We start from the raw sequence: 113,160 nt of genomic DNA on the forward strand, positions 1-113,160 counted from the left end.
GCTACGACAAGCTCGCCGGCCGCTACCTCGCGGGCGTCACCATCGCTTCCCTGCTGCTCTGGCTCCGCCACGCCGAATTATCAGACACGCCTTAGGCCGTCCGGCTCCAGACGGCGGCGTGCGGGGTGAGGCGGTCGAGCTGTTCCAGGAAGTACTCGGCCGTCGTGGCGGCCATGGCGCGCAGGGCCGGGATGCGGGCCTTGATCCGCTCGGTGTGCGCGGGCCGCTCGTCCCACACCCGGTCGACCTCTGCCAGCAGCGGGCCGGCGGCCTCCCTGACCACGCCCCGCAGGGCCGGCGCGCCGATCCGCTGGGCGAAGTCGAAGACCTTCCCCGCGTACGGCAGTGGCAGCAGCGGGACGCCGCGCATCGCGGCGAAGATCAGGAAGTGCAGCCGCATGCCGACGGCGAGGTCCAGGTGCCGGGTCAGGCCGAGGATCTGCCGGGGTCGGTAGTCGCCGTGCAGCACCCGGCAGCGGCCGGCGGCGTTCATGTGGGACACCACGGCGTGGGAGTGCCGGATGTCGTCGCGTTCCATCGGCACGAAGACGACGTCGGCGTCGAGCCGGTTGACCAGGAAGTCCCCGAGGTGCGCGAGCAGTTCGTGGTATCCCTGCACGTCGAGGTGCTCGGCGGCGCAGCCGGGTTCGCGCACGTTCATGCCGACGAGCCGCGTGCCCTCCCTGATGCCCTCGGAGCGCAGCATGTCCCGGCCGAACGGCTCGGGTTCGAGCAGCAGGGCGGGGTCGGCGGTGACGATGATCGGGGACATCACACCGGCCTCCTCCAGTGCCAGCCGGGACTCCTCGTCGCGGACGGTGACGGCGACGGCGGAGGTCAGGGTCTCCCGCGTCATCGTGCAGTCGGTGCGGGTGGTGAGCGGTCCGGCTCCCAGGGCGTAGGTGAAGACGGGGACGTCCCGTTCCAGGGCTAGCTGGGCCACCCGCAGGTAGCGGCGGGCCTCGGTGTCGTAGAGGATGCCGCCGCCGCCGAGGACCAGCATGTCCAGGCGGGCGATGACCTGGGAGACGGGTTCGCGGCTCATCCCCTCCCATCCGGTCACCTCGACGCCGGGGTAGTGGGCGTGCGTGTAGCCGGGGCAGCGGGAGAAGACCAGGGGGGTCACGTCGGGACGTTCCCGGCGGATGCCGTCGAGGATGCTGGTCAGGATGGCCTCGTCCCCGAGGTTGCGGCCGCCGTACGAGCCGAGGATGCCCACGGTCGGCCCCCGAGCATCGTTCATATTTATCCCTTCTTTCATCATTTAGGGATTTATGTCCTTTTTCAACGTGAGTACCCCGTGCGGAGGACCGTTACGCCCTGCCGGGGGAGACTCCGTACGGCCCGGCGAGGGGACGAACAGTAGTAATTTCATCCCATGCGACTGGGCGTTCTCGACATCGGTTCCAACACGGTGCACCTGCTGGTGATGGACGCCCATCGGGGCGCCAGGCCGCTGCCCGCCTACTCCCACAAGGAGGAGCTGCGGCTCGCCGAGCACATGGAGGACGGCGAGCGGCTGTCGGAGGCCGGGGCCGAGCGGCTGCTCAAGTGCGTCGAGCACGCCGTGCGGATCGCCGAGGACAAGGGCGTCGAGGACCTCATGGCCTTCGCGACCTCCGCCGTCCGGGAGGCCGCCAACGGCGAGGAGGTCCTCGGGCGGGTCAGGGCCGCCACCGGGGTGGGTCTCGAGGTGCTGTCCGGCCAGGACGAGGCGAGGCTGACGTTCCTCGCGGTGCGGCGCTGGTTCGGCTGGTCCTCCGGCCGGCTGCTGGTGCTGGACATCGGCGGCGGGTCGCTGGAGATCGCCTCGGGGATCGACGAGCAGCCGGACGTCGCGGTCTCGCTGCCGCTGGGCGCCGGGCGGCTCACCCGCGGCCGGTTCACCGCCGACCCGCCCCCGCCCGCCGAGGCGCGGGAGCTGCGCCGGCACGTGCGGGCGGAGATCGCCCGGGTCGTGGCCGCTGCCACCCGGTACGGCCGGCCCGACCACGCGGTGGCCACCTCCAAGACCTTCCGCCAGCTCGCGAGGATCGCCGGGGCCGCGCCCTCCACCGAGGGGCTCGGCGTCCGCCGGGTGCTCAGGCACGCCGACCTGGTGGAATGGGTGGGACGGCTGGTCGCGATGAGCGCGCGCGAGCGGGCGGCGCTGCCCGGGGTGTCCGAGGGGCGGGCGCCCCAGCTCCCGGCCGGGGCGATCGTCGCCGACGCGGCGATGGACCTCCTGGGCGTCGGCGAACTTGAGGTATGCCCGTGGGCGCTGCGCGAGGGCGTCATCCTCCGGCGGCTGGACGCGATGCCGGAAAGCTGAGGGTGGAGTTTACTCTCCCTTTGACCGGTAAGAGCGAATGAGTATGAACAGCGCTCAGGCAGAGGTGGAAGGCGCCGCGCACAGGGCGGCGAACAGTCGGACGTTGGAGAGGCTGACCCGGCTCGGACTGGCCTGTCGTGGCGTCCTCTACGGACTGATCGGTTTCCTGGCCCTGCAGATCGCCTTCGAGGGCGGCAGCGGGGGCAAGGAGGCCGACAAGACCGGCGCGATCGAGACGGTGGCCGAGCAGCCCTTCGGCACGGTGCTGCTCTGGCTGATGGTCGCCGGCTTCGTCGCGCTGACCCTCTGGCAGCTGTCGGAGGCCGTCATCGGCCGCGGCGAGACCAAGGACCGCGTCGAGTCGGTCGCGCGCACGGTGGTCTACGGGCTCATCGTGGCGGCACTGGTCAGCACGCTGCTGAAGGGAGACCCGGGAAGCTCGACCGACAAGAGCTCCCACGACCTGACCGCCAAGGCGATGGACCTGCCCGGCGGGCAGTTCCTGGTCGGCCTGGCGGGGCTCGGGCTGATCGCCCTCGGCGCGTACTGGGCGTACCGGGGATGGAAGAAGAAGTTCCTCAAGAACATGCGCACCGGTGAGATGCCGCCGAAGGTGCGGAACCTGGCCGAGAAGCTCGGCATGGCCGGCTACATCGCCCGGGGTGTGATCGCCGCGGTCGCCGGCGTCTTCGTCATCCAGGCCGCGGTCACCTACGACCCGGACAAGGCCAAGGGGATGGACTCGACGCTGCGCGCCCTGGCCGACGCCCCCGCGGGCCCGTGGCTGCTCGCCCTCATCGCGATCGGCCTGCTCCTCTTCGCGGTCTACTGCTTCTTCGAGGCGCGCTGGCACCGGGTGTAGCGCGGCGGACGCCGGGCGGGGAGCGCGCCACCGGCGTTTTCCCCGGAAGGCCGCATCCGTCTGGGACGGATGCGGCCTTCTGGTGTCCGGGAGGCGGCCATGCAGGCGGCGGCCCTCCTGGCAAGCCCGACCTGACTGTCCGGTGGGCCATCGGATTCCTACTTTTGTGAGACATCTCCCTCTTGGAGCGTCGCGTCCTCTCAGTGCGCGGACCACCTCGGAGGGGGCCAGATGGACGTCTCATCGGAGTACGACGGCGGCGAATGGGTTCTCCGCCTGGCGGGTTCTCCCGACCAGGTGGTGCGGGCACGCCGCCTGGTGTCGGTCACGCTCGGGCGCGACCACCCGCTCCACGACGACTGCGTGCTGCTGACCAGCGAGCTCGCCACCAACGCGATCGTCCACTCCCGGTCGGGGAGCGGCGGGGCGTTCACCGTCACCGTCGTCTGCTCCGCCTCGGGAGTGCGGGTCTGCGTCCAGGACGAGGGGTCGGCGGCGGCGCCGTGCGTGTGCCGCGCCCCGGCCGACGCCACCGGCGGCCGCGGCCTGCCGCTGGTGGAGGCGCTGGCGCACCGCTGGGGCCTGGTCAGGGAGGCCGGGTCCAACCGGGTCTGGTTCGAGCTCGTGCTGGAGCCGGCCGCGGTGCCCGAGCCCCGGCTGGCCGGCGTCCGCTGACCTCGACGGCCGCCCGGCGAAGGCGCGGCCGGCGGCCCGGATCTCACACGGGCGCCCCGCCCCCGGCCCTCACGCGGACGGCCGTTCCGCACCCCGCGCGGCCACCCCGGCCGTCACACGGACAGCCGGCACAGCCCCTCGGCCAGGGCCCTGGTGGTCAGCCGGGTCCGGCTCTCGCAGCCCAGCTTGGCGAAGATGTGCTCCAGGTGGGTGGTGACGGTGCGGACGCTCAGCACCAGCGCCGCCGCGATCTGCGGGTTGGAGTCGCCGAGGGCGACCCGGGTGATCACCTCGACCTCCCGCGCGGTCAGCTCGTATGGCGGCGCGCACGGCCGCTCGGCGATCACCGCCCCCTGGAGGGCGCCGTGCGGCCCGACCCCGGCGCGCATCAGCCGTACCTCGTGCCAGCATCCGGTGGCGTCGAGCCAGAGGCCCCGCCGGTTGAGCTCACGCGAGTCGATGAACTCCCGGGCGAGCCCGGCCATGGCGGGCTCGGCGGCGACGGCCGCCGAGTGCGGGGCGCCGGCGACGTCCCGGCGGTCGCCGTTGCGGTCGAACGCCGCCGCGCGGAAGCCCGGCGGCACGCCGACCGGGTTGACCACGCAGCGGCTCAGGTCGGTGACGTGGGCCAGGACGGGGGAGACGGCGCCGATCAGCGTGCCGGTCCCGGAGGGGAAGGCGGCGGGGTCGCGGGCGTTCAGGTGGAGCAGGCCGGTGTACCGGCCGTCTCCGCCGCCCTCCGCCAGGAACAGGGGCGCGGTCAGCCCGGAGCGCCAGCCGTACGGTTCCAGGTGGCGGCGGAAGTAGCGCTCGGTGCCGGGGGCGCCCATCGGCAGCGGCGTCCGCAGGTCCATGGCCCGGCGGTAGGGGGCGAGACGGGCGTACTCCTCCGCGGCGTCGTCGTCCGTCCGGGGGTGGCCGCCTGCGACCAGGCTGCGGTGCCGGCCGGTCACGGGGTCGTAGGCGACGAACTCGTAGGCGTCCAGGGGGACGACCTCGCGCAGGGCGCGCATCGCGCCGGCCGCGCCACCGCGCCCGGCGATCTGGAAGCCCACTTCGGTGAACGCGTGGAGGTGGCGCGGGCTCAGGGTGATCTGATCCATGTCTCCTCCACGCACAGACTGCCGCAAACCAACCTAAATAGGAAGTACGTAAGTTATCTGATGCGTCTTCTGCGCCCTTCTGAGCTGTTCCGGCCGCGCACCGGGCCCCGGAGGCGCTCCCGGTGCGCGGCCGGACGGTCAGGCGGCCAGCAGGCGGTCCAGGACGCGGACGCCGAACTCCAGGCCCTCGACGGGGACGCGCTCGTCCACGCCGTGGAACATGCCGTAGTAGTCGAGGTCGGGGGAGAGCATCAGGGGCGCGAAGCCGTACCCCCTGATGCCGATGTCGGCGAAGGACTTGGCGTCCGTGCCGCCCGACATCACGTACGGCACCGGCCGCGCCGCCGGGTCCTCGGCGACGAGCGCCTCGCAGAGCCGGTCGAAGAACGGCGAGTCCACCGGCGCGGAGGGGGCGTCCTCGAAGCTGACGAACTCGCGGGTGACCTTCGGGCCGAGCAGCCGGTCGATCGTCTCCAGGAACTCCTCCCGGTATCCGGGCAGGAAGCGGCCGTCCACGTGCGCGCTCGCGGTGCCGGGGATCACGTTGACCTTGTAACCGGCCTCCAGCATGGTCGGGTTCGCCGAGTTGCGGATCTGCGCCGCGAACAGCGCGCCGACCGAGCCCAGCCGGTCGGCCTCCTCCTCCAGCCGGTCGAGGTCGATCGGCTCGCCCAGGATGTCGCCCAGCTCGGTGAGCAGCGCCGCCACCCCCGGGGTGAGCCGCACCGGCCAGCGGTGGGCGGCGATCCTGGACAGCGCGTGGCACAACTCGGCCACGGCGTTGTCCTTGGGCGGCTTGGAACCGTGGCCGGCGACGCCGGTCGCGGTGAGCCTCATCCACGCGGTGCCGCGCTCGCCCACCGCGACCGGGTAGATCCGCGCCCCGGAGGGGGCCTGGACGCTGTAGCCGCCGGACTCGCTGATCGCCTCGGTGCAGCCCTCGAACAGCTCCCGGTGCCGGGTGGCCGCGTAGCGCGCGCCGTACTCGCCGGTGGCCTCCTCGTCGGCCAGGAAGGCGAGCACGAGGTCCCGCTTCGGCCGCACGCCGCGCCGGGCCCAGTCGCGGACCAGGGCGAGCGTCATGGAGACCGTGCCCTTCATGTCCACCGCGCCCCGCCCCCAGACGCAGCCGTCGGCGACCTCTCCGGAGAAGGGGTGGACCCGCCAGTCGGCCGGTTCGGCCGGGACCACGTCCAGGTGGCCGTGGATCAGCAGGGCCTCGGGCGAGTCGCCCGGGATGCGGGCGACCACGCTGGTACGGCGCTCGGCCGACTCGAACACCACCGGCTCGACGCCGGCGTCGGTCAGCAGCTCGGCGACGTGCTCGGCCGCCGGGCGCTCGCCCGAGCCGGGGTTGGTGGTGTCGAACCTGATCAGGTCCGAGCAGATCTGGGCGACCTCGTTCATCGAAAAAACTCCCCCGAAAGTGGATTATTGGTGCATACCCTTAAGTGCCAGGGGCGGCACCTCGGGTGTCGGGAAGCCGAAGATCAGGCCGTAGAAGGCCAGCTCCGCCTCCAGGGCGGCGACGATCGTCTCCTCGCGGCGCCAGCCGTGCTGCTCGCCGGGGAAGGTGATGTACGCCCACGGCGTGCCCGCGCGGTCCAGCGCCGCGACGAACCGCTCGGCCTGGACCGGGTCGACGATCGCGTCCTCCAGGCCGTGCATGAGCAGCGCCGGGCCGGAGGCGCGGTCCGCGTGCAGCGTGGGGGAGCGGTCCAGGTAGCGCTGCCGGGTCTCGGGCAGCGGGCCGATCAGCCCGTCCAGGTAGCGCGACTCGAAGTCGTGGGTCTCGGCCGCCCAGCCCTCCGGGTCGGTGATCGCGTAGTGGGCCACCGCGCCCCGGAACACCGTGCTGTGCACCAGCGCGGCCGTCGACGTCCAGCCGCCCGCGCTGCCGCCCCGGATCGCGACCCTGTCCGGGTCGGCCTTCCCCGCGGCGACCAGGCCGCGCGCCACGGTCTCGCAGTCGCGCACGTCCACCACGCCCCACCCGCCGCGCAGCCGCTCGCGGTAGGCGCGGCCGTACCCGGTGGAGCCGCCGTAGTTCACGTCGGCCACGCCGATGCCCCGGCTGGTGAAGTAGGCGATCTCCAGGTCCAGGACCATGGTGCTCGCGCTGGTCGGGCCGCCGTGCACGAAGACCACGTAGGGGGCGGGCCCGGTGACGCCGCGCGGCGGGTACACGTGCGCGTGCACGCCGTCGAACGTCACCGCCTCCGGCTCCGGCAGCACCTCGCGCGGCGGCAGCTCCTTGCGCGCCGACAGCACCTCGTGCCCGCCGGTCCGCAGGTCCACCCGGAAGATCTCGAACGGCGTGTACGGCGAGGCCGCCACGCCCGCCACCACGTCGCCCGAGGCCGAGACGGTGGGGTTCCAGTAGGTCGGCGGCGCCTCGACGTCCTCGATCCGCCCCGTCTCCGGGTCCAGCACGCCGAGGCGGCGGCGGGCCGGGGTGCCGTGCAGCAGGACGATCCGGTCGCCCGCGAGCGCGAAGCAGGTGTTGCCCAGCCGCCACGGCGCGTCGCCGCACTCCTCTTCGAGCGGGGCGAGGTTGCGCGGCTCTCTGCCGTCCAGCGGCACCAGGTGCAGGTTCCACCAGCCGTCGCGGTCGGTCAGCGCGTACAGGGCGCCGTCGTCGCGCCACTCGGCCTGGACCACCGACTCCTCGGGCCCGCCCGTCACGACCCGGTACGGCCCGGCCGTACCGGCGGCGCCCAGCGGGGCCACGCACAGCTCGGTGCCGTCCCACGGCATGTTCGGGTGGTCCCAGCCGATCCAGGCGACGTGCGTGCCGCCGGGGGACAGGCGCGGGTTCGCCAGGAAGTGCTGGGCGGAGGCGATCACCCGCACCGGGTCGCCGTCCAGCGGGACCGCCACCAGGTCGCGGCGGGGCCCGGCCGCGGCCCCCTCCGCGGGACCGGGCACGGGGTCCGCACCGGAATCGGTGCCGGTGCCGGTGCCGGTGCCGGTGCTCGTGCCTTTGTCGGTCCCGGGTCCGGCGGACGGCCCGGCGGGGTGCGTCTCGCGCACGGCCCACACCTCGGCGCGCCCCGGCGGCAGGTACAGGTCGCCGTAGCGGGCGCCGTCGCCGGGGGTCAGCGGCACCGGGGCGGCGGCGTCCGGCGCGGTTCGCCCGCCGTACCGGTAGATCCGCTGGTCGGACCAATCGGTGAACACCACGCCGCCGTCCGGCAGCGGCCGCCAGGAGCGCCCGCCGTACTCGATGAGACGGTTGCGGGAGTTCCAGCCCTGGGGGATCGCGTCGCGCGGCACGCCGTCCGGGCCGCGCCGGACCACGCACCTGCGCCCGCCCTCGTGCGGACGCGGCTCGTCCCACCACACCTCCTCCCCGGAGATCTCGACCCAGAGGGGACGGTCGTCCACCCGGGCCACGTCGACGGGGCGGATGGGAGAGTCGTTCAGCATGATCACCAATTGCCGTCGGAAGGGGGCAGGGAGAAGCCGGGCGGGTGGATCACGTGCGCGATCCCCCCGCTGCCGGACGAGCGGAGCCAGACGTCGCCGAACGCGGCCCGCGGGTAGACCCGGCGCACCTCGTGGTCGCCGGGGGCGGCGGGGTCGTTGACGATCACGTCGCCGTCCGCGGTGAATCCGGCGACGACCATGATGTGGCCGCCGGTGGAGTAGCCGGAGCCGGGCAGCTCGTGCTCCCGGAACGACTGCGAGGTGATGACCGGGATCCCCGCGCGGACCAGGCGTTCCAGCTCGGCGAGTGAGCGCAGCCGGGTGACGAACCCGGTGAGGCCGTAGCGGCCGGCGTAGGCGACGCCGAACGGCCAGTTGCCGGTGCCCTGGTAGCCGTGGTCGTACATGCCGCGGGCGGCGTGGTCCACGGCCGGGCACGGGTCGTCCGGCGGGACCCAGTCCAGATCGGCGGCGGCGGGCCCGCGGCCCCAGTAGGCGAGCACCATGCTCGTCGAGGCGGGGGCGCACCAGTTGGCCCCGCCGCCGTCCCACTGCGGGAAGTGCCCGGCGTGGACCTTCTGCGACCGGCACGGCACGTCCAGCTCGACGTGCCCGGCCGGCACGGTCCCGGCGTCCGCGGTCCGGGCGTCCGCGGTCCGGGCGTCCGCGGCTCCGGCCGCGGTGGGGGCCCGATGACCGGCGCCGGCGCGGGGGGCCGCGTGGACGGCACCCAAGGGAGCGGCGTGGACGGCGTCCGAGGAGTCAGTGTGGACGGCGTCCGGAGGAGCGGCGTCCGCCGGGGCCGAGGCCATCACCGCGGTCCCGTGGACCCGCGCGCCCGAGCCGTACAGGGTGAACCTGAGCCTGTAGGCCGTCACCGGGCGGGCCGCCACGTAGGTGTCCACGGCGACGTCGCCGTGCTCGTCGCCCTGTCCGGGCAGGGAGGTGCGGTGGATGTCGCCGTCCTCCTCGGCCCAGCGGCCCATCACGTACCAGCGGGTCAGGTCGCCCGACGCGGTGCGGGCCCGCAGCTCGACCTGGATCCACGACCCCGGCGGGGCGCTCGCCGTCCACGACGGCACCAGCTCGGCGGCGGGGAAGCCGATCGGCGTCTCCTCGCCGGTCCAGCGGGCGTACTTCCAGGTCGTGACGGCGTCGCCGAACGGGTCGCGGTGGTCGGCCAGGCCGATCTCCTGGGGCTCCACGTCCGCCCGCCGGTGCAGGGCGACGCGGCGCGCGCCGGCGGAGGAGGACATGGTCACGCCGCCCAGTGTTGCCGCTGGGGCGGGTGCGGCGCATCGGATGGTTTACGTATCGCGGGCGCGCTTCCGGTCCGCGCGTCACGGAGCCGTGTGACGCGGGCGCGCTCCCGATCCGCACGCCGGCGGCACGTCCCCCGGGTTCATGTGCCGCCGGCGTTCCCCCGTCCGGCGGGTGCGCTCCGGGTCCGCACGTCGCGGATCCGGGCTTGGGCCCGTCACCGGATCCCTCCTCACCGCTTTACAAGCTCTCCTGTGCTGTGTATTAAATACTATTTAATGTTCGCCACCCGCCGAGGACGGGTGGACATCGGTGGAAGGAACCGCGCCCCATGACCCATGTGCGGATGCGCCTGATCGGCATCACCTTCGGTCTCCTGGCCCTCGCCGCGGGCACCGTCTCCTGCTCCTCCGGGCAGGAGACGGCCTCCGGCGAGACCACGGTCAAGAAGGACGGGACCGTGAAGATCGCCTATATCCAGAAGCAGGGAGACCAGCAGTACTTCGTCGACCAGGCGAACGGCGCCAAGGAGGCCGCCAAGGGGCTCGGCGCCCAGGTCACCGTGTTCGACGTCGGCGAGGACGCCGACAAGGCGATCAGCGCGATCGACACCGCGATCGCCCAGAAGTTCGACGCCATCGCCGTCGTCGTCCCCGACCAGCAGATCGGCCCCCAGGTCATCGACCGGGCCCGCGCCGCCGGGATCCCGCTGCTGGCCTCCGACGACGTCATCAAGGACGGCTCCGGCAAGGAGGCCCCGTTCGTCGGATTCGACGGCACGATGATGGGCGAGCAGGTCGGCAAGAAGGCCGCCGAGCTGTTCAAGGAGTCCGGCTGGAAGCCGGAGGAGACCGCGGTGCTCAGCGTCACCAAGCTGGACCTGTCGGTCTGCCAGGACCGGGTCGGCGGCGCCTGGGACGCCTTCCAGAAGGAGGGCGTCACCGGCGTGAAGAAGATCGACCTCGGCGCCGACAACACCGTGACCGGGGCCCAGGACAAGGCCGCGGCCACCGTCACCGCCAACGCCTCCGTCAAGCACTGGGTGGTCTGGGGCTGCAACGACGAGAGCGAGACCGGAGCGGTGACCGCGCTGGCCAACGCCGGGTTCGGCGCGAAGGACGTCATCGGCGTCGGCCTGGGCGCCTATCTGACCTGCAAGGACTGGAAGGCCGGCAAGGAGAGCGGCAACCGCGCGGCGCTGTTCATCAGCGGCACCGAGGTCGGCAGGTCCGCCGCCGGGGCGCTGGTGAAGAAGGTCCGCGGCGAGGCCGAGCTTCCCCCCAGGACCATCGCCAAGACGGAGATGGTCGACGCGGGCACCTGGCAGCAGGCCGGCGTGGTCTGCACCTGACCGGCACGACGCGGTACGACGTGGGAAGACGGCCATGACATCGACCATGAAACCGGCCACGGGCGGCCCGGCCCTCCGCGTGGAGGGCCTGGGCAAGCGGTTCGGCGCCGTGCGGGCGCTGGAGGACGTGACGCTCGACGTCCGGCCCGGCGAGGTGCTCGCCCTGATGGGCGAGAACGGCGCGGGCAAGTCGACGCTACTGAAGATCATCACCGGTGACCACCGGCCGGACGACGGCCGGCTGCTCCTCGGCGGGAAGGAGGTCTCCTTCGGCTCCCCGGCCGACGCGCGCCGCGCCGGGGTGCGGGTCATCGCCCAGGAACCCGAGATCATCCCGCACGTCTCGGTCGCCGAGAACGTCCACGTCGGCGCCCTGACGGCCAAGGGCCGCCTGTTCAGCCACCGGGCGCTGGCCGAGCGGACCCGTGCCGACCTGGAGCGGCTCGGCTTCGCCGGGGCGATCGACCCCGGCTGCCCGGGGGAGCGGCTGTCGCCGGCCCAGCGTCAGCTCGTGGAGATCCTGCGCGCCCTCACCGGCGAGGTGCGGGTCCTGGCCTTCGACGAGCCGACCTCCTCGCTCTCCGACCACGAGGTGTCGGCGCTGTTCGCGCTGATCCGCAGGCTGCGGGACCAGGGCGTCGCGATCGTCTACGTCTCGCACCGCATGCAGGAGATCCTCAGGCTGGCCGACCGCGTCGCCGTGCTGCGGGACGGCCGCCTGGCCGGCGTGCGCCCCGCGGCGGAGACCGGCGAGGACGAGCTCGTCCGGATGATGGTCGGCCGCGATCTGTCCGCCATGTTCCAGCGGGAGCGCAACCGGCCCGGCGAGCCCGTGCTCACCCTGAACGGCGTCACGACCGACGACGTCACCGACGTCTCCTTCGAGGTGCGCGCCGGGGAGGTCGTCGGGCTCGCCGGCCTGGTCGGCGCCGGGCGCAGCGAGCTGGCCCGCGCCGTCGTCGGCGACCTGCCGATCCGCTCCGGCGAGGTGCTGCTGGAGGGCCGCCGGCTGCGGCCGCGCTCCCCGTCCGACACGGTGCGCGCCGGGATCGGGCTGGCCCCCGAGGAACGCAAGGCCCAGGCGCTGCTGCTGCACCGCTCCGTCCGCGACAACGTCTCACTGGCCGTGCTGGACCGGCTGAGCCGGTTCCGCCTGGTACGGCGGGCCGCCGAGCGGGCGTTGGTGCGCGAGTACGCCGACCGGCTGCGCGTCAAGGCGCCGTCCGTGGAGACGGAGGTGCGCCGCCTGTCCGGCGGCAACCAGCAGAAGGTCGTCCTGGCGCGCTGGCTGGCGAGGAGGCCCAAGGTGCTCATCCTCGACGAGCCGACCCGCGGCGTCGACGTCGGCGCCAAGGCGGAGATCTACTCCATCATCGACCGGCTGGCGGCGGACGGCGTCGCCGTGCTCGTCATCAGTTCGGAACTACCCGAGGTGCTCGGCCTGGCCGACCGGATCGTCGTCATGCAGAACGGCCGCGTCACCGGAGAGCTGGACCGGCGCCAGGCCGGCGAGGAGCAGGTGCTCGCCCTCGCCATGGCCGACCAGATCACCAGTGAGGGAGCGGGGCAGTGAGTCAGACCCGGGTGGAGGCGCCCATCGCGGCGCCGGAACGGCGTTCGGCGGTGCGCCGGGTGCTCGACGGCGCGGGCGTGCAGAACATCAGCCTTCTCATCGCGCTCGTGCTGCTCGTCGCGCTGATCGGCGCCCGCGAGCCGGTGTTCTTCGGCACCGCCAACCTCAAGACGATCGGCACCGCCGTGGCGATCTCCGGTCTGCTGGCCATCGGCCAGACCATGGTGATCATCCTCGGCGCCCTGGACATCTCCGTCGGTTCCGTCGCGGGCCTGGCGTCCGTCGCCTCAGCGATGATCTTCACAGCGACCACCGGGAGCGCCCCGCTCGGCATCCTGGGCGCCCTCGTGATCGGCGCGCTGTGCGGGCTGGTCAACGGGTGCGTCATCGTCTACGGCCGGGTCAACCCGGTGATCGCCACGCTGGCCACCCTGGCCGCGTTCAAGGGCGTGGCGCAGCTCGTCTCCAACGGCCGCGCGCAGGGCTACACCGGGAGCGACCCGGTCTTCGTCTTCCTCGCCCGGGGAGCCGTCGCCGGGATCCCGACGCTCATCTGGGTGCTGATCATCGTGGCGCTGGCCGTACACGTGCTGCTGAAGTACACCGACATCGGCCGCAACATCTACGCGATCGGCGGCAACGACATCGCGGCCCGGCTGGCCGGGATCAACATCAACCGCTACATCCTGGGCGTCTACCTGGCGACCGGCGTCATCGCCGCCCTGGGCGGCGTGCTGATCACCGCCAGGACCGGCTCGGGCCAGCCGATCTCCGGCTCCGAGGGACTGGAGCTGGAGGCGATCACCGCCGCGGCGCTCGGCGGCTGCGCCATGCGCGGCGGCAAGGGCGCGGTCAGCGGCACCCTGCTGGCCGTGGTGCTGCTCGGCGTGCTCACCAACGGCATGACGCTGCTGGGCATCAACCCCTTCTGGCAGAACGTCGCCAAGGGCCTCCTGCTGGTCGTGGCCGTGGTCATCCAGCAGGTCCGCAGCGGCGAGCGCCGCGTGGGACTCCCGGCGTGAGCGGCCCGGCCCCCGGGGCGGGCGGCCCGGTCCCCGGGACGAACGGCCCGGCCTCCGGCGTGGACGGTCCTGCCTCCGGGACGGACGGGACCTCCGGCGCGGGCGGGCGTTTCGAGGGCAAGGCCGCCGTCGTCACCGGCGGCGCCCGCGGCATCGGCGCCGCCGTCGTGCGGCGCCTGGCCGCCGAGGGCGCCTCGGTGGTCGTCGCCGACGTCGACGACGAGGCCGGCGGGCGGCTCGCCGCCGCGACGCCGCGGACCCGCCACGCCCGCTGCGACGTCTCCTCACCCGAGGACTGGCGGGCGCTGCGCGAACTGGTCCTGGACCTCCACGGCCGCCTGGACGTGCTGGTCGGCAACGCCTACACGCTGCGCGCGGGAGCCGCCCACGAGGTGGGCCTGGCGGACTGGAACGCCCAGCTCGCCGTCAACCTCACCGGCCTCTACCTCGGCGTCGCCGCCTTCGCCGGGGAGCTGCGCCGCTCGCGCGGCGCGGTCGTCGCCGTCTCCAGCGTGCACGCCAACTTCGGCCTGCCCGGCCGTCCCGCCTACGCCGCCTCCAAGGGCGGCCTGCTGTCCCTGTCCCGCCAGCTCGCGGTGGAGTACGGGCCCGAGGTCCGGGTCAACGCCGTACTGCCGGGCCCCGTCCTCACCGCCGCCTGGGACGGCGTCGACGAGGCCGGCCGGGAGCGCAGCGCCCGCGCCACGGCCGCCGGACGGCTCGGCGCGCCCGAGGAGGTGGCGGCCGCGGTGGCGTTCCTCGCCAGTGACGAGGCCTCCTACGTCACCGGCGCCTCGCTGACCGTCGACGGCGGCTGGAGCGTCGTCAAGGACTCGGACTGATCGAAGGACCCATGCGCATCACCTCACTCAAGACCTACCCGGTCGCCCCCCGCTGGCTGTTCCTGCGGATCGACACCGACGAGGGGATCACCGGCTGGGGGGAGCCGGTGGTCGAGGGCCGGGCCGCCACGGTGGCGGCGGCCGTGGAGGAGCTGTCCGACTACCTCGTGGGCGCCGACCCGCTGCGCATCGAGGACCACTGGCAGGTCCTGACCAGGGGCGGCTTCTACCGGGGCGGCCCGGTGCTGTCCAGCGCCGTCGCCGGGATCGACCAGGCACTGTGGGACATCGCGGGCAAGGCGTACGGGGTCCCGGTGCACCGCCTGCTGGGCGGCCCGGTCCGTGACCGGATCCGCGTCTACAGCTGGATCGGCGGCGACACCCCCTCCGACGTCGCCGAGGCGGCGCTCGCCCAGGTCGAGGCGGGCTTCACCGCGGTCAAGATGAACGCCTCCGGGGCGCTGCGGCTCCTGGACACGCCCGCCGAGACCAAGGAGATCGCCGCCCGGCTCGCCGCGGTGCGCGAGGCGGTGGGCGACGGGGTCGACGTCGCGCTCGACTTCCACGGCCGCATGACGCTGCCCATGGCGCGCCGGGTCCTGCCGCTGCTGGAGCCGTACCTGCCCTTCTTCGTCGAGGAGCCGGTGGTGCCCGAGCTGACCCGCGAGCTGGCGGCGGTGACCGCCTCGACGAGCATCCCCATCGCCACCGGAGAGCGGCTGTACTCCCGCTGGGACTTCCGCCCCGCCCTGGAGGCGGGCATCGCGGTGGCGCAGCCCGACATCTCCCACGCCGGGGGGATCTCCGAGACCCGGCGGATCGCCGCGCTGGCCGAGGTGCACGACGTGTCCCTCGCGCCGCACTGCCCGCTCGGGCCGATCGCCCTGGCGGCCAGCCTCCAGGTCGGCTTCGCCACCCCCAACCTGCTCATCCAGGAACAGAGCCTCGGCATCCACTACAACGAGCACGCCGACCTGCTGGACTACCTGGTGGACCCCACCGTCTTCGCCTACGCCGACGGCCACGTGCCGCTGATGGACGCCCCCGGGCTCGGCATCGAGGTGGACGCCGCCGAGGTGGAGCGCGCGGCGGCCCGCGGCCACCGCTGGCGCTCACCCGTCTGGCGGCGCGACGACGGGAGCCTGACCGAATGGTGAGCGTGCTCGGGGACCCCGGCGGGTTCCGCGTCGCGGTCGACGTCCGGCGCGGCGGCCGGTGGGACTCGCTCACCGGCCCCGGCGGGTGCGAGTGGCTGTGGTCCCGGCCCGACCCGCGGCGCGCCGGGGTGACGCCCGGTGCGGCCTTCGTCGACGTGGGCGGGGTCGAGGAGTGCTTCCCCACCGTCGTCGGCGAGCCCGACCACGGCGAGGTCTGGGCGCTGCCGTGGATCGGCGACGCCGCCGAGGCCGCCGTGGAGACCGGCGACTACCGCCTCTCGCGCCGGATCACCGCCGGGGAGCGGATCACGGTGGACTACGAGCTGCGCGCGGAGCCGGGATACCCGTTCGTCTGGGCCTTCCACGCGCTGCTGGTCCCCGAGCCGGGCCTCCGGGTCGAGGTCCCGCACGGTCACCCCGCCCGGGTGTGGCCGTACGGCGGGCCCGGCCCCCTGACCGGGCACTGGCCGCGCCCCGCCGGGACCGGCCGGTTCGACGTGCTCGGCCCCGACGACGGCGGCGCGGCGTTCTGCCTGCTGCCGGGGCTGGCGTCGCTGCGCGTCACCACGGGGGAGGCGGCGCTGCGGTTCGGCCTGGAGAGCGAGCACGGCCCCGTGGGGTTCGGCGTCTGGCGGAACCTCGGCGGATACGCCTGGGACGGCGGCCCGCCCTACCGCAGCTTCGGGGTGGAGCCTATGCTCGGCGCCGTGCATGATCGCTCACAGGCGGCGGACGGCGAGACGGCGGCCGTGCCCGCCTCCGGGAGGACGACCTGGCGGGTGGTCGTCGAACATGGCTGATCACCACCTGCGGACGACAGGAGAGCGGGAGGCATGAGGAGATATCCGGACCGGGGGATGCACGGCCGGGTCGTGGACGGCGTCGGGCTGCGCGTCGTCAGGGGCGAGCTCGTCCCCGGGGACACCCTCGACATGGACGCCCTCGCCGTCGAGTTCGACGTCAGCAGGACCGCGATCCGCGAGGCGCTCAAGGTGCTGGCGGGCAAGGGGCTGATCGACGCCCGGCCCAAGCGGGGAACGTTCGTGCGCGAGCGGCGGGCCTGGAACCTCATCGACCCGGACGTGCTCCGCTGGCAGTTCGAGGCGTTCACCGACCCGTCGATGCTGGAGAAGCTCGCCGAGATCAGGGCCATGGTCGAGCCGTCGGCGGCGGCCCTCGCCGCCCGCCGCCGCACCAGGGAGGATCTGGCGGAGATGGAGGCGGCGCTGGCCGACATGGAACGGGCCGACCCCGCCGACGAGTCCATCGTCGACGCCGACCTGCGGTTCCACCGGGCGCTCATCGCCGCGACCCACAACGAGCTGGTGGAGCAGCTCGCCGTGGTCATCGAGATCGGCCTGCAGGCCCGCGACCGCTACGTCCACGGCCACCGCGTGTCGATCAAGCGCGGCTACGAGTGGCACCGCGACGTCGCCGAGGCCGTACGCGACCAGGACGCCGAGGGCGCGCGGAACCGCATGCTGGCGCTGCTCGACGAGGCCACCCGCGACGTCCGGCGGCTGGGCGGCGGGCGGGCCGCCGCGGAGGCCGCCGAAGCCTCCGGCGGAGAGGCCGCCGACGTCTCCGCCGGGGGACCGGCCACGGGAAGCGCCGCCGGGGGAAGCGCCGCCGCGGGAGGCGTGAGATGACGGCCGAGCGGGTCGGCGCGGATCTGGCCTGGCCGGAGGGTCCGTCGGTACTGGACGGCGGCGCGGTCGCGTTCGTCGAGACCTACCGGGGCCTGGTCAGCCTGTACACGCCGGGCGAGGGCGTGCGGCCGTACGCCCGCGTCGGCGGCGGCCCCAACGCGACCGCGCGCGGCGCCGGCGGCAGGCTGTTCGTCACCCAGAACGGCGGCGTCGTCGGGCCGTGGCGATCCGAGGACCCCCGCGTCCCCGGCGTCCAGGTCGTCGACGCCGCGGGCCGCGTCGAGATGTTCGCCGCCGAGGCCGGCGGCCGGCCCATGCGCGCTCCCAACGACCTGGCCTTCGCCGCCGACGGCCTCCTCTACGTCACCGACCCCGGCCGCTTCGACCCGGTGGAGCGCCCCGACCCCGGATACGTGTACGCCGTCTCCGCCGGCGGCACGGCCGAGGTGGTCGCCGACCTCGGGCCGGTGTACCCCAACGGGATCATCGCCCACCCCGGCGGCGACGGGGTGATCTGGACCGAGTCGTACACCCGCCGGGTGGTCCACCGTACGGCCGGCGGCGCGATCCGGGTCCTGCACGTCTTCGACGACGAACGCGCGCTCGTGGACGGCCTGTGCGCCGCGGCGGACGGGCGGCTGTTCGTCACCGGGGTCGGCTCCGGGGCGGTGCACGTCCTCGACGCCGGAGGGCGCGAGGCGGCCCGGCTGACCGGTCCCGCGACGCCCACCAACTGCGCCTTCGACGGCGACGCGCTCTACGTGACCGACGGGGGCCGGCTCGGCGACAGCGTCACCGCGCACTCCGGCGGGGCGCTGTGGCGGCTGCGCGTCCCCGGGGCCGAGGGCGCCCCGCTGGAACACGGTTTCCGATGAAGGACGCCGCCGTACGGCCATCGTGGGTCTCCGGTGCGGGAGGAGCCGGGACGGCGGCGATCATCACGGCAACAGTGGTCGATTAAATAATATTTAATGAGGTGGGATTGTGGCCGAGGTCGTGACATACGGGGAGTGCATGCTCCTGATGGTGGCCGAGCCCGGAGTGCCGCTGGCCCGCGCCCGCAGCTTCCGCCGCTCGGTGGCCGGAGCCGAGGGCAACGTGGCGATCGGACTGGCACGGCTCGGCCACGCCGTACGGTGGCTGGGCCGGGTCGGCGCGGACCCGGCGGGCGAGGCGGTCCTCGCCGACCTGCGCGCTGAGGGCGTCGACCTGTCGCACGCGCAGACCGACGAGCGGCACCCGACCGGGGTGCTCATCCGCGACAGCCACCCCGCCCGGGCGATCGACGTGCAGTACCACCGGGCCGGATCGGCGGCCTGCCACGCCTCCGGCGACTGGCCCGGCCCCGCGGCGCTGGACGGCGCCCGGCTGCTCCACCTGACCGGCATCACGCCGATGCTGTCGGAGGAAACCCGCCGGGCGACCGGACGGCTGCTGGAGCTGGCCCGTGAGCGGGACGTCCCGGTGTCCTTCGACCCCAACGTCCGCCGCAAGCTCGGCGACGCCGGGCGGTGGCGGGAGGTCGTGGAGCCGCTGCTGTCCCGCGCGGACATCCTGCTGGCCGGCGCGGAAGAGCTGGAGCTCCTGACCGGCCGGCGCGCCGCCGACGCCGTCGCCCGACTCCGGGCGGACGGCGTCGGCACCGTGGTGGTCAAGAACCCCGACCGGTCGGCGACGGCCGTGACCGCCGAGGGCTCCTGGAACCGGCCCGCCTTCGAGGTGCCCGTGGTGGACCCGGTGGGGGCGGGGGACGCGTTCGCGGCCGGGTTCCTGTCCGCCACGCTGCGCGGGCTCGGCCCGGAGCGGGCGCTGGCGGAGGGCGCCACGGTCGCCGCCCTGACGATCCAGTCGGTCACCGACGTCGAGGGCCTGCCGTCGGCGTCCCAGCGCGACCGCGCGCTGGCCGCGTTCGTCGACGGCGGCGAGACCGTGCACCGCTGAACGGCCGGAACGGAACGAGACGAGGAGAAGACAAAGATGTACCGCTGGGAGATCACCCGCCGGGCCGTCGCGCAACGGGTGTTCGGCATCGTCAGGTCCGCGGGCGCGGCCGAGGCGACCGACGTGGCGCGCGGCATGCTGGACGCCGGCCTGCGCACCCTGGAGGTGGCGCTGACCACGCCGGACGCGCTGCGCGCGATCCGCGAGACGGTCGCGCAGGCCCCGCCGGACGCGCTGGTCGGCGCCGGCACGGTCCTCGACGAGGCCGCCGCGCGCGCCGCCGTCGAGGCCGGGGCCCGCTTCCTGGTCTCGCCGAGCCTGCACCCCGAGGTGATCCGCACCGGCCACCGGTACGGCGTGCCCGTCATCCCGGGCGCGGCGTCCCCGACCGAGATCGTCCGGGCCCTGGAGCTGGGCGCCGACGCGGTCAAGCTCTTCCCCGCCTCCGCGTTCGGACCGGGCTGGCTGCGCGACGTGCGGGCGGCCCTGCCCCAGGCGCCGCTGGTGCCCACCGGCGGCGTCACCGCGGACACCGCGCCGGAGTGGATCGCCGCCGGGGCCGTCGCCTGCGGGATGGGGTCCGCGCTGACCGCCGGCGGGCCCGGCGAGACCCGCGAGCGGGTACGGAACCTGCTCGCCGCGCTCCGTGAGGCCGCCGGCCCCGCCGCGGGGTGACGGCCGGACGCCGGAACCCGCCGGGCGGGTACGGCGAACCGGCCGCGTGGACCCGGCCGGTCGCGTGCATCCGGCGGGCGGGCCCGCCTGAGCCGCCACCCGGGTGGGACGGCCGGCGGCGGGCGGCCCACCGGCGACGGGACCGTCAGACGGGTGCGGCGGCCGAGAGCCGCCGCTCGGCCAGCCCGGCGTAGACCGCGGCCCCGTCCGCCAGCACGCCGTCGTCGTAGAACGCCTCGGGCGAGTGGTTGTAGGGCATCCCGCCCGGATCGGCGTCCCTGGGGCAGGCACCCAGGAAGACGAACGCCGACGGCACCCGCTGCCCGACGAAGGAGAAGTCCTCCGACCCGGTCAGCGGCCGCGGCATGGGACGGTGGCGGTGCTCGCCGAGGAGCTCACGGACCGTCTCCTCCACGTGCCGGGCCTCGGCCGGGTCGTTCACGGTGACCGGGTAGTTCACCACGTACTCGATGTCCGCCTCCAGGCCGTGGGCCGCCGCGATGCCGCGCACCAGCGCCGGCACCGCCTCCCGCACCCGCGCGTGCGCCTCGGCCGAGAACGACCGCAGTGTCACCTCGAACCGGGCCTCGTCGGGGATGACGTTGTCGACGGTGCCCGCGTGGAAGCTGCCCACCGTGACCACCACCGGGTCGAAGACGTCGAAGCCCCGCGTCACCATCGTCTGCAGCGCGGTCACCATCTCGCACGCCGCCGGGATCGGGTCCTTGGCCCGGTGCGGCGCCGAGCTGTGCCCGCCCCGGCCGCGCACCGTGACCCCCAGCTTGTCCGCCGCCGCCATGGCCGTCCCGGCCCTGGAGACGAACAGCCCGTGCGGGATCTCCGCACTGATCACGTGCATGCCGTACGCGGCGACGGGCGGCTCGCCCGTCAGCCCGAGCACCCCCTCGTCGAGCATGATCCTCGCCCCGCCGTGCCCCTCCTCGCCCGGCTGGAACATGAACACCACCGATCCGGCCAGCCGGTCCCGGCGCGCCGACAGCAGGTGCGCCGCCCCGGCCAGCATCGCGGTGTGCAGGTCGTGCCCGCAGGCGTGCATCGCCCCCTCGACGGCCGAGCCGTACGGCAGGCCGGTGCGCTCGGTCACCGGCAGGCCGTCCATGTCGCCCCGCAGCAGCACCGTCGGCCCCGGCAGCGCTCCGCGCAGCACGGCGGTCACCGAGCTCAGCGCCCGGCCCGTGCCGACCTCCAGCGGCAGTCCGTCGAGGAAGCGCAGCACCTTCTCCTGGGTACGCGGCAGGTCGAGGCCGATCTCCGGCTCGCGGTGCAGGTCATGACGGAGCCGTACGAGCTCCTCGTGCAGGTCGTGCAGGTCGGCGCGCTGGGACACGGGCGTTCTCCTTCGAATGGCCGGTCTGGGGCCGTCACGGGGCGGGATCTCGATGATGCACCGCCCACCGCCCCGTTCCAAGAGCGGTCCCCACGGCCCGCCGCGGTCGCCGGCACCTGGCTGTACAGGCTGAGGCGAACTTACCGGGCGCACTCGGCATCCGGAGCGCCGTCGGCTCCGCGGGTCAGCCGGCTCGCCACAGCCGTGCCGTACGGTCGCCGCCGCCGGAGGCCAGCAGCCGGCCGTCCGGGGCGAACGCCACCGCGTAGACGGCCTCGGTGTGACCGGTGAGGACGGCCCCTGCCTTCCGGCCGGCCACATCCCACAACCGCACCGTACGGTCGCCGCCGCCGGAGGCCAGCAGCCGGCCGTCCGGGCTGAACACCACCCGGGACACGTAGTTGCGGTGGCCGGTGAGCACGGCGACGGCCTTCCGGCTCGCCACGTCCCACAACCGCACCGTCTCGTCGTCGCCGCCTCCGGCCAGGAGGCTCCCGTCCGGGCCGAACGCCAGGGTGGAGACGCCCCGGGTGCGTTCGGCCAGGCCCGTGGCGGTCTTCCGGCTCTTCACATCCCACAGCCGGACCGTCTCCTCGCCGCCGATGGCGGCCAGGAGCCTCCCGTCGGGACTGAACGCCACCGCGCTCACGAAGTCGGCGTGCGGCAGCGTGGCGATGATCCGGCGGGTGGTCACGTCCCACAGCTGCACGGCACGGTCACCGCCTCCGGCCAGGATCCTCCCGCCGGGGGCGAACGCGAGCGCCGCGCCGGGGCCCATACCGCCGAGGGAGGCGACGGGCGCGCGGCTCTTCGCGTCCCAGAGCCGTACCGGCACGTCGTCGCCGCCCGCGGCCAGCAGCCTGCCGTCGGGACTGAACGCCACCGCGGAGACGGGGCCGACATGGGTGAGCGCCGACGTGCTCCTGAGACCCGCCACGTCCCACAGCCGTACCGTGCCGTCGCCGCCGCCGGTGGCCAGCGTCCGCCCGTCTGGGCTGAAGGCCACGGCGTAGACGTGGTCGGCGTGACCGGTCAGCACGGCGGCCGGGCGCCACGCCCCGGACCCCGGCGGGGCGGTGCCGCCGGGGTCCGGGGTGACCGCCGGGGTCGCGGCCGGGCCCGGGGTCCCGGAGCCGGACGGGCCGGGGGAGCTGCCGGTGCGGCCCGCCGGATCCGGGGTTCCGGCGCCGGACCGGTCCGCGGCGGCTCCGGTTCCGGGGGAGGCTCCGGTCTCCGGAACGGCTCCGGTCTCCGGGCCGAGGAGGAGCACCGCGCCCGGGACGGCGGCGGTCAGGACGCCGAGCCCGCCCAGCAGCAGGATCCGGCGCCGGGACGGGGAGGCCCCGGACGTCCGCGCCGGGTCCGGGGTCGTGGTCGTCTTCGGCCGCACCGGATCCGGCGTGGCGGCTCCCGCGTGGGTTTTCGCCCTGGCCGCCGCCTTCTCCAACGGCGCCGGAACCGGAGCCTCCTCCAATCGTGCGGGAGCCGCCGGCGGAGCCGTGTCCGCCGGAGCCGGAGCCGGAGCCGGAGTCGAGGCCGGGGTCGGGGCCGGAGGCGGTGTCGCGGCGACGGACGCGGCGTCCATGATCGAGGCCAGCGCCCGCGCCGCCTGCCGGGCGTCCGGGCGCCGCGCGGGGTCCCGGCACAGCAGACTCGTCAGGACCGGAGCCAGCAGCGGCCCGGCGTGCTCGGGTGGGGCGGGCTCGGCGGTGATCAGGGCCGCCAGCACCGCCAGCACGGTCGCCCCGGTGTACGGCGGGCGGCCCTCGGACGCGGCGTACAGCGTCGCCCCCAGCGACCACAGATCGGCCGCCGCGGTGACCGGCAGGTCACCGGCCTGCTCGGGGGCCATGAACGCCGGAGTGCCCAGCACCGCGCCGGAGGTGGTCAGGGCGGTCTCTTCGGCCAGGTGCGCGATGCCGAAGTCGGTGATCACCACCCGGTCCCCGGCGAGCAGCACGTTGGCGGGTTTCAGGTCGCGGTGCACGATCCCGGCCGCGTGAGCCTCCGCCAGCGCCTCGGCCATCGCCAGGCCGATCCGCGCCGTCCGGACGGGGTCCAGCCGGCCCAGCCGCCTGATCTCCGCCGACAGCGAGGGGCCGTCGAGGAACTCCATCACGATCATCGGGCCACCGTCGCCGGTGACGACGTCGTGCACGGTGACGATCCCGGGATGACTCAGCCGGGCCGCCGCCCGCGCCTCGCGCAGCGCCCGCCGTTCCAGCGTCCGCCGCCGGGCCGCGTCCTCGTGCGGCGGGAGGATCAGCTCCTTGACCGCGACCTCACGGTCCAGCAGCTCGTCGTGGCCCCGCCACACCCGGCCCATGCCCCCGGCGCCGACCGCCTCGACCAGCCGGTAACGCCCCCCGATCATCCGCCCGCCCGCCTCGGTCATGATCCAGCACGCTAGTCCGCCCGGCCCGCGAACGACACCCCCGATCCGGGCGCGGACGGAGCGGGACTCAGGTCACGCCCGGGGGCCATGCCGTATGCGGTGTCCGGTGGTCAGGCTTCGTCCGGTGGTCAGGCCGGGGAGGCGTCCCGCGTCCGGGGGCGGCGCGCGTCTACCTCGATCTCGATCCTCATCCGGGGATCGGCCAGGCCGCACACGAGCATCGTCGCGGCCGGGCGGACCTCACCGAAGTGACGCCGCAGCGTCGGCCAGCAGGGCTCGAAGTCCTCGCGGTCAGGCAGCAGGTACCGCACCCGCACGACGTCGGCGAACGAGCAGCCCGCCTCGGCCAGAGCCGCGCCGATGTTGCGCAGGCACTGCTCGGCCTGCTCGACCACGTCGTCGGAGATCGTCATGGTCGCGTAGTCGAACCCGGTGGTGCCCGACACGTGGACCAGATCCCCGTCCACCACCGCCCGGGCGTAACCGATCTCCTCCTCGAAGGTGGAGCCGCTGAGAATCGCACGTCGTTCCGTCACGGGGAGACCGTACCGCCCGGATCCGGGGCCGGAGGCACGCGGAGACCCCGTCTCACGAGGGGGCGCGTTCCGTGGCGAAGGCGGCGATGTCGGGCAGGGGCGGGTCGTAGTCGCCGGTGGTGTCCACGGTCAACGTCGGCAGCTCCATGCTGATCCAGCCGAAGGCGGCCAGGTCGTGCTCACCCGCCGCGATCGCCTTCAGCAGGTCGTGGTCGGCATGGGCGGCCCGGTGGGCGTCGTGGGCGGCGCGCCGGGCGATGCGCTCGCCCGCGAGCGCGGCGTCGACGACGCAGCGGATGACGCGGATCCGCGCGAGACCGGTGAGCGGCTGAAGGTTCGGCCGCCACACCCGGTCCTGGAACGCGGCCTCGGCGACCACGCTGACCCCGGCCCGTGTGAGCAGGCCGAGGACGTCGAAGAACACCCTCAGGACCGGCAGGTTGAGCGCCGCGCTCGCCCCGGGGTCGCGGCCGCCGGCGGCGTCGGTCATGCCCTGCTTGATCTCGTCACGGATGATCGCCGGATGGCCGAGCTCCCGGGCGAGCCGGTGGGCCAGGGTCGTCTTGCCTGAGCCCGGAGGCCCGCTCACCACGGTCAGCGTCGGCAGCGTCATGGTGCATTCTGGCACGCCGTACTGTTTTCCCGGCCGAGCGCGGAAACACCGCCGGTACGGTGACCGTACCGGCGGCGCGCGACGGCTCAGCCCATGAGCTTCCCGGCATCTCCGCCGGAGAGGAGTTCCGATGCCACCGGAGCCGGAGCCGGAGCCGGAGCCGCAGCCGGCGCGCCGGCCGATGGAAGCCGGCCCCTACTCGCGGGCGGGTTTTCGTCAGTGGTTCTCTTCGCTCGTCTCGTGGAACAGGTCGTGGGTGGTCCGGGCGGTCGCCGCGCGGGTCGCCCAGATCTCCAGGAGGTCGAGGTCGGTGCAGGAGGCGATCCGGGTGCGGACGTCGTCGGGGACGTCGAGGCCGCGGGCGTTCAGCACCAGCAGGACCAGCCTGGCGGCCTCCTCGGCCTTGCCTTCTGTTCTGCCTTCCGCTTTGCCTTTCGCTTCGCCGTCCGCCATGCCGCGGCCGTAGTGCTCGCGGGCGAAGGGGCTGTAGACGGGCCAGGTGGCAGACTTCATGATCTCCTCCAGGAGGCGCCGCACCTCGGGCGCGGACATGTCGTAAGCGTATTCATAGTAATCCGGAGCGTGTTCGGCGGGCAGCTCGGTGAGCGCCGTGGCGAAGGCCTCGACGACTTTGCGGTCGCGGCCGTGGGCCATGATCGAAAGGGCCGCCAGTTCCGGGTGGGCGGCGGCCTGCTGGGGGTCGGTGATGGCCGGGATGGTGCCGGGCCCGAGCACCCGGGGGTGCGGGCGGTAGCCGGTCAGTCCGGAGTCGATGGGCCGGGAGTAGTGGGCGGCGGTGCGGGTGTCGGGGCAGACGACCAGGACGGTGGCGTCGCATTTGAGCATCAGCCAGGCGTGGGCGGCGTAGCGGGCCAGCTGGCGGGGGTCTTTGGAGGTGTCCTTCTGGATCTCGACGATGATGACGTGCGCGGGGCTGGGCGGTGGTCCCAGGACGACGACGAGGTCGGGTTCGATGTCGTCGGAGGGGCGGGTGTTGAAGGTGAAGTTCTCCGTGCGGGTCAGCGGTGTGTCGGGCAGGTCCTGGCCGAGGAGGTCGCGCAGGACCTCCACGGCCAGTCGGGGGTGGTCACGGAAGAGCTCGATGAGAGCGTCGTGAGCAGGAGACGGCATGTCGCTTACCGTAACGTGAACACCACTTTACGTGACGGGTTTTCGCCGAACATCGCGGCGGATACGGCCCGCCGATTCCGGCCGTCGCATGGCCGGGTGGTCTCCCCGGGGACGTCGCGGCTTCACGTCCTCGGAGAGGAGGGGATGCCGGATTCTCGCGTCCCTGGGACGTCCCGGGCCGTACGGTGGCCGAGGCGTGGGCCGTCCTGGACGAGCGGAAGATCACCGGAGTCGAGTACCGCTACGAGTCCAACGGGTCCGACCGGCCGTACCCCGACGGTCTCCGCCGTGACCAGGTGAGGCCGGAGTGGTACGTCCACGACGCGGTGGCCGGATCGGACGGACAGGTCATCCTGTTCGTCGGACCGGAGAAGGAGTAAGCGCGTCAGGGTGAGCGCGGAGGCCGTCGGCGACGATGGCGAGGGTGCGGCGGCGCAGCCCGGGGTCCCATCCGGCGTGCATCGCGCCCTGGCACAGGCCGGTGATCAGGGCGATCACCTCGTCGGCGCACGCGTCCTCGCGTACGGTGCCGGCCCGCTGGGCCCGGGTGAGGAGCGCTTCGATGCCCTCTCGCAGGGGCAGCAGGGCATCGGAGACCTGGATCCCGGCGCCCGCCTCGGCCAGCAGGCCGGCGACGGTCCGCTTGTGCGCGGCCTGTTCCACCGTGCGCTCCATGAAGGCGAACAGCGCCGCGGCGGGGTCGTCGCGGGCCGCGAGGTCCGCGACGTCCCGCGTCAGTTCGGCGAGCAGGTCCTTCATGATGGCCCGCAGCAGGTCCCGCTTGGCGGGGAAGTGCTTGAAGACCGTGCCGACCGCGACCCCGGCCCTGGCCGCGACCTCCTCGGTCGAGGCGGCGGGGCCCTTCTCGGCGAAGACCTCCCCGGCGGCGGCGAGGATGCGGGCCCGGTTGCGGCGGGCGTCGGCGCGCATCTCCCGGCCGCCCGCCGGGTCCGCGGGCTCTCCCGTGGGCTTTCCCGCGGCGGTGCCGGGCTCGGCGGGATCTGTCGGCCGTGATGTCGGCGGGGCCATCGGAACCGTCCTCCTTCCGGGCGTTGACAAAGTGAGTCTCCGCTCACGATTATCAAAGTGAGTCAAAACTCATCTTATCCGTCCGCCAGGGAGGGGATCCATCATGCCCGAGAACGTGCTGGGAACGGCCGGTGCGCCCGGTCCCGTCGAGGTCTTCGAGGCCGCGCGGAAGCGGTGGCTGGAGGGCGGTGCCGGCTTCGGCGACCTGCTCGCCGAGGACGCCGTCGTCGAGACCCCGTTCGCCCCGCCCGGCCGTCCGCGCCGCATCGAGGGACGCCGGGAGTTCACCGCCTTCGCCGAGCGGGGCCGGGCCGCGCTGCCCGTGCGGTTCGAGGAGGTCCGCGACGTCGTGGTCCACCGTACGGACGACCCGGGGACCATCGTCGTGGAGTACGAGCTGGCCGGGACGGTGACCACCACCGGCCTCCGCGCCGCCGCGGGCTTCGTCGGGGTGCTCACCGTGTACGGCGGGAAGGTCGTGCGATGGCGCGAGTACCAGGACACCGCCGCCATCGCCGCGGCCACCGGAACGCTCCCCGCGCTCCTGGCCGCCTACGGCGACGCCCCGGCGGGCTGACGCGGGAGGCCGCCCGGCGGGAGGTCAGCCTCCGTGCCCGCCGGGATCGTCGAGCAGGCGGTCCTCCAGGTGGGCGCCGTAGAACTCGACCTGGCGGGCCATGATGCCGCGCATCGACGAGCCGCGCGGCACGCCGTAGACGGTGCCGGGGAAGTCGAGCTCGCGCTGGACCTCCCACAGCTCCTCGTGCCGGTCGGGGGAGAACAGCCGGGCCGGGTCGCCGGCCGCGATCCAGCCGATCGGCACGACGGTCTCGGGGGCCAGCCGGGAGTTCACGTGCAGCACGCTGTTGATCCGCAGCTCCGACCGGGTGCCCGCCACCGCCCCGGGGAACAGCGAGGCGCCGGTGGCGACGAACACCTCGTCCTCGACGACCGCCCCGTTGACGTGCGCGTGCGGACCGATCAGCACGGCGTCGCCCAGGACCGCCGGGTGCCCGGCCCGGCCGCGGACCAGGGCGTTCTCCATCACCACCACGTCCGCTCCGACGCGCACCTCGCCGCTCTCGGCGGTGAGCACGGCGCCGTGCAGGACGCGGGCCCGCTCGCCGAGGACGACCGCACCGCAGAGCACGGCGGAGGGGGCGACGTACGCGGACTCCGGAACCACCGGCCGCGCACCGCGATGCTCCAGCAACATCCCGCCAGCGTAACCGATCATGCTTCACGGCCCCCGGGGGCGCGGCCGGAGAGGGGGACGGGGTCAGAGGCGTGCGCCCGGGGCCGCCGGGGTCAGAGGCGTGCGCCCGGGGCCGCCGGGGTGAGGTCGATGCGCCCGTCGCCGCAGACCCGCGCGGTGAAGGGGATCGTCAGGTAGGCGGTCTCGTCCGGCGGGATGACCATCAGCCGCGCGGCCGCCGGGCAGGTGGTCTCCCGCCCGCTCGGCACCTCGGTCCAGTGCATCCTGAAGTGGGCGGAGGCGCCGGGCCGCAGGGTCACCCCCTGCGGGCGGACGTTCTCCCGCCGCGGCCTGGTGCGCAACGCGTCGCCGCCGCGGTCGATCATGACCAGGCCCGGGAAGCCGTACACCCGGCAGGACCCGGAGGACCTGTTGGTGAGCACCAGCGGCGCGTACCGCTGACCCGCGCCCGCGTCCACCCGCCCGACCCGGGCCGAGAGCGCGCCGGTCCGGCAGCGTCCGGGCGCCGCCGTGCCCGGGAGGGCGGCGGCGCCCGCCGCCGGGGCGGCGTCCGCGGGCCGCGCTTCCCCCGCCGCGGCCGGCGCGGCGTCCCCGGTCGTCGCCGTCACGGCGCCTCCGGCCGCGATCGGCGCGGTGTCCGCGGGCCGCGCTCCCCCTGCCGTGATCGGCGCGGCGTCCCCGGCTGCGATCGGTGCGGCGTCACCGGCGGTCCCCACGGGGGAGCCGTTCCGCTGGACGGGCGTCGCCGAGCCGCACGCGGCCGAGGCCATCAGCACGCCCGCCACCACCATCGAGAGGGCCGGGAGGCGCCCGGCGCCGTTGGATCGTCTCATGCCTCTCTGAGACGTACGGCGGCCCCGACTTGTTCGCCGGGCTGCGAGGACGGCGGGCGCGCTTCGGACGGGCGCCTCCGCCCGCGCCGCACAGGGAGAAGCAGCCAGAACCCGTCTGACCTGGGCGGCCGGTCATCGCCGGGGCACGGTGCGCGCCCGCCCGGCCTGCCCGGTCCTATCCGGGGAGTCAGGTTCTCCTGGCCTCGGCGACGCCCAGGTCTGTCCCCCGCGCCGTCGTGCGGTCGTGGCCGCCGGGCCGGAACAGGGGTGGCGGCCTCCCCGGGGAGCGGGCGTAGATTGCCAGGCATGCGGACGATCGACTGGGCCGGTGACGCCGTCGAGCTTGTGGACCAGACCCTGCTGCCCGGCGAGTGCGTCGTCGTCCGGGTCACGACGGTGGACGGCCTCATCGACGCCATCCGGCGGCTGGCCGTACGGGGAGCGCCCGCGCTCGGCGTCGCCGGGGCGCTCGGCGTCGCGCTCGCGGCGGCCACCGAACCGGACCCGGCCGCCGCCGCGGCCCGGCTGCGGGCCGCCCGGCCGACCGCGGTCAACCTCGCCTGGGGCGTGGACGAGGCGCTGAAGCACCTCGGCGGGGGGTTCGAGGCGGTGCTCGGCCGCGCGCTGGAGATCCGCGACGCCGACATCGCGGCCTGCCGCGCCATGGGGGAGCGGGGCGCGGACCTGGTGTGCGAGCTGACCGGCCGTGACCGGCCGCGGATCATGACCGTCTGCAACACCGGCGGCCTGGCCGCGGTGGAGCGCGGCACCGCGCTCGGCGTCGCGCAGACCCTGCACGAGCGGGGACGACTGGCCGGGGTGCTGGCCCTGGAGACCCGGCCGCTGCTGCAGGGCGCCCGGCTCACCGCCTGGGAGCTGGGCCGGATGGGAGCTCCGTACCGGCTGGTCGTCGACTCGGCGGGACCGTTCCTGCTGGCCAGGGGAGAGGCCGACGCCGTGCTGATCGGCGCCGACCGGATCGCCGCCAACGGCGACACCGCCAACAAGATCGGCTCCTACGCGCTGGCCCTGGGCGCCCGCCGCGCCGGGGTGCCGTTCGTCGTCGTCGCCCCGGAGTCCACCGTGGACCTCGCGACCCCCTCCGGGGACCACGTCGAGATCGAGGACCGCGACCCGGAGGAGGTGCTCGGCGTGCGAGGGGTACGGCTGGCGCCGGAGGGCGCGGCCGTGCTGAACCCGGCCTTCGACGTGACGCCGCGCGACCTGATCACCGCCATCGTCACCGAACGCCGGGTCATCCGCCCCGACCGGGGCGAGACGCTCTAGCGGGGCGGCCCGTCGAAGCCGGGGAAGAGACACCGCGGCCCGGTCCGTCCGCAGCCGGCCTCGGCGGGGCGTCATGGTCGTCCGCCCGGTTCCGGTGAGGCGACGTGGTCCGGGTCATTCGACGTGTCCCCGGCGGGCCGTCATGGCTCGCGCCCCTCGCTTCCGACCTGCGATCTTCCGCCGCAGGCGGGTCCACGCGGGAACGACCGGGCCCGGCGCCGCGGGACGCCGGTGGTTTCGACCTCTCCGGAGGTGGAAGTGATACGTCCATGTTCGGGGTGTAACCGTCATTGGCCCCGCATGTGACGAAGATGCGACTGGTGGTATTTGCGAAACCCGCCCCGCTTCGCGGGACGCTACGGATAACGTCGGTCGCGCGGTACATCGAGCAGTTCGCGTTCCCCCTGGAGACACCTGTGGCCGACATAGTGACCCGCCGCGCATGGGGCGCCCGCGCCCCCCGCGGCTCGTACTCGCGGATCTCCTCCACCAAGGGCGTGAAGGTCCACTACACCGGCGGGCGCGTCGACCCCGGCATCGTCGACGACCACGCCAAGTGCGTCGCCCTGGTCAGGTCCATCCAGAACCAGCACATGGACGGCAACGGCTGGCTGGACATCGGCTACAGCATGGTGGCGTGCCCGCACCGGAAGGTGTTCGAGGGCAGGGGGCTGCACCACCTGCCCGCGGCCAACGGCCCCGGCCTCAACAGCGGCCACTACGCGGTGCTGGCCCTGGTCGGCTCGACCGGGCTCACCAAGCCCACCGACGGCATCCTGCACGCCGTACTCGACGCGGTCGAGTACCTGCGCGCCGAGGGCGGCGCGGGCCGGGAGATCAAGGGTCACCGCGACGGGTACGCCACCGACTGCCCCGGCGAGCCGCTGTACGCGTGGGTGAAGCGGGGCGCGCCCCGTCCCGGCGGCACCCCCGCCCCGCCGGAGCCGCACCCGGTCTTCCCCGGGCGCGTCCTGAAGTACCCGCCGGTCATGGAGGGCGCGGACGTCCGCACCTGGCAGCGCCAGATGCGCGAGCGCGGCTGGGATCTCGACGCCGACGGCCTGTACGGCGAGGAGTCCCAGCGGGTCTGCCGCAAGTTCCAGGAGGAGAAGGGCCTGCCCGCCACCGGCGCCGTCGACCGCGCCACCTGGAACGCCGCCTGGGAGGAGCCCGTCACCTGACAGGCCCGGACCCCGGGCGGGACACACCCGGGCGGGGACCCCGGGACGCCGTCACCGGGCCGCGGGGCTTACGATCCCAGGCATGACGGTGCCGCCTGAGGAACTTCGATGGACCGCCGGCTTCCCTCCGGCCACGCGGGAGCGGTGGCGGGAACTGGCGCTCGGGGTCCTGCGCAGGTCGGGCGTGGAGGCGGCCTCGCCCGAGGAGGCGCTGGCCGTGACGACCCACGACGGTGTGACCATCGCCCCGCTCTACGACGCCTCCGACCTGCCCGGCGATCCCGGTCTGCCGGGAGCCGCCCCCTACGTCCGCGGCTCCCGGCCCGGGGGCGGCGGCTGGGAGACGCGGCAGCGGCACGAGACGGCCGACGCCGAGGCGGTGCTCGCCGACCTGGAGAACGGCGTCACCTCGCTGTGGCTCGCCGTCGGCCCCGAGGACCTGCCGCGCGTCCTGGAACGGGTCCACCTGGAGCTGATCTCGGTCGCGCTGGACGCCGGGGAGCGCACCCGCGAGGCGGCCGAGACCCTGTTCACACTGGCGGCCGGGCAGGCCGCCCGTGAGCGCCCCGCCGGGAGCGGCCCCGGCGGGCCCGCGGCCGGCGGCGGCGACGGCGGGTCCGTGGCGGGGTTCCTGACCGGCACCCTGGGCGCGGACCCGCTGCGCGACCCGGAGACCGCCGCGTACCTGGCCCGGCGCTGCGCCGCGGAGTTCCCCGGGCTGCGCGCGGCCGTCGTGGACGCCACGCCGTACCACGACGCCGGCGGCGGCGACGCCGACGAGCTGGGCTGCTCCCTCGCCGCGGGCGTCGCGGCGCTGCGGGTGCTGACCGGCGCCGGGCTGGGCGAGGAGGAGGCGTTCGGGCAGCTGGAGTTCCGCTACGCCGCCACCGCCGACCAGTTCCTCACCATCGCCAAGCTCCGCGCCGCGCGCCTGCTGTGGGCCCGGGTCGCCGAGGTGTGCGGGGTGACGCGGAACGCCGGGCAGCGCCAGCACGCGGTGACCTCCTCGGCCATGATGACCGCCCGCGACCCGTGGGTGAACATGCTGCGCACCACGCTCGCCTGCTTCGCGGCCGGCACCGGCGGGGCCGACGCGGTGACCGTGCAGCCGTTCGACGCCCGGCTGGGCCTGCCGGACGCCTTCGCCCGCCGCATCGCGCGCAACACCCACTCGCTGCTGCTGGAGGAGGCCCACGTGGCCCGGGTGGCCGACCCGGCCGGCGGCTCCTACTACGTCGAGCGCCTCACCCGCGACCTGGCCGAGCGGGCCTGGGGGTGGTTCCGGGAGATCGAGCGCGCCGGCGGCGCGGGGTCGGAGGGCGGGGACGACCTCGTCGCCCAGCGGCTGGCCGCCACCCGGGAGCGGCGTGCCGAGGCCGTCGCGCACCGCCGTGACCCGATCACCGGGGTGAGCGAGTTCCCCGACCCGGCCGAGCGCCCGCTGCGGCGCCCGCCGCACCCGCGTCCCGCCTCCGGCGTCCACTACGCCGGGGAGTTCGAGCGATTGCGCGACCTGGCCGACGCCCAGCCGGTCCGCCCCCGGGTGTTCCTGGCGACCATCGGGCCGGTGGCCGCGCACAACGCCAGGGCGTCGTTCGCCGCCAACCTGTTCCAGGCCGGCGGGATCGCCACCGTGCCGGGCGGCCCGCTGACCGACCCGGAGGAGATCGCCGCCGCGTTCACCGCCTCCGGCGCGCGGGTCGCCTGCCTGTGCTCCGGCGACCGCCTGTACGGCGAGCACGCCGCCCCGGTGGCCGCCGCGCTGCGCGCGGCCGGGGCCAGGAGGATCTGGCTGGCCGGGCGGGGGGAGTACCCGGGTGTGGACGACCACCTGTACGCCGGGTGCGACGCGCTCGGCGTGCTCCGCACGACCTTCGACGACCTGGGGGTGACCCGATGATTCCCGACTTCTCCTCGGTCCCGCTGGACGGCGGTGAGAGCGCCTCCTCGGTTCCACCGGACGGCGGTGGGAGCGCCGCCGGGCCGGCCGTACGGCGTGCCTCCGGAAACGGCCGGGGCGGGCCGGTGTGGGAGACCCCCGAGGGGATCGGGGTGAAGCCCCTCTACACCGCCGCCGACCTCGACGGGCTGGACTTCCCGGCGACCTACCCGGGCGTGGCGCCGTACCTGCGCGGGCCGTACCCGACGATGTACGCCACCCAGCCGTGGACGATCCGGCAGTACGCCGGCTTCTCCACCGCCGAGGAGTCCAACGCCTTCTACCGGCGCAACCTCGCCGCCGGGCAGAAGGGCCTGTCGGTCGCCTTCGACCTGGCGACCCATCGGGGCTACGACTCCGACCACCCCCGGGTGGCCGGCGACGTCGGCATGGCCGGGGTGGCGATCGACTCGATCTACGACATGCGGCAGCTCTTCGACGGCATCCCGCTGGACAGGATGAGCGTGTCGATGACCATGAACGGCGCGGTGCTGCCGGTGCTGGCGCTGTACATCGTGGCCGCCGAGGAGCAGGGGGTGGCGCCGGAGCAGCTCGCCGGCACCATCCAGAACGACATCCTCAAGGAGTTCATGGTCCGCAACACCTACATCTACCCTCCTGGGCCGTCGATGCGGATCATCTCCGACATCTTCGCCTACACCAGCGAGCGGATGCCGAAGTTCAACTCGATCTCGATCTCCGGCTACCACATCCAGGAGGCCGGGGCGACCTGCGACCTGGAGCTGGCCTACACCCTCGCCGACGGCCTGGAGTACCTGCGGGCCGGGGTCGGCGCGGGCCTGGGCGTCGACGCGTTCGCGCCGCGCCTGTCGTTCTTCTGGTGCATCGGCATGAACTTCTTCATGGAGGTCGCCAAGCTGCGGGCCGCCCGGCTGCTGTGGGCGAGGCTGGTGTCGGGGTTCGGGGCGGAGAACCCCAAGTCGCTGTCGCTGCGGACGCACTCGCAGACCTCCGGCTGGTCGCTGACCGCCCAGGACGTCTTCAACAACGTGGTGCGCACCTGCGTGGAGGCGATGGCCGCCACCCAGGGGCACACCCAGTCGCTGCACACCAACGCGCTGGACGAGGCGCTGGCGCTGCCGGGCGACTTCTCGGCGCGGATCGCCCGCAACACCCAGCTGCTGCTGCAGCAGGAGTCGGGCACCTGCCGGGTGATCGACCCGTGGGGCGGCTCCTACTACGTCGAGCGGCTCACCGCCGAGCTGGCGCGCAGGGCGTGGGGGCACATCGAGGAGGTGGAGGCGGCCGGGGGCATGGCCGCCGCGATCGACGCCGGGCTGCCCAAGCTCCGCATCGAGGAGGCCGCCGCCCGCACCCAGGCCCGCATCGACACCGGGGCGCAGCCGGTCATCGGCGTCAACAAGTACCGGCCCGACGCCGACGAGCCCATCGAGGTGCTGAAGGTCGACAACACCGCGGTGCGGGCCCGGCAGCTCGACAAGCTCCGCCGGCTGCGCGCCGAGCGCGACCCGCGCGCGGTGGAGGAGGCGCTGGCGGCGCTGACGAAGGGCGCGGAGGACGGCGCGAACCTGCTCGCGCTTTCGGTGGAGGCGGCCCGCGCCAAGGCCACCGTCGGGGAGATCTCCGAGGCGCTGGAGAAGGTCTTCGGCCGGCACGCCGGCCAGGTCCGCACGATCTCCGGGGTGTACCGGGAGGAGGTGGGTTCCGGCGTGGACGAGGTCCGCGACCTGTGCGCCGGGTTCGAGCGGCTGGAGGGGCGACGCCCCCGGATCCTGGTGGCCAAGATGGGCCAGGACGGCCACGACCGGGGCCAGAAGGTGATCGCCACGGCCTTCGCCGACCTCGGGTTCGACGTGGACGTCGGCCCACTGTTCCAGACGCCCGAGGAGGTCGCCCGCCAGGCGGTCGAGGCCGACGTGCACGTGGTCGGGGTCTCCTCGCTGGCGGCGGGGCACCTGACGCTGGTGCCCGCCCTGCGCGACGCGCTCGCCGCGCTCGGCGCCGGGGACGTCATGATCGTGGTCGGCGGGGTGATCCCGCCGGGCGACTTCGACGCGCTGCGCGCCGCCGGGGCCTCGGCGATCTTCCCGCCCGGCACCGTGATCGCCGACGCCGCCCGCGGGCTGCTCGCCGACCTGCTCACCCGGCTGGACCATGGCGCGGACGCTTGACGACTACGCCGCCGGGGTGAAGGAGGGCTCCCGGGCGTGGATCGCACGGGCGATCACCCTGGTGGAGTCCTCCCGCCCCGACCACCGGGAGCTGGCGCAGCGGCTGCTGGCCGAGCTGACCCCGTCGGCCGGCCGGGCGCGCCGGGTCGGCGTGACCGGCGTGCCGGGGGTGGGCAAGTCGACGTTCATCGACGCCCTCGGCGTGCGGCTGACCGGTCAGGGGCACCGGGTGGCGGTGCTCGCCGTCGATCCGTCGTCCACCAGGACCGGCGGCAGCATCCTCGGCGACAAGACGAGGATGGCGCGCCTGGCCGCCGACCCGGACGCCTTCATCCGGCCCTCGCCGACCTCCGGCACCCTGGGCGGCGTCGCGCGGGCGACGCGGGAGGCGATGGTCGTGGTGGAGGCCGCCGGCTACGACGTCGTGCTGGTGGAGACCGTCGGCGTGGGCCAGTCCGAGACCGCCGTCGCCGACATGGTCGACACCTTCCTGCTGCTGGCCCTGGCGCGGACGGGCGACCAGCTCCAGGGCATCAAGAAGGGCGTGCTGGAGCTCGCCGACGTGATCGCGGTCAACAAGGCCGACGGGCCGGGGGAGGCCGACGCCCGCAAGGCGGCCCGGGAGCTGGCCGGGGCGCTGCGGCTGCTGCGCTCGGAGCGTACGGTGCCGGTGCTGACCTGCAGCGGGATGTCGGGCGCCGGGCTGGACGAGCTGTGGGCGCACGTCGTCGCCCACCAGGACGCGCTGGCCGCCTCGGGTGAGCTGGAGGAGCGCCGCCGGCGCCAGCAGGTCCGCTGGACCTGGTCGCTGGTGACCGACCGGCTGCTGGCGGCGCTGCACGGGCATCCGCGGGTGGCCGGGATCACCGCCGAGATCGAGCGGGACGTGCGGGCCGGGACGCTGACGCCGTCCCTGGCCGCCGACCGGATCCTGGCGGCCTTCCGCGAGTGAGCGGACCCCGCGGACCGGGCCTGTGAGCCGATGGGCCGGGGCCCGGCGGGCTGGGAGCCGGGGGCCGGGGACCCGCCGCGACGGCCGGCCGGTCACGCCCGGCGGCGGCACCGTCCGGGCCGGACCTCAGATGACCACCCGATGTGGTGGAATGTCAAGGCGAAAGTTGACATACAGGGGTTTCCGTCTTGTTAATTCGGGTCCAATGCCCGGAGTTGTCGGTACTGATGCAGTTTATGGTTTTACCACCACTTGATCACAAGTGGTGGATCATGTAATGTTTCGCGCCAAGAGTTGCAAATGTCGTAATAGTGCGCTCAGTGAATACCGCAAGGACGGAAAGCGCATGACGGTGCGCGGGAAGGTCGCGCGAGGGCTGCCCTCCGGCAGGTCCTGACCTGTTCCTTCCGCGCGGGAACCGGCCGTGGCGAGGTGGCCGGACCCCGCTCCCGGATCCCGTACGGCCCGCACCGCCATGGGCGGTCTCGTGCTGCGCGGATTCGGGGCGCCGGTGGGGAGACCTTGGCGATGCCGACAGATGTGGCCGTTTCATCCGCTCGACGGGCGAGGTCCGTTCCGATGCACCGGGCCCTTCCGGCCCTGCTCCGCGACCCCGCGGTCGCCCTGGCGGACCTCGCCCGCCGGTCCGGCGGGGAGGTCGTCCGGCTGGGGCTGGGACCGTTCCGGCCCTACCTGGTCTCCCACCCCGATCACGTCCAGCAGGTGATGCGCCTGGAGTGGACGAACTACCAGCGGGTGGGGATGTTCTGGCGTCCCCTGGACCGGCTCTTCGGGCACAGCATCATGGGTGACGGCGAGCAGTGGCACGTCAGCCGGAAGATCCTGCAGCCGATGTTCACCACCCGGTACATCGCCACGATCACCGAGGAGGTCTCCCGGCGCGTCGCCGGCCGCATCGAGGAGTGGGACGACCTCGCCCGGTCCGGGCAGAGCTTCGACGCCGCCACCGAGATGTCCACCATCCTCACCTACATCGTCAACCGGGTGCTGTTCGGCGACAAGCTGGACCGCAAGGACGGGGAGGACATCATCCCCGCCTTCGACACGGTCGCCAACTCGCTCGTCTACCGGTTCCTCATGCCGTTCATGCCCTACACGATCCGGGTGCCCCGCGACCGGGCCCTGGAGAGGGCCGTCCAGCGAATCGACGACGTCGTGTACCCGATCGTGCGCCGTGCCATGGAGCACCCGGACGACAGCACCGACGTCATCTCGATGCTCTGCCGCGCCACCGACGACAACGGCGACCCGCTCACCGCCAAGCAGATCCGCGACGCCCTGGTCAGCGTCTACGCCGCCTCCTCGGAGACCACCGCGATGGTCATCACCTGGCTGTGGCTGCTGCTGAAGGAGCACCCGGAGGTCGAGGCCCGGCTCCAGGCCGAGATCGACGAGGTGGTCGGCGGCGGCCCGGCCCTGCCCGAGCACCTCCCGCGGCTCACCTACACCCGGATGGCGCTGCTGGAGACCCTGCGCATGTACCCGGCGGGCTGGCTGCTGCCGCGGCAGGTCATGGAGGACGCGGAGATCGGCGGCGTGCGGATCCGGCGCGGCTCGACGGTGTTCATCTCCCCCTACGCCACGCAGCGGCTGGACGCGTTCTGGGAGCGCCCGGACGAGTTCGACCCCGAGCGGTTCGCGCCCGCCGAGGGGGAGCGCAGGCACAGGTACTCCTACTTCCCCTTCGGCGGCGGGCCGCACAAGTGCCTGGGCGAGCACCTGTTCTACGTCGAGGCGCCGCTCGTGGTCGCCTCCATCCTCAGCCGGTACCGCGTGTCGGTGCCCACCCCGGGGCCGTACCCCATGGGCTGGGCGGCCTCGCTGCGCCCGAAGCAGAAGGTCATGCTGAAGGTGTCCTTCACCGGACGCGACCGGGTCGGGGCCGGGCGATGACGGCCGCGCCCGCCCGGGACGCCTGGCCGCCGGCCGCGGAGTGCGGGGCGATCTGCGCCGGGGCCGGCCACGCCCAGCGGGACATGCGCGGGTGGGCGGCGGCCTACCCGGAACTGTTCTCCGCCAAGCCGTTCGACGCCGCCCTGTACAGCACGCTCTCCCTGGCGATGGCCTTCAGCGGGCCGTGGCTCGACGCCGACCGGCTGCGGATGGCCAACAAGGTCACCCTGTGGGCCTTCGGCCTGGACTGGCTCGTCGACTACGTCGCCGACTCCCGGGAGGAGGTCGAGGGCATCGCCCGGCGCTGCGCGGACGTGGCCGCGGGCGCCCCGCCCGTCCCCGGCGACGACCTGACCCGCATGCTGGCGGACATCCGCGACGAGCTGTCCGCCTCGCCCGCGTACGGCGTGCTCGGGCCGGTCTGGCGCGACGAGCTGCGGCGGATGCTGGACGGCATGCTCACCGAGTGGCGCTGGAAGAGCGAGAAGGCCCGGCCCACGCTGGAGGAGTATCTCGCCAACGCCGACAACCTCGGCTTCTCCTTCGTCTTCGCCGCCCACTGGATCCACGTCGCGGACGGCGGGGCGGTGGCGGACGCCGAGCCGCTGCGCGAGGCGAGCCGGGCCGTGCAGCGGGTCATCCGCCTCCTCAACGACCTCGGCACCTACGAGCGGGACGTCGCCTGGGGCGACCTCAACGCGATCCCGCTCGGCGGCGGCCGCGCCGGGATCGAACGGCGGACCGCCGAACTCGCCGCCGACGCCAGGGAGCTCCTGGCCGCGCTGGACGCCCACCCGGAGCTGGCCCGCTACATGGAGCGCCAGATGGACTTCTGCGCTGGGTTCTACCGGGTCGGCGACTACTGGGGGACGCTGTGACCGGCGTCGTGAGCGCTGCGGGCGCCGTGAGCGCTGTGAATGCCGTGAGCGCCGTGAATGCTGTGAGTGTCGTGAGCGCCGCCGGCCGGCCCGCCCCGGAGACGCCCGGCCGGTCTCACGCCCCCGGCGACCTGCCCGCCGCGGCGCGGGAGCTGGTGGCCGGCCTGCTGGCCGAGCCCTGGGGCCAGGTGTCGCCCTCGCCGTACGAGACCGGCCGGGTGGTGAGCCTGGCGCCGTGGCTGTCCGGGCACGCCGGGCGGATCGACTTCCTGATCGCCACCCAGCGGGGGGACGGCGGCTGGGGCCCTCCGGGCCACCACGGCCTCGTCCCCACCCTCAGCGCGGTCGAGGCGCTGCTGGCCGAGCGCCGCCGGGAGTCCTCCGCCGACCGCGACCTGCTGGCCAAGGCCGCCGCCCGGGGCCTCGCGCTGGTGCGGTCCCAGGCGGCCCCGGGCCGGAAGGAACCGCTGCCGGACATGCCGGCGATCGAGCTCATCGTGCCCTGCCTGCTCTCCCTGATCGGCGGTCACCTCGACGCGGAGGACCCGGACACCGCCGGCCGCCTCGGCCCGGCGCCGGGGCCGTTCCCGGGTGCGGACGGCGCCAAGCTGGCCGCGGTCAGGCGGTGGATGGCCTCCGGCGCGGCCGTTCCGCAGAAGCTGGTCCACGCGCTGGAGGCGGCGGGCCCGGAAGGGGCGGCCGCGCAGGGGATCGCCCCGACGCCGATGACCGCGGGGATGGCGGCCGTGGGCGCGTCGCCCGCGGCGAGCGCCGCCTGGCTGGCCGCGGCCCCGCCGGGCGCCGGGCCGGAGGGGGACGCCCCGGCGGGCGGCCCCGGGAACGGCGCGCGCCCGCCCGGCGCGGCGGCCCCGGTGCGGCGGTACCTGGAGGAGGTGGTGTCGGTCTCCGGCGGGCCGGTGCCGTGTGCCCTCCCCATCACCGTGTTCGAGCGCGGCTGGACGCTGAGCTGGCTGCTGCGCGCCGGCCTCCCCGTGGAGGCGCCGCCAGAGCTGGCGGCGAGCCTGCGCGAGAGGCTGGGACCGGACGGGGTCGCCACCGGGCCGGGGCTGCCGGCCGACGCCGACACCACCTCCGTGGCGCTGCACGCGCTGGCGCTGCTCGGCGAGCCGTGCGAGCCCGAGGGGCTGTGGCCGTTCGAGCTGGACACCCACTTCTGCACCTGGCGCGGCGAGGAGGGGATGTCCCCGACGACCAACGCCCACGTGCTCGACGCCTTCGGTGAGTACGTGCGCCGCCGCGGCGGCGAGCCCCGGCACGCGGCCGTCGTCGCCAAGCTCGTCTCCTGGCTGCGCGACCGCCAGGACGGCGAGGGGAGGTGGACGGACCGCTGGCACGTCTCGCCGTACTACGCCACGGCCTGCTGCGCGATCGCCCTGGCCGAGTTCGGCGGCCCGGAGTCGCGGGAGGCGGTCGGCCGGGCCGCGGATTGGGTGCTCGCCACCCAGCGCCCGGACGGCTCCTGGGGCCGCTGGGAGGGCACCGCCGAGGAGACCGCCTACGCACTGCAGACCCTGCTGCTGACCGGCGCCGCCCGCGGGCGGGAGCCGGCCGCGGCACGGCGGGAGCGGGACGCGGTACGGCGCGGCCGCGAGGCGCTGCTGGCCGCCCGGGACCACCGGCCGCCGCCGCTCTGGGTCGACAAGGACCTCTACCTGCCGGTCGCCATCGTGCGGGCGGCCGTCCTGGGGGCGCTCCACCTCTCCGGAGGGGAGACGGGGGCCATGCCGGAGTGAGCACCGGAAAAACCACTGGTGAACCTCTCGAAAAGGACAGACGGGCATTTTTGCTCATGCCTCGCCTTGAGGGTATTTGGGGATATTGCTAGGGTTTGGCGGGTGCATTGGGGATGTACTACTTATCCCTGCAAAGCGGCGACGGCGACGTATATGTGCTGATCGGTCCGCGACGAAACAGCCATTTTTCTGCTTTTTTCCGGGGTTGATGCTATGCGCGTGCGTGATCCACGCCTGCGGACCAAGGTGACGGCGCTGCTGGTATCACTTGTCGCACTCTGGGCGTTCACCGCGTGGGTGACCGTCCGGGACGGCGTCAACATGCTGGGCGTCGCCACGCTCAGCACCGAGGTGGCCGACCCCGGCGAGCAGCTCATCGTCGCCCTCCAGGCCGAGCGCCGCCTCACCGCAGTCACCCTGGGCAGTGCCGTCGGGCCGCGCCAGCGGCAGCAGGCGCTGGCCGCCCAGCGCGGGCGCACCGACGACGCCGCCGCGAACTTCCGCACGCTCACCTCCGGCCGCGCCGTGGAGCTGCTGGGAAGCGACACGCTCGGCAGGCACATCGGCGAGGTCCGCCGGCTGCTCGACGACCTGACCGCCGCGCGCGGGGCGATCGACGGCGGGCAGATGGACCGCGCCCACGCGGTCGCCATGTTCACCGGCGCCGTCGACGCGGTCTTCCGCGTCTACGACTCCATGGCGACGCTGGACGACGAGGAGATCGCCGGAGACACCCGGGCACTGATCAGGATGAACCGGGCCCGCGACCTCCTGGCCCAGGAGGACGCCCTGGTGGCCGGCGCCCTGACGGCGGGCCGGCTCACCGGCGCCGAGCGCGTCCAGCTCACCCAGCTCGTCGGCAACCGGCAGCTTCTGGTGACCCAGTCGATGGACGAGCTGCCCGCCTCCGACCAGGACGCCTACCGGCGGCTGTCCGAAGGGCAGCAGTTCACCCGGCTGCGCTCCCTGGAGACCCTGCTGATCGGCAACGACCAGGCGGTGTCCTCCGGGCTGATCGACGCCCAGCAGTGGAGCGCGGTCGCCCAGCCGGCGCACTCCCGGCTGGCCGAGGTCGTGCTCGCCTCGGGCGCCGGCGTGGTCGAGCGGTCCGGGCCGGTCGCCACCGGCGTCATCGTCCGGCTGGTCCTGGCCGGAGGACTCGGACTGCTCGCCGTCATCGCCTCGATCGTGCTGTCCATCACCACCGCCCGCGCCCTGATCCGGCAGCTGGAGAAGCTGCGCGACGCGGCCCGGGAGCTCGCCGACGAACGGCTTCCCTCGGTCGTCGAGCGGATCGGCCACGGAGAGGAGGTCGACGTCGCGGCCGAGGCCCCCGAGCTGGAGTTCGGCAGCGACCAGATCGGCCAGGTGGGCCAGGCGTTCAACGCCGTGCAGCGCACCGCCATCAAGGTCGCCGCCGAGCAGGCCCAGCTCCGCCGCGACATCGCCGACATCCTGCGCAACCTCGCCCGCCGTACCCAGTCGCTGGTCCACCGCCAGCTCAGCGTGCTGGACGTCATGGAACGCCGGGAGAACGACCCGCAGGAGCTGCGGGACCTGTTCCGGCTCGACCACCTGGCGACCCGTATGCGGCGCTACGCCGAGAACCTCCTGGTGCTGGCGGGCGCCTCACCCGGTCGCGCCTGGCGCGACTCGGTCCCGATGATCGACGTGGTCCGCGGCGCGCTGGCCGAGATCGAGGACTACACCCGGGTGGACGTGCTGCCCCTGGGCGACGCCGAGCTGGAGGGGCGCGCGGTCGGCGACGTCATCCACCTGGTGGCCGAGCTCGTCGAGAACGCCGCGTCCTTCTCCCCGCCCTACACGACCGTGCAGGTCAGCGGGGGCGTCGTGGCCCACGGCTACGCCCTGGAGATCGAGGACCGGGGCCTGGGCATGAGCCCGGAGGACATCGCCGCCGCCAACGAGCGGATCGCCAACCCCCCCGAGCTCAAGCTCGCCGGCAACGCCCGCCTGGGCCTGTACGTGGTCAGCCGGCTGGCCGAGCGGCACGAGATCCGGGTGGCGTTCAAGACCTCGCCGTACGGCGGCACGACGGTCGTCGTCCTGATCCCCCAGGAGCTGGTGAGCGAGGGCGGAGACGGCGGGAACGGCGGGCGGGACAGGCCCGGGGACGCCGGGATCCCCGCCGACGTCACGATGGAGAACGCCGTACGGGTCCCCGAGGCGGTCTTCTCCGCCGCCCCGCGGGCGGGACTCCCCGCCGGGCCGTCCCTGGCGGATCCCTCCTCCGTGCCCGACCCCTCCTCCGCGCCGGGCTCCGCCTTCCGGGAGAGCCCGGCCCGGGAGGCCGTGCGCCGGGCCGTCGGGGCCGTCGGAGCAGCCCCGGCCGCCCCGGCCGCCCCGGCCGGCGTCGAGGATGACATGGACGGCGGAGCCGGCGGATCGGCGGCGCGCCGTACGGCCGCCGCCGCGCCCGCCACGCCTGCGGCGCCGCCGCTCCTGCCGCCGCCCGACACCAGCCACACGCCCGGCGGCCTGCCGCGCCGCGTCCCGCAGACCAACCTCGCGGCCCCCCTCCAGGAGGAGCGCCAGTGGTCCGCCGAGCCCGCGGAGCCGGCCGCGTCCGGCGAGGGCGAGCCCTCGCCGGACGCGATCCGCGCGGCCATGGCCTCCTTCCAGGCCGGCACGCGCCGGGGCCGGTCCGAGGCCGCCCAGCTGCTCTCCGAAGAGGACGATCCGGCCGGCGGCCCGTCGCGGGAACGAGACCGATGACGGTTCCGTGACGACTCCGATCCGCGTCGGCGTCGGGGGCCGCCGCGGCGGGTGATTTACCGCCCTTTCAGCAGAATTAAGCAGAAAGAGGACAACGAGTGGTGCAGGGAACAGGATCTTTCACCGACCTGGCCTGGTTGCTGGACGACCTGGTCGCGAGGGTGGAGGAGGCCGAGCACGGCATCGTCTTCTCCACCGACGGCCTGCTGCTGGCAGCCTCGCGGGGGTTCGACCGGGCCGACGCCGAGCATCTGGCCGCGGTGGGGTCGGCGATCCAGAGCCTGGGCCGGGGGGTCAGCGACCGCGTCGAGGGCGGCGCGGTGCGCCAGACCATCATCGAGATGCGGTCGGCGTACCTGATCGTGACCGCGGCCGGGCAGGGGGCCTGCCTGGCGGTGCTCTGCGCCCACCAGGCCGACGTCGGCCTGGTGGCCTACGAGATGGCCATGCTCGTCACCCGCGTCGGCCAGTACCTCACCTCACCCGCGCGCTCCGACCTCGCCGGGGACGACGGTTCGTGATGCCCGCCTCCGACGAGCATCCCGACACGCAGTGGGTGGGGGATGACGCCGGCGCGATCGTCCGGCCCTACGTCCTCACCCGCGGCAGGACCGAGCCCACCCGTGGCCGGTTCGACCTGATCACCCTGGCGGTGGCCGTGGGCCCCGCCCACGCGGGGGCGGGCGGTCTCGATCCGGAGTGCCAGGCCATCGTGCGCTTCTGCCACCGGCCCCAGTCGGTGGCGGAGATCGCCGCGCACATCAACCTCCCGGCGGGCACGGTCCGCGTCCTGCTCAGCGACCTGCTCGACCAGGGACTCATCGCCACGCAAGAACCTCACTCGGAGACGGACATGCACGACGAGAAGCTCTACAAGGCGGTGCTGGATGGCCTCCGTGCGCTCTGACCGCGAAGCGGGGCGCGTCACGCTGCCCAAGGCGATCAAGATCCTGGTCGCCGGAGGCTTCGGAGCCGGCAAGACGACCCTGGTCGGGTCGGTGTCGGAGATCGAACCGCTGCGTACCGAGGAGACCCTGACCCACCAGGGCATCGGAATCGACGACCTGTCGGGGGTGGAGGGCAAGAAGACGACCACGGTCGCGATGGACTTCGGCCGCATCACCATCGGCGACGACTACCGGCTGTACCTGTTCGGCACGCCCGGCCAGGAGCGCTTCTGGTTCCTGTGGGACGAGCTGGCCCTCGGCGCGCTGGGCGCGGTCGTGCTCGCCGACACCCGCAGGCTGGCCGACTGCTTCCCCTCCCTCGACTACTTCGAGCGGCGCGAGACGCCCTTCATCGTCGCGGTCAACTGCTTCGACGGCGCCCGCCGCTACGACCTCGACGAGGTACGGCTCGGCCTGACCCTCCACGAGGACATCCCCATCGTGATGTGCGACGCCCGCCGCCGGGAGTCCGGCAAGGAGGTCCTGATCACGCTGGTGGAGCACGCAATGCGGATGCGTCTGGGCCCGGCGCCGAGCAGCCGCTGAGCCGGGCTCCCGGCCGCGCGGCCCCCCCGGGACCGCGCGGCGCCGGCCACCCCTGACCGGGGCCGCCGGAACCGGAGGAGGATCGGCAGTTATGGGTTGGCTTCTTTCCCTCTAAGTAGTGATAAATCCTCCCAATGAGTGTGACGGGGCCGTGGCGGTCCGTGTCCGGGTGCCACGATGACGGCGATCGTCAGGCGCCTTCTCACGGGGAGAAACGATGTGTCACGACCCACTCCTGCCGCCCGCCGTCGCCCGGGCCACCGAGGAGTACCGCCGGCTGCTGGCCGAGCACGGCGTCACCTGGGGTGAGAACCCCATCTTCTACGTCAAGTCCATGGCGACCGACGCCTACCTCATGGGCACCGACACCTTCTGGGACGTCTGCCACGCCATGGTCGCCGCCCGCCACCCGGAGCTGTCCCCCCAGGAGCGGCGCACCCGCCTGGTCCGGCTCGACATGGACGAGATCGTGCGCGGCGTCCTGGACGGCCGGGTCCGCGACAACCTCGCCGCGCTCCGCCTCACCCCCGGCGGCCACACCCTGGAGGCGCTCCCGCAGGCCGTTCTGGACGACCGGCCGCTGCGCACGACCCTGCTGCTCGACTCCACCCGCGACGAGAGGACCACCGTCACGGTGGACGGCGAGACCTGCGAGGTCGGCCCGCGCGGGGCCCGGCTGGTCGGGATCACCAGTGCGAGCGAGGTCGTCGCCGACGGCCGCCGCGTGGACCTCTCCGCGCTGACCCGCCCGGCCGCCGCCGCCCGCCTGCGGCTGCGCGCCGGGTTCCCCTGCCGGTGGAGCGTCCACGGCGGGCACGAGCAGGGCTGGTACCCCGAGGGCGCCCCCGCCCGCCGCGACTACCACGTGCTGCCCTACTTCCACGGCGACGACGTCGTGCTGGACGTCCCCGCCGAACCCCTGACCGTGCGGGTGACCCGGGGCATGGAGTACGGCGCCGCCCAGGTGGAGATCACCCCGGCGGCCGGCGAGGAGACCCTGGTCGAGCTGACCCCCGAGCGGCTCTACGACGCCGCCGCGCGCGGCTGGTACGGCGGCGACATGCACGTCCACCTCAACTGGGCCGGGGACACGGTCGGCCTGCCCGAGCACGCCGCCGCCATCCAGCACGGCGAGGACCTGCACGTGCTCAACCTGGTCGCCGGGAACGTCTCCACCCCGCGCGTCTACGACTCCGAGGCGCTGGGGCACTGGGCGGGACAGGACCTGCCGTGGTCGGACGCCACCCACCTGGCCAGGATCGGCGTCGAGTACCGCAACGACCTGCTCGGCCACCTGTACGCCTTCGGCGTCTCGGCCCCGCCGGAACGGTTCCACACCGGATTCGCCGGCGACGCCGACTGGCCGCCCAACGCCGCCGGCTGCGAGGAACTGCGCCGGCTCGGCGCGCTGCTGGGCTACAGCCACCCCTTCCACGCCGCGGTCACCGACGCCGACGGCCCCGAGGCGGGCCTGGCCTCGGGCCGCAACTGCACCGCCCGGGAGATCGTCGCCGACGCCGCCCTCGGCCTGGTCGACAGCCTCGACGTGCTCAGCCAGACCACGATCACCGGACCCGCCGCGATCTACCGGCGGCTGATCGGCGCGGGCAACCGGCTCGCGGTCACCGCGGGCACCGACGCGATGATCTCCTTCACCCGGCGGGGCAACCAGTCCAACCCGCCCGGCTGGGCCCGCGTCTACGCACGGGTGGACGGGCCGCTCACCGCCGCCTCGTTCGCCGAGGCCGTACGGCGGGGCCGCACCTTCGGCACCACCGGCCCCTGGCTGGAGCTGTCGGCCGGCGGCCGGGGACCCGGGGACACCCTGGACCTCTCACCCGGCGACCGGATCCCGATCGTCGTGCGCTCGATCGGCCCCGAGGTGGAGCGGCTGGAGATCCGTACCGCCGACGGCGTCCTGGCCGAGGGACCGCCCGGCGAGCTGACCGCGGAGCTGGTCGCCGGCGACCCCACCTACGTCGTCGCGGTGGCCGTCGGAGGCCCGCACGAGCGCTCGCTGACCGGCGAGGGCGTGTACGCCCACACCAGCCCGGTCTACCTCGACGTGGCCGGCCGCCACGTGGCCAGGCCCGAGGACGTCCGCTGGTGCCTGGACTGGCTGGACGGCCTGGAGGCGATGGTCCGCGACCTCGGGGTCTTCGACCGCCCGGGGCAGCTCGACGACCACCTGGCCCTCTACGAGCGCGCCCGGCGCGTCTACCGCTCCCGCCTCGCCGGCGGCTGACCGCCCGGCCGGCGGCTCCCGGCCCCCGGCTCACCCCCGCCCCGGCTCGCCCTCGCCCCGGTGCTCACCCCCCGCCCCGTCCCGGCTCGCCTCCGTCCTGCCCCGCCCCGGCGCCGTCCGCCGGGGAGGGGACCCCTCCGGACGCCGGGCCGTACGGCGGCGCCCTCCGGGACGACACCCCCGCGGGCTCGCTACGCTGAGCCGGGTGATGTACCGAACGGGGCTGGCCGCCCTGCTGCTGGTGGTGCTGGCCGGGGGCTGCGGCTCCGGAAGCGCCGTCAAGGACGTCGGCACGGTCTTCCACGGGAGCGTCGGCAGGACCGTGGACGTCCGGGTCGCCCCGGGCGCGCGCTTCACGCTGGCGGTGGACGACGACCGGCCCGCCGGCGACGACTGGGAGATGGGCGACCTGCCCGACGTCGCGGTGGCCTCCTTCATCAGCGAGGAGTCCGGCCCCGCCTCCGGCGCCGCGGGTCCGGCCCGCTACTTCGTCTTCAACGCCAAACGGCCGGGCACGACCACCGTCACGATCTCCAACTGCCGCCGCTGCCCGGACGGCCGGACGCCCCCGGACGACGTGAGCAGGCGCGCCTCGGGCGACGCCCTCTTCCGGATCGCCGTCGGCTGACGGCCGGCCGTACGGGAAGCCGGAGGCCGGCCGTACGGGAAACGGTGCGGGAGGACGGTGATACGGCCGGCCAGGTGGGAAGGCGAGAGGCCGCGCGGGAAGGCGAGAGGCCGTACGGGAAGGTGGTGCGCATGCGGGGCATGAGGGTGAGGCCGTGGCTGAGCCGGCTGGACAGGAGGCTCTTCGCCGCGGTGGCGGGGGCGCACCTGCCCGGCCTGGAGCGTTTCGTGCCCGCGCTGTCCCGCGCCGCCGACAACTCGCTGCTGTGGGCCGGGCTCGCCGGGGTGCTGACGGCCACCGGGCGCCGGCCGCTGCGCCGCGCCGCGACGCGCGGCCTGCTCGCGATCAGCCTGGCCAGCCCGCTGGTGAACCTGGTGGGCAAACAGATCTTCGGCCGCACCCGCCCCTCGGCCGAGGGGCTGCCCCTGGAGCGGCTGATCCGCATGCCGGTGTCGACCTCGTTCCCCTCCGGCCACTCCGCCTCCGCCGCCGCGTTCGCCACCGCCGTGGCGCTGGAGGCGCCCGCGGCGGTCGCGGTCCCGATCTGCGCGCTGGCCGCGGGGGTCTGCTTCTCCCGCGTCTACACCGGCGTCCACTACCCGGGCGACGTGCTCGCCGGGGCGGCCACCGGCATGGCGGCGGGGCTGGCCGTCCGGCGGCTGTGGCCGGACGCGGCCGGGGACGCCGCCATTGACGTGCGATGATCTAGCAGGCGATAGTGGGACAGGTGACCACCCCCCGGCTGCTCTCCTGCGTCGTGATCACTGCCCTGGCCCTGTGCGCCTGCACCGCCGGCGAGCGCGAGCCCGCCGCCGGCCCGGCCGCGACCGGCGGGACGGCCTCCTCTCCCGGAACTCCCGGAACGCCGGCCCCCGTCGCGCTGACCGCCGACGCCTACCGGAGCGAACTGGACAAGGCGCGCGGCCCGGTGCGCGAAGCGCTGCGGAAGCTCGCCGCGGCCGACGGGCCGAAGAGCCTCGACGGGCGGCTGGAGCGGGCCTCGACCACGGTGAACGACGCGGTGACCCGGCTGGCGGAGCTGACGCCGCCCGCCGAGGTCAGGGCAGGGCACGACGCCTACCTGACGGCGCTGCGCCGGTTCGCCGCCGCCTTCGACACCGCACGTCAGGAGGCGCAGAACCAGGAGGTCTGCACCGGCCCGGCCGTGCTGACCAGGATGGAGCGCGAGGACGAGCTGCCGGCGGTGCGCGAGGCCGCGCGCTCGCTGAGCGGCTACCCCGCCGACGTCGTGCCGGTCAAGGCGGCCGCGCAGCGCACCCGCCGCCTGCCCAACGGCCGCTACATCCGGTCCGAGAGCCGCACCGGGCGCGGCTACCTGGAGCTGCGCAACGGCAACCGTCAGGACGCCGTCGTCGTCCTGGTGCGGGGGAAGAAGAAGGCCGTCACCGTCTACGTGCGCAAGAAGTCGAAGTTCAAGGTCCGCGGCGTGCGGGACGGCAGCTACAAGGTCTACTACACGCTCGGCGACGACTGGGACTCCCGGGCCCGGACCTTCACCAGGTCGTGCGCCTTCGAGCGGTTCGACAAGGCGCTGCGGTTCCGGACCACCTACAGCGCCACCCAGATCAGCTGGAAGAACTGGACCCTCACCCTGAACCCCGTCGTCGGGGGCAACGCCCGCTCCCGGAAGGTCAAGCCCGGCGAGTTCCCGGCCTGACCGGTCTGACCGGTCTGAGCGCCTCCGGGGCGACGGGGGACGCGCTCGTCCTTCCGGGGCGCGCCCGCCCTGGCCGGATCGGGGAGGGCGGGCGCGGCGGCCGGGGACGAGCGGGCCGGGGCCCGTGACGGGCCCCGGCCCGGTGCAGTCCGCGGCCGGTCAGGTCGAGAAGAGCATGCCCACCCAGCTGCGCTGGCGGTGGTGGCCGTAGTGACCGTGGTGCGGCGCGCCCCAGCCCGGGGCGCCGTGCGGCGGCGGCGGGGGAGGCGGCGGCGCGGAGTGGTGCTGCTGGGACCACTGGCTCTCGATGCGGGTGAGGGTCTCCAGCTCGCCGTAGTCAAGGAAGATCCCTCGACAGCTCTCGCACTGGTCGATGTGGACGCCGTTGCGCTCGTAGGTGCGCATCAGGCCCCGGCACTTCGGGCACTGCATCTGGCTGATCTCCTTGTTGTTCGCGTTTCCTTGGAGTATCCACAACCTACTGCGCGGATGCGCCGTGGCAGGCGTTTCTGGCCCTGGCAATCTTCTCGCACGTGTCGAGGAGGGCGTGCTCGACCTCGTCCAGCGGCCGGCCCGCCCGCTCGGCCTTGTCGACCGCGGCAGCCGCGAGCTGCACGGTCATCGCCTGGGCGGGCAGGTCGAGCCACGGCCACGGGTCGTCGCCCCCGGCTCCGGCGGCGCGTCCCCCGGCCGCCCGGTAGGCGGCCAGGAAGCCGTGCCAGACGGACGGCTCCAGCAGCCCGGCCGCGAACCACGCCGCCGGCCGCGCCAGGTCCCAGGCCGGGTCGCCGGTCCCCATGTCGTCGACGTCGATGAGGATCCACTCGCCTCCGGTGCGGACGAGCTGGCCCATGTGCCAGTCGCCGTGGGCGAGCGAGCCCGTGACACCGGCCGCACCGGCCGCACCGGCCGCACCGGACCGGCCCGGGAGGCCGGCGGCGCGGGGAGTGCCGGGGAGGCCGGGAGCGCCGGCGGAGTCGAGGGGGACGCGGGGGCCGGGCAGCTCCGCGGCGGGAGCGGGGAGGTCTCCGGGGGCGACACGGGGGGAGGCCGGGGAGACGCCGGGAGGGCCGGGCAGGGGCAGGGGCAGGCACGCCAGGGTGCGGCGCACCAGGTCCGCGGCGGGGGAGCGGCCCTCCAGCCGGGCGACCGTCGCCGCGACCCGGGCCGGTCCGCCCGCCGAGGGCAGCGGGGGCAGCGCCCGCGCCGGTACGGCGTGCAGCCGGGCCAGCAGCCGCGCCGCCGCCGTCCACGGGGCCGCGTCCGGGTCGCCCGGATCCACCGGGGTGCCCGCGGGCCACACGGTGACGAGCCTGCCGCGGACGGCGGTGACCTCCTCGGTCACCGGCCCGAGCACGATCCCGCGCAGCGCGGGGTGGGCCGCCGCCCGCACCCGCAGTTCCAGCGGCTCCCGCCGCGCGCCGGGACCGTGCGCCTTGACCACGATGGACCCGGCCCGGACGATCACCACGTCCGGCCGGGTCGGGACGACCTCGGCGGGGCCGTCGCCGTGCCGCTCGGCCAGCCGCCGGAGGTCGTCGATGAGATCGTCGCTGTCGTTCACCCGCCAAGTGAACCACCGGTCTCCGGTCCCGCCGCACCGGAGCCGGAGAGCCCGGTGCGCGGTCCGGACCCCGCCGCGCCGGAGCCGGGAGCGCGCCGTACCGGAGTCCGAGGGCGGGCCGTACCGGAGCCCGAGGCGCGTCGCGCCGGAGCCGGGAGGGCGTCGTGCCGGATGCCGGGCGCGCCGCGCCGGAGCCGCGCCGTGACGTGCCGCGCGGCATACAGTGCGGTGCATGAGGATCGGATTCGCGGTGCCGGTCTCGGGGTCCTGGGCGACGCCGGGCAACATGACGCGGGTCGCCCGCAGGGCCGAGGAGCTCGGCTACCACGAGGTGTGGACCTTCCAGCGGCTGCTGTATCCGCGGGGGCACCCGATGGGCCCGGTGTACCGCAGCGTGCACGACCCGGTGGTCACGCTGGCCTATCTCGCCGGGGTGACCTCCCGGATCCGGCTGGGGGCGGCGGTGCTGAACATGCCGTTCGCCTCGCCCGCGCTGATGGCCAAGCAGCTCGCCACCCTGCAGGCGGTGTCGGGCGGGCGGCTGGACGTGGGGCTCGGGCTGGGATGGCTGCGGGAGGAGTTCGTCGCCTCCGGCGTGCCGTTCGAGCTGCGCGGCCGCCGGGGGGAGGAGTTCCTGTATCTGCTGCGCCGGCTCTGGGCGGAGGACGTCGTCGAGCACCGGGGGGAGTTCTACGAGCTGCCGCCCGTGCACCAGGATCCGAAGCCGCTCACCCCGCCGCCGATCCTGCTGGGCGGGGGCGCGAAGCCGGCGCTGCGCCGCGCGGGGCGGCTGGCGGACGGCTGGATCAGCGCGAGCCGGGAGGACCTCGACGACATCGATCAAAAAATCTACATCGTAAAGGAGGCGGCGCGGGAGAACGGACGCGACCCCGAGGGGCTGCGGTTCGTCACACGATGCGTCACCCGGGTACGACCGTCCGGCGAGGCGGAGAGGGCTCCGATGACCGGCTCGTTCGAGGAGATCCGGCGGGACGTGGCCCGCCTGGAGGCCAAGGGCGTCACCGACGTCTTCCACGACCTCAACTTCGACCCGGAGATCGGCTCGCCGGACGCCGACCCGGTGGAGTCGATGCGCCGCGCAGAGGCGGCACTGGAGGCTCTCGCGCCCTGACCTGCCCGTCTCCCGGTCGCCGGGCCCCGGTCGGTGCCCCGTCCCGCCCGCACCCTGTGTTCCCTGGTTTCCTCGTCACTCCCGGCCCTCGGGACCCGGTCCCGGTGCGCCGGCCGCGTCGCGTCCCGACCTCCCGCGAGCCGCTCGCACCCCTCCTGCCATCCTTGTCCCATTGGACTGTTCGAAGCCCGATGTCATGGAAGATGAGGGAACGGTGGAGATGCGCAAGCCGATCGAGTGCTGGCTGTCGGACATGGACGGGGTGCTCGTCCACGAGGGGCAGCCGGTGCCCGGAGCCGACGAGTTCATCCGGCGCCTGCGCGATTCCGGCAAGCGGTTCATGGTCCTGACCAACAACTCCATCTACACGCAGCGGGACCTGGCCGTACGGCTGCGCGCGGCGGGGCTGGACATCCCGCCGGAGGCGATCTGGACGTCCGCGCTCGCCACGGCCCAGTTCCTCACCCTGCAGCGGCCCGGCGGCTCCGCCTACGTGATAGGGGAGGCGGGGCTGACCACCGCCCTGCACGAGGCGGGGTACGTCCTGACCGACATCAACCCCGACTACGTGGTGCTCGGTGAGACCCGCACCTACAGCTTCACGCAGATCACCCGGGCCATCCGGCTGATCGAGGGCGGCGCCCGGTTCATCGCCACCAACCCCGACCCGGTGGGTCCGTCCACCGAGGGGTCGCTGCCGGCCACCGGCGCGGTCGCCGCGATGATCACGAAGGCGACGGGGGTCTCGCCGTACTTCATCGGCAAGCCCAACCCGATGATGATGCGCAGCGCGCTGCGGGCCATCGACGGGCACAGCGAGAGCACCGCGATGATCGGTGACCGGATGGACACCGACATCGTCTCGGGCATGGAGGCGGGGCTGCACACGATCCTGGTGCTCACCGGCGTCATGGGCGGTGACCAGGTGGACCGCTACCCGTTCCGGCCGTCCCAGGTGGTCAACTCGGTGGCGGACCTGATCGACATGGTCGAGGCGGGGGCCTGACGGGCCGGCCGTACCTGACGGGGGCTGTCATGTTCCGGTGGCACGCTGGGGCGGTATGACGGACGTTTATCTGGAAGCCGGTCCCAAGAAGGTCTTCGCCTGCTCGGTGGAGTGGCCGGGGTGGTGCCGGATCGGCCGGTCGGAGGAGTCGGCGCTGGAGGCGCTGGCGGACTACGCGCCGCGCTACCGGCCGGTCGCCGAGCGCGCCGGGCTGGTGTTCGAGCCGGGCGACCCGGTGGTCGTGGAGCGGGTCCGGGGCACCGACATGACCGACTTCGGGACGATCTGGTTGGTCCCGGAGCTGGACGGCAAGCCGGTGGAGGCGGCGGAGGCGGCACGGGCCGCCGCGCTGGTCCGGGCGGGGTGGGAGCTGTTCGACGAGGCGGCGGCGGCCTCGCCTGAGGAGTTGCGCAAGGGGCCGCGGGGCGGCGGCCGGGACCGCGACAAGATGGTGGCCCACGTGATCGAGGCCGAGCGCTCGTACGCGCGGAAGATCGGGGTGCGGCACCGTCCGTTCCGCGACGCGGAGGGTCTGGCGGCGTTGCGGGCGGACATCTCCGCGGTGCTGGCCGAGCCGTCCGGCGGCGGGCCCGTGGTGCCGGGCGGCTGGCCGGCCCGCTACGCCGCCCGCCGGATCGCCTGGCACGTCCTGGACCATCTGTGGGAGATGGAGGACCGCCGGCCCGCCCTGTGAGCGGGCCGCGCGCCGGTGGCCGGGCGGGACGGACCCCGCCTTCGGGATCAGCCCTTGAGGACGTCGGTGGCGAGGTGGCCCTCGGGCACCCCGTCGATGAGGATGGTGTCGCCGTCGGCGTTGCGGGTGCGCAGCGGCAGGATCTCCCGGTAGGCGGGGGAGTCGTACCAGGCGCGGGCCTCGGCCATGCCGGGGAAGGAGATGGCGATCAGGGCGCCGGGCCAGGTGCCCTCCAGGACCTCGGCGGGCGGGCCGTGGATGACGAAGCGGCCGGAGAAGGGGTCCAGGGTGTCCTGGATCCTCTCGAGGTACTCGGTGATCTCGGGGCCGACCTCGGTCCGGTGCAGGTGGGCGATGGCGTAGGCGGTCATGGGGTCCTCCCTTGGTGGTGACGGCGGCGGGCGCTCGCGCTCCGCCCTCTTCGGTACGGGTCACCACGTTATGAGGGCGGCGGGTGTCCGGAATCTGTCATGCATAGGCAGTTCTCCGGTGCGTCCCGCGCTGGAATCGGTCGCCCTGCCGCGGGGTGCGGCCGCGCCTCGCGCGGGGGGCGGTCTGTCTCCGTCGGGCGACAAATCAGTATTTTTGGAAAATCGTATGCTTTTATCTCTCGTGGAGGGCGGTAAAAGACCTTCCATGTCGAAACAGAGCGAGAATGAGTTTTGACGTCATGCCGGATATCAAGAAGAGGGGCGGGTGAAGGACGATCCCTGCCCGGGTCATTCGGAAAGGGAAGTCATGCTTCATCGGAACATCCGCGATGCCGGGCTGACGCTGTCCGCGGCGGCACTGCTGGCCGGAGCCCTCGCCATTCCGGCGAGGGCCGACGACGCCAGGCGGTCCCCCGCCGGGGAGAGGTTCGCGGGGGCCCTGGATCCCGGCGGCACGACGCCGGGCGACCCGGCGACCGCCCTGAAGGAGTGGGGGGCGTCCCCGGACGGGCCGGTCGAGCCGGGTGGGACGGCCGGGACGGCACCGGGCGGCCCGGAGGCCGCTCTCGGCGACGCCGCCCCGGCCGATCCGGAGTCCGGGCGGAGCGATCCCGCGGCGTCGCCGGACGCCGTGGGAGCGCCCGGCAGGGTGTCGGAGAGCGCCCCGAAATGCGTGCGCTACTCGCATTCCTCGGGAATCATCACACAGACGGTGACAGTCGAGAACCGGTGCCCGTACACCGTTTCCTTCTCGATCAGGAAGGTGGGGCTGGACAGCCCTTGCTACATCGTCCGCCCGGGAAAGGGTAAATGGTTTAAATGGGCTAACGGGGTCGACTTCCAGGGCATCAGATGGGGCTGCGTCTGACCGCTCGTGAAACGGCGGGGACGACTCCCGGCGACCGTCCGCACGGCCGGCTTCGGCCGTGGCGGCGGCCCCATGTTCCCGCCGCGGACCCGTGTCCCGGCCGGAAGCGCGTCCCCGGTGGAGGGGAGCCCGGCTCAGGAGCCGTCGCGGCGCAGGCGCTTGAGCTCCGAGCGCCGCTTCTTGTCGGCGATGCGGCGCTCGACGGCGCCCCGGCTGGGCTTGGTGGGTCGGCGCTTCTTGGCCGGCGGGGCGATCGCCTCGCGCAGGAGCTGGGCCAGGCGCATCCCGGCGGCCTCCCGGTTGCGCAGCTGGGAGCGGAACTCCGAGGCGGTGACGGTGATGACGCCGTTCACCAGGCGGGGGCCCAGGCGGGAGAGGGCGCGGGTCTTGAGGGCCGGGGGGAAGGCGTCGGTGGCGGCGAGGTCGAAGCCGAGCTCGACCCGGCTGTCGGTGGTGTTGACCCCCTGGCCGCCCGGTCCCGAGGAGCGGGAGAAGCGCCAGTGGAGCTCGGCCTCGGGCACGATGACCGAGCCGCTGATCTGAAGCGGACCGGGCATGGCGCTGGCTCCTCATGGCGGGTGCGGGTGGCGGTGGGTTCTCCCCGGGGGAAGGGTTCCAGGATAACCAGCGGCCAAACCCGTCGATCAAGCGATTTATGTCCCATACGGTGTCGACCGGCGGAAGATGCTCTTGTGGCGCGCCGCCGCTTCCGTCACAGTTGCTTGCGGCCCGGTGACCGCCGGTCGCCGGCGGTACGGACTCCCCCGGCGGGACGCGGACGGACTCCGGCGCCGGAGCCCCGGCCGGCCGGGGGCGGACGCGGATCGGTCGAGCGAGGGACGGGGCACGTGGACAAGATCGTCGGTGTGCACGGGATAGGCAAGTACCACTACTACCGCGACGCCGGGAACTCCGTCGCGGGGGCCGCCGCCGCGATGCGCGGCAAGTGGGACCGTTACCTGCACGCCGGGCTGACCGGCGGCCGGCCGTACGGCGGGGAGCGCTACCTCGCCGAGATCGCCTACTACGCCCACCTGCTGGGCGGGCACGGCGACGAGGCGCAGCGGTCCGTGGAGCGCATGGACGCCGGGACGCAGGCCGTCTTCGTCGCCTGGGCCAAGCAGCTCGACGCGGTGGGGGAGGGGCTGACCGGGGCGCTGAACCGGATGACCCGCTGGCTGCTGGGCCGCATGCACTCCGACGCGGCCGGTTTCGCCGGGTTCTTCTGCCCGGACGTCGCCGCCTACCTCGCGGCGGACGGCGGGGTGCGGGCGAAGGTGCGTTCGGCGGTGGCCGAGACGATCAGGCGCAACAGGCCGAAGGCGGTGATCGCGCACTCGCTCGGCAGCGTGGTGGCCTACGAGACGCTGTGGTCCGATCCCGGCCTGGAGGTGGAGCTGCTGATCACCCTCGGCAGCCCGCTCGGCATGCGTGACGTGATCTTCGAGCGGCTGCTGCCCGCGCCGGTCAACGGCTGGGGCGCCCGGCCACCGGGGGTGCGGCGCTGGGTCAACATCGCCGACAAGGACGACATCGCGGCGATCCCCCCGAGCCTGCGCGCCTGCTTCACCGGAGTGGATCAGGAGGCACTGGTGAACCTCGACCGGTTCGACTTCCACACCGTGGAGAAGTACCTGGGGTGCGGCGCGCTCAACGCCCACCTCGCGCCGTACCTCGGCGTCCCGGCGCCCGCCTGAGACCGCGCCCGGCCGTACGGTCTCCTTCGCGGTCCGCGCCCCCCGGCGGCCCCGCCCCGGTCGCCGGGCCGGTGCCGCCCCGCCGTACGGCGGGCACCCGGTTCGCGGCGCGCCTGTGCAGCGGCTGTTCACCCGGCCGTGTCCCGCGGGCCACGGCCGGGAAAGCGCGGCGGGCTGCACTGGCGGTGTGGAGCAGAAGCCGACACGCAGAGCGTTTTTGACCATCGCCGCCGCCGGAGCGGGCGGCCTGACGCTCACCGGGGCCGGCCTGCCGGCCCGGACCCTCGCCCGCGACCCCTTCACCCTGGGCGTCGCCTCCGGCGACCCGTCGCGGGACGGGTTCGTGCTGTGGACCAGGCTGGCCGTCGATCCGCTGGCCCCGGACGGGCGGGGCGGGATGCCCTCCCGGGACGTGGACGTCGAGTGGCAGGTCGCCGTCGACGAGCGGTTCGCCAGGGTGGTCCGCCACGGCACCGCGACCGCCCGGCCGGGCGCGGCGCACAGCGTCCACGTCGAGCCGGAGGGGCTGGAGCCCGGCAGGGAGTACTTCTACCGCTTCCGCGCCGCCGGGCACGTCTCCCCGGCCGGCCGGACCCGCACCGCCCCGGCCGCCCTGTCGCCGCTGACGCTGGCGGTGGCCGCCTGCGCCCACTACGAGCACGGGTACTACACGGCCTACCGGCGGCTGGCCGAGCAGGAGCCGGACCTGGTGGTCCACCTGGGCGACTACATGTACGAGTACGCCCACCGGGGCTACACCGCCCTGGGCGGCGCCGTCAGGCGGCACGCGGGGGACAAGTGCGCCACGCTGGCCGACTACCGGCTGCGGCACGCGCAGTACAAGACCGACCCCGACCTGCGGGCCGCGCACGCCGCCGCGCCCTGGCTGGTGGCCTTCGACGACCACGAGGTGGAGAACAACTGGGCGGCCGGCGTCTCCAGCAACGGCACCCCCCACTTCGCCCGGCGGCGGGCCGACGCCTTCCGGGCCTACTACGAGAACATGCCGCTGCGCCGGGCGAGCGTGCCGCACGGGGCGTCGATGCGCGTGCACCGGCGGGTGGACTGGGGGCCGCTGGCCCGCTTCCACCTGCTCGACACCCGGCAGTTCCGCGACGACCAGGCGTGCGACGACGGCGCCAGGGCGGGCTGCGACGACCGGCTCGCCGCGGGGCGCTCCATGCTGGGGGAGGACCAGCGGCGCTGGCTCCTGGACGGCCTGGCGGCCTCCGGCGCCCGGTGGAACCTCGTGGGCCAGCAGGTCCTGATGGCCCGCAAGGACGCAAGGGTCGGCCCCGGGTCGGAGGTCAACCTGGACTCCTGGGACGGCTACGCCGCCGAGCGGGCCCGGCTGCTGGCCGGGTTCCGCGACTCCGGCGCGGCCAACCCGGTCGTGCTGACCGGGGACGCGCACATGCACCACGCGGCCGACCTGCGGCTCGACTTCGACGACCCCGAATCGCCGAGGGTGGCGGTGGAACTGGTCACCTCCTCGATCTCCAGTGACGGCGACGGCTACCGCGACGAGGGGAAGATCGCCGAGACGGTCGCGGAGAACCCGCACATCTCCTACCTCGACCAGCGGCGCGGCTACATCGTCTGCCGGGTCACCGCCGACGAGCTCAGCGCGGACTTCCGCACGCTCGACCACATCAGCAGGCGGGGCGCCCCGGCGCGGACCGGGGCACGGTTCACCGTCCCGGCGGGGCGGTCCGCCCTGGTCTGAGCGGGCTCCGGCGACGCCCGGCACCGCGCCCACCGGAACCCCGTCCGTCCGCCCGTACGGCGCGTGGCACAGGTCCCGGCCACGCACCGGGCCGCGGCCGCGTCGAATTCGTTCCGGACAACCCGGAGAATCCGGGTGTTTTTGATGGATGATGCGGCGTATGAGCTACCTCTCCACGAGGCTCGCCGCCGCGGCTCTCGCCGCGGCGACGGGCGGCACCCTCCTCATCCCCGCCTCACCGGCCGCCGCGGTGGCGCCCCCCGCGGCCGCAGCCCGGGCCGCCACCGCCGCGGCCGCCCAGGCCGCCGCCGCTCCCCCCAGGAAGTTCCGTTACGACGTGTACTTCCCCAAGTACACCCACCGGGGCGGCTATCTCACCTACACCATCAAGGTCCGCAACAAGAGCGCCAAGGGACAGCACTACATGGCGCTCACCGGCGACTTCTCCCGTGCCTTCCGCAAGGTCAAGGTGATCGCCAAGCCGCGCAGCGTCAAGTGCTCCGCCAAGGGACGCTCCGTACGGTGCCTGGTCACCTCGCTCGACAAGGGGGACTCGACGACCGTCAAGATCCGGGGCTGGGTGGTCCGCCGCCGCGGCACCGCCGTGGCGAAGTTCGGCGCGGCCGTCACCTCCGACCGCCACACCTCGCTCGGCGCGCTCGCCAAGACGATCCGCAGCCACGTCACCGCGAAGTCGAAGGTCCGGTGAGGGCGTAGCCGAAGAGTGCGTCCCCGGCGGCGGCGGCCAGGGTCGCCGCCGCCGGACGCCCGCCCTTCCCGCCGCCGGGGCGGACGCGCACCAGCGCGACCCTGCCCCCGAGCGGGGCCGCGACCGCCAGCCCCCGGCCTGGGAGGACGGCCAGCGCGGAGCCGAAGCCGCCGTCCCGGCCGGTGACCAGGGCGTTGCCGGCGCGGGTCAGGCCGCCCGAGCGGGTACCCGCGAGCACCTGGACGGCGTTCTCGCCCGGCACGCCCACCGCCAGCTCGTCGTCGCCGTCGCCGTCGAGGTCCCCGGCGGCCAGCGCGGCGCCGAACCTGTCGAAGTAGCGGGGCTCGCCCCGCAGCGACCGCTGCGACCACGCCTCGGTCCGCCCGGCCCCCGGCCCGCCCGGCGAGCCGTAGAGCACGTCCACGGTGCCGTCGCCGTAGTCCATCGCCCGCTGGTCCCTGGTCAGCCCCTCGCCCGGGACACCGACCGCCAGGTCGTCGCGGCCGTCGGCGTCGAAGTCGCCGGCGGCCAGGGCCGCGCCGAAGGAGTCCCAGTCCTCGGCCCGGCCGGCGATCCGGGGGCTGTCCTGGGTGAGCAGGCGCGCCGTGCGGCGGCGGACGTCCAGGACGGTCACCGAGCCCTGCCCCCTGGCGCGGACCGAGTCGCCGGGGGTGCCGGCGGCGATCTCGTCACGGCCGTCGCCGTCGAAGTCGCCGGTCGCCAGGGACGCGCCGAACTGGTCGGTCTGCGCCTCCCGCTGCCCGACCCAGCCGGTTCGCTGCGTGACGATCCGGGGGGCGCGCCCGGTGAGGCCGTACACCCCGACGCCTCCCCCGCCCAGACCCGGGATGCCGATCACCAGTTCGTCGTCGCCGTCGCCGTCGAGGTCCCCGGCGGCCAGCGCGGCGCCGAACCGGTCGGCGCCGCGTCTGCCGCCCAGATCGCGGGCGTCGATCACCCGGCCGGGGCGCAGGCCGTCCGGCGAGCCGTGGAACAGCTGCACCACGCCGGAGCCGTCGGCGTCCGGCCGCGAGCGGTCCTCCTCCGAGACGCCCACGGCCAGGTCCGCGCACCGGTCGCCGTCGAAGTCGCCGGCCGCCAGCGCCGACCCGAACGCGTCGCCGGTCTCGGCCTCGCCCGGGACGCCGGGGGAGTCCTGGGTGAGCAGGCTCTTCTCCCCGCGCCCGCCGGGAAGGACGGTGACCGCCCCGGCGCGGGCGCGGCCGCCCACCCGGGTGTACGGCGCGGCGACCGCGAGGTCGGCGCGGCCGTCTCCGTCGAAGTCGGACGGCACCCCGGAGCAGGACCGGGCCGCGGTGCCCGCGGTGCCCGCGGTGCCCGCGGTGCCCGCGGTGCCCGCGGGGTACGCGGGGTACGCGGGGGCGGCGGCCGCGCCGGAGACCACGGGGAGGGCTCCGGAGGCGGCGGGGGAGAGGCCGAGGGAGGCGACGACGGCGGAGGTGAGGAGCGCTGCTCTCATGAGATGAATGCTCCGGGAGGACCCGGACATCCGGCTCACGAGGAGATGAAATCCCCGTGGCGGACGCGGGTACGGGATGCGCTATATCACGACCGCGTAAGGTAAAGACCTGGTCAGGGGTGATCGGCTCAGGTAAAGGGCGTGTCAGGATTGAGGCCATGCACATCGACCTGGCTGATCTCGACTTCTGGCGTCGTCCGCCCAAGGAGCGTCACGAGGCGTTCGCCCGGTTACGCGCGCTGGATCGGCCGGTGTTCTTCGCGGAGAAGCGGGTGCCGCTGCTCCGCTCCGGCAAGGGCTTCTACGCGCTGGTCCGGCACGCCGACGTGGTGGAGGCCAGCCGCAACGCCAGGGTGTTCTCCAGCGAGCCGGGTGTGACCAGCCCCGAACCGCCGGGCTGGGTCAAGCACGTGTTCGGCGAGTCCATGGTCAACATGGACGACCCCCGGCACGCCCGGCTGCGCCGCATCGTCTCGCGCGCGTTCAGCCCCAAGATGCTCGCCGGGCTGCAGGGAGGCATCGAGGCCGCGTGCGCCCGGATCGTCGACGACGTGCTGGCCGAGGGGCCGCGCGACTTCGTCACCCAGGTCGCCGCCCGGCTGCCCATCCACGTCATCTGCGACATGATGGGCATCCCCGACGACGTGCGGGCCGCGGTGCACCGGCAGGTGGACATCTCCACCGCCTACAGCGGGATACGCCCCAGCCTGCCGCACACCGTGCGGATGGCCGCGCAGAACACCGTCGCGCTCCTCGCCCTGCAGCGCCTGGTGATCCGGCTCGGCCGGGAACGTGCCAGGGAGCCGCGCGGCGACCTGATCTCGGCGCTGGTCACCGCCAACGTGGACGGCGAGAGGCTCACCGACCGCGAGCTGGGATCGTTCTTCGCACTGCTGCTCGTCGCGGGCAACGAGACGGCCCGCAACACCATGGCGCACGGCATGAAGCTGCTCACCGACCACCCCGACCAGCGAAGCGCGCTGCTGGAGGACTTCGACGGGCGCGTCGGCGGGGCCGTCGAGGAGATGGTCCGCCACATCTCGCCCATCATGCAGTTCCGCCGCACCGTCACCCGGGACCACGACCTGCGCGGCCTGCGCCTCCGGCGCGGGGACAAGGTCGTGCTCTTCTACGGCTCGGCCAACCGCGACGAGGCGGTCTTCCCGGATCCCGACCGGTTCGACATCACCCGCGACACCAAGCCGCACGTCGGGTTCGGCGGGCCGGGCCCGCACTTCTGCCTGGGGGCCAACCTCGCCCGCCTGGAGATCCGGACGATGTTCCGCGAGCTGTTCACCCGGCTGCCGATGATCCGCACGGTCGGCGAGCCGGAGCTGCTGGTGTCCAACTTCGACAACAGCGTCCGCCGGCAGGCGTTCACCTTCTGACCCGGCGCCCCGGCGGCTCTGCGGGGGCGCGTCGGTGCCGTCGGCCGGTTCTCCCCGGGGGCGGGAGGCCGGACGGAGGGGGAGCGAGGGCCTCACCGCGGACCTGTCCTCCGACGCCGACGGGATCGTCACCGACCATCCCGGTCTGGCCCGGCCGGTGCGCCGCTGAGCGACGCACCGTCCTCTCCGGTCAGGACGTTGCGGCGGACGGTGCAGAAGGCGGTCACCGCGGCGACCGCCATCATCACCGCGGCGACCAGCATCGTCATGCGGAACCCGGCGGTGAAGGCCACGGGGTCCCGCAGGGCGTCGCCGGTCAGGCCCACCAGGGGCGGGACCGCGGCGACCGCCAGCAGCCCGCCGGTCCTGGCCAGGGCGTTGTTGACGCCGCTGGCCACGCCCGCGTAGCGGTCGGCGGCGCTGGCCAGCACGGTGGCGGTGAGCGGCGCCACCGCCGCCGACAGGCCCAGGCCGAACAGCGACACCGGCAGCAGCACGCCCGTGACGTAGGGGGAGCCGGGGCCGATCCACGACATCGGCACCAGGGCCGCGCCGCACAGCAGGATGCCGCCCGTCATGGGGACGCGCGGGCCGATCCGCCTGGCCAGCTCGCCCGCCCTCGACGACAGCAGCAGCATCAGCACGGTGATCGGGATCATCGCCGACCCGGCGGCCACCGGCGAGAAGCCGGCCGAGACCTGGAGCTGGACGACGAGCAGGAAGAACACCACGCCCATCGCGGCGTACATGACCAGCGTGACGGCGTTGACCGCGACGAAGACCGGTGAGGCGAACACCCCGACCGGCACGAGCGCGTCCGGCGAGCGCCTGATCTGCAGCCAGACGAACCCCGCGCCCAGCGCCGCGCCCGCCGCCACCCAGGGCGCCGACAGGCCGATCAGGCCGTAGGTGATCCCGGCCAGCGCCAGCGCGGCCAGTGCCGCGCCGAGCATGTCGAACCGCCCGGTGGCCCCGGCGTCCCGGCTCTCCGGCACGTGCCGTACGGTCACCGCCACCACGAGCGCGGCCAGCGGCAGGTTGATCAGGAACACCCAGCGCCAGCCGGCCGTCTCCACCAGCCAGCCGCCCAGCAGCGGCCCGACGGCCGCCGCGACCCCGCCCAGCCCCGACCAGGCGCCGATCGCGCGGGGCCGGTCCTCGGGCACGAGGGACGACTGGATGATCGCCAGCGCCCCGGGGGTCAGCAGGGCGCCGCCGACGCCCTGCAGGGCCCGGGCCGCGACCAGCGCCTCCACCCCGGGCGCCAGCCCGCACGCGGCCGAGGCGAGCGCGAACCACACCACGCCGACCAGGAACACCCGCCGCCTGCCGTACCGGTCGCCCAGTGAGCCGCCCAGGAGGATCAGGCCGGCCAGGGTGAGGGTGTAGGCGTTGACGGTCCACTGCAGGCCCGCCACGTCGGCGTCCAGAGCGCGGCCGAGCGTGGGGAGCGCCACGTTCACGACCGTGCTGTCCAGCAGCGCCATGCCGGAGCCGAGCACGGTGGCGAGGAGCACCCACCGGCCGGCGGCCGAACGGAGCCTGAGATGACCGTTGTCCATGGTTGTCACAATCACCGGGATCCCGCGGTTGTTCCGGCTCGCCGCCGGCCGTTCGCGGCCCGCGCGGCCGGAAACGGAGACCCGCCGGTCACCCGGCGGCCCCGGAGGGCCACCGTCGATCACCTCATGCCTCCCGGGCTCGCCATCGGTCACCGGATGCTTCCGGGAGGCCCCGCTTCCCCGGTGAGGCGCGACATCGGCGGGAGGCCGCGGTTGCCGGGGTGTCGGTGATCTCTGGTAGGACGTCTCCTGTCGCATACCACCTGACGGGAGCCCCCGAAATGGACCACACCGAGTTCACCGACCGCGTCGACGGTCTCTACGACGGCACCTACGCCGGTCTGCCGATCGCGCTCCCGGACGGCGAAGGCGACCGGACGCCCGCCGCCGACCGGGTGGCGTGGCGGATCGCCGAGGACGTCTACGACTCGGGGGATGGCTTCGAACAGCGGTTCGCGACGTTCCTGGAGAAGACGGACACCACCGCGGTCAGGGCGCTGATCGTCGGCGGCTGGGAGGACGCCTACGAGAAGGACAGCTCGGGGGTCGTCGACCTGCTCGTCAAGAACGCCGGCCGCCTCCCGGCCCTGCGTTCCCTGTTCCTCGGCGCGATGCCGTCGGAGGAGTGTGAGATCTCCTGGATCCAGCAGAGCGACGTCACCCCGCTGCTGGAGGCGTTCCCGCTGCTGGAGCGGCTGGAGGTGCGCGGGGGCACCGAGCTCATGCTGAGCCCGGTCCGTCACGCCAACCTCAGGGTGCTCCGGTTCGAGACGGGCGGTCTGCCCGCCCAGGTCGTTCGCGGCGTCGCGGCGTCCGACCTTCCCGCCCTGGAATACCTGGAGCTGTGGCTGGGCGTCCAGGAGTACGGCGGAGACGCCACCGTGGCGGACCTGGCACCGATCCTGTCCGGCGAGCGACTGCCGGCCCTGCGCCACCTGGGTCTGCAGGACAGTGAGATCCAGGACGAGATCGCCGCGGCGGTGGCGTCGGCGCCGGTGGTCGCACGGCTCACGTCGCTGTCCCTGTCGATGGGCGCACTGACCGACGCCGGGGCCGAGGCGCTGCTGTCCGGCCAGCCGCTGACCCACCTTGAGCGCCTCGACCTGCACCACCACTACCTGAGCGAGGAGATGGTCGAGCGGGTCCGGGCGGCCTTCGCCGGCGTCGAGGTCGACCTGTCGGAGCGGGAGGATCCCGACGACGACTGGCGTTACGTCGCGGTGGCCGAGTGACCCCCTCCGGCCGCCCTCTCCCGGCCTCGACCCGTTTCCGGCCCCGGCCCCGGCCTCGGCCCCGGTTCGATCCCGGCTCCGCCCTTGATCCGGCCCCGGCCCCGACCCGGCCCCGATTCGACCTCGATTCCGTAAGGACCCCAGGTGACCGAGCACGGTGATCACACACCGGTCAGGACGGCCGTCGTCGGGACACCCGGCGACCGCAGGGTGACCCTGTTCGCCGCCGCCTGCGCCCGGTACGGCCTGCCCGCGCCCGCGGTCGTCCCGTGGACCCGCGTGCTGCGGGGCGAGGAGATCCGGCTTGAACCGGGGACGCTCGTGCGGATCGAGTCGCCCGGCCAGGACGCCGAGGCCGACGCGTTGCTGCGCGGCCCCGGACGGCCGACCCGGGCCGGCGGAGGAGCCGCCTGGCACGCGGCCCTGACGGCCGGGCTGGAGCGGATCCGCCGGGCCGTCACCCGCACGCCGGGCGCGGTGCTGCTCGCCGACGTCGACGAGATCGCGGTGATGTTCGACAAACGCCGGTGCCACGCGAGGCTGGCGGCGGCCGGGGTGCCGGTGCCGCCCGCCCTGCCCGGACCGGTCGGCGGCTACGCCGAACTGCGCGAGCGGATGGACCGGGCCGGCTGGCGGAGGGTGTTCGTCAAACCCGCCCACGGCTCGTCGGCCTCCGGGGTCGTCGCCCTGCAGGTCGCCGGGCCCAGGATCAAGGCGGTGACCTCGGCCGAGCTGACCCGGGGCGAACCGGCCGGGGCCGTGCCGTACGGGGACGACCGGGCCGGGGACGACCGGGCCGGGGGCGAGCGGGACGCGGCGGAGCTGCACAACTCGCTCCGGGTGCGTTCCTACACGGCCGAGGCCGAGGTGGCGGCGATCGTCGACCTGCTGGCCGCCGACGGCCTCCACGTGGAGCGGTGGTTCCCCAAGGCGGGCCTCGGCGGCCGGGTGATCGACCTGCGGGTGGTCACCGTCGATGGCACGCCCACCCACGCGGTCGTCCGTGCCGCCCGTACCCCCATGACGAACCTGCACCTCGGCGGCGTGCGCGGCGACCTCGGCGCGGTCCGGGCGCGGCTCGGCCCGCGGGGCTGGGAACGGCTCCTGGACGCCTGCGCGCGGGCCGCGGCGTGCTTTCCCGGCAGCCTGTGCGCCGGGGTGGACGTGATGGTGGGCGCCGACTGGCGCGGCGTCGCCGTGGCGGAGGTCAACGCCTTCGGCGACCTGCTGCCCGGGCTGACGGGCCTGCCGGGAGGCGCGGCCGAGGGGCTCGACACGTACGCGGCCCAGGTCTGGGCGGTCCTCGCCCGCCACGCTCCCGCCCACACGCCCTCCGGCGCGCCCGCGGGCCGTCCGCCTACGGGCCGTCCATCCGTGAGCCATCCGTCCACGGGCCGTCCATCCGAGAGCGGCCCGCCCGAGAGCGGCCCACCCGAGAGCGGCCCACCCGCGGGCCACGCGGCCTTCTCCCACGTGGCGGTGACACGGTGAGCGGCGAGAGGGTGAGCGGCGGGGCGAGGGGCGGCCGGGGCGGCGCGCCGGGTGCGATCCGGGACATGAACGCGATCGTGGGCAGCCACGACCTGCTGCTGGTGACGCTCGACACGCTCCGCTACGACGTGGCCGACGAGCTGATCAGGGCGGGGAGGCTGCCCACCCTGGCCCGGGCGCTGCCCGGCGGGCGGTGGGAACGCCGGCACAGCCCCGGCGGCTTCACCTATGCCGCGCATGCCGCGATCCTGGCCGGTTTCCTGCCCACCCCGGCCGCGCCGGGACCGCATCCCCGGCTGTTCGCGGCGGAGTTCCCCGGCAGCGAGACGACGGCCGAGGGCACCTGGGTGTTCGACGCGGCGGACCTGCCCGGCGGGCTGGCCCGGGCCGGATACCACACGGTCTGCGTGGGAGGGGTGGGCTTCTTCAACAAGCTCACCCCGCTCGGCTCCGCGCTGCCGGGACTGTTCGCCGAGAGTCACTGGGAGCCGGCGTTCGGGGTGACCTCGCCGACCTCGTTCGAGGCGCAGATCGAGTGCGCCGGGCGGGCGGTGCGGGACGCCCGGGGACCGGTGTTCCTGTTCGTCAACGTCTCGGCGCTGCACCAGCCGAACTGGTTCCATCTGCCGGGCGCCACCCGCGAGCACGGGGACGGGCGGGACACTCACGCCGCCGCGCTGGAGTACGTCGACCGGCACATCGGCAGGCTGTTCGCGCTGATGTGCAGCAGGCGTCCGGGCTTCGCGATCGTCTGCTCCGATCATGGCACCGCCTACGGTGAAGACGGATATATCGGTCATCGGATCGGCCACGAGGTGGTCTGGACCGTGCCCTATGGAGAGTTCACGATGGAACAGGGGGAATGGCGATGATCGCCGACGGCTCGGCTGGGGGTGGGCCGTACCAAAGCTATGTCTACGCCTACCCGCACAAAACCGCCTACCGGCCGCTGGACCCGCGCCCACCGCTGCGGCGGGTGTGGGAGGGCGAGCCGATGGACAGCCTCTCCCTCTACCTGCACATCCCGTTCTGCGAGATGCGCTGCGGGTTCTGCAACCTGTTCACCCGGACCGGCGCGCCGGAGGAGCTCGTCGCCGCCTACCTGGACGCCCTGGAACGCCAGGCCGGCGCCGTACGGGAGGCCCTGGACGCGGCCCTGGACGGCGCCCCCGGTGCCTCCGGCGCTCCCGGCGGTGCTTCCGGCGCTCCCGGAGCCCCGGCAGGTCCGGTGTTCGCGGTCGCGGCCGTCGGCGGCGGCACCCCCACCTACCTGAGCGCGGCCGAGCTCACCCGGCTGTTCGACCTGGCCGAGCGGACCATGGGCGTCGACCTGCGGGCCGTGCCGCTGTCGGTGGAGACCTCACCGGCGACCGCGACCGCCGACCGCCTGGCGGTACTGGCCGAGCGGGGCACCACCCGGATCTCGATCGGCGTGCAGAGCTTCGTCGACGCCGAGGCCCGCGCGGCGGTCCGGCCGCAGCGGCGCGAGGAGGTCGAGGCGGCGCTCGGCCGGATCAGGGAGGCCGGCTTCGAGACGCTCAACCTCGACCTCATCTACGGCATCGACGGGCAGGACGCCCGGTCGTGGCGTCACTCGCTGGACGCGGCGCTCGCCTGGAAACCCGAGGAGATCTACCTCTACCCGCTGTACGTCCGGCCGCTCACCGGTCTCGGCCGCCGCGCCCGTGACTGGGACGACCACCGGCTGGGCCTCTACCGGCGGGGACGCGACCACCTGCTCGCCGCGGGGTACGAGCAGGTGTCCATGCGGATGTTCCGGCTGCCGGCCTCCGCCCGTACGGCGGGCCCCGCCCACACGACCGGCTACTGCTGCCAGAGCGACGGCATGGTCGGGCTCGGCTGCGGCGCCCGCTCCTACACCTCCGCCCTGCACTACTCCCACGAGTACGCGGTCGGCACCCGTCAGGTGCGCGCCATCATCGACGACTACGTACGGCTGGAGCCCGGCGACTTCACCGCCGCCAACGTGGGGTTCCGCCTGGGGGACGACGAGCGCCGCCGCCGTCATCTCATCCAGTCCCTGCTCCAGGCCGAAGGGCTCGACCCGGACGCCTACCGGGCGCGCTTCGGCACCGGGGCGACGGCCGACTTCGGCGCCGAGCTCGACCGCCTCGCCGACCGGGGGTGGTTGGATACGGACGCCTCCGGGTGGCTGCGCCTCACCGCGGAAGGGCTGGCGCACTCCGACGCGATCGGCCCGGGGCTGTTCTCCGGCGCGGTCCGGGAGCTGATGGCGGGATACGAGCCGCGGTGACCGGACGAGAACGCCCCCGCGAACTACCCGTCCTCACGGTGCACGACCGCGCCGCTCACGATCAGGCCGCTCACGACGCGTGCGACCAGGACACCGCGGCTCACGACCGTGCCGCTCACGGTCAGGCCGCTCACGGCGCGTGCGACCAGGACACCGCCGCGCGCGGCCACGACGCCGGCCACCTGACCGTCCTCTACCGGGGCCCCCTGTCCAGCTGCGACTACGACTGCCCCTACTGCCCGTTCGCCAAGCGCCGCGACGACCCCGCCCGGCTGCGCCGCGACCGGGCGGCGCTGGAGCGGTTCACCCGGTGGGCGGCGGAGCGCGACCACCCCATCTCGGTGCTGTTCACCCCCTGGGGTGAGGGGCTGGTCCGGTCGTGGTACCGGCGGGCGATGGTCGGGCTCAGCCACCTGCCGCACGTCCGGCGGGTCGCCATCCAGACCAACCTCAGCTGCCGCACCGCCTGGCTGGGCGAGGCGGACCTCGGCACCCTCGCCCTGTGGGTCACCTACCACCCCGGGCAGGTCGCCCACGAGCGGTTCCTCGGCCGGTGCCGCGAGCTGACCGGTATGGGCGTCCGTTTCAGCGTCGGCGTCGTGGGGCTGCCCGAGCACCTGGACCATGCCCGGCGGCTCCGTGACGACCTGCCCGCCGAGGTCTACCTGTGGGTCAACGCCGCCGAGGGGCACTCCTACACCGACGCAGAGGCGGCCGAGTGGACGCGGCTGGATCCGCTCTTCTCCTACAGCCGCACGCCGCACCGCAGCGCCGGGCGGCCGTGCCGTACGGGGGACACCGTCATCTCGGTGGACGGCGAGGGCACCGTACGGCGCTGCCACTTCGTCCCGGAGGTACTCGGCAACCTCTACGACGGGACGTTCCGGCCGCGCGCCCGGCCGTGCCCGGCGGCCCTGTGCGACTGTCACATCGGTTACGTGCACCTGGAGCCCACCGGCCTCTACGACGTCTTCGCCGGGGGGATCCTGGAGCGCATCCCCGCCTTCCACGGCCGGATCGGCTGATATCGGCTGAGACCGGAGACCGGATCGGGGCCCTCGCCGTCCCGCCGGCCGGTCCGGTCACCCGGAGGAGGCCGCCCGGCCACCGCGACGTGACGCCGGTCGTCGCCGGGATCCGCCCGCTCCCGCAGGAGCGGGCCGGCGCCCGTGCCGCCGGCCGGGGACACGGGCGGGCTCAGGTCTCCCTGTCCGGCCGGTAGTCGGCCTCGGCCATGCCGAAGGTCCAGGCCACGCCCTCGCGGGCGGTGCGGGTGGACGGCGGGACCCGCAACCAGTATCTGCGGAAGGTGCCGTCGGGTTCGGCGGTGGAGTTGACCACCTCGACCGTCGTCACCGGCTCGTCGTCCGGCAGGACGATCCGCCACAGCACGCCGGTCTCGTCGCGGTGCACGGGGACGGCGCCGGACTCGGCGAGGTAGCGGTCGTAGCCGAAGTGCTCCAGCATGACCCGGCGCAGCTCGGCGTTCTCCTCGGCGTCGATCCGCTGCACGGTCAGCGCCGCCATGGTGGCGGCGAAGCCGGCGGGGACCGGCATGCCGCCCCAGGCGTGCACGGCGAACCCGTCGGGGAACGACAGCGCCGGACCGTCGGCGCGGTGCAGGCGCGACAGCCCGTCGCGGTGCAGTCCGGCGGGGCGCTCGCACACGATGGCCACCCGCTCGAACGGCCACCACCAGCCCGCCGACCGCGCGACCCGGGCGAGCCCCTCCGTCTCCGGCCGCTCCAGGGCGTCGAACAGCGCCAGCCACGGCGCGTCGTGCTGGCCCAGCACGGCGTCCAGGGTCGAGGCGCGCAGCGCGGCGGCGGCGGTCTGCGACTCCTCCGCGGAGGCGACGCCCTGGCGGATCCGGGCCACCACCCCGTTCACCGGATCCCAGAGCCGCCCTCCGGTGAGGGCCCAGGCCAGCGCCCAGTCCGCCGGGCCCAGGGCGGCGTGCGCCTCCGCCCTGGCGCGCTGCCACGGGACGGTCCGCACCGCGTCGCGTACCGACCGGCCGGTGCCGGGCAGGGCGACGGCCCGGGCGCCGGCGAGGGGGGAGCCGACCCAGACGATCTCCTCCGGTTCGGCCAGCCCGGCGGCCCGGTAGGCCAGCCGTACGCCGGCCTCCGCCTCGGGACGGTCGGCGGGCCCGGCTCGGAAGGCGACCTCCTCCCAGCGGAGTGCGGAGGCGGTCAGGACGTCGGTGAGTTCGGTGGTGACGGTCATGCTCGGGGGCTCCTCAGTCGGCGACGACGCGGAAGGCGCCGGGGACGTACTCGCGCTGGCGTTGCACGCGGTACCAGCCCTTGGGCAGGGGGATCGCGGCGTGCTCCTCGTGGACGACGCGGCCGCCGCCGGGCAGGTGCAGGTGGTCGGGGTCCATCGGGCGCGGGCCGCGGACGAGAGTGCCGGGGCCCACCACCGCGTGGGCGTGTCCGGTGGCCTCGCCCAGCGCCAGGACCAGGCGGCCCCGGGCGTCGCGCGGCGCGGACGGCGCGGTCCTGGCTTCGGGCGGCACGGCGTCCTCGTCGACGGGAACGATCAGGATGTCACCCTGGCGGTACATCGGCGGTCTCCTCGCGGTCGGGATGATCGGAAACTAGCCGCCGTCACCGACATTTCCCGGCCGCGCGAAATCGGCCCCTGCCCTCACGAAAGCCGGTCCTGCCCTCACGGAAGCGACCCCGCTCTCACGGAAGCGGCCCCGCTCTCACGGAAGCGGCCCCGCTCTCACGGAAGCGGCCCGGCCCTCACGGAAGCGGCCCGGCCCTCACGGAAGCCGGTCCGGTGTTCTCCCCGGCCCGGTATTTCCTCCGGGACGGAACCGGAACCGGTGGATCCCGCGATAGACCGGAATGTGGATCTCTTCAGGACCAGGCGCCGCGAACCGCCACCGGCCGGCCCCGACAGCGACGACGCCGAGCTCATGGCGGCCGTCGCGGCAGGGCGGGTGGAGGCGCTGAGGCTGCTGCACCAGCGGCACGCGCCCTGGCTGCGGGCCCGGCTGGCCCGCCGTTGCGCCGACGCGGACCTGGTGGACGACGCGCTCCAGGACACGTTCGTGGCCGTCTGGCGGGACGCGCGCCGCTTCGACGCGGCGGGGGGTGAGGCGGCGGCGTGGATCTGGACGATCGCGATCCGCCGGCTGATCTCCGCCCTGCGCCGGGCCGGGGCCGCCGGTTCCGCCCGGACCGCGAGGCTCACAGAACTCGCGGACCTCGCGGGTCCGGCGGATTCCGTGAGGCCGGGCGAGGCGCGCCTGGTCACCGAATCCGCCGAGGACGCCGTGCTCGTCGGCGTGGAGCACGGCGACCTCGGCGCCGCGATCGCCCGGCTCTCGCCCGACCTGCGCGCCGCCCTGCAGGCCACCGTCCTGGACGGGCTGACCGTCAGGGAGGCGGCACGCCTCCTCGGCGTGCCCGAGGGCACCGTGAAGACCCGCGTCATGCGGGCCAAGGCACAGCTTCGGAGACATCTGGCGTGAAGGGGTATCTCGCATGAACGCGCAGTGGCACCTGCCGGCCGGGCTGACCGAGGGCTACGTGGCCGGCCGGCTGGACGCGGCACAGGTGATGTCGGTGGAGAGTCACCTCACCCGGTGCGGGCGGTGCCGCGCGGCGGTGCCGTACGAGCGGGAGTGGCTGGCGGAGAGCTGGGCGGCGATCGAGGACGTGGTGGGACGGCCCCGGCCGCGGCTCGCCGAGCGGGTCCTGCACCGGCTGGGCGTGCCCGGGCACCTGGCGAGGCTGGTGGCGGCCACCCCGGCGCTCGGCCGCGCCTGGCTGACCGCGGTGACACTGGTGCTCGCCTTCGCCGTCGTCTCCGCCCGCCTCGCCGTCCGCGACCCGGACGCGGTGCTGGCGTTCCTGGCGGCGGCTCCGGTCCTGCCGCTGCTGGGCATCGCGTTCGCCTACGGCCCGCGCGTCGACCCGGTCCACGAGGCGCAGGCCGCCACCCCGCTGTCGGGGCCGCGGCTGTTCCTGCTGCGGGCCGTGGCGGTGCTGGCCGTCGCGTTCGCCCTGACCGGCGTGGCCGCGCTGCTGCTGCCCCGCCCGTCCGTGCCGGGCGGCTCCGGCGCGGCCTGGCTGCTGCCCGCGCTGGCGCTGAGCCTGGCCGCGCTGGTGCTGTCCACCCGGGTCTCGCCGCTCGTCGCCGCCGCCGCGCTCGCCGCGGCGTGGTGGGGCGCGGTGCTGGTCTGCGGCGTGGCCGCCGGCGACCGGTTCCTGCCCTTCCAGCCGCCCGCCCAGACCCTGTACGGCGCGGCCGTCGCCCTGCTCCTTCCCCTGCTGTACGCGCGGCGCCGCCGCCTCGACCCCGGAGAACACCGTTGACCACGACCATCGACGTCCGGGCGCTGACCAAGCGCTACGGAGCCACCCCCGTCCTCGACGGGGTCGACCTGGGCGCCGGTCTCGGCGTGACCGGGCTGCTCGGCCCGAACGGCGCGGGCAAGACCACCCTGCTGCGCTGCCTGGCCACGACGCTGGCCCCCGACTCCGGTGAGATCCGCGTGTTCGGCCTGGACCCCGCCGACCGGGGACAGCGCACCGCGCTGCGCCGCCGCCTGGGGTACCTGCCGCAGAACCCGGGGGCCTACCCGCACTTCACCGTCTTCGAGCTGGTCGACTACGTGGCCATCCTGAAGGAGATCACCGATCGGCGGGAGCGTCACCGGGAGGTGCGCCGGGTGCTGGCCGAGGTGGACCTGTCCGATCGGGCCGCGACGAAGGTCCGCAGGCTCTCCGGGGGCATGCGGCAGCGCCTGGCTCTGGCCCAGGCGCTGCTCGGCGAGCCGGGCCTGCTCGTTCTGGACGAGCCGACGGTCGGGCTGGACCCCGAGCAGCGGATGCGCTTCCGGGCACTGGTCTCCCGGCTCGGCGAGGGCCGCACGGTGCTACTGTCGACCCACCAGACCGAGGACGTCGCCGCCCTGTGCGAGCAGGTCGTCGTGATGCGCGGGGGGCGTGTCGTGTTCGTGGGGACCCCGGCGGGTCTCGCCACGGCGGCGTCCGGGCAGGTGTGGCTCTCGGAGCGTCCCCCGGCGGCGTCGCGGCTGTTCTGGCGGACCGCCGACGGCCGCTACCGGACTCTGGGGGAGCGGCCGGCCGGCGCGGTCCCCGCCGAGCCGGCCATCGAGGACGGCTACCTGCTCCTCCTCGGTGACGCGGCGGGGGTGACGGTGTGAGGCTCTCCGCCGGACCGCGGGCGCTGACGGCCTCCGGCGGTCTGCGGGCGCCGACGCCCCCCGCCGGTATGTGGACGCTGGCGGCCTTCGAGACGCGCCGGCTGCTGCGCGGTCCGCTGCTGTGGGGGGCGGCGGCCCTGTGCCTGGGCCTGCGGCTGTACGCGGTCCGTGAGTGGCTGCCGGACCTGACCGTCGACCCGGTGAGCATGTCGGGCGCCATGCTGCTGCTCGCCGCCGCCGCCATGCTGGCCGCGCACCTTGCCGTCTCTCGGGACACCCGCGAGGGCATGCCCGAGTCCCTCGGCCCGCTGCCCGGTCGGGCAGCGGAGCGGACCGCGGCCGCGGTGGTCGCGGCCGTGGCAGTGAGCGCCGGGATCGCCGCGCTGACGATGGGCCTCTACCTCGCGGCGCGGCTGGCCATGGGGCCGGTGGCCGGGACGTTCGACCCGTACGAGGCGCTGGCGGGGGTGCTGGCGGTGCCGTTCGCCGCGGGGCTGGGCGCGGTGCTCGGCAGGTGGGCGCCCTGGCCGGTCGCGGTGCCCGCGGCGCTCTTCCTGCTGGGAGCGTTCACCTGGCTGAACGGCAACCAGGGTGGCTACGGCGGCTGGTTCCTGCCGGTGGTGCTGTTCCACGGCCCCGACTGGCCGGCCCGGCCGTCCGGTCTGCACGTGCCGTACCTGGTCGCGGCCGTCGTCCTCTTCGCCGCCGTGGCCCTGCTGCGGCACGGGGTCCGGCCGGCGCGGCTGGCGGCGGCGGTGACCGCCGTGGCGGTGGCGGTGCCCGCGGGGGCCGTCGCGACCGCCGCCGCCCCGGGACAGGCGGAGATGAACCCGCCTCTGACGCGGGGTACGGAGTTCACCGCGCGGCTCGTCCCGGCGCCGGTCCGCGACCGCTACTTCGGGCCGGACTCCCGCAGGTGCGAGAAGCGGGGCGTCGTCACCTACTGCGCGTTCCCCGAGTACGTCTCCTGGATCCCGCTGTGGGCCTCGGCCGTGGAGCCCGTCGTCGAGGCGCTGCCCCCGGCGGCGCGCGGCCGGCTGCCGGCCGTCCGGCAGTACTCCGACAGCTGGTGGATGGCCGAAGATCACGACGAGCGGTTCATCGGGACGTTCATGATGTGGGGGCGGGCCGGCGCGCGGGACGCTCACCGCACGGCGCTCGCCGCCCGGCTGGTCAACCGGTTCACCCGGCTGGAGGCCCGGACGAGTGCGGGCTGTGACGGGCGGGGGCAGGCCAGAACCGTCGTGGGTCTGTGGCTTCTCGGCCAGGTCGCGCCGCCGGCGCCTGCCGTGGAGAGCGAGCTGCAGATAGGGGGGTCGCTGTTCGAGACCCGGCTGTCGCCGCTGGGCGCGGCCCGCTACGGCGCGGCCGAGCTGGGCTACGCCCGCGAGCTCCTGGCCACGCCGGGAGCCCGGGAGCGGATCTGGGCGCACTGGGACACGCTGCTTGCGCCGGGCACGACGATCGAGCGGGCGCTGCCGCTGCTGGGACTGCACCCGGCTTTCGCCCCCGAGCCGGTCAGGGGGACGCCGTGCTCGTGATCCGCCTGGTGCGGCCGGTGCTCAGCGCGACCCACTGGACCCCCCTCGCGGTCGCCGCCGCCCTGTCCCTGCTGATCATCTCGATGGTGGACACCGGCGCGGGTCTGGGGTGGGGGACGGCGTTCACCCTGCTGCGGATGACGGCGGTGCTGCTGGGCGCGGCGGCCGCGTTCACCGTGCCCGACGCGATGGACGCCGACACCGCCGCCACCCCGGTGCCCCGCCGGGTGCGTCAGGGGCTGCGCTGCGCCCTGGGCGCATTGGGCGCCGGGGTGGTCTGGTCGGCCGCCTGCGTGGTCGCGGTGGCCAGGCTGCGCGCGGGAGACGAGCTGAGGGTGCCGGGGATGGCGCTGGAGGCGGCGGTGTGCGCCGCGGTAGGGCTGCTGTCGGCGTCGGTGGCCGCCCGGCTGCACTCGGGGAGGGTGGCCGGTCTCGCCGGGACGGGCGGCCTGCTCGCGGCCGTCTCGGTGAGCCTGGCGGCCCGGGGTCCGTACTGGCCGTGGCTGTATCCGCAGGAGGACAACTGGGAGGTGGTGCACCACGGCTGGCTTGCGACGCTGGTGGTCGTCACGGTGCTGCTCGGGCCGGCCTGCGGTGATCTGCGCTCGCGGTTCAGGCGGCCGGTTCGGCGAGGACCGCGCGGCCGAGGCCGGCCAGCACCTCGGTGGTGAGCCGGAAGGCGAGCCTGGCCTCCTGGACGATCCGCCGCCGCTCGTCCTCGTCCACGGGCAGGGCGTCCAGCCGGGCGCGGTACTCCTTCCTGAAGCGGGGGATGCTGCCGACGGCGTCGAAGCGGTAGGCGTCGGCCCCGCCGTCCGGCCCGTAGCCGTAGATCCGCCGCAGCTCCCGCCGGATGAACTGCCCGCCCGACAGGTCGCCCAGGTAGCGGGTGTAGTGGTGGGCGACGTAGCCGCCCGGCCAGGCGGCGGTCCGGTCGATGCGGGCGACCAGGGCCAGGGTCGGCGTCGATGGTTCGATCGCGGTCCGCCAGCCGGGGCCGAGGATCGTCTCCAGGTCGCGCGCCGACGCCTCCTCCCGGTACAGCTCCGGCAGGACGAACGGCGCGGCGACCGGATCGTCCGCCAGGGTCCGGGAGACGCGGTCGAGCGCGGCGTGGACGAAGTGGTTCTGGGCGACCATCGCGCCGTAGCCCTCCGGGCTGAGCCGGCCGGCCAGGAGCGCGACGAGATAGTCCTGGTTCTCGGCCGCGGCGTGGTCGTCCCGGGTGGCGTTCCTGAGCACTTCGGAGAACGGTGTCTCGATCGGTATCACTCCGTGGTGGAAGGGGGTTTACGCCGACATCGGCTACCCAGCCTCACAAAGCCCACCAAACCCGTCAAACTCGCGCCGATCATCCGGGTCCGGCGCGCCCGCCGCGGAACCACCCGACTTCCCGGTCCGCCCGTCACGGGCGTTCACCCCCCGGCCGTCCTCCCGCCGCGGAACCGTCCGCCCGCACGGGTGACGGACGCGACGAGGACCAGCAGTACGGCCAGCAGCGGCAGCCAGGCCAGCCGGTGCGCCAGCCAGGCCGGCCCGGTGGGCGCCTCCACCAGGCCGGGCAGACCCCCGAGACGCAGCGCGGCCAGCGCCGCCCCGGCGAGGACCGTCTGGTGCCACAGGAAGACGGTCATCGCCGACAGGTTCACCACCGCGATCGCCGCCCACACCCGGGGCCGCCGCGCCAGCCGGGCCAGCGGCTCGCGCACCAGCAGCGCCAGCCCTGTCTGCGCGATCCCGAAGCAGACCACGGCGAGCGTGGGCGGGCCGAGGTTGGACACCTTCGCCCCGGTGACGCCGACCATGCTCGCCGGATACCCGGCCCAGGCGACCAGCGCCGCCGTCCCGGCCGCGCCCGCCGCCAGCAGGCCCGCCGCCGCCCGGCGCGAGGCGAGCGCCCCGCGTGCCCAGGCGACGCCCAGCGCGTACGGCACCAGCCACCCGGCCACCACGTTCACCCATCCCGGCCAGGACGGCCCGTCGAGCCCGAACCGGATCACGTCCGTGGTGAGCACGGCGGCGGCGGCCGATCCGGCCACGGCGAGCGGCGCGGCCCGCAGCAGGGGTGTGGCCGCGGTGAGCGCGGCGAAGACCGCCAGGAACCACAGCGGCCCGGCCGTGGGCTGCACCAGCGACCTGACCGAGCCGGCCGGCATGCCGCCCAGTGCCAGCCCGGCGGCGGCGCCCGCCCAGACCAGGACGGGCGGGCCCACCGGCCGCAGCAGCCGCCGCATCCTGGCCCGTGTCCACGCCCCGTATCCGGCGGCCGACCGCAGGCTCCGCTCCGCCGCGTACCCGCCCACGAAGAAGAAGACCGCCAGCGTCTGCAGCACCCAGGAGGCCGGCGTCAGCCAGGGCATGCAGGCGAGCGGGCTGGAGACGCGGACCGTCCCGCCGGGGCCGGGCGTCCACGCCGTGACCAGCCAGTGGCCGGTGACCACCCCGGCGATGGCCAGCGCCCGCAGCGCGTCCGCCCCGCGGTCCCGGCCGGCCGGGGTGGCGGCCTCGATCCGGGCGGCGACGGCGCCGAGACTAGCCACGGGACACCTCGCCGGTCCGGCCCAGGGCGATCAGGGTGAGGTTGCGCAGCGACTCGGTGCCGGGGTGCAGGTAGCCGCTGTGTCCCACGCCGCCCGCGGCGAACACGCGGGCCCCGAAGCCCGCCCCCGCCGGATCGGGCCCGAACCCCAGCGGTCCCAGCCGTACCTTCGGCACCCGGCGCACCCAGTCGCCGCTCCCACTGCCCGCCCACAGCGGGACGCCCAGCTCCGCCGCGGACGAGACGCCGAGCCCCGGGCTGCCGAAGACGGCGACGCTCTCCACACCCGACCCCCGCGCGGCCAGGGCGCACACCACCGAGCCGTAACTGTGGCACAGCAGGCTGACCCGCTTGCCGCGGAACCCCGTTCCGGCGAGGAAGCGCCGCAGCTCCGCCGCCCCCCTCCGGGCGGCCCGGTCGGTCAGCGCGCCGACGCTCTCCGTGGCCGGGCTGTCGTAGCCGAGCCAGGCGACCACCGCCAGCCGGGCCCCGGGGTCCAGCGCCCGCGCCTCGGCCAGCACGGTCCGGGCCCCGACCGCCGGCGTGCTGTACGGGTCGGCCCGGCCGCCGTCGAAGTTGGCGGCCGTGGTGTCGGATCCGGGGACGACGACCGCGACGCGTTCGGCCGCGCTCAGGTCGCCGTAGACGCGGACGATCCGGTCACCGTGGGCGGCGGGGACGGCCGTGTAGGCCAGGGCGGCGGCGACGACCGCGGTGAGTGCGCGACGGGGCATGGGACCTCCGGTCCGACAGGGGGATCGGACAGGACGCTAGGGATCCGGGCCCGTCGCCCGCGTCACCCCGCCGCGCTCACCTGCCCGGTCACCCCGTGGGGGGAGGAGGTCACCCCGGGGCCGGTCACGCGGCGTCCCGGGGGCGCTCGCCGTACGAGGTTCCCGCCGGGGGCGTGTCCGGGCGCGCGGTGTCCCGGGGGCCGCTCGCCGTACGAGGTCCCTGCCGGGGCGGCGTCCGGCCGCGCGAAGGGCCCCGGGGTCAGCCGCCGGGACGGACCAGGCCCGACTCGTAGGCGTAGACGATCGCCTGGGCGCGGTCGCGCAGACCCAGTTTGGCCAGGATGCGGCCCACGTGGGTCTTGACGGTCTGCTCCGACAGCACGAGCTGTCCGGCGATCTCCTGGTTGGAGCGGCCCTGGGCGATCAGCGTGAGCACCTCGGTCTCGCGCTCGGTGATGTCGGCCGGCCTGGCACGCGGGCGGCGCGGCCCGACCCGGGCGAACTCCGAGATCAGCCGCCGGGTCACCGACGGCGCGAGCAGCGCGTCGCCGGAGGCGACGACCCGGACCGCCTCGGCGAGCTGCTGGGCGGAGGCGTCCTTGAGCAGGAACCCGCTCGCCCCGGCCCGCAGCGCCTCGTACACGTAGTCGTCGAGGTCGAAGGTGGTCAGGATCAGCACCTTCGGCTTCGGGCCGTCGGCCTCCAGGATGGCCCGGGTGGCGGCCAGGCCGTCCATGACCGGCATCCGCACGTCCATCAGCACGACGTCCGGCCGCAGCTCGGCCGTCCGGGCGACGGCCTCGCGCCCGTCGGCGGCCTCGCCGACGACCTCGATGTCCGGCTGCGAGCCGAGGAACACGGTGAAGCCGGTCCGCACCATGCCCTGGTCGTCGGCGATGAGCACCCGGATCGTCATGCGCCGTCCTCCGCGTCTTCCATGATCGGCAGTATGGCGGTGACCGCGAAGCCCTTGCCGACCGGCCCGGCCCACAGTCTGCCGCCGATCATGGAGACCCGTTCCCGCATGCCGAGCAGGCCGTGCCCGGCGTTGCCCGGCGGCCGCTCGCGACCGCCGCCGGCGCCGTTCGCCACGTGGACGCGCAGCTCGTCGCCGGAGCGGGTGATCCGTACCGAGACGGCCGCGCCGGGTGCGTGGCGCATGGCGTTGCTCAGCGCCTCCTGGACGATCCGGTAGGCCGACAGGCTCACCGTCGTGGGCAGCCCCAGCAGGTCGCCGCCGAGCCGGAGCGTCACGGTGAGCCCGGCGGAGCGCGCGGTGGCGATCAGCTCCTCCAGGCGGCCGAGGCCGGGTTGCGGCGCGGTGTCGGCGCGCTCGTCGCCGTCGCGCAGCACGCCCAGCACGCGGCGCATCTCGGTCATGGCCGCCAGCGACAGCGCGCGGATCTCCCGCAGCCCCTCCTCCAGCGTCCCGGGGTCTCCGGCGGCCTTCAGCGGCGTGGCCTCGGCCTGGATGGCGATCACCGACATGTGGTGGGCGACGACGTCGTGCAGTTCCCGGGCGATCCTGGTCCGTTCCTCCAGTACGGCCTGCGCCGCCAGGGCCCGTTCGCTGCGCCGTTCCTCCTCCGCCAGCCGACCGGCGGCCAGGCGCCTGGTCCGGACGTTGTAGCCGAGGAGCGCGGTCACGGTGAGCATGACGGCGCCCAGCGCGATCAGGGGGTCGCCGGGCTTGACCGCGACCAGGGCGAGCATCGAGACGAGCCAGGCCCCGAGGACGGTCTCCCGGTCGCAGCGCACCGCCACCGAGTAGACGACCAGCAGGTAGGTGATGACGCCCGAGGAGGAGTAGGGCTGGGTGAACAGCCGGTCCATGAAGTGGGCGGCCAGAAGCATGCCGCCGGTGGCCAGTCGCCAGGCCGCCAGCGGCCACCGGTTGCGCAGCGCCACCGGCAGCGAGGAGACGAGCGCGCAGAGGAAGAGGACGTTCTCGTTGATCCCCGGAGTGGGGACACCCGGCTGGGGCGGCATGCCGTTGAGGGTCAGCAGGAGCGAGTAGCCGCCGGCGAACAGGATCCAGGCGAGCCCCAGGTCGGCCACCAGGACCAGGTCGACGGTCCGGAACGGCAGCAGTCCCAGGAAGAGCGGAAGCCGGGGGCGGAGGCGCCGGGATCGGGGGAACGGCGGACCGGGTTCCCCTTTCACCAGGGCGCGGACCAGAGGCCGGGACAACCGGGGGAGGGCGTCGCGCAGGGGCACCGGCCCAGCCTAGGGAGATCGCGGACGGCTGTCGTCCCGCCCCGGGGTGATCCGTCGCGTACCTCCCGGGGGTGACCCTTCCCCGAAGCCCTTCGCGGCGATCCCCGGGGAGGTCCGCGCCGGGGGTGACCCCGGTGTGTCCCGCGAAACCGCCCGGGCGGTCCTCGGGCTTCCGAAGTCCTGCGGAGCCCCCGGCGACGGCCGCCCCGGGACTCCCGGGAGACTCGCCAGAGGCGTCGATTACAGAATTACGATCGCTCACGGCGAACACACTCAATCCCGGGAACATTTCCACGCTCCCATTAATTGAGTCGATGTAACTCAACCCTTGGAGTGCGCATGAGTGAGAGCTTGATCCTCCCGGTTCTCCCGCTCGACGACCAGGTCGTGCTGCCGGGAATGGTGGTCCCGCTGGACCTGTCCGAGGCCGAGGTCCGGGCCGCGATCGACGCGGCTCAGGCGCTCACCGAGAACAAGGGACAGGTCCTGCTCGTTCCCCGCATCGACGGCCGCTACGGCTCCGTCGGCGTCAAGGCCGTCATCGAGCAGGTCGGCAGGCTGCCCGGAGGTGAGCCCGCCGCCGTGGTGCGCGGCGTCGACCGCGTCCGCGTCGGCGCCGGCACGACCGGACCCGGCGCCGCGCTGTGGGTGCAGGCCACCGTCATCGAGGCCGTTCCGGCGGGCGAGCGCGCCGTCGAGCTGGCCAAGCAGTACAAGGCGCTGACCACCACCATCCTGCAGAAGCGGGGCGCCTGGCAGGTCGTCGACGCCGTCAACCAGATGGACGACCCGTCGGTCCTGGCCGACAGCTCCGGCTACGCCCCCTGGCTGGGCACCCAGCGCAAGGCCGAGATCCTCCAGATCGCCGACCCGGCCGACCGGCTGGCCAAGCTGGTCGAGTGGGCGCGCGAGCACCTCGCCGAGCTCGACGTCGCCGAGACGATCCGCAAGGACGTCCAGGAGGGCATGGAGAAGCAGCAGCGCGAGTTCCTGCTGCGCCAGCAGCTCGCCGCCGTCCGCAAGGAGCTGTCGGAGCTCAACGGCTCCTCCCCGGAGACCGAGGAGGAGGACTACCGCGCCCGCGTCGAGGCCGCCGACCTGCCCGAGAAGGTGCGCGAGGCCGCGCTGAAGGAGGTCGACAAACTGGAGCGGACCTCCGACCAGTCCCCGGAGACCGGCTGGATCCGCACCTGGCTCGACACCGTCCTCGACATCCCGTGGAACACCCGGACCGAGGATTCGTACGACATCGCCGCGGCCCGCGCCGTCCTCGACGCCGACCACACCGGCCTCGACGACGTCAAGGACCGCATCATCGAGTACCTCGCCGTCCGCGGCCGCCGCGCCGCCCAGGGGCTCGGGGTCGTCGGCGGGCGCCGCAGCGGCGCCGTACTGGCGCTGGCCGGTCCTCCCGGGGTCGGCAAGACCTCCCTCGGTGAGTCGGTGGCCCGCGCGATGGGCCGCAAGTTCGTCCGCGTCGCCCTCGGCGGCGTCCGCGACGAGGCCGAGATCCGCGGCCACCGCCGCACCTACGTCGGCGCGCTGCCCGGCCGGATCGTCCGCGCCGTCCGCGAGGCCGGCTCGATGAACCCGGTCGTGCTGCTCGACGAGGTGGACAAGGTCGGCTCCGACTACCGCGGCGACCCCACCGCCGCGCTGCTGGAGGTCCTCGACCCGGCGCAGAACCACACCTTCCGCGACCACTACCTGGAGGTCGAGCTCGACCTGTCCGACGTGCTGTTCCTGGCGACCGCCAACGTGCTGGAGGCCATCCCCGGCCCGCTGCTGGACCGCATGGAGATCGTCACCCTCGACGGCTACACCGAGGACGAGAAGGTCGCCATCGCCCGCGACCACCTGCTGCCCCGCCAGCTCGACAAGGCCGGCCTGACCGCCGAGGACGTCGTCATCGGCGAGGACGCGCTGCGCCGGCTGGCCGGCGAGTACACCAGGGAGGCCGGCGTGCGGTCCCTGGAACGCTCGATCGCCAGGGTCCTGCGCAAGGTGACCGCCAACGTCGCGCTCGGCGCCGGGGAGCTGCCGGTGACGGTGGAGGACCTCGTCCCCTACCTGGGCCGCCCGCGGCACGTGCCGGAGTCCTCGCTCCCGGAGTCCCGCCAGCGTACGGCGGTGCCCGGCGTGGCCACCGGCCTGGCGGTCACCGGAGCGGGCGGCGACGTCCTGTACGTCGAGGCGTCGCTGGCCGACCCGGAGACCGGGGACACCGGACTGACCCTGACCGGCCAGCTCGGCGACGTCATGAAGGAGTCGGCCAGGATCGCCCTGTCCTACCTGCGTTCGCGCGGCGCGGAGCTGGAGCTGCCGGTGTCCTCCCTCAAGGACCGCTCGGTGCACGTCCACTTCCCCGCCGGCGCCGTTCCCAAGGACGGCCCGTCGGCCGGCGTCACCCTGATCACGGCCCTGGCCTCGCTGCTGTCGGGCCGCCAGGTCAGGAGCGACGTGGCGATGACCGGCGAGGTCTCCCTCACCGGCCGGGTGCTGCCGATCGGCGGGGTCAAGCAGAAGCTGCTGGCCGCCCACCGGGCGGGCATCACCACCGTGCTGATCCCGGCCCGCAACGAGCCCGACCTGGACGACGTGCCCCAGGCGGTGCGCGACGAGCTGACCGTCCACACGGTCAGCGACGTGCGCGAGGTCCTGGAGATCGCGCTCACCCCGGCCAAGGTCGCCGACCGCGCCGCGGCCTGACCCGGCTCACGGGCCCGGCCCGGTTCACCCGGCCGGGCCCGCCTCCCGCGGCCCGACCGGCCGCCCGGGGTACGGCCGGCCGCGTGCGGCCCGGCCGTACCCGTGACGGCCCGCCCTTTTCGAGAGGGCGGGCCGTCCGCCGTTCCGGGCGGTCGCGGCGACCCGGCCGGTCCTCGAAGGGCATAAATGGACAAATCATTCATTCGCTTGAATGGATGATCCGTCCATGCTGTCATGGGGGGCATGCTGTACGGCACGCCTCGGCTGGAGGCCATCGACGACAAGGTCCTCGGCGAGATCGAGGAGATGCGGCGCGACCTGAAATACCGCCTCGCGGAGACCCACCGCTGGGACGGGAAACTCCGGCGCCACCTCCAGGCCCTGGCCATCCAGGGCTCGAACTCCATCGAGGGCTACCGCGCCAGCGTCGAGGACATCGAGTCGATCATGGCCGGTGAGGATCCGCTGGAGACCCCCGCCGCGGTGGCCAGGGAGATCTCCGGCTACCAGCAGGCACTCACCTACATCCGGATCCTCTCCCGCGCCAGGGCGTTCCGGTTCGACACCGGCCTGCTCCACGCGCTCAACTTCATGATGATCGGCCACCACGTGGACAAGACCCCGGGCGCCGTACGGCCCGGCGGCATCTACGTCCGCAACACGGCCACCGGCGAGGTCGTCTACGAGGGCCCGGACGCCGAGGAGGTGCCGGAGCTGCTGGAGGAGCTGACCGACTGGCTGAACTCCGGCGACCTCGACGCGCCGAGCTACGTGCGGGCGGCCATGGCCCACTTCAACCTGGTGAGCATCCACCCCTGGCGCGACGGCAACGGCCGGATGTCCCGGGCGCTGCAGACGCTGGTTCTCGGCCGCGACCAGATCACCACCCCGGAGTTCTCCTCCATCGAGGAGTGGCTGGGCACCCTGGAGAACACGGTCGACTACTACCGCGCCCTGTCCGGCACACGGCGGGACATCCGGTGGAACCCGCACGGCGACATGCTGCCCTGGGTGCGGTTCTGCCTGCGCGCCCACCACCTCCAGGCCCAGCAGGTCGGGCGGCGGCTGGCCGAGGCGGGGGAGGTGTGGACGATGCTGGAGGAGCGCGTCGACGCCGACGGCCTGAACCCGCGGACCGTCTCCGCGCTCTACGAGGTGTTCGTCAACCGGCGGCTGCGCCGCAGCCGGTACCAGGCCGACGAGGCGCTCAGCCAGGGGCAGGCGGCCCGGGACCTGCGCGACCTGGCGGCCGGGGGGTGGCTGCGGCCGTACGGGGAGACCAAGGGGCGCTTCTACGCGCCCGGTCCGCGGATGCGGGAGATCAAGGACGGCTTCGCCGCGCGGGCGGTCCCTCTGCGCGACCCCTACCGCCACGTCTGAGCCGGTGGCGCGTCTCGCGGTCTCGGGGGAGACCTGACGCCCGGCTCCACCGGCCCCGCCGGGTGGTCGCCGTACGGCTTCGGGGGAGGCCGTCGCGGTCCTCGGAACGCCCCCCGGGAGGCCGTATCCCCGGTTCTCCCTGGTCAACCCTACTTTGGTAAGGTGACCTGAATCACATGAAATATCAGGAATAGGGCTTCTAAAGCATGTGTTGACGCCCACGTGAAGACGACGCGCCGTGCCGCCCCGACCTCGACGGACCGAGGGTCGTGTCGTGGCATGTGCATGTGCGGAACGCGCCGGACCCGCTCCGCGCGCTGACCCCGCCCCCGCCCCGTCCTCTTCGCGAACCCATGAAGGCCTCCACCATGACCTGCCCCGCGGACCGTCTCGTCCTGCGCCGTCTGAGTCACCTGCCCTTCCACCCCGGCACCCGCTAGCCCGTCCCCCGCTCGACGTCCTTTCTTCGACATCCGTTTGGGGGATTCACAGCTGTGATCGACGTGTCAGGCCTGCGCAAGGTCTACCGGGATCGTGGACGCGAGGTGGTCGCCGTCGACGGCGTCGACCTCCGGGTCCGCGAGGGTGAGATCTTCGGTGTGCTGGGCCGCAGCGGCGCGGGCAAGAGCACCCTGCTGCGCTGCGTCAACCTGCTGGAACGGCCCACCGAGGGCACGGTGACCGTGGCCGGCCGGGAGCTGACCGCGCTGGGGGAGGGCGAGCTGCGCCTGGCCCGCCGGGGCATCGGGATGGTCCACCAGCACTTCGCGCTGATGTCCTCCCGCACGGTCGCCGGGAACGTCGCGTTCCCCCTGGAGGTCATGAAGACCGGCCGGGCGGAACGCGCCCGGCGCGTCGCCGAACTGCTGGAGCTGGTGGGCCTGGCCGACAAGGCGAAGGCGCACCCCGGGCAGCTGTCCGGCGGCCAGAAGCAGCGCGTCGGCATCGCCCGCGCGCTGGCGGGCAGGCCCGCGGTGCTGCTGTCGGACGAGGCCACCTCGGCGCTCGACCCGGCCACCACCCAGTCGATCCTCGCCCTGCTGAAGAGCCTCAACCGCGAGCTCGGCCTGACGATCCTGCTGATCACCCACGAGATGAACGTCGTCAAGTCGATCTGCGACTCGGCCGCCATCATGGCGGACGGCCGGATCCAGGAGTCCGGAGCCATCCCCGACCTGCTCGCCCGGCCGGGGTCCCGGCTGACGGAGGAGCTGTTCCCGCTTCCCCCGGCCGAGCCGGGCGCCGTCACGATCACCTTCGCCGGTCAGGCCGGCGAGCCGGTGATCTCGCAGCTGGTCCGCAAGTTCGACGTGGACGTCAACATCCTCGGCGGGGCGCTGGAGGAGGTCGCCGGGGTCTCCGCCGGACGGCTGCGCGTGCGCCTCACCGGCGGCGGCAGGGACGCCGCCCTCGCCCACCTGTCCGAGCGCGGCCTGCTGGTGGAGGAAGCCCGATGACCTGGGACGAGATGGCCCCCCTGCTGTGGGAGGCGACCTGGCAGACCGTCGAGATGGTCGCCTGGTCCACGCTGTTCACCGTGCTGATCGGGCTGCCGCTCGGCGTCGCGCTGATCGTCACCGACCGCGGCGGGCTGCTGCCCTCCGGGCCGCTGAACCGGGTGCTCGGGCTGGTGGTCAACATCGGCCGCTCGCTGCCGTTCATCATCCTGATGATCGCGGTGATCCCGCTGACCCGGATGATCGTCGGCACCACCATCGGCACGACCGCCTCGGTGGTCCCGCTGACCCTCGGCGCCGCGCCGTTCTTCGCCCGCCTGGTGGAGACCGCCCTGCGCGAGGTCGGCGACGACAAGGTGCAGGCCGCCCAGGCCATGGGCGCGAGCCGTACGACGATCGTCGGCAAGGTCCTGCTGCCGGAGGCCATGCCCGGCCTGGTCGCGGGCCTCACGGTGACCGTGGTCGCGCTGATCTCCTACTCGGCGATGGCCGGCGCCATCGGCGGCGGAGGGCTGGGGGACCTGGCCATCCGCTACGGCTACCAGCGCTTCGAGACCTCACTGATGATCGTCACCGTCGTCGTCCTGATCGTCATCGTGCAGCTCGGCCAGATGCTGGGCGACTTCGCCGCCCGCCGCCTGGCCCGCCGCTGACCTTCCGCGCCCCCGCGCCCCCCGCGCTCCTCCCGTCCCCCCGGGGTCCCGCCGAGACGGGTTCCCGGAGGGCCGGCCGTACCTTTCCCGTCCCCCGGAGGCCCCGCCGCGAGCGGGCCGCCGGACGCCGTATCCACAAGGAAGCACACCATGCGCAAGCTCATCGGAATCGTCTCCGCGATCATCGCGCTGACCCTGGCCCTGGCCGCCTGCGGCTCGGGCTCGTCCGGGTCCGGCGGTGAAGGCACGACCTCGGCCTCCGACGTCCTCAAGGTCGGCGCCAGCCCGGTCCCGCACGCCGAGATCCTGAAGTTCGTCAAGGACAAGCTCGCCGCCAAGGAGGGCCTGAACCTCGAGATCGTCGAGTTCACCGACTACGTCCAGCCGAACGTCCAGCTCGATGACGGCCAGCTCGGCGCCAACTACTTCCAGCACAAGCCCTACCTGGACGATTTCAACTCCTCCAAGGGCACCAAGCTGACCTTCGTGCAGCCGGTCCACCTGGAGCCGCTGGGCCTGTACTCCAAGAAGATCACCAGCCTGGACGCGCTGGGCTCGAACGCGACCGTCGCCGTGCCCAACGACGCCACCAACCTCGGCCGGGCGCTGAAGCTGCTCGCCGACAACGGCGTGATCACCCTGAAGGAGGGCGTCGGCACCGCCGCCACCGAGCGTGACGTGACCGGCAACCCCAAGAACCTGAAGTTCCAGCCGCTGGAGGCCGCGCAGCTGCCCCGCTCCCTCGACGACGTGGACGCCGCCGTCATCAACGGCAACTACGCCCTGGAGGCGGGCCTGAAGCCGGCCGAGAACGCGCTGGTGCTGGAGAAGTCCGAGAACAACCCCTACGCAAACGGCCTGGTCGTGGCGGCCGGCAAGGAGAAGGACCCGCGCGTGGTCAAGCTCGCCAAGCTGCTCGCCGGTCCCGAGGTGAAGCAGTTCATCGAGCAGCGGTACAAGGGCGCGGTCATCCCCGCCTCCTGACCCCGCGCCGTGCCGTACGGGCCCACGGCCGTTCCGTACGGTTCCGCGGCGTTCCCCGTGCGAGTCTCGCGCCCGTGCCGTTCCGCACACCCCGCGCCACGCGCGTGCCGCACGACCGGGCCGCGGCCTCCGGACACCCGGAGCCGCGGCCCGGTCGTCTCTTCTCACCGGGCAACCGGCAGAGTAATGTTCGGTTTCATGCACCCGGGAGCGATCGCCGCCACCTCGCCGGACAAGCCCGCCGTGATCATGGCCGACTCCGGGCAGGTCGTCACCTACCGTGAGCTGGACTCCGAGTCCAACCGGCTGGCCCACCTCCTCCGGGCCGCGGGACTGCGGCCGGGCGACCACATCGCCTTCATGCTGGAGAACCACCCGCTGTTCCTGACGATCGCCTGGGCCGCCCACCGGTCGGGCCTGTACTACACGGCGATCAGCTCCCGGCTGCGGACCGACGAACTGGCCTACATCGTCGACAACTGCGGGGCGCGGGTCTTCATCTCCTCGGCCTCCCTGGCCGACGTGGCCGCCTCCGTCACCGCCCTGACCCCGAAGGTCGAGCTGCGGCTCATGCTCGACGGCGTCCCGGAGGGGGCGGAGGGGTTCGCCTCCTACGAGGAGGCGGTGGCGGCGCACCCGCCCACCCCCGTCGCCGACGAGTGCCAGGGCGCGGACATGCTCTACTCCTCGGGCACCACCGGCCGCCCCAAGGGCGTCAAGCCCACCCTGTCCAAGGCGCCGCTGGACGCGCCCGGCGGCCTGCTGCAGCTCGTGAGGCTGCTGTTCGCGCCGTCGGCCGACAGCGTCTACCTCTCCCCGGCCCCGCTGTACCACGCCGCCCCGCTGCGGTACTGCATGACCTTCCAGCGGCTCGGCGCGACGGTCGTGGTCATGGAACGGTTCGACCCCGAGCGGGCCCTCGCGCTCATCGAGAAGTACGGCGTGACCCACTCGCAGTGGGTGCCGACCATGTTCATCAAGATGCTCAAGCTGCCCGCCGAGGTCCGCGCCCGCCACGACCTGTCGTCGATGAGGTGTGCCATCCACGCCGCCGCCCCCTGCCCGATCCCGGTCAAGGAGCGGATGATCGGGTGGTGGGGGCCGATCATCCACGAGTACTACGCCGGCACCGAGGGCAACGGCTTCCTGCACGTCGGCTCCGAGGACTGGCTCAAGCATCCGGGCACGGTCGGCCGCGCCCTGCTCGGCGTCGTGCGCATCCTCGACGAGGAGGGGGAGGAGCTGCCGCCGGGCGAGCACGGCACGGTCTACTTCTCCGACGGGCCGCGGTTCGTCTACCACGGCGACGAGGCCAAGACGGAGGCGTCGCGCGACCCCCGCGGCCGGGGCTGGACCACCCTCGGCGACATCGGCTACCTCGACGAGGACGGCTTCCTCTACCTGACCGACCGCCGCTCCTACATGATCATCTCCGGCGGGGTGAACATCTACCCGCAGGAGGCGGAGAACGTCCTGTCGGTCCACCCGAAGGTCGCGGACGTCGCGGTCTTCGGCGTCCCCGACGAGGAGATGGGCGAGCAGGTCAAGGCCGTCGTCTCGCCGGTCTCGATGGACCTGGCCGGTCCCGCGCTGGAGGCGGAGCTGATCGCCTACTGCCGGGAGCGGCTCGCGCCGTACAAGTGCCCGAAGTCGGTGGACTTCCGCGAGGAGCTGCCCCGCCACCCCACCGGAAAGCTCTACAAGCGCCTGCTGCGCGACGAGTACTGGCCCACCGGACGCTGACGCGCGCCGTCGCGGCCCGTTCCCGGGCGGCTCACCCCGCGCGGTCCGCCCCCGGGCGGATCGTCCCGCGTGCGGCCCGCCCTGTAGGGTCCACCCTGTACGGCCCTTCCACGTGGCCCGGCGTGATTTCCGTCACCGATCTCCGGGGCCGGCAGGACCCGCTGACCACGGCGCATAAAGCCCGCGTCAGAAGAGCGCTTCTTTCCCGATCATCCTCTTAACCTGGTCTTACACCCTCTCCGGCATCTTTGGATGCACTGGAGTCACCGGTCGCCGCCCCGGCTCGGCACGGGCGGACGCGAGGAGTTGGGGAGCAGGACATGGAACCGAACAAGGATGGGCAGGACACCACCCCGGCCGATGTGACCGGCTGGAGCCAGTTCGGCAAGGTGCCGCCGCGAGCGGGAGGCTTCGCCGCCTCCAGGGCCGAAGGCCCGCAGCCGACGATGATCCACCCGATGCCGGAGACGCTCACCGCCCCGGCGCCCGGAGCCGTCCCCGCTCAGCGGACGCGGCTCACCGCCGCACAGAAGATCGGCGCGGGGCTGGCGCTGGCCGTGGCGGCCGTCGGGGGCGGCGTGGTCGGCTCCGTCGCCACGGCCTCGTTCGACGACGGTCCCACCGCGGTGCCGGCCGCGGTGTCGGCGCCGCTGGCCGCCCCGGCCGGCAACGTGACCACGGTCGCCGACGTCGCCGCGGCGGTCCAGCCGTCGGTGGTGTCCATCCAGGTCAAGACCTCCGGAGGCAGCGGCGAGGGGTCGGGCGTGGTGCTGACGGCGGACGGCATGATCCTGACCAACAACCACGTGGTCGAGGCCGGCGGGCAGGGCGGCGAGGTGACCGTCAAGTTCAGCGACGGCAAGACCGCCACCGCGCGGGTCGTCGGCACCGACCCGGCCACCGACCTGGCGGTGATCAAGGCGAACGACGTCTCCGGCCTCACCGCCGCGTCGCTCGGCGACAGCGACAAGCTCAAGGTGGGCGACTCCGTGCTCGCCGTCGGCAGCCCGCTGGGCCTGTCCGGCTCGGTCACCGCGGGCATCGTCAGCGCCCTGGACCGTACGGTGACCGTCGGCGGCCAGCAGCAGCAGCCGCAGCTCCCGCCCGGCTGGGGCGGCGGCTGGGGCGGCGGGCAGCAACAGCAGCAGTCCGCGAGCGGGCCCACCACGATCGGCCACGCGATCCAGACCGACGCGGCGATCAACCCCGGCAACTCCGGCGGCGCGCTGGTCGACACGCGCGGCCAGGTCGTCGGCGTCAACTCGGCCATCGCCACCAACGGCGGCGAAGGCAACATCGGCGTCGGCTTCGCCATCCCGATCAACACGGCCAAGCAGGTGGCCGACCAGCTCATCAAGAGCGGCAAGGTCTCCCACGCGTTCCTCGGCGTGAACCTCGCCCAGGCCACCGGTGACGCGGCCGGCGCCCTCGTCGCCCAGGTCACCGCGGACAGCCCCGCGGAGAAGGCCGGGATCAAGCAGGGCGACGTCATCACGAAGATCGGCAGCACCGCGGTCGACGGCCCCGACACGGTGGTCGGCGCGGTGCGCGGCCTCAAGCCGGGCCAGGAGGTGTCGCTCACCTACGTCCGCGACGGCCGTGAGCAGAACGTCCGGGTGACCCTGGAGGAGAAGACCACCACCTCCTGACGACCCGACACGCCCGGCCCGCCGTACGCCCGGCCGGACCGCCCGGTGGCACGCGCCGCCGTACGGCCCGGCGGACCGGCCGGGCCGTACGGAGAGAGCCCGGGGACGGATGCTGCTCACTCCCTGGAGAAGGACGTGCCGCCGGAAGGAGGGGATCCGGCGGCACGTCCTTGTGTTTCACGATGCGCTCCCGGTGCTCTCCCGGTGCGGGAAGGGCCCGCGACGCCGGAGTGGAGGGCGGTCCGGAACGGCTCCGGGCCGGATCCGGGCGGGGGAGCGATCCGGACCCGGCCCGTGGGCGCGGTCGCCTCAGGAGAAGCGGCGGCCCTCGTCGCGGCGGTAGGCCCAGACGGCCAGCGCCCCGGCCACCACGGTCCACACCGCGAGCATGACCAGCGGAAGCATCCGGGGCGCGGGCCCGCCGACCGCCGCCCAGACCAGCTCGGCCCCGCCCCGGGTGGGCAGGTAGGGGGCGACGGCGGCGATGAACGCGGGCGGGTCCGTCGGGCTCATCAGCAGGCCGCCGCCCACCGCCATCGGCAGCAGCACGAGCTGGACGACCGCGATCGCCGCCTTGGCCGGCAGCAGATAGCCGACGAACAGCCCGATCAGGGTGAACGGGACCGACGCGACGAGCAGCGCGCCCAGGCCGAGCAGCAGCTGCGACGGGGTCACGGTCGCCTCGGTGAGCGTGGCCGCGATGACGAGCACCGGCAGGATGCCGAGCAGGGTCATGATCAGCCCGTTGAGGATGTTGGACCCGAACCTCGGCCACGGGCCCGCCGGCAGGGTGCGCATGTACGGGTCCCACGGCTGGGCGCGGTCGTCGGCGACCCCGAGGCCGTGCGTGAACAGGGCGGTGGACATCACCGAGAACGTCATCATCGACCCGGTCGCGAGGGTGGCCAGGAGCGGGTCCTCCCCGGTGAACGGGACGACGAAGAACAGCATCGAGGCCGAGGGGAAGAAGGTGTTGCCGACCACCGCGATCGGTACCCGGATGGTCTCCAGGAACCGGTACTTGGTGTGGGTCAGGAGGAGCGACGACATGGGGGCGTCCCTTTCTCGGGAGCGTGGGAACCGGGGATTCCCGGAAGTATGAGAGCCGGGGAGAGGAAAAGCGGTGCGGGGCGCGGAGCCGCCGGACAGGGCGGCGCGGAACCGGGGCGACGCGGCGGGGAGCGGACGGCCGCGACGCGACCGGGGCCCGCGACCGGGGTTCAGGCCGCCTGGGGCTCGCGGGCGGTGATGGTCAGGAACGCCTCCTCCAGGGAGGTGGAGGCGATCTCCAGGCCGGAGAAGGGGACGTCGGCCCGGACCAGGGCCCGGACCAGCGCGTCGGCGTCGGCGGTGAGCAGCAGGACACGGGAGCCGTCCCGCTCGGCGCGCACGACGCCGGGCAGGTCGGGCAGCTCCCCGGCGGTGAGTGTGACGCGGCGCATCCCGGCGATGCCCCGGATCGCCGTCACGGTGTCGTCGGCCAGGACCCTGCCCCGGTCGACCACCACGACCCGCTCGGCCAGCGCCTCGACCTCCTCCAGGTAGTGGCTGGTGAGCACCACGGTGCCCCCTCCGGCGTGGAAGTCCCGGACGGCGTCCCACAGCGCCCGGCGGGCCTCGACGTCCAGGCCGGTGGTCGGCTCGTCGAGGAAGACCAGCCGAGGGTCCCCGGCGAAGGCCAGCGCCACCGCGAGCCGCCGCTTCTGCCCGCCCGACAGCCCGCCGATCTGCCGGCGCTCCATCCCGGTCAGCCCGAACCGCTCCAGCAGTTCCCCGCGGGCGGCGCCGCGGGGGTAGTGGGCGGTGACGAAGTCGACCACCTCGCGGACCCGCAGGGTCGACGGCAGGCCGGTCTCCTGCGGGGTGACGCCGATGTCGCGGCGCCGTACGGGGTCGGCGGGGGAGCCGCCGAACAGCTCGACCCGGCCCGAGTGGGGCCTGCGCAGCCCGGCGAAGAGGTTGATCAGGGTGGACTTGCCCGCTCCGTTGGGGCCGAGCAGGCCGACCAGCTCACCCCGGTGGATGTCGAGCGACACCCCGTCCAGGGCTGTCACGCTGCCGTAACGGCGGGTGACCTCGATGGCGCGTGCCAGCGTCTCCATCATGTGCCTTTCGTATCGTGCGGGGTCTGTGGGGGAGGCGGGGCGGCCTCCGGCCTTCGGCGTCGGCCGCCGGCGGTCGGCCGCCGACGCCGGTCGTCAGTCGTCGGCGGGCGGTGCCGCGGCGTCGAGCAGCGAGCGGATCTCGGCGGTGTAGTCCTCGAAGGCCAGCCGGCCCCGCCGGGTGAGGGCGACGTAGGTGACGGGGGTGCGCCCCCGGTGGGTCTTGGTGATCTCGACGTACCCGGCGTCCTCCAGCTTGCCGAGGTGCACCGAGAGGTTGCCGGCCGTCATGTCGAGGAGGTCACGCAGGCCGGGGAAGGTGACGGTGTCGCCCTCGCGGAGGGCGTTGAGCGTGGCGACCACCCGCAGCCGGGCCGGCGCGTGGATCACCGGGTCGAGGCCGGGGGTCACCGGTGTCTCGCCCTGCGCAGCAGCAGTCCGGCCACGATCGACCCGCCCCCGCCGCCCGCCGCCATCAGCAGCGAGTGCCAGCCGGGGCCGGCCATCACGCCGGCCGCGTTGAGCACGGCCAGGCCGGCCCCGAAGAGGTACATCGTCCGGTCGTCCCAGACGGCGCCGCCCGCCACGTAGAGCATGGCGACCGTCATCATCGACAGGCCCGCCCACAGCAGGCCGGTCTCGGCCGCGGGAAGCAGCTGGCCGAACCGGATGCCCACCGTCCACACGCCGAGGAAGCCCAGGCCCCAGGCCATGCCGTACCTGGTGCCGCGTTCCTGGGACGCCCCGCGCACCGGGCTGCGCAGCTGCCACATGGTCGCCGCGCTGATCACCAGAGCGGCGACCGTGAGCACCCAGAGGACCACCAGGGCCGTCCAGACCGGTACCGGCGCGTACGGCCTGCCGGACAGGCCGTAGCTCAGGAAGAGCGCGCCGAACCCGGCCAGCCAGGCCACTCCCCAGGCCAGGAAGTGCGGCACCGGGTTCGGGGTGAACCGCTCGGCGGCGGCCGTCTCCTGCTGCTCGATGAGCCGGAGCATCTCCTGCGGGCTCAGCACCCGCTCGTCGTCGTCCACGGTGTTCCTTCGGCGGTAAACAAGTTTGCGTTGCAAACCCTCTGGTTTGAACTGTAAACCTGCTTGCGCCGCCAACTCAACCCCTCAGTGCGATTCGGGGGAGAAACCTCGCGGAGAGGTCCGGCGGAGAGACCCGGCGGAGACGCCTGCGGAGGCAACCGGGGGAGGCCGGGCGGAGACGTTCACGGAAGCAACCGGGGGCGGGCGGAGACGGCCGCCGAACCGGCCCCCCGGACGGCCGGGCTTCCCGGGGACGGGGGAGCCGACCCGGCGGGGCGCCTCAGCGGCGGGAGACCATCTCCTCCGACCGCCACAGGTCGCCGTAGTAGCCGGGGACACCCACCAGCTCGTCGTGGGTGCCGCGCTGCGTCACCCTGCCGTTCTCCAGGACGATGATCTCGTCGACCTGCTCCAGACCGTGCAGGCGGTGCGTGACCAGCAGCGTCGTACGGCCCCGCGTGGCGTCCAGCAGGTCGGCCATGAGAGCCTCGGCCGTCTCGGTGTCCAGCGCCTCGGCGGGCTCGTCCAGCAGCAGCACCGGCGGGTCGTGCAGCAGGGCCCGCGCCAGTGCCAGCCGCTGGAGCTGCCCGCCGGACACCGTCCGGGCGTCCTCGCCGAGCACGGTGTCCCAGCCGGTCCGCTCCACCCACGTCTCCAGGCGGGCCCGCCGCACCGCCTCCGCCAGCTCCTCCGGGCCGGCCTCGGGGCCGGCCAGCAGCAGGTTGTCGCGCAGCGACGCCCGGAACACGTACGGGTCCTGGGTCAGGCCCGTCATCACCGCGCGGACGTCGTCGGAGGCCAGTTCGCGGATGTCGGCGCCGTTCAGCCGGATCGCTCCGGACTCCGGCTCCACCAGGCGCATCAGCGCCGAAAGCAGCGTGCTCTTGCCGGCCCCGCTGGGGCCGACCAGGGCGACGCGCCTGCCGGGGGTCAGGGTCAGGCTGACGCCGTCGAGCGCGGGGGCGCGGCCGTCGCCGTGCCGGACCACCAGGCGGGAGACCTCGACGGACGGCGGGCCCGCCGGTACGGGCAGGGGGCGGGCCGGCTCGGAGACGGCCGGCGGGGTCGCGCGGATCTCCCGCAGGCGGCGCAGGGCGGCCAGCACCCCGGTCAGCCGTTCCCCGGCCGCGGCCATCGGCAGCACCGGCTCGAACGCCACCAGCGCGGTCAGCGCGAGCACCGCCGTGGCGACCGGGCCCGTCCCGGCGCCCCGGGCGACCAGCACGACGGCCAGGACGGTGAGGCCCTGGGTGAGCACGCCGGCGCCGGTGGCCAGCGCGTTCCCCCGCGCCTGGCGGCGTTCCAGCCGGGCCAGGCGGGCGTCGGCCTCGGCGCAGGCCGCCAGTGCCCGGTCCCCGGCGCCGTAGGCCGCGAGGTCGGCCGAGCCGTGCACCAGGTCGGCGACCCGGGCCGCCAGGTCGGCGCGGGCCGGGGCGATCCGCGCCGCCCAGCGGCGGGCCGCGGCGGCGGTGCCGGCCGGGATCAGCGCCCCGGCCACCGCCAGCCCGGCCAGCAGCGCGAGGGCCGCCGCCGGGTGCAGGAACGCGGCGAGCACCACGGCGGCGACCGCGGTCACCAGTGCCGCCGCCGCCGGGAGCAGGACGCGCACCAGCAGGTCCTGGGCGGCGTCGGTGTCGTCCACCATCCGGCTGAGCAGGTCGGCACCGCGCCGCCCCGGCAACCCGGCGGGGATGAGCGCCTCGTACAGCCGCTCCCGGGTCGTGGCCTGGGCGCGCAGCGCCACGTCGTGCCCGGCCAGGCGCTCGCCGTAGCGCAGGACGCCCCTGGTAGTCGCGAACGCCCGCACCCCCACGATCGCCACGCTCAGCGCGGCCAGCGGGGGCTGCTCGGCCGCCCGGGTGATCAGCCACGCCGCCGAGCCGATCAGCCCGAGCCCGGCGAGCTCCGCCGCCGCGCCGGCCACCGCGGCCAGGGCCAGCCGCCTGCCGGGCCGTACCGGCGCATTCGTCCGGATGGGAGCATCCTCAGCCCTCACCGTGGTGGCCGTTTCCTCCCGTCTCGTACCGTCACGGCCTGAACCGTCCCGGTCCGCGTCGTTCCGGCCCGTGTCCTCCAGGCCCGTGCCGTCCCGGCCCACCGTGGTGTCCTCCCGCTCCTCGTCCCGCCGGCTCATCGAGCCTCCCCGGCCGGGACGGCGGCCACCACGCGCCCGTCGGCGATCCTGATCACCCGGTCGGCGATGTCGATCATCGCGGGCCGGTGCGCCACGATCACCGCGGTACGGCCCCCGGTCAGCTCCCGGGTCGCGGCCACCACGGCGGCCTCGCTACGGCCGTCGAGCCGGGCCGTCGGCTCGTCGAGCAGCAGGAGGCCGGCCGACGGGCGGCAGAACGCCCGGGCGAGCGCGACCCGCTGCCGCTGCCCGGCCGACAGGTTCGCCCCGCGCTCGCCCAGCACGGTGTCGTAGCCCTCGGGCAGCGCGGCGACGAACTCGTCGGCGTGCGCGGCGCGCGCCGCGTCCCGGACCTCGGCGTCCGTCGCGCCGGGGGCGCCGAGCCGGATGTTGTCGGCCACGGACGCGGCGAACAGGTGCGGCCGCTGCGGCACGAACGCCAGCCGGGCCCGCCAGGCGTCGAGCTCCGCGAGCTCCGCGGGCTCCGCGGGCTCCGCGTGGTTCCCGGGCTTCGCGTGGTTCCCGGGCTCCGTGGGCTCCGGAGGCTCCGCGACCTCGCCGGACCGGGGCTCGCGGGGCCCGCCGAGTTCCACGCCGTCCACGAGGACCCGGCCCGAGGCGGGGGCGACGAAACCGAGCAGCAGGTGCAGCAGCGTGCTCTTGCCCGCGCCGCTCTCGCCGACCAGCGCGACCCGCTCGCCGGGCGCGATCACCAGCGAGACGTCCTCCAGCGCCGCGTCCTCGCGGCCCGGGTAGCGCACGGTGACGTTCTCCAGCCGGATCTCCGGCGCCGCACCGCCATCGGCGCCGCCACGCGCGCCGTTCCCCCGGGCGGAGGCCGCGCCGGCCACCGGGGCCGCGCCGGCCACCGTACCGATGGCCGCGCCGGCCACCGTACCGATGGCCGCGCCGGCCACCGTACCGATGGCCGCGCCGGCCACCGTACCGATGGCCGCGCCGGCCACCGTACCCGCCGCGCCGTCCCCGGAGGTCGCGCCTGCCGCCGGGGGACCGGCCCGCTCGTCCAGTACGGCGAACGCCTCGTCGGCCGCGGCGACCCCCTCCATGGCCGCGTGGAACCTGTTGCCCATGACGCGCAGCGGCAGGTACGCCTCCGGCGCCAGCAGCAGCACCAGCAGCGCGGCCGAGAGGTCCAGCGACCCCGACAGCAGCCGCAGGCCCACCGGCACGGCGACCAGCGCCAGCGACAGCGACGCCGCCAGCTCCAGCACCAGCGACGACAGGAACGCCACCCGCAGGGTGCGCATCGTCGCGGCGCGGTGGGCGTCGGCCACCTTCGCGATGACCTCGGCCTGGTAGCGGGCACGGCCGAAGGCCCGCAGCGTGGGCAGGCCCCGGACCACGTCCAGGAAATGGCCGCCGAGCCGGGCGAGGGCCCGCCACTGCCGCTCGGTGACGGCCTTGGTGTGCATGCCGACCAGCGCGCCGAAGACCGGGATGAGCGGCAGCGTGACCAGCACGATCAGCGCGCTGGTCAGGTCGGCGGCGAACAGCCGGACCAGCACTGCGATCGGCACCACGCCGGCCACCGCGACCGCCGGGAGGTATCCCGTCAGGTAGGGGTCGAGGGCGTCCAGCCCCCGACCGGCGAGCGTGACCAGCTCGCCGGAGCGGTGCGCGGCCAGCCGTGCCGGGCCCATGTCCCGCAGCCTGCCCAGCAGCCGGAGGCGCAGCGTGGTCTTCACCCCCGCGACGGTGCGCCCGGCCGCCACGCCCTGCAGCAGGCCGAGCGCCGCGCGGACCGCGACGACCAGCGCCAGCAGCCCCAGCGCGGAGGTGGCGAACCGCCCGGACAGCACCCCGGCGAGCAGTTCCGCCTGGACGAGGACGAGCGATCCGGCGAGGACCGCCGCGGCCAGGCAGAGGGCCAGGTGCCCGCGGACGGCGCGCTCGCCGCGCGCCAGCCGTAGGAGATCCTTGTGCATGCGAACCTTAGAAGAGCGACGCTAGAAGAACGACGGCATCCGGTCGGCGGCGCTCCGGGGACCGAAGGCGCGCCACACCCATACTTGCGCACCGACCATCAGGGGCGTGAACGGCAGGATTATGACACTGAGCACACCCAGCGTCTCCGCCGACGCGACGCGCTCCAGCAGCCACGGGGCGCCGGCCGCGGCCACCGCCGCGGCCGGCGCGGCGGCCACGCACGCCGACACCAGCAGCGCCGTCCCGGTACGGCGCGCCCCGGTGGGGCCGTCCGGCAGGCGCCAGGAGGCGAACGTCCAGCCGTGGAAGGCGAACGCCGCGGCCACCAGCAGCCCGGCGCCGATGCCCGGCAGCCCGATCGCGGGCCCGGACAGGCCCCCGGCCATCGCCGCCAGCGCCATGCCCCAGCTCAGGGCCAGGCCCGCCGAGCCGGCGAAGACCGCCCAGTCCCAGGCCGCCCGCCAGGACGGGCCGTCGAGGCGGCGGCGGAACCACAGGCCGGCGTCGCGCACGATCCACGACAGGAGCAGGGAGACGACCAGTGGGTAGAGGCCGAACAGGGCCTCCCCCTCGGCCGCGGGGAAGGCGCCGAACAGCACGCCCGCCACCGCCACCAGCCACACCTCGTTCGCCAGCACGAACGGCGCCATGGCGGCGACGATCCGGTCGCGGTCCCGGGGGGTACGGCCCAGCACGGGCAGCAGCAGCCCCAGGCCGATGTCGAAGCCTTCCAGGGCGAAGTAGCCGATCAGCAGCAGAGCGAGCACGCCCAGCCAGAGGATGTCCATGTGCCTTCCCGGGGGTCGAAGGGGGTCAGAGGCTCAGCGCGGGCTCGCGCTCGGCCGGATCGGCCGGGCCGGGGGCGCCGAGGGCGACGGAGGAGGGGCCGCGCCGTACGGCGCGGGCGATCAGGAGGTAGTCGGCGACGGCCAGCAGGCCCAGCACGCCGGCGAACCCGATGAGCGAGGCGGTGACCATGCCGGAGGTGAGGCCCGGGGACATGGCGTCCGCGACGGTCAGCTTCTTGTTGATCAGCCAGGGCTGACGGCCGACCTCGCGGGCCAGCCAGCCGCAGATCGCGGCGACGAACGGCAGCGGGGTCATCATCATCAGCAGGGGCTGCGCCCACCGCCAGCGCGGCAGCCAGTACACGGCGGGCAGCAGCACGAACGCGAGCAGGAGCTGGAGCGTCTGGCCGATGAGGATCATCAGGCCGAGCCCGGCCCCGGCCAGCGGCTCGGCGCTGAACTTGCCCGGCTGGTACTGGCCGAGCATGCCGAACTGGGCGTAACCGAATCCGACCGTGATCAGCGAGCCGACGGACGCGACGATCACGCCGAGCCGGAGCGGACCGGTGAAGAACTCCCGGTCGCCGTCGCGCCGGTACAGGTGGTAGGCGCTGGCGCCCATCACCACGAAGCCGCCGGTCCACAGGGACGCGCCGATGACGTGGGGCAGGGACATGGCCAGCGCCGGGTTGGTCAGCAGCGCCCCGAAGTCGGTCAGCACCAGCCGGCCGCCCCGCTCCACGGCGCCGGCCGGGTTCTGCAGGAACGAGTTGGCCGCCATGATCCACAGCGCGGAGGCGTAGGCGGTCAGCGTCACCAGCCAGATGCAGGCCACGTGGAGCCACTTCGGCAGCCGGTGCCAGCCGAAGATCCACAGGCCCAGGAACGTGGACTCCAGGAAGAACGCGCCGAGCGTCTCGATGGCCAGCGGCGCGCCGAAGACGTCGCCCGCGTAGTGCGACAGGCCGCTCCAGCTCAGGCCGAACTGGAACTCCATCACCAGCCCGGTGAAGATCCCCAGGGCGTAGTTGATCACGTAGATCTGGCCCCAGAACCGGGTCCGGCGCTCGTGGAGCGGCCTGCCGGTCAGCGCGTACCGCGTGTGCGTGATCGCGACCAGGGGGGCCAGGCCGAGGGTCAGCACGACGAACAGGAAGTGCAGGCTTCCCGTCACGGCGAACTGGGTCCGGGCCAGGTCGAGCACGTCCACGATCTCACCTCCGTCACATCTCTTGTTGTGTCTGTCTACCTATAGGCACTCTACATGTAGCACGCCTACATGTAGGATGCCTATTCGAGAGGTAGGGTGACGAGGGTGAGCGAGCGAGCCGACAAGAGCGACGGCGCGAGGGCCGTGCCTCCCTCGCGTCCCGCGTCCTCCGCCCGTCCCGCGCGTCCTACCGCGGAGACGACCGGGGAGGCGGTGTGAACACCGACGCGCTCCGCGGGCACATGGACGCCCTGCTGCTGTCGGTGCTGGAGAACGAGCCCCTGCACGGTTACGCGATCATCGAGGCGCTCCAGGAGCGCAGCGGGGGCGCGCTCAGCGTGCCGACCGGCACCGTCTACCCGGCGCTGCGCCGCCTGGAGCAGGCGGGATACCTCGCCAGCGAATGGGCCGTGGTGGGCGGGCGCAAACGGCGCACCTACCGGCTGACCTCCTCCGGCCGCACCGCCCTGGCCGGGGAGCGCTCCGCCTGGCGCGAGTTCACCGGAGCCATCGGCAGCGTCCTGGAGCCTCGCACCACCCGCTGACCCGCCGTGCCTCCCCGGAGGACGTTCGGACTCGGCAGGCGTCTAACGACTCCTGGGGCCCGGGGTGAAGAGAGCGCGGTCGGGGTCCGGGAGCCATTGGCTGCGCGGGTCGAACGGCCGATAGCCGCCCGTGACGTGGCGGATGAGCAGCCGCAGCGCCGGGTGCCGGTTCCGGGGATGGTGGAGCAGCGACCACGGGTAGACGGGGACGGGGCCGACGAGGGGGATCCGGACGGTGTCCGGGTGCCAGGGGAGGCGTGACCTCTCTCCGACGAGGCTCATCCGCCGGCCGGCGCCGACCTCGGACACGAAGTGCTCATAGCCGAAGTCGGGGCCGGAGGTGTCGATGCCGATGTCGAAGGCGGCGCCGAGATGGCAGTGGTACTCGGCCCATTCGCTTCCGGCCGCGTTGCCCGGCATCCACACGGTGGATCCGGCCAGTCGCGCCGTCTCCACCCGCCGCCGGCCGGCGAGGGGGTGGTCGCGGCCGACCAGCAGGTGCGCCGGTTCCAGGTAGGCCGGTACGCAGGTGAGGCCCTCCACCGTTCCGCTGACGCGGCAGAAGGCCGCGTCGACGGTTCCGCGGGCAAGCGTGCCGCGTGCGGACCTGAGTCCTTCCGAGCCGACGATTTCGATGTCCGTTCCCCTCCCGGTGGCTTCGTAGAACCCCTGGACCAGGTCGATGGCCGCCGTCCGGGTGTCCAGCACATCGATCCGCAGCGCGCGTCGTCGGTCGCGCAGCATGGCGAGCGCCTGGTCGGCGGCGTTGACGAGGGCGCGCGCATGGGGGAGGAACGCCTTGCCGTCCTCGGTGAGCTCCGCTCCCGTACGCGAACGGGACAGCAGTCGCATGCCGAGGTCGGACTCGAGCCTGGCGATGCGCTTGGAGACGGCCTGCTGGCTGATTCCCAGCCTGGCCGCGGCCTCGCTGAAATACCGGTCCTCGGTGACGGCGAAGAAGGCGCGGACCGCGGCGATATCAAGATCCCCCTCACCTTCATGTACACCAGATGGTTGTGATTCCTCGGCGTGCCGGTTGTTGGACAACTCCATCAACTCTCAGGTCGAATGCTCAGGCTCGCGGATGAATCTACAACCAGGGGATGTGGATGTCGGTGCGTTCCTTCGTGCATCTCCACGTGCACACCGAGTACAGCATGCTCGACGGCGCGGCCAAGATCGACCTGTTGATGCGGGAGGTGTCCCGGCAGGGGATGCCGGCCGTGGCGATGAGCGACCACGGCAACGTGCACGGCGCGTACGAGTTCCACCGCTCGGCGAACAAGGCGGGCGTCAAGCCGGTCATCGGCATCGAGGCGTACGTCGCACCCGCCTCCCGGCTCCGCAAGGAGGCGGTGTACTGGAGCGACGATCTCGCGCTGCGCAGGTCCGACGACGCCACCGGCGAAGGCGGCGACGTCTCGGGCCGCGGTCTCTACACCCACATGACGATGTGGGCCGCCGACGCCGGAGGGCTGCGGAACCTGTTCCGCCTCCAGTCCCGGGCCTGGCTCGAAGGCCACGTGCAGAAGTACCCCCGGATGGACGACGAACTGCTCGCCGAGTACGGCGGGGGCATCATCGCCACGACCGGCTGCCCCTCCGGCGCGGTGCAGACGCGGCTGCGGCTGGGCCAGTACGACAAGGCCGTCGAGACCGCCGCCGGATACCGCGACCTCTTCGGCAGGGAGAACTACTTCCTGGAGCTGATGGACCACGGCATCGCCGTCGAACGCCGCGTCCGTGACGACCTGCTCCGGCTGGGCAGGGAACTGGGCCTGCCGCCCCTGGCCACCAACGACTCCCACTACGTGACCGAGGACCAGGCCGGGGCGCATGATGCGCTCCTGTGCATCGGCACCGGCAAGCGACTCGCCGACCACAACCGATTCCGGTTCTCCGGAAGCGGCTACTTCATCAAGACCGCCGAGCGGATGCGGGCGCTGTGGGACGCGGAGGTCCCGGGCGCGTGCGACAACACGCTCCTCGTCGCCGAACGCGTCGGTGACTACGGCGACGTGTTCGCCCATCGGGACCTGATGCCGAAGTTCCCCGTCCCCGACGGCGAGACCGAGTCCTCCTGGCTGCGCGAGGAGGCGCTGGAGGGTGCGCGGCGCCGCTACAGGGGGGAACCGCCGCGGGAGGCCCTGGACCGCCTGGACCATGAGCTGTCGGTGATCGACGACATGGGCTTCCCCGGTTACTTCCTCGTGGTCGCCGACATCTGCCGCCACGCCCGCGCGAACGGCATCGGCCTCGGCCCGGGCCGGGGTTCGGCGACCGGTTCGATGGTCGCCTACTGCACGGGCATCACCGAACTCGACCCGATCGAGCACAAGCTGATCTTCGAACGCTTCCTCAACCCCGAGCGCATCACGATGCCCGACGTCGACCTGGACTTCGACGACCGTCGCCGGGACGAAATGATCAACTACGTCACCGAGAAGTACGGAGACGATCGGGTGTGCCAGATCGTCACCTTCGGCACGATCAAGGCGAAAGCCGCCGTGAAGGACGCCTGCCGGGTCCTGGGCCACCCGTACGCGCTCGGCGAGCGTATCACCAAGGCATTCCCCGCCGCCGTCGGCGGCAGGGAGATCCCGCTGGCGGCCATCGGCGACGAGAGCCACCCCCGCCACGGCGAGGCCGCCGAACTGCGCAGGATGTACGCCGAGGAGCCCGACGTCAAGCAGATCATCGACACCGCCATGGGGGTGGAGGGCCTGACCCGCGGCACCGGTGTCCACGCCGCCGGTGTGATCCTGTCGTCCGAGCCGCTGATCGACGTGCTTCCCCTGGTGAAGCCGAAGCAGGACGGCCCGGTCATCACCGCCTTCCCCTTCACGCAGGCCGAGGAGATGGGCCTGCTCAAAATGGACTTCCTCGGGCTGCGCAACCTCACCGTCATCAACGACGCGATCGCGGGCGTCAAGGCCAACAAGGGCATCGAGATCGACATCCGCGAGGTCCCCTTCGACGACCGGAAGACCTACGAGTTGCTGGCGCGCGGTGACACGCTCGGGGTGTTCCAGCTCGACAGCGGCGGTATGCGGGTCCTGCTGCGGCTGATGCAGCCGACGGTGTTCACCGACATCGCCGCGGTCAACGCCCTGTACCGGCCGGGGCCGATGGAGATGAACGCCCACACCAACTACGCGCTGCGCAAGACCGGCAGGCAGAAGGTCGAGCCGATCCACCCGGAGCTCGAAGAGGCGCTGGAGCCGATCCTGGGCGACACCTACCACCTGGTGGTCTTCCAGGAGCAGGTCATGGCGATCGCCCAGCGGCTCGCCGGGTACTCTCTCGGCGGCGCCGACATGCTGCGCCGCGCGATGGGCAAGAAGAAGAAGGAGGTCCTGGACGCCGAGTGGGGCAAGTTCTCCGCCGGCATGGGGGAGCGTGGTTTCTCCGACGAGGCGGTCAAGGCCGTCTGGGACGTCCTCGTCCCCTTCTCCGGCTACGGTTTCAACAAGTCCCACACCGCCGGATACGGCGTCGTGTCCTACTGGACGGCCTACCTCAAGGCCAACCATCCCGCCGAATACCTCGCCGCGCTGCTCACCTCGGTCGGTGACGACAAGGACAGGATGGCGGTCTACCTCTCGGACTGCCGCCGCCTCGGCATCAAGGTGCTGCCCCCGGACGTCAACGACAGCGAGCTGGACTTCACCGCCGTCGGCCGGGACATCCGCTTCGGGCTCGGCGCGATCCGCAACGTCGGCGCGAACGTCGTCGAGGCGATCGTCGGAGCCCGCCGGGAGAAGGGCGCCTACGCCGACTTCAACGACTTCCTGGACAAGGTGCCGCCGGTCGTCTGCAACAAGCGCGTCATCGAGTCGCTGGCCAAGGCCGGCGCGTTCGACGGTCTCGGCCACCGGCGCAAGGCCCTCGTCATGGTCCACGAGCAGGCCGTCGACGCGGTCATCGACGTCAAACGCCGTCAGGCCCAGGGGCAGGACTCCCTCTTCGGTGTCTTCGACGCGCCCGGCGACGGCTCCGGCGGGGCGTTCTCGGCCGCGATACCCGCCGAGGAGTGGGACCGGGGCACACTGCTGACCTTCGAACGGGAGATGCTCGGCCTGTACGTCTCCTCCCACCCCCTGGACGGGACCGAACGGATCCTGGAGACCCATCGTGACACCACGATCGCCGGCCTCCTGGCCTCCGGCCGGGCGGACGGACCGGTGCGGGTGGCCGGGATCATCTCGGGTCTGCAGCGCAAGGTGACCAAACAGGGAAACCCCTGGGCGATCGTCACCCTCGAAGACCACGACGCCGCGGTGGAGTGCCTCGTCTTCCCCAAGACCTACACCCTGTACGGCGGAACCCTGGCAGAGGACCGCGTCGTCTCCGTACGGGGCCGTATCAACACCCGCGAAGAGACGACGAGCGTCTACGCCGAGGAGATCACCCTGATCGACCTCTCCCGGAACGACATCGGATCCCCGGTGGTGATCTCGATTCACGAGAGCCGGGTGGACCTGAGCCTCGTCCGGGAGCTCAGACACATCCTGACCGCCCACCCCGGCCGGACCCCGGTTCACATGCTCCTGCGTCGTTCCGGTACCAAGAGCGTCCTGATGAACCTCGAACCCTTCCAGATCACGCCCGGCCCGGCGTTCTACGGTGACCTCAAGGCGCTGCTCGGCCCCGAAGCGATCGGTGGAGCGTGAGCCGGGCCCGGCCGCGAGCCGCACCCCGGCCGAGCCCGGCCAACCGCTCCGCCGGCGGGGCCTTCCGTCCCGATGTCCCAGGCCCTGTCCCGGTGCCGGGACGGCGTCACTTGATGGACCCGGCCGTGAGACCGCCCACCACCTTCCGCTCGATCAGCGCGAACAGGATGATGACCGGGATCGTCGCGATCACCGATCCGGCGAACAGGTTCTGCCAGTCCACCTCGTACTGGCCGATGAACGAGTTGAGCGCCACGGTCAGCGGCTGCCGCTCCGGCGTGGTGGTCAGCGTCAGGGCGACCACGAACTCGTTCCAGGCGGCGATGAACGTGAAGATCAGCGCGGTGACCACGCCGGGCGCCGCGAGCGGCAGCGTGACCCGGAACAGCGCGCCGAACCGGCCGTTGCCGTCGATGAACGCCGCCTCCTCCAGCTCACGTGGGATCGACGAGAAGTAGGCGTTGAGGATCCACACCGCGAAGGCGAGGTTGAAGCCTCCGTTGACCAGGATCAGCGACCAGATCGAGTCGACCATGCCGAACTGGAAGAACTCCCGGTAGATGCCGACCAGCAGCGCGGTCGGCTGGAACATCTGGGTGATCAGCACCAGCACCAGGAACGCCGTACGGCCCCGGAAGGCGTGCCGGGCGGTGTAGTAGGCCGCGGGCAGCGCCACCAGCAGCACCAGGACCGTCGAGCCCGCGGCGACCTGCAGCGTGACCAGCAGGTTGCCCGCCAGCCCGCCGGACCAGAAGGCGGTGAAGTTCTCCCAGGCGAAGACGGTCGGCAGATAGGACGCCTTGAGCAGCTCCTCCTGCGGCCGCAGCGCCGTGAGCACCATCTCCAGGTAGGGGAAGAGGAATATGAACGCGACCAGGTACGCCGTCGCCGCGACGAGCACCGTCCTGATCCTCGGAAGCCGTCGTGCGGGGGCCGGGGACGCGGTACGGCGGGCGGTCGCGCCCGCCGCCGGGCGCGCGGTTTCGGTGGCGGTCATCGAATCTCCCTGGAACGCGGAGCCCCCGCCGCCGGACGTGCGGCCTCGATGGCGGACATGTCAGGACACCTCGGTCTTCCACTTGCTGACCCTGAGGAAGATCGCCACCAGGACGATCACCATGCCGAAGTTCACCACGGACATGGCGGCCGACTCGCCGATGTCGGTCCCCTTGAGGATGTACATGAAGATCGTGGACGTGGCCGTCGAGTAGCCCGGCTGGCCGTGGGTCATCGCCCAGATGATCGGGAAGCTGTTGAAGACGTTCATCACGTTGATGAGCGCCGCCACGGTCAGCGCCGGCCGCAGCAGCGGCAGCGTGATCGACCAGTAGGTCCGCAACCGCGACGCGCCGTCCATCCGCGCCGCCTCGTAGACGTCGCCCGGAATCGTGGCCAGCCCGGCCAGCAACGCGTAGGTGGTGAACGGCAGCGACACGAACACCGCCACGGCCACCAGCCACGGCATCGCCGTCGAGGCCCGCCCGAGCGGGTCGGCCTCCACGCCGCCCAGCGCGTCGAGCAGCCCGAGATCGCGCAGGATCATGTTGATCAGGCCGACCTCGGGGTCGAGCATCCACTTGAAGATGATCGCGGTCATCAGCACCGACGCGGCCCAGGGCGCGATCATCGCCCAGCGGGCGATGCGGCGGCCGGGGAAGCGCTGGTTGAACAACTGGGCCAGGGCGAGCGAGATCAGGACCGTGAGGGTGACCACCGCCACCACCCACACCAGGCTCCGGAACATCACTCCGCCGAAGTCGGGCTCGTCGAACAGCTTGGTGTAGTTGTCCAGCCCGTTGGAACCCTGGGTCACGCCGAACCGGCTGATCTTCAGGAACGATGACTGGATCATCGTGACCACCGGCCACACGACCACCACGCCGATCAGCACCACCGCCGGGCCGATCCAGGGCAGCGGACCGAGCGCACGGATCACCCGTTTCAGGGTGGACGTCTGCTGCATAATTTCGCTCTCTAACAGGGGGCGGGCTCGCTGTGTCGATGGCGGCGCTGCGCGCCGCGGCTTGGGGCGCTTGAGGGTCGGTGCCTTCCCTCCTCGCTCTGGTCGCTGCGCTCCCGGCGCTCGTCAGTCCAGGCACCGACGCGCCCCTCGCCGTGTCGATGGCGGCGCTGCGCGCCGCGGCTTGGGGCGCTTGAGGGTCGGTGCCTTCCCTCCTCGCTCTGGTCGCTGCGCTCCCGGCGCTCGTCAGTCCAGGCACCGACGCGCCCCTCGCCGGCCCGTCTTTCACGAGGGGCGCGAGCATCATCAGCACAACTAGCCGGCGTCGGCGACCTTCTGGACCGCGCCGAGCACCTGGGCCGGGTCACCGGTGACGGCGTTGCCGACGGTCTGCTTCATCTGCGTGTTCACCTCGGACCACTTGGGGTCGGTGAACGGGTAGAAGGTGGCGTTGGGCAGCGCGTCGAGGAACGGCTTGAGCTTCTCGTCGGAGGAGAGCTTCTCAATGCCCGACGTGGTCACCGGCAGCAGCTTGTAGGTGTCGCTGATCTTCTGCACGGCCGAGGAGGAGTAGAAGAAGTCGAAGAACTTCTTGATCTCCTCCTTGTGGCCGTTCTTGTTGAAGGCCATGATCCAGTCCATGACGCCGAGGGTGGTGTCCAGCGGACCGGTCTTGCCGGCGATCGGGGCCACGCCGAAGTCGGTCAGGCCGCCCTTCTCGAAGATCGGGATGGACATGGGGCCGCCGTTGACCATGCCGACCTTGCCCGCGGCGAAGTCCTCCCAGACCTTCTTGCGGTCCTTGGTGCCGGGGTTGGGGGTGGTGAGACCGGCGTCGACCATGCCCTTGAGGAAGGTGAACGCCTCGACGTTCTGCGGCGAGTTCACCGTCCACTTGCCGGAGGCGTCCTTGTAGCCGCCGCCGTTGCCCATGAACCACAGGAACGACTCGGCCTGAGCCTCCTCCTGACCGAGCGGCAGGCCGAACGGCTGGGACACCCCGGCCTTCTTCAGCTTCTCGGCGTCGGCCTTGAGCTCGTCCCAGGTCTTGGGCGGCTCGGAGATCCCGGCCTTGGTGAAGAGGGCCTTGTTGTAGAACAGGGCGCGGGCGGAGGAGACGAACGGGATGCCGTAGGCGGTGCCGTCCACCTTGCCGTACTCGGCGAACTTCGCGAGCAGGTCGGATTGCGTCTGGGAGGAGAGGATCTCGTCGGTCTTGTACAGCAGGCCGTCCTTGACGAAGCCGGAGTAGTCACCGGTCTGCAGGATGTCGGGCACCTGCCCGTTCTGCACCATGGTCGCGACCTGCTTGTCGATGTCGTTCCAGTTGATGACCTGGACGTCGACCTTGATCTTGGGGTTGGCGGCCTGGAACTCGTCGACGACGCCCTTCCAGAACTTGTCGCCGCTGTCCGGCGCGCTGGGACCGCCGCCGTAGTCGGCGGCGACGAGCTTCAGCGTCACCGAGCCGTCGGCCGCCTTCTCCCCGCCGCCGCTCTCGCCGCCGCCCGAGCCGCAGGCCGACAGGGCCAGCACGGCGGCCACGCCGGCGCCGGCCACGCCGATGATCCTCTTGTTCATTCGGTTACCACCTTGGGATTGGGGGGCTGGTCCGTACCGGCAGTGAGGAACGGGCAGGCGCCCCTCGTGTACGGCTCCGCCAAGGTAAACCGGAACCGGGGGGCCGGTCTATACCAGCAAATATCAAATTCACAACGAGGCGGGACGGCCACGCCAACTGGTCTATACCGGGGGAGCGTTCGGAGCGGAGCGCGTTCAGGGCGGAGAGCGTTCGGCGCAGAGAACCGAGGACGGACACGACCGGCGCTCCAGGCGTGCGGTCAGCGCGGGACCGGGCACGCGGGCGGGCCGTGGCCGGCCGAGCGTGTATGCGGGCGGGCGGGTCGTGAACGGGTGCGCGGGGTCAGGCGATGGCGAGCCGGCGCCGGGTGACCCTCATGCATCGCACCGCACCGTACAGCTGTACGAGCGACAGCGCGTCGCTCACCAGCGCGGCGGCCGTTCCGTAGACGGGGAAGCCGCCCGCGTTGTGCGAGCCGTACGTCAGTGCCAGCGACAGGACGCCGACCGTCGGCAGCATGACCCAGACCAGCGCGGCGAGCGACCTGATGACGAACCGCGGCCGGCGGAGCCTGCGCAGCCCCCGGCCGAGCGCGAACAGCGCGACCCCGCCGAGCAGGCCGACGAACACCTGGATGAGGTCCACGGCGCGGGCGACCGGCCCGAACCATCCCGGTCTGGAGACGTAGCCGGCCGGGTCGCCCGGGAAGAACTTCCAGATCACGCCCCACATGAGGCAGGTGAGCGGCACGCTGACGAAGAGCAGGGCCGCCAGCCTGCGGCCCGCCGAGACCGCCAGCCGCTCCTGGTAGGCCGGGGCGATCTCGTCGATCCCGCCGAACTCCTCGACCGCGACCCGCTCGGCCTCGGCCCGGTCCAGACCACCGTCCTCCAGCGCCTCGGCGGTGTCGACCAGGCTGTCGCGAGCCTCGGTGATCATGTCCCGCTTGGGGCCGGGCGGACCCTTGAGGGTGCGGCCGAGCCGGGTCACGTAGTCGTCGATGACTCCGGCGTTCGCCATCCTCACTCCATCGTGGTCTTCGGAAAAAGCGGTCCCCGGGCGGGGACCGGCATAGCTGTACATGATCCATCCTGGCCCCATATCCGGGGATGCGCATCAGGGGTAACCCTGGAATGTCATGGAATGTCTTTCTGGGGGAGGTGCGGGGACGGGCCGGTGAGCGGTATGCGAGACCATGCCGGCCAGCAGGCTCGCGACCGTGACGGCGGTGACCAGCGCGAGCCATCCCATGATCCGGTTCGTCCGCGGGCCGTTCCCGCCGAGCGCCCACCGCGGCCCGAGCAGCCAGTGCGCGGACGCCGCGACGGCGACGTGGCGCATTCCCGCCATCCCGCGGGCGGGGCCGGAGATCGGCGCGCGCCGGCGCGGCCACCCGCGCGTCGCGAGGCGCGCGCCTCGCGGGGCCCCGGTGAAGGCGCACCCGGTGAGCCGGAGCCGTTCCGGGCGGCGGACCCCGGCGAGACCGCAGGCGCCGAGGTCCACCCGGACCAGCTCCAGGGCCTCGGCGTCCACCCCGCGCAGCGAGCTCACCCGGCCGGTCGTGGGAGTACCCGGCGGCCTCGTCCGGTCCGGCCCGCGGAGCGAGGTCATCCGGGCCGCGCCGTATCCCACGGACACCCGTCGCGCGGTCGCGTCCCGCCCGCCGCCCCCGGCGCCTCCCGCGTTCCCGTCACCGGGCCGGGCGCGCCCCTCGATCCTGGCCGGGCCGAGCAGTGTCGCGCCGGTTAGGTCGGCCTCGGCGCCGTCGAGCCGTACGGCCAGCCGCCCGGCCGCCCGCAGGCGCCGCAGGTCCACCCGGCAGCCGGCGGCCGCGACGTCCAGGCCGCCGCCCGTCCACGCCCCGGCGAGGCACAGGCCGCGACCGGCGGCGGTGGGAGTCAGGGAGCCGCCCTCCCGGAACCGTGCCCCCTCGAACCCGGCCAGCCCGCCGAACTCCGCCCTGCGGAACGACACCGCCCGGTCGAACCGGCACCCGCGGAAGACGGCGTCCCCGGCGAACCTGGCGCCGTCGAAGCTGGTGAAGCCGTGCAACTCGGCGCCCTCGAAGGAGACGGTGCGCCCGAAGGCGGCGGCGCCGAACAGCGCGTCCCGGCCCGCCGAGACCCGGTCGAACGCCGCGTGCCCGGCGACGGAGACGCCGTGCAGGGACAGTTCCCTGGCGAATCCGGCCCCGCGGAAGGAGACGTTCCCGGTGAAGCGCGCGTCCACGAAGGAGGCGAGGCGGTGGAAGCGCGCGTGGTCGAAGGAGGCGTCCCCGCTGAAGACGACGCCGCCGAACCGCGCGTCCCCGGTGAGGACCGCCCGGTCGAACCTGGCCCGCCCCGGGCGTCCGCGCGTGGCCTCCAGGACCCGTTCCAGGAGTTCCGGTTCGATCCGGGTGCCCCGGAGGTCGAGGGGGGAGCCGGGGGAGAGGCCGCCGAGGACCTCGGCCAGCTCGTCGGCGTCCAGGTGGGCCAGGCAGCGCCCGTAGGGCTGCCGCGCCGATCCGGTGCATCCGTGAAGGGCGGCGCAGGTGGCCCAGCCCACGTCCAGGCTTCTCATGACCGACTCATACCCATGAAGAGGGCCAAAGCGAGATCTATGGCAAAGTGCGCCATGATCGCCGCCGGTTAACCTCCGCAAAGTATCGAGATTATGTAATTTCACCTTCTATCTACTCATAAGTACGTGTGGAGCGATACATGTGGCTTTACGCTCCCGGTCATGCGTCCTTCAACCAAAGTGGCCGCGGCCCTCATGGCCGGCGGCCTCGCCGTGTCCGGTCTGGCGGTCCTGACCACCGCCCCGGCCCTGGCCGCGCCGGGCACCGTCGTCATCAGCCAGGTCTACGGCGGTGGCGGCAACAGCGGCGCGCCGTACGCCAACGACTTCGTCGAGCTGTTCAACCGCGGCTCCGCGCCCGTCCCGCTGGACGGCTGGTCCGTGCAGTACGGCAGCGCCACCGGAACCGGCACCTTCGGCGCCAACTCGCCCGTCCCGCTAGCCGGCACGCTGGCGCCCGGTCAGTACCACCTCATCCGGCTCGCCGGCGGTTCCACCGGCGCCGCGCTGCCCGACCCCGACGGCACCGGCGCCATCAATCTGAGCGCGAGCGCCGGCAAGGTCGTCCTGGTCCGCTCGGCCGAGGGCCTGGCCTGCAACGGCGGCTCCGCCCCCTGCACCGTCGAGCAGACGGCGCTGATCGCCGACCTCGTCGGGTACGGCACCGCCAACTACTTCGAGGGCTCCGCCCCGGCCCCCGCCCTCTCCGGCACGCTCGCCGGCCTGCGCGGCGACCACGGCTGCGCCGACACCGACGCCAACGCCGCCGACGTGGCCACCGGAGC

General features: G+C 73.9%; 99 protein-coding genes (1 of these 99 only partly in view). 59 read left to right on the forward strand and 40 right to left on the reverse strand.

The window, feature by feature from the left end; all coding sequences use genetic code 11:
• Positions 1–91: 91 nt before the first annotated feature.
• A complete protein-coding gene (locus ACZ6W9_RS13675; RefSeq protein ID WP_470117935.1) occupies positions 92–1,243 on the reverse strand; it encodes a polysaccharide pyruvyl transferase family protein in 1,152 nt (383 codons plus the stop codon).
• A gap of 135 nt (positions 1,244–1,378) precedes the next feature.
• Between ACZ6W9_RS13675 and ACZ6W9_RS13680 the strand changes: the two genes are divergently transcribed.
• From ACZ6W9_RS13680 to ACZ6W9_RS13690, 3 genes are all read left to right on the forward strand, one after another.
• Positions 1,379–2,311 carry a Ppx/GppA phosphatase family protein gene (locus ACZ6W9_RS13680; RefSeq protein ID WP_362938344.1) on the forward strand — a complete coding sequence of 311 codons (933 nt, stop codon included), beginning with the start codon at positions 1,379–1,381 and terminating at the stop codon, positions 2,309–2,311.
• A gap of 103 nt (positions 2,312–2,414) precedes the next feature.
• Entirely contained in the window at positions 2,415–3,173 is a 759-nt protein-coding gene (locus ACZ6W9_RS13685) for a DUF1206 domain-containing protein (RefSeq protein WP_362938341.1), read from the forward strand.
• Between the two features lie 231 nt (positions 3,174–3,404).
• Entirely contained in the window at positions 3,405–3,848 is a 444-nt protein-coding gene (locus tag ACZ6W9_RS13690; protein WP_470117938.1) for an ATP-binding protein, read from the forward strand.
• Between the two features lie 113 nt (positions 3,849–3,961).
• Here ACZ6W9_RS13690 and ACZ6W9_RS13695 read toward each other — a convergent pair whose 3' ends face one another.
• From ACZ6W9_RS13695 to ACZ6W9_RS13710, 4 genes are all read right to left on the reverse strand, one after another.
• A complete protein-coding gene (locus tag ACZ6W9_RS13695; protein WP_389967529.1) occupies positions 3,962–4,951 on the reverse strand; it encodes a helix-turn-helix transcriptional regulator in 990 nt (329 codons plus the stop codon).
• A 138-nt stretch (positions 4,952–5,089) separates the two neighbouring features.
• Positions 5,090–6,358: a M20/M25/M40 family metallo-hydrolase gene (locus ACZ6W9_RS13700; protein WP_362938332.1), complete on the reverse strand. Its 1,269-nt coding sequence runs from the start codon at positions 6,356–6,358 to the stop codon at positions 5,090–5,092.
• Between the two features lie 24 nt (positions 6,359–6,382).
• A complete protein-coding gene (locus tag ACZ6W9_RS13705) occupies positions 6,383–8,380 on the reverse strand; it encodes a S9 family peptidase (protein WP_470117940.1) in 1,998 nt (665 codons plus the stop codon).
• Between the two features lie 2 nt (positions 8,381–8,382).
• A complete protein-coding gene (locus ACZ6W9_RS13710; protein ID WP_389967566.1) occupies positions 8,383–9,636 on the reverse strand; it encodes a C39 family peptidase in 1,254 nt (417 codons plus the stop codon).
• 335 nt (positions 9,637–9,971) lie between these two features.
• Here ACZ6W9_RS13710 and ACZ6W9_RS13715 point away from each other — a divergent pair, with 335 nt between their 5' ends.
• The 10 genes from ACZ6W9_RS13715 to ACZ6W9_RS13760 all read left to right on the forward strand — a co-directional run bounded on the left by ACZ6W9_RS13715 (position 9,972) and on the right by ACZ6W9_RS13760 (position 19,850).
• Positions 9,972–10,991, forward strand: coding sequence for a substrate-binding domain-containing protein (locus tag ACZ6W9_RS13715; RefSeq protein WP_389967533.1), 1,020 nt, complete (start codon positions 9,972–9,974; stop codon positions 10,989–10,991).
• A gap of 34 nt (positions 10,992–11,025) precedes the next feature.
• Positions 11,026–12,564, forward strand: a complete 1,539-nt coding sequence (locus ACZ6W9_RS13720; protein ID WP_470117943.1) for a sugar ABC transporter ATP-binding protein — start codon at positions 11,026–11,028, stop codon at positions 12,562–12,564.
• Complete coding sequence (locus ACZ6W9_RS13725; RefSeq protein ID WP_470117945.1) at positions 12,561–13,586, forward strand: ABC transporter permease; 1,026 nt, start codon at positions 12,561–12,563, stop codon at positions 13,584–13,586. Before ACZ6W9_RS13720 ends, ACZ6W9_RS13725 begins: the two co-directional genes overlap by 4 nt.
• On the forward strand, positions 13,583–14,428 hold the full coding sequence (locus ACZ6W9_RS13730) for an SDR family NAD(P)-dependent oxidoreductase (RefSeq protein ID WP_470117947.1): 846 nt from the start codon (positions 13,583–13,585) through the stop codon (positions 14,426–14,428). Before ACZ6W9_RS13725 ends, ACZ6W9_RS13730 begins: the two co-directional genes overlap by 4 nt.
• A gap of 11 nt (positions 14,429–14,439) precedes the next feature.
• Positions 14,440–15,585, forward strand: a complete 1,146-nt coding sequence (gene dgoD / locus ACZ6W9_RS13735; protein WP_389967540.1) for a galactonate dehydratase — start codon at positions 14,440–14,442, stop codon at positions 15,583–15,585.
• Positions 15,579–16,385 (forward strand): aldose epimerase family protein, encoded by an 807-nt coding sequence (locus ACZ6W9_RS13740; protein ID WP_470117949.1) that lies wholly within the window; start codon positions 15,579–15,581, stop codon positions 16,383–16,385. The genes dgoD and ACZ6W9_RS13740 overlap by 7 nt, the downstream gene beginning before the upstream one ends.
• A 33-nt stretch (positions 16,386–16,418) precedes the next feature.
• Positions 16,419–17,234 carry a FadR/GntR family transcriptional regulator gene (locus ACZ6W9_RS13745; RefSeq protein ID WP_470117951.1) on the forward strand — a complete coding sequence of 272 codons (816 nt, stop codon included), beginning with the start codon at positions 16,419–16,421 and terminating at the stop codon, positions 17,232–17,234.
• Positions 17,231–18,109 carry an SMP-30/gluconolactonase/LRE family protein gene (locus ACZ6W9_RS13750; RefSeq protein WP_389967545.1) on the forward strand — a complete coding sequence of 293 codons (879 nt, stop codon included), beginning with the start codon at positions 17,231–17,233 and terminating at the stop codon, positions 18,107–18,109. The genes ACZ6W9_RS13745 and ACZ6W9_RS13750 overlap by 4 nt, the downstream gene beginning before the upstream one ends.
• A 109-nt stretch (positions 18,110–18,218) precedes the next feature.
• Entirely contained in the window at positions 18,219–19,175 is a 957-nt protein-coding gene (locus ACZ6W9_RS13755; RefSeq protein ID WP_470117953.1) for a sugar kinase, read from the forward strand.
• A gap of 36 nt (positions 19,176–19,211) precedes the next feature.
• Positions 19,212–19,850 (forward strand): bifunctional 4-hydroxy-2-oxoglutarate aldolase/2-dehydro-3-deoxy-phosphogluconate aldolase, encoded by a 639-nt coding sequence (locus tag ACZ6W9_RS13760; RefSeq protein WP_389967549.1) that lies wholly within the window; start codon positions 19,212–19,214, stop codon positions 19,848–19,850.
• A 145-nt stretch (positions 19,851–19,995) separates the two neighbouring features.
• On the opposite strand, the gene ACZ6W9_RS13765 is transcribed toward ACZ6W9_RS13760, so the two are convergent.
• The 5 genes from ACZ6W9_RS13765 to ACZ6W9_RS13785 form a co-directional block, all read right to left on the reverse strand.
• Positions 19,996–21,198 carry a M20 metallopeptidase family protein gene (locus tag ACZ6W9_RS13765; protein ID WP_470117955.1) on the reverse strand — a complete coding sequence of 401 codons (1,203 nt, stop codon included), beginning with the start codon at positions 21,196–21,198 and terminating at the stop codon, positions 19,996–19,998.
• A 184-nt stretch (positions 21,199–21,382) separates the two neighbouring features.
• The gene (locus ACZ6W9_RS13770) at positions 21,383–23,593 is read right to left on the reverse strand and encodes a WD40 repeat domain-containing serine/threonine protein kinase (RefSeq protein ID WP_470117957.1); all 2,211 of its coding nucleotides are present in this window, start codon (positions 23,591–23,593) and stop codon (positions 21,383–21,385) included.
• A 128-nt stretch (positions 23,594–23,721) separates the two neighbouring features.
• Complete coding sequence (locus tag ACZ6W9_RS13775; protein WP_362938290.1) at positions 23,722–24,129, reverse strand: RidA family protein; 408 nt, start codon at positions 24,127–24,129, stop codon at positions 23,722–23,724.
• A gap of 52 nt (positions 24,130–24,181) precedes the next feature.
• Positions 24,182–24,742, reverse strand: coding sequence for a P-loop nucleotide/nucleoside kinase family protein (locus tag ACZ6W9_RS13780; RefSeq protein ID WP_470117959.1), 561 nt, complete (start codon positions 24,740–24,742; stop codon positions 24,182–24,184).
• A 216-nt stretch (positions 24,743–24,958) separates the two neighbouring features.
• Positions 24,959–25,873, reverse strand: a complete 915-nt coding sequence (locus tag ACZ6W9_RS13785; protein WP_470117961.1) for an RpnC/YadD family protein — start codon at positions 25,871–25,873, stop codon at positions 24,959–24,961.
• 185 nt (positions 25,874–26,058) lie between these two features.
• Between ACZ6W9_RS13785 and ACZ6W9_RS13790 the strand changes: the two genes are divergently transcribed.
• Complete coding sequence (locus tag ACZ6W9_RS13790) at positions 26,059–26,253, forward strand: hypothetical protein (protein WP_389962776.1); 195 nt, start codon at positions 26,059–26,061, stop codon at positions 26,251–26,253.
• On the opposite strand, the gene ACZ6W9_RS13795 is transcribed toward ACZ6W9_RS13790, so the two are convergent.
• Positions 26,222–26,902: a TetR/AcrR family transcriptional regulator gene (locus ACZ6W9_RS13795; RefSeq protein ID WP_470117962.1), complete on the reverse strand. Its 681-nt coding sequence runs from the start codon at positions 26,900–26,902 to the stop codon at positions 26,222–26,224. The genes ACZ6W9_RS13790 and ACZ6W9_RS13795 overlap by 32 nt on opposite strands.
• A gap of 103 nt (positions 26,903–27,005) precedes the next feature.
• Between ACZ6W9_RS13795 and ACZ6W9_RS13800 the strand changes: the two genes are divergently transcribed.
• Positions 27,006–27,479 (forward strand): nuclear transport factor 2 family protein, encoded by a 474-nt coding sequence (locus ACZ6W9_RS13800; RefSeq protein WP_389962782.1) that lies wholly within the window; start codon positions 27,006–27,008, stop codon positions 27,477–27,479.
• Between the two features lie 24 nt (positions 27,480–27,503).
• Here the strand turns inward: ACZ6W9_RS13800 and ACZ6W9_RS13805 are convergent, their stop codons facing one another.
• Entirely contained in the window at positions 27,504–28,118 is a 615-nt protein-coding gene (locus ACZ6W9_RS13805) for a gamma carbonic anhydrase family protein (RefSeq protein ID WP_389962785.1), read from the reverse strand.
• A 92-nt stretch (positions 28,119–28,210) separates the two neighbouring features.
• On the reverse strand, positions 28,211–28,951 hold the full coding sequence (locus ACZ6W9_RS13810; RefSeq protein WP_470117963.1) for a DUF4232 domain-containing protein: 741 nt from the start codon (positions 28,949–28,951) through the stop codon (positions 28,211–28,213).
• A 306-nt stretch (positions 28,952–29,257) separates the two neighbouring features.
• Here ACZ6W9_RS13810 and mtnA point away from each other — a divergent pair, with 306 nt between their 5' ends.
• From mtnA to ACZ6W9_RS13890, 16 genes are all read left to right on the forward strand, one after another.
• Positions 29,258–30,238 (forward strand): S-methyl-5-thioribose-1-phosphate isomerase, encoded by a 981-nt coding sequence (mtnA, locus tag ACZ6W9_RS13815; RefSeq protein WP_470117964.1) that lies wholly within the window; start codon positions 29,258–29,260, stop codon positions 30,236–30,238.
• Positions 30,239–30,654: 416 nt separating this feature from the next.
• Positions 30,655–31,419, forward strand: coding sequence for a peptidoglycan recognition protein family protein (locus ACZ6W9_RS13820; protein ID WP_389962794.1), 765 nt, complete (start codon positions 30,655–30,657; stop codon positions 31,417–31,419).
• 82 nt (positions 31,420–31,501) lie between these two features.
• Positions 31,502–33,319 (forward strand): methylmalonyl-CoA mutase family protein, encoded by a 1,818-nt coding sequence (locus ACZ6W9_RS13825; protein WP_389962797.1) that lies wholly within the window; start codon positions 31,502–31,504, stop codon positions 33,317–33,319.
• Positions 33,316–35,511 (forward strand): methylmalonyl-CoA mutase, encoded by a 2,196-nt coding sequence (gene scpA, locus ACZ6W9_RS13830; protein WP_470117967.1) that lies wholly within the window; start codon positions 33,316–33,318, stop codon positions 35,509–35,511. Before ACZ6W9_RS13825 ends, scpA begins: the two co-directional genes overlap by 4 nt.
• Positions 35,495–36,463 (forward strand): methylmalonyl Co-A mutase-associated GTPase MeaB, encoded by a 969-nt coding sequence (gene meaB / locus ACZ6W9_RS13835; protein WP_389962803.1) that lies wholly within the window; start codon positions 35,495–35,497, stop codon positions 36,461–36,463. The genes scpA and meaB overlap by 17 nt, the downstream gene beginning before the upstream one ends.
• A 579-nt stretch (positions 36,464–37,042) precedes the next feature.
• Positions 37,043–38,377 carry a cytochrome P450 gene (locus ACZ6W9_RS13840; protein ID WP_389962806.1) on the forward strand — a complete coding sequence of 445 codons (1,335 nt, stop codon included), beginning with the start codon at positions 37,043–37,045 and terminating at the stop codon, positions 38,375–38,377.
• Positions 38,374–39,255, forward strand: coding sequence for a terpene synthase family protein (locus ACZ6W9_RS13845; protein ID WP_389962809.1), 882 nt, complete (start codon positions 38,374–38,376; stop codon positions 39,253–39,255). The genes ACZ6W9_RS13840 and ACZ6W9_RS13845 overlap by 4 nt, the downstream gene beginning before the upstream one ends.
• 53 nt (positions 39,256–39,308) lie before the next feature.
• Complete coding sequence (locus ACZ6W9_RS13850) at positions 39,309–41,009, forward strand: prenyltransferase/squalene oxidase repeat-containing protein (protein ID WP_389962813.1); 1,701 nt, start codon at positions 39,309–39,311, stop codon at positions 41,007–41,009.
• Between the two features lie 213 nt (positions 41,010–41,222).
• Complete coding sequence (locus ACZ6W9_RS13855) at positions 41,223–43,745, forward strand: sensor histidine kinase (protein WP_389962815.1); 2,523 nt, start codon at positions 41,223–41,225, stop codon at positions 43,743–43,745.
• A gap of 98 nt (positions 43,746–43,843) precedes the next feature.
• Positions 43,844–44,266, forward strand: a complete 423-nt coding sequence (locus tag ACZ6W9_RS13860; RefSeq protein WP_362938230.1) for a roadblock/LC7 domain-containing protein — start codon at positions 43,844–43,846, stop codon at positions 44,264–44,266.
• Positions 44,266–44,652 (forward strand): DUF742 domain-containing protein, encoded by a 387-nt coding sequence (locus ACZ6W9_RS13865; protein WP_362938227.1) that lies wholly within the window; start codon positions 44,266–44,268, stop codon positions 44,650–44,652. Before ACZ6W9_RS13860 ends, ACZ6W9_RS13865 begins: the two co-directional genes overlap by 1 nt.
• Entirely contained in the window at positions 44,633–45,238 is a 606-nt protein-coding gene (locus tag ACZ6W9_RS13870; protein ID WP_362938224.1) for a GTP-binding protein, read from the forward strand. The genes ACZ6W9_RS13865 and ACZ6W9_RS13870 overlap by 20 nt, the downstream gene beginning before the upstream one ends.
• A gap of 217 nt (positions 45,239–45,455) precedes the next feature.
• Positions 45,456–47,483 (forward strand): CehA/McbA family metallohydrolase, encoded by a 2,028-nt coding sequence (locus tag ACZ6W9_RS13875; RefSeq protein WP_470117971.1) that lies wholly within the window; start codon positions 45,456–45,458, stop codon positions 47,481–47,483.
• 208 nt (positions 47,484–47,691) lie between these two features.
• Positions 47,692–48,111 carry a hypothetical protein gene (locus tag ACZ6W9_RS13880; protein WP_389963559.1) on the forward strand — a complete coding sequence of 140 codons (420 nt, stop codon included), beginning with the start codon at positions 47,692–47,694 and terminating at the stop codon, positions 48,109–48,111.
• A gap of 131 nt (positions 48,112–48,242) precedes the next feature.
• Complete coding sequence (locus tag ACZ6W9_RS13885; RefSeq protein ID WP_389962822.1) at positions 48,243–48,815, forward strand: phosphatase PAP2 family protein; 573 nt, start codon at positions 48,243–48,245, stop codon at positions 48,813–48,815.
• 23 nt (positions 48,816–48,838) lie between these two features.
• Positions 48,839–49,789 carry a hypothetical protein gene (locus ACZ6W9_RS13890; RefSeq protein ID WP_470117974.1) on the forward strand — a complete coding sequence of 317 codons (951 nt, stop codon included), beginning with the start codon at positions 48,839–48,841 and terminating at the stop codon, positions 49,787–49,789.
• Between the two features lie 159 nt (positions 49,790–49,948).
• Here ACZ6W9_RS13890 and ACZ6W9_RS13895 read toward each other — a convergent pair whose 3' ends face one another.
• Positions 49,949–50,221 carry a TFIIB-type zinc ribbon-containing protein gene (locus ACZ6W9_RS13895; RefSeq protein WP_470117976.1) on the reverse strand — a complete coding sequence of 91 codons (273 nt, stop codon included), beginning with the start codon at positions 50,219–50,221 and terminating at the stop codon, positions 49,949–49,951.
• A gap of 46 nt (positions 50,222–50,267) precedes the next feature.
• On the reverse strand, positions 50,268–51,353 hold the full coding sequence (locus tag ACZ6W9_RS13900) for a phosphotransferase family protein (RefSeq protein WP_470117978.1): 1,086 nt from the start codon (positions 51,351–51,353) through the stop codon (positions 50,268–50,270).
• 232 nt (positions 51,354–51,585) lie between these two features.
• Between ACZ6W9_RS13900 and ACZ6W9_RS13905 the strand changes: the two genes are divergently transcribed.
• The 3 genes from ACZ6W9_RS13905 to ACZ6W9_RS13915 all read left to right on the forward strand — a co-directional run bounded on the left by ACZ6W9_RS13905 (position 51,586) and on the right by ACZ6W9_RS13915 (position 54,185).
• Entirely contained in the window at positions 51,586–52,485 is a 900-nt protein-coding gene (locus ACZ6W9_RS13905) for a TIGR03619 family F420-dependent LLM class oxidoreductase (protein ID WP_470117980.1), read from the forward strand.
• A 196-nt stretch (positions 52,486–52,681) separates the two neighbouring features.
• Positions 52,682–53,491 carry an HAD-IIA family hydrolase gene (locus tag ACZ6W9_RS13910; protein WP_389962837.1) on the forward strand — a complete coding sequence of 270 codons (810 nt, stop codon included), beginning with the start codon at positions 52,682–52,684 and terminating at the stop codon, positions 53,489–53,491.
• A 55-nt stretch (positions 53,492–53,546) separates the two neighbouring features.
• On the forward strand, positions 53,547–54,185 hold the full coding sequence (locus ACZ6W9_RS13915) for a hypothetical protein (RefSeq protein ID WP_389962840.1): 639 nt from the start codon (positions 53,547–53,549) through the stop codon (positions 54,183–54,185).
• A gap of 47 nt (positions 54,186–54,232) precedes the next feature.
• On the opposite strand, the gene ACZ6W9_RS13920 is transcribed toward ACZ6W9_RS13915, so the two are convergent.
• Positions 54,233–54,556 (reverse strand): DUF1330 domain-containing protein, encoded by a 324-nt coding sequence (locus ACZ6W9_RS13920; RefSeq protein ID WP_389962843.1) that lies wholly within the window; start codon positions 54,554–54,556, stop codon positions 54,233–54,235.
• 325 nt (positions 54,557–54,881) lie between these two features.
• On the opposite strand from ACZ6W9_RS13920, the gene ACZ6W9_RS13925 reads away from it, so the two are divergent.
• The gene (locus ACZ6W9_RS13925; RefSeq protein ID WP_470117983.1) at positions 54,882–55,484 is read left to right on the forward strand and encodes a hypothetical protein; all 603 of its coding nucleotides are present in this window, start codon (positions 54,882–54,884) and stop codon (positions 55,482–55,484) included.
• 134 nt (positions 55,485–55,618) lie between these two features.
• Here ACZ6W9_RS13925 and arfB read toward each other — a convergent pair whose 3' ends face one another.
• Positions 55,619–56,041, reverse strand: a complete 423-nt coding sequence (gene arfB / locus ACZ6W9_RS13930; RefSeq protein ID WP_470117985.1) for an alternative ribosome rescue aminoacyl-tRNA hydrolase ArfB — start codon at positions 56,039–56,041, stop codon at positions 55,619–55,621.
• A 291-nt stretch (positions 56,042–56,332) separates the two neighbouring features.
• On the opposite strand from arfB, the gene ACZ6W9_RS13935 reads away from it, so the two are divergent.
• The 3 genes from ACZ6W9_RS13935 (at position 56,333) to ACZ6W9_RS13945 (ending at position 59,616) form a co-directional block, all read left to right on the forward strand.
• Positions 56,333–57,181, forward strand: a complete 849-nt coding sequence (locus ACZ6W9_RS13935; RefSeq protein ID WP_470117986.1) for a hypothetical protein — start codon at positions 56,333–56,335, stop codon at positions 57,179–57,181.
• 187 nt (positions 57,182–57,368) lie between these two features.
• Positions 57,369–58,907: an alkaline phosphatase D family protein gene (locus ACZ6W9_RS13940; protein WP_470117988.1), complete on the forward strand. Its 1,539-nt coding sequence runs from the start codon at positions 57,369–57,371 to the stop codon at positions 58,905–58,907.
• A 160-nt stretch (positions 58,908–59,067) separates the two neighbouring features.
• The gene (locus ACZ6W9_RS13945) at positions 59,068–59,616 is read left to right on the forward strand and encodes a hypothetical protein (RefSeq protein ID WP_470117990.1); all 549 of its coding nucleotides are present in this window, start codon (positions 59,068–59,070) and stop codon (positions 59,614–59,616) included.
• On the opposite strand, the gene ACZ6W9_RS13950 is transcribed toward ACZ6W9_RS13945, so the two are convergent.
• Positions 59,591–61,096, reverse strand: a complete 1,506-nt coding sequence (locus ACZ6W9_RS13950) for an FG-GAP repeat protein (RefSeq protein WP_470117992.1) — start codon at positions 61,094–61,096, stop codon at positions 59,591–59,593. The two genes, ACZ6W9_RS13945 and ACZ6W9_RS13950, sit on opposite strands and share 26 nt — an antisense overlap.
• A 158-nt stretch (positions 61,097–61,254) precedes the next feature.
• On the opposite strand from ACZ6W9_RS13950, the gene ACZ6W9_RS13955 reads away from it, so the two are divergent.
• Positions 61,255–62,484 carry a cytochrome P450 gene (locus ACZ6W9_RS13955; protein WP_362938179.1) on the forward strand — a complete coding sequence of 410 codons (1,230 nt, stop codon included), beginning with the start codon at positions 61,255–61,257 and terminating at the stop codon, positions 62,482–62,484.
• A 128-nt stretch (positions 62,485–62,612) separates the two neighbouring features.
• On the opposite strand, the gene ACZ6W9_RS13960 is transcribed toward ACZ6W9_RS13955, so the two are convergent.
• Positions 62,613–64,046, reverse strand: a complete 1,434-nt coding sequence (locus ACZ6W9_RS13960; protein WP_470117994.1) for an MFS transporter — start codon at positions 64,044–64,046, stop codon at positions 62,613–62,615.
• A 281-nt stretch (positions 64,047–64,327) separates the two neighbouring features.
• On the opposite strand from ACZ6W9_RS13960, the gene ACZ6W9_RS13965 reads away from it, so the two are divergent.
• The 5 genes from ACZ6W9_RS13965 to ACZ6W9_RS13985 all read left to right on the forward strand — a co-directional run bounded on the left by ACZ6W9_RS13965 (position 64,328) and on the right by ACZ6W9_RS13985 (position 70,069).
• Positions 64,328–65,278, forward strand: coding sequence for an STM4015 family protein (locus ACZ6W9_RS13965; protein ID WP_389962867.1), 951 nt, complete (start codon positions 64,328–64,330; stop codon positions 65,276–65,278).
• A gap of 144 nt (positions 65,279–65,422) precedes the next feature.
• Positions 65,423–66,769 carry an STM4014 family protein gene (locus tag ACZ6W9_RS13970; protein ID WP_389962870.1) on the forward strand — a complete coding sequence of 449 codons (1,347 nt, stop codon included), beginning with the start codon at positions 65,423–65,425 and terminating at the stop codon, positions 66,767–66,769.
• 65 nt (positions 66,770–66,834) lie between these two features.
• Positions 66,835–67,641, forward strand: coding sequence for an STM4013/SEN3800 family hydrolase (locus ACZ6W9_RS13975; RefSeq protein WP_389962873.1), 807 nt, complete (start codon positions 66,835–66,837; stop codon positions 67,639–67,641).
• A complete protein-coding gene (locus ACZ6W9_RS13980; RefSeq protein WP_389962876.1) occupies positions 67,632–69,044 on the forward strand; it encodes an STM4012 family radical SAM protein in 1,413 nt (470 codons plus the stop codon). The genes ACZ6W9_RS13975 and ACZ6W9_RS13980 overlap by 10 nt, the downstream gene beginning before the upstream one ends.
• Before the next feature lie 182 nt (positions 69,045–69,226).
• Positions 69,227–70,069, forward strand: a complete 843-nt coding sequence (locus ACZ6W9_RS13985; protein ID WP_389963562.1) for an STM4011 family radical SAM protein — start codon at positions 69,227–69,229, stop codon at positions 70,067–70,069.
• A gap of 172 nt (positions 70,070–70,241) precedes the next feature.
• Here the strand turns inward: ACZ6W9_RS13985 and ACZ6W9_RS13990 are convergent, their stop codons facing one another.
• Together ACZ6W9_RS13990 and ACZ6W9_RS13995 are read right to left on the reverse strand one after the other, a co-directional pair.
• Positions 70,242–71,273 carry a DUF6745 domain-containing protein gene (locus ACZ6W9_RS13990; protein ID WP_389962879.1) on the reverse strand — a complete coding sequence of 344 codons (1,032 nt, stop codon included), beginning with the start codon at positions 71,271–71,273 and terminating at the stop codon, positions 70,242–70,244.
• Positions 71,274–71,286: 13 nt separating this feature from the next.
• On the reverse strand, positions 71,287–71,613 hold the full coding sequence (locus ACZ6W9_RS13995) for a hypothetical protein (RefSeq protein ID WP_362938161.1): 327 nt from the start codon (positions 71,611–71,613) through the stop codon (positions 71,287–71,289).
• A gap of 291 nt (positions 71,614–71,904) precedes the next feature.
• Between ACZ6W9_RS13995 and ACZ6W9_RS14000 the strand changes: the two genes are divergently transcribed.
• From ACZ6W9_RS14000 to ACZ6W9_RS14020, 5 genes are read left to right on the forward strand one after another with little or no spacing between them, the layout of a single operon-like run.
• Positions 71,905–72,531 carry an RNA polymerase sigma factor gene (locus tag ACZ6W9_RS14000; protein WP_389962882.1) on the forward strand — a complete coding sequence of 209 codons (627 nt, stop codon included), beginning with the start codon at positions 71,905–71,907 and terminating at the stop codon, positions 72,529–72,531.
• Positions 72,532–72,544: 13 nt separating this feature from the next.
• On the forward strand, positions 72,545–73,378 hold the full coding sequence (locus tag ACZ6W9_RS14005; RefSeq protein WP_389962885.1) for a zf-HC2 domain-containing protein: 834 nt from the start codon (positions 72,545–72,547) through the stop codon (positions 73,376–73,378).
• Positions 73,375–74,232 (forward strand): ATP-binding cassette domain-containing protein, encoded by an 858-nt coding sequence (locus tag ACZ6W9_RS14010; RefSeq protein ID WP_470117999.1) that lies wholly within the window; start codon positions 73,375–73,377, stop codon positions 74,230–74,232. The genes ACZ6W9_RS14005 and ACZ6W9_RS14010 overlap by 4 nt, the downstream gene beginning before the upstream one ends.
• Positions 74,229–75,773 (forward strand): hypothetical protein, encoded by a 1,545-nt coding sequence (locus ACZ6W9_RS14015; RefSeq protein ID WP_470118001.1) that lies wholly within the window; start codon positions 74,229–74,231, stop codon positions 75,771–75,773. The genes ACZ6W9_RS14010 and ACZ6W9_RS14015 overlap by 4 nt, the downstream gene beginning before the upstream one ends.
• Entirely contained in the window at positions 75,764–76,444 is a 681-nt protein-coding gene (locus ACZ6W9_RS14020) for a hypothetical protein (RefSeq protein ID WP_389962894.1), read from the forward strand. The genes ACZ6W9_RS14015 and ACZ6W9_RS14020 overlap by 10 nt, the downstream gene beginning before the upstream one ends.
• On the opposite strand, the gene ACZ6W9_RS14025 is transcribed toward ACZ6W9_RS14020, so the two are convergent.
• The 5 genes from ACZ6W9_RS14025 to ACZ6W9_RS14045 all read right to left on the reverse strand — a co-directional run bounded on the left by ACZ6W9_RS14025 (position 76,386) and on the right by ACZ6W9_RS14045 (position 81,263).
• Positions 76,386–77,015, reverse strand: coding sequence for a biliverdin-producing heme oxygenase (locus ACZ6W9_RS14025; RefSeq protein ID WP_389962897.1), 630 nt, complete (start codon positions 77,013–77,015; stop codon positions 76,386–76,388). The two genes, ACZ6W9_RS14020 and ACZ6W9_RS14025, sit on opposite strands and share 59 nt — an antisense overlap.
• 173 nt (positions 77,016–77,188) lie before the next feature.
• Positions 77,189–78,313 (reverse strand): acyltransferase family protein, encoded by a 1,125-nt coding sequence (locus ACZ6W9_RS14030; RefSeq protein ID WP_470118003.1) that lies wholly within the window; start codon positions 78,311–78,313, stop codon positions 77,189–77,191.
• Positions 78,306–79,046, reverse strand: a complete 741-nt coding sequence (locus tag ACZ6W9_RS14035) for an alpha/beta hydrolase (RefSeq protein WP_389962903.1) — start codon at positions 79,044–79,046, stop codon at positions 78,306–78,308. Before ACZ6W9_RS14035 ends, ACZ6W9_RS14030 begins: the two co-directional genes overlap by 8 nt.
• 259 nt (positions 79,047–79,305) lie before the next feature.
• Positions 79,306–79,962, reverse strand: a complete 657-nt coding sequence (locus ACZ6W9_RS14040; RefSeq protein WP_389962906.1) for a response regulator — start codon at positions 79,960–79,962, stop codon at positions 79,306–79,308.
• Positions 79,959–81,263 (reverse strand): sensor histidine kinase, encoded by a 1,305-nt coding sequence (locus tag ACZ6W9_RS14045; protein ID WP_470118006.1) that lies wholly within the window; start codon positions 81,261–81,263, stop codon positions 79,959–79,961. Before ACZ6W9_RS14045 ends, ACZ6W9_RS14040 begins: the two co-directional genes overlap by 4 nt.
• A gap of 339 nt (positions 81,264–81,602) precedes the next feature.
• On the opposite strand from ACZ6W9_RS14045, the gene lon reads away from it, so the two are divergent.
• The 7 genes from lon to ACZ6W9_RS14080 all read left to right on the forward strand — a co-directional run bounded on the left by lon (position 81,603) and on the right by ACZ6W9_RS14080 (position 91,838).
• Positions 81,603–83,972, forward strand: coding sequence for an endopeptidase La (gene lon / locus ACZ6W9_RS14050; RefSeq protein WP_470118008.1), 2,370 nt, complete (start codon positions 81,603–81,605; stop codon positions 83,970–83,972).
• A 234-nt stretch (positions 83,973–84,206) separates the two neighbouring features.
• On the forward strand, positions 84,207–85,352 hold the full coding sequence (locus tag ACZ6W9_RS14055) for a Fic family protein (protein ID WP_470118010.1): 1,146 nt from the start codon (positions 84,207–84,209) through the stop codon (positions 85,350–85,352).
• A 494-nt stretch (positions 85,353–85,846) separates the two neighbouring features.
• On the forward strand, positions 85,847–86,809 hold the full coding sequence (locus tag ACZ6W9_RS14060) for a methionine ABC transporter ATP-binding protein (protein WP_389962918.1): 963 nt from the start codon (positions 85,847–85,849) through the stop codon (positions 86,807–86,809).
• Complete coding sequence (locus ACZ6W9_RS14065; protein ID WP_362938117.1) at positions 86,806–87,462, forward strand: methionine ABC transporter permease; 657 nt, start codon at positions 86,806–86,808, stop codon at positions 87,460–87,462. Before ACZ6W9_RS14060 ends, ACZ6W9_RS14065 begins: the two co-directional genes overlap by 4 nt.
• Before the next feature lie 150 nt (positions 87,463–87,612).
• Positions 87,613–88,446 carry a MetQ/NlpA family ABC transporter substrate-binding protein gene (locus ACZ6W9_RS14070; protein WP_389962923.1) on the forward strand — a complete coding sequence of 278 codons (834 nt, stop codon included), beginning with the start codon at positions 87,613–87,615 and terminating at the stop codon, positions 88,444–88,446.
• A gap of 198 nt (positions 88,447–88,644) precedes the next feature.
• Positions 88,645–90,189, forward strand: coding sequence for an AMP-binding protein (locus ACZ6W9_RS14075; protein ID WP_389962926.1), 1,545 nt, complete (start codon positions 88,645–88,647; stop codon positions 90,187–90,189).
• Between the two features lie 320 nt (positions 90,190–90,509).
• A complete protein-coding gene (locus tag ACZ6W9_RS14080; RefSeq protein ID WP_389962929.1) occupies positions 90,510–91,838 on the forward strand; it encodes a S1C family serine protease in 1,329 nt (442 codons plus the stop codon).
• A gap of 309 nt (positions 91,839–92,147) precedes the next feature.
• Here the strand turns inward: ACZ6W9_RS14080 and ACZ6W9_RS14085 are convergent, their stop codons facing one another.
• From ACZ6W9_RS14085 to ACZ6W9_RS14120, 8 genes are all read right to left on the reverse strand, one after another.
• Positions 92,148–92,888: an ABC transporter permease gene (locus tag ACZ6W9_RS14085; RefSeq protein WP_389962932.1), complete on the reverse strand. Its 741-nt coding sequence runs from the start codon at positions 92,886–92,888 to the stop codon at positions 92,148–92,150.
• 170 nt (positions 92,889–93,058) lie between these two features.
• Positions 93,059–93,943 carry an ABC transporter ATP-binding protein gene (locus tag ACZ6W9_RS14090; RefSeq protein ID WP_389962935.1) on the reverse strand — a complete coding sequence of 295 codons (885 nt, stop codon included), beginning with the start codon at positions 93,941–93,943 and terminating at the stop codon, positions 93,059–93,061.
• Positions 93,944–94,036: 93 nt separating this feature from the next.
• Positions 94,037–94,351 carry a winged helix-turn-helix domain-containing protein gene (locus ACZ6W9_RS14095; protein ID WP_389962939.1) on the reverse strand — a complete coding sequence of 105 codons (315 nt, stop codon included), beginning with the start codon at positions 94,349–94,351 and terminating at the stop codon, positions 94,037–94,039.
• Positions 94,348–94,974, reverse strand: a complete 627-nt coding sequence (locus tag ACZ6W9_RS14100; protein WP_389962941.1) for a hypothetical protein — start codon at positions 94,972–94,974, stop codon at positions 94,348–94,350. Before ACZ6W9_RS14100 ends, ACZ6W9_RS14095 begins: the two co-directional genes overlap by 4 nt.
• A 280-nt stretch (positions 94,975–95,254) precedes the next feature.
• On the reverse strand, positions 95,255–97,108 hold the full coding sequence (gene cydC, locus ACZ6W9_RS14105; protein WP_389962944.1) for a thiol reductant ABC exporter subunit CydC: 1,854 nt from the start codon (positions 97,106–97,108) through the stop codon (positions 95,255–95,257).
• Positions 97,105–99,054: an ABC transporter ATP-binding protein/permease gene (locus ACZ6W9_RS14110; protein WP_470118016.1), complete on the reverse strand. Its 1,950-nt coding sequence runs from the start codon at positions 99,052–99,054 to the stop codon at positions 97,105–97,107. The genes cydC and ACZ6W9_RS14110 overlap by 4 nt, the downstream gene beginning before the upstream one ends.
• A 21-nt stretch (positions 99,055–99,075) precedes the next feature.
• Positions 99,076–99,843: a cytochrome d ubiquinol oxidase subunit II gene (locus ACZ6W9_RS14115; RefSeq protein WP_389962950.1), complete on the reverse strand. Its 768-nt coding sequence runs from the start codon at positions 99,841–99,843 to the stop codon at positions 99,076–99,078.
• A gap of 25 nt (positions 99,844–99,868) precedes the next feature.
• Positions 99,869–101,053 carry a cytochrome ubiquinol oxidase subunit I gene (locus ACZ6W9_RS14120; RefSeq protein WP_389962953.1) on the reverse strand — a complete coding sequence of 395 codons (1,185 nt, stop codon included), beginning with the start codon at positions 101,051–101,053 and terminating at the stop codon, positions 99,869–99,871.
• Positions 101,054–101,268: 215 nt separating this feature from the next.
• Here ACZ6W9_RS14120 and ACZ6W9_RS14125 point away from each other — a divergent pair, with 215 nt between their 5' ends.
• Positions 101,269–101,598 carry a PadR family transcriptional regulator gene (locus tag ACZ6W9_RS14125; protein ID WP_362938080.1) on the forward strand — a complete coding sequence of 110 codons (330 nt, stop codon included), beginning with the start codon at positions 101,269–101,271 and terminating at the stop codon, positions 101,596–101,598.
• 42 nt (positions 101,599–101,640) lie between these two features.
• Here the strand turns inward: ACZ6W9_RS14125 and ACZ6W9_RS14130 are convergent, their stop codons facing one another.
• The gene (locus tag ACZ6W9_RS14130; protein ID WP_470118019.1) at positions 101,641–102,651 is read right to left on the reverse strand and encodes a LysR family transcriptional regulator; all 1,011 of its coding nucleotides are present in this window, start codon (positions 102,649–102,651) and stop codon (positions 101,641–101,643) included.
• Between the two features lie 56 nt (positions 102,652–102,707).
• Between ACZ6W9_RS14130 and dnaE the strand changes: the two genes are divergently transcribed.
• Positions 102,708–106,271 carry a DNA polymerase III subunit alpha gene (gene dnaE, locus ACZ6W9_RS14135; protein ID WP_470118021.1) on the forward strand — a complete coding sequence of 1,188 codons (3,564 nt, stop codon included), beginning with the start codon at positions 102,708–102,710 and terminating at the stop codon, positions 106,269–106,271.
• A 106-nt stretch (positions 106,272–106,377) separates the two neighbouring features.
• On the opposite strand, the gene ACZ6W9_RS14140 is transcribed toward dnaE, so the two are convergent.
• The 5 genes from ACZ6W9_RS14140 to ACZ6W9_RS14160 all read right to left on the reverse strand — a co-directional run bounded on the left by ACZ6W9_RS14140 (position 106,378) and on the right by ACZ6W9_RS14160 (position 112,375).
• Positions 106,378–107,268: a carbohydrate ABC transporter permease gene (locus ACZ6W9_RS14140; protein ID WP_389962964.1), complete on the reverse strand. Its 891-nt coding sequence runs from the start codon at positions 107,266–107,268 to the stop codon at positions 106,378–106,380.
• Positions 107,269–107,328: 60 nt separating this feature from the next.
• Positions 107,329–108,234: a carbohydrate ABC transporter permease gene (locus ACZ6W9_RS14145; protein WP_389962967.1), complete on the reverse strand. Its 906-nt coding sequence runs from the start codon at positions 108,232–108,234 to the stop codon at positions 107,329–107,331.
• A gap of 312 nt (positions 108,235–108,546) precedes the next feature.
• A complete protein-coding gene (locus tag ACZ6W9_RS14150) occupies positions 108,547–109,812 on the reverse strand; it encodes an extracellular solute-binding protein (protein ID WP_389962971.1) in 1,266 nt (421 codons plus the stop codon).
• Between the two features lie 343 nt (positions 109,813–110,155).
• Positions 110,156–110,833 carry a permease prefix domain 1-containing protein gene (locus ACZ6W9_RS14155; protein ID WP_389962974.1) on the reverse strand — a complete coding sequence of 226 codons (678 nt, stop codon included), beginning with the start codon at positions 110,831–110,833 and terminating at the stop codon, positions 110,156–110,158.
• Between the two features lie 96 nt (positions 110,834–110,929).
• Entirely contained in the window at positions 110,930–112,375 is a 1,446-nt protein-coding gene (locus ACZ6W9_RS14160; RefSeq protein ID WP_470118025.1) for a pentapeptide repeat-containing protein, read from the reverse strand.
• Between the two features lie 162 nt (positions 112,376–112,537).
• Between ACZ6W9_RS14160 and ACZ6W9_RS14165 the strand changes: the two genes are divergently transcribed.
• Positions 112,538–113,160, forward strand: the start of a protein-coding gene (locus tag ACZ6W9_RS14165) for an ExeM/NucH family extracellular endonuclease (protein ID WP_389962979.1). 1,780 nt of this gene lie beyond the right edge of the window; the window shows 623 of its 2,403 coding nt (coding positions 1–623); the start codon lies at positions 112,538–112,540; its stop codon lies beyond the right edge, outside the window.

It is taken from the genome of Streptosporangium sp. NPDC053982, from assembly GCF_055585205.1.

Excerpts from the sequence above, each read along its gene's own strand:
- ACZ6W9_RS14040 (WP_389962906.1), bottom strand. The coding sequence starts at position 79,962 with ATGACGATCCGGGTGCTCATCGCCGACGACCAGGGCATGGTGCGGACC.
- ACZ6W9_RS14085 (WP_389962932.1), bottom strand. The coding sequence starts at position 92,888 with ATGTCGTCGCTCCTCCTGACCCACACCAAGTACCGGTTCCTGGAGACC.
- ACZ6W9_RS14090 (WP_389962935.1), bottom strand. The coding sequence starts at position 93,943 with ATGATGGAGACGCTGGCACGCGCCATCGAGGTCACCCGCCGTTACGGC.
- ACZ6W9_RS13700 (WP_362938332.1), bottom strand. The coding sequence starts at position 6,358 with ATGAACGAGGTCGCCCAGATCTGCTCGGACCTGATCAGGTTCGACACC.
- ACZ6W9_RS13760 (WP_389967549.1), top strand. The coding sequence starts at position 19,212 with ATGTACCGCTGGGAGATCACCCGCCGGGCCGTCGCGCAACGGGTGTTC.
- cydC (WP_389962944.1), bottom strand. The coding sequence starts at position 97,108 with ATGAGCCGGCGGGACGAGGAGCGGGAGGACACCACGGTGGGCCGGGAC.
- ACZ6W9_RS13845 (WP_389962809.1), top strand. The coding sequence starts at position 38,374 with ATGACGGCCGCGCCCGCCCGGGACGCCTGGCCGCCGGCCGCGGAGTGC.
- ACZ6W9_RS13680 (WP_362938344.1), top strand. The coding sequence starts at position 1,379 with ATGCGACTGGGCGTTCTCGACATCGGTTCCAACACGGTGCACCTGCTG.
- ACZ6W9_RS14075 (WP_389962926.1), top strand. The coding sequence starts at position 88,645 with ATGCACCCGGGAGCGATCGCCGCCACCTCGCCGGACAAGCCCGCCGTG.
- ACZ6W9_RS13840 (WP_389962806.1), top strand. The coding sequence starts at position 37,043 with ATGCACCGGGCCCTTCCGGCCCTGCTCCGCGACCCCGCGGTCGCCCTG.
- ACZ6W9_RS14115 (WP_389962950.1), bottom strand. The coding sequence starts at position 99,843 with ATGGACATCCTCTGGCTGGGCGTGCTCGCTCTGCTGCTGATCGGCTAC.
- ACZ6W9_RS13800 (WP_389962782.1), top strand. The coding sequence starts at position 27,006 with ATGCCCGAGAACGTGCTGGGAACGGCCGGTGCGCCCGGTCCCGTCGAG.
- ACZ6W9_RS13915 (WP_389962840.1), top strand. The coding sequence starts at position 53,547 with ATGACGGACGTTTATCTGGAAGCCGGTCCCAAGAAGGTCTTCGCCTGC.
- ACZ6W9_RS13740 (WP_470117949.1), top strand. The coding sequence starts at position 15,579 with ATGGTGAGCGTGCTCGGGGACCCCGGCGGGTTCCGCGTCGCGGTCGAC.
- ACZ6W9_RS13865 (WP_362938227.1), top strand. The coding sequence starts at position 44,266 with ATGCCCGCCTCCGACGAGCATCCCGACACGCAGTGGGTGGGGGATGAC.
- meaB (WP_389962803.1), top strand. The coding sequence starts at position 35,495 with ATGGCGCGGACGCTTGACGACTACGCCGCCGGGGTGAAGGAGGGCTCC.
- ACZ6W9_RS13750 (WP_389967545.1), top strand. The coding sequence starts at position 17,231 with ATGACGGCCGAGCGGGTCGGCGCGGATCTGGCCTGGCCGGAGGGTCCG.
- ACZ6W9_RS13710 (WP_389967566.1), bottom strand. The coding sequence starts at position 9,636 with ATGTCCTCCTCCGCCGGCGCGCGCCGCGTCGCCCTGCACCGGCGGGCG.
- ACZ6W9_RS13965 (WP_389962867.1), top strand. The coding sequence starts at position 64,328 with ATGGACCACACCGAGTTCACCGACCGCGTCGACGGTCTCTACGACGGC.
- ACZ6W9_RS13695 (WP_389967529.1), bottom strand. The coding sequence starts at position 4,951 with ATGGATCAGATCACCCTGAGCCCGCGCCACCTCCACGCGTTCACCGAA.
- ACZ6W9_RS13715 (WP_389967533.1), top strand. The coding sequence starts at position 9,972 with ATGACCCATGTGCGGATGCGCCTGATCGGCATCACCTTCGGTCTCCTG.
- ACZ6W9_RS13955 (WP_362938179.1), top strand. The coding sequence starts at position 61,255 with ATGCACATCGACCTGGCTGATCTCGACTTCTGGCGTCGTCCGCCCAAG.
- ACZ6W9_RS13690 (WP_470117938.1), top strand. The coding sequence starts at position 3,405 with ATGGACGTCTCATCGGAGTACGACGGCGGCGAATGGGTTCTCCGCCTG.
- ACZ6W9_RS13905 (WP_470117980.1), top strand. The coding sequence starts at position 51,586 with ATGAGGATCGGATTCGCGGTGCCGGTCTCGGGGTCCTGGGCGACGCCG.
- ACZ6W9_RS14155 (WP_389962974.1), bottom strand. The coding sequence starts at position 110,833 with ATGGCGAACGCCGGAGTCATCGACGACTACGTGACCCGGCTCGGCCGC.
- ACZ6W9_RS13805 (WP_389962785.1), bottom strand. The coding sequence starts at position 28,118 with ATGTTGCTGGAGCATCGCGGTGCGCGGCCGGTGGTTCCGGAGTCCGCG.
- ACZ6W9_RS13920 (WP_389962843.1), bottom strand. The coding sequence starts at position 54,556 with ATGACCGCCTACGCCATCGCCCACCTGCACCGGACCGAGGTCGGCCCC.
- ACZ6W9_RS14080 (WP_389962929.1), top strand. The coding sequence starts at position 90,510 with ATGGAACCGAACAAGGATGGGCAGGACACCACCCCGGCCGATGTGACC.
- ACZ6W9_RS13990 (WP_389962879.1), bottom strand. The coding sequence starts at position 71,273 with ATGACCGTCACCACCGAACTCACCGACGTCCTGACCGCCTCCGCACTC.
- ACZ6W9_RS13975 (WP_389962873.1), top strand. The coding sequence starts at position 66,835 with ATGAACGCGATCGTGGGCAGCCACGACCTGCTGCTGGTGACGCTCGAC.
- ACZ6W9_RS13960 (WP_470117994.1), bottom strand. The coding sequence starts at position 64,046 with ATGGACAACGGTCATCTCAGGCTCCGTTCGGCCGCCGGCCGGTGGGTG.
- ACZ6W9_RS14140 (WP_389962964.1), bottom strand. The coding sequence starts at position 107,268 with ATGACCGCCACCGAAACCGCGCGCCCGGCGGCGGGCGCGACCGCCCGC.
- dgoD (WP_389967540.1), top strand. The coding sequence starts at position 14,440 with ATGCGCATCACCTCACTCAAGACCTACCCGGTCGCCCCCCGCTGGCTG.
- ACZ6W9_RS13885 (WP_389962822.1), top strand. The coding sequence starts at position 48,243 with ATGCGGGGCATGAGGGTGAGGCCGTGGCTGAGCCGGCTGGACAGGAGG.
- ACZ6W9_RS14065 (WP_362938117.1), top strand. The coding sequence starts at position 86,806 with ATGACCTGGGACGAGATGGCCCCCCTGCTGTGGGAGGCGACCTGGCAG.
- arfB (WP_470117985.1), bottom strand. The coding sequence starts at position 56,041 with ATGCCCGGTCCGCTTCAGATCAGCGGCTCGGTCATCGTGCCCGAGGCC.
- ACZ6W9_RS13720 (WP_470117943.1), top strand. The coding sequence starts at position 11,026 with ATGACATCGACCATGAAACCGGCCACGGGCGGCCCGGCCCTCCGCGTG.
- ACZ6W9_RS13855 (WP_389962815.1), top strand. The coding sequence starts at position 41,223 with ATGCGCGTGCGTGATCCACGCCTGCGGACCAAGGTGACGGCGCTGCTG.
- ACZ6W9_RS14160 (WP_470118025.1), bottom strand. The coding sequence starts at position 112,375 with ATGAGAAGCCTGGACGTGGGCTGGGCCACCTGCGCCGCCCTTCACGGA.
- ACZ6W9_RS14005 (WP_389962885.1), top strand. The coding sequence starts at position 72,545 with ATGAACGCGCAGTGGCACCTGCCGGCCGGGCTGACCGAGGGCTACGTG.
- ACZ6W9_RS14150 (WP_389962971.1), bottom strand. The coding sequence starts at position 109,812 with ATGAACAAGAGGATCATCGGCGTGGCCGGCGCCGGCGTGGCCGCCGTG.
- ACZ6W9_RS13875 (WP_470117971.1), top strand. The coding sequence starts at position 45,456 with ATGTGTCACGACCCACTCCTGCCGCCCGCCGTCGCCCGGGCCACCGAG.
- ACZ6W9_RS13770 (WP_470117957.1), bottom strand. The coding sequence starts at position 23,593 with ATGACCGAGGCGGGCGGGCGGATGATCGGGGGGCGTTACCGGCTGGTC.
- ACZ6W9_RS14035 (WP_389962903.1), bottom strand. The coding sequence starts at position 79,046 with ATGCCCCGTCGCGCACTCACCGCGGTCGTCGCCGCCGCCCTGGCCTAC.
- ACZ6W9_RS13950 (WP_470117992.1), bottom strand. The coding sequence starts at position 61,096 with ATGAGAGCAGCGCTCCTCACCTCCGCCGTCGTCGCCTCCCTCGGCCTC.
- scpA (WP_470117967.1), top strand. The coding sequence starts at position 33,316 with ATGATTCCCGACTTCTCCTCGGTCCCGCTGGACGGCGGTGAGAGCGCC.
- ACZ6W9_RS13745 (WP_470117951.1), top strand. The coding sequence starts at position 16,419 with ATGAGGAGATATCCGGACCGGGGGATGCACGGCCGGGTCGTGGACGGC.
- ACZ6W9_RS13870 (WP_362938224.1), top strand. The coding sequence starts at position 44,633 with ATGGCCTCCGTGCGCTCTGACCGCGAAGCGGGGCGCGTCACGCTGCCC.
- ACZ6W9_RS14055 (WP_470118010.1), top strand. The coding sequence starts at position 84,207 with ATGGGGGGCATGCTGTACGGCACGCCTCGGCTGGAGGCCATCGACGAC.
- ACZ6W9_RS13825 (WP_389962797.1), top strand. The coding sequence starts at position 31,502 with ATGACGGTGCCGCCTGAGGAACTTCGATGGACCGCCGGCTTCCCTCCG.
- ACZ6W9_RS13810 (WP_470117963.1), bottom strand. The coding sequence starts at position 28,951 with ATGAGACGATCCAACGGCGCCGGGCGCCTCCCGGCCCTCTCGATGGTG.
- ACZ6W9_RS14130 (WP_470118019.1), bottom strand. The coding sequence starts at position 102,651 with ATGGAGTTGTCCAACAACCGGCACGCCGAGGAATCACAACCATCTGGT.
- ACZ6W9_RS13945 (WP_470117990.1), top strand. The coding sequence starts at position 59,068 with ATGAGCTACCTCTCCACGAGGCTCGCCGCCGCGGCTCTCGCCGCGGCG.
- ACZ6W9_RS13780 (WP_470117959.1), bottom strand. The coding sequence starts at position 24,742 with ATGACGCTGCCGACGCTGACCGTGGTGAGCGGGCCTCCGGGCTCAGGC.
- ACZ6W9_RS13895 (WP_470117976.1), bottom strand. The coding sequence starts at position 50,221 with ATGCAGTGCCCGAAGTGCCGGGGCCTGATGCGCACCTACGAGCGCAAC.
- ACZ6W9_RS13785 (WP_470117961.1), bottom strand. The coding sequence starts at position 25,873 with ATGCCGTCTCCTGCTCACGACGCTCTCATCGAGCTCTTCCGTGACCAC.
- lon (WP_470118008.1), top strand. The coding sequence starts at position 81,603 with ATGAGTGAGAGCTTGATCCTCCCGGTTCTCCCGCTCGACGACCAGGTC.
- ACZ6W9_RS13795 (WP_470117962.1), bottom strand. The coding sequence starts at position 26,902 with ATGGCCCCGCCGACATCACGGCCGACAGATCCCGCCGAGCCCGGCACC.
- ACZ6W9_RS13880 (WP_389963559.1), top strand. The coding sequence starts at position 47,692 with ATGTACCGAACGGGGCTGGCCGCCCTGCTGCTGGTGGTGCTGGCCGGG.
- ACZ6W9_RS13705 (WP_470117940.1), bottom strand. The coding sequence starts at position 8,380 with ATGCTGAACGACTCTCCCATCCGCCCCGTCGACGTGGCCCGGGTGGAC.
- ACZ6W9_RS13980 (WP_389962876.1), top strand. The coding sequence starts at position 67,632 with ATGGCGATGATCGCCGACGGCTCGGCTGGGGGTGGGCCGTACCAAAGC.
- ACZ6W9_RS13675 (WP_470117935.1), bottom strand. The coding sequence starts at position 1,243 with ATGAACGATGCTCGGGGGCCGACCGTGGGCATCCTCGGCTCGTACGGC.
- dnaE (WP_470118021.1), top strand. The coding sequence starts at position 102,708 with ATGTCGGTGCGTTCCTTCGTGCATCTCCACGTGCACACCGAGTACAGC.
- ACZ6W9_RS13995 (WP_362938161.1), bottom strand. The coding sequence starts at position 71,613 with ATGTACCGCCAGGGTGACATCCTGATCGTTCCCGTCGACGAGGACGCC.
- mtnA (WP_470117964.1), top strand. The coding sequence starts at position 29,258 with ATGCGGACGATCGACTGGGCCGGTGACGCCGTCGAGCTTGTGGACCAG.
- ACZ6W9_RS13910 (WP_389962837.1), top strand. The coding sequence starts at position 52,682 with ATGGAAGATGAGGGAACGGTGGAGATGCGCAAGCCGATCGAGTGCTGG.
- ACZ6W9_RS14145 (WP_389962967.1), bottom strand. The coding sequence starts at position 108,234 with ATGCAGCAGACGTCCACCCTGAAACGGGTGATCCGTGCGCTCGGTCCG.
- ACZ6W9_RS14070 (WP_389962923.1), top strand. The coding sequence starts at position 87,613 with ATGCGCAAGCTCATCGGAATCGTCTCCGCGATCATCGCGCTGACCCTG.
- ACZ6W9_RS14110 (WP_470118016.1), bottom strand. The coding sequence starts at position 99,054 with ATGCACAAGGATCTCCTACGGCTGGCGCGCGGCGAGCGCGCCGTCCGC.